Source organism: Mesonia maritima (assembly GCF_042433895.1).
In the GTDB taxonomy this organism is placed as follows: Bacteria; Bacteroidota; Bacteroidia; order Flavobacteriales; family Flavobacteriaceae; genus Mesonia; species Mesonia maritima.
The window spans coordinates 115,344-206,771 of sequence record NZ_JBHLUA010000004.1 but is presented as its reverse complement, the minus strand read 5'-3'; the positions used below and the strand labels follow the sequence as shown (position 1 = coordinate 206,771).

General features: G+C 33.2%; 82 protein-coding genes (1 of these 82 cut by a window edge). 49 read left to right on the top strand and 33 right to left on the bottom strand.

Annotated features, from left to right (window positions below; translation table 11 throughout):
* Window positions 1–41: 41 nt before the first annotated feature.
* Window positions 42–179 carry a putative porin gene (locus tag ACFFGL_RS03225; protein ID WP_309729107.1) on the bottom strand — a complete coding sequence of 46 codons (138 nt, stop codon included), beginning with the start codon at window positions 177–179 and terminating at the stop codon, window positions 42–44.
* 75 nt (window positions 180–254) lie between these two features.
* Here ACFFGL_RS03225 and ACFFGL_RS03220 point away from each other — a divergent pair, with 75 nt between their 5' ends.
* Genes ACFFGL_RS03220 through ACFFGL_RS03210 form a run of 3 tightly spaced genes read left to right on the top strand, consistent with a single transcriptional unit; the run spans window position 255 to window position 5,911 of the window.
* Complete coding sequence (locus ACFFGL_RS03220; protein ID WP_309728751.1) at window positions 255–2,870, top strand: gliding motility-associated C-terminal domain-containing protein; 2,616 nt, start codon at window positions 255–257, stop codon at window positions 2,868–2,870.
* A gap of 6 nt (window positions 2,871–2,876) precedes the next feature.
* Entirely contained in the window at window positions 2,877–3,809 is a 933-nt protein-coding gene (locus ACFFGL_RS03215; protein WP_309728753.1) for a PorP/SprF family type IX secretion system membrane protein, read from the top strand.
* Window positions 3,810–3,820: 11 nt separating this feature from the next.
* On the top strand, window positions 3,821–5,911 hold the full coding sequence (locus ACFFGL_RS03210) for an OmpA family protein (RefSeq protein ID WP_309728755.1): 2,091 nt from the start codon (window positions 3,821–3,823) through the stop codon (window positions 5,909–5,911).
* Between the two features lie 30 nt (window positions 5,912–5,941).
* On the opposite strand, the gene ACFFGL_RS03205 is transcribed toward ACFFGL_RS03210, so the two are convergent.
* Window positions 5,942–6,628: a DUF4294 domain-containing protein gene (locus tag ACFFGL_RS03205; RefSeq protein WP_309728756.1), complete on the bottom strand. Its 687-nt coding sequence runs from the start codon at window positions 6,626–6,628 to the stop codon at window positions 5,942–5,944.
* A 107-nt stretch (window positions 6,629–6,735) separates the two neighbouring features.
* Here ACFFGL_RS03205 and ACFFGL_RS03200 point away from each other — a divergent pair, with 107 nt between their 5' ends.
* From ACFFGL_RS03200 to ACFFGL_RS03190, 3 genes are all read left to right on the top strand, one after another.
* Window positions 6,736–7,824 carry a M42 family metallopeptidase gene (locus tag ACFFGL_RS03200; RefSeq protein WP_309728758.1) on the top strand — a complete coding sequence of 363 codons (1,089 nt, stop codon included), beginning with the start codon at window positions 6,736–6,738 and terminating at the stop codon, window positions 7,822–7,824.
* 168 nt (window positions 7,825–7,992) lie between these two features.
* On the top strand, window positions 7,993–9,081 hold the full coding sequence (locus ACFFGL_RS03195) for a DNA topoisomerase IB (protein ID WP_309728760.1): 1,089 nt from the start codon (window positions 7,993–7,995) through the stop codon (window positions 9,079–9,081).
* Window positions 9,082–9,083: 2 nt separating this feature from the next.
* Complete coding sequence (locus ACFFGL_RS03190; RefSeq protein ID WP_309728762.1) at window positions 9,084–9,584, top strand: hypothetical protein; 501 nt, start codon at window positions 9,084–9,086, stop codon at window positions 9,582–9,584.
* A 12-nt stretch (window positions 9,585–9,596) separates the two neighbouring features.
* On the opposite strand, the gene ACFFGL_RS03185 is transcribed toward ACFFGL_RS03190, so the two are convergent.
* On the bottom strand, window positions 9,597–10,553 hold the full coding sequence (locus tag ACFFGL_RS03185) for a phosphoribosylaminoimidazolesuccinocarboxamide synthase (protein WP_309728764.1): 957 nt from the start codon (window positions 10,551–10,553) through the stop codon (window positions 9,597–9,599).
* On the bottom strand, window positions 10,553–11,506 hold the full coding sequence (locus ACFFGL_RS03180; RefSeq protein ID WP_309728766.1) for a PhoH family protein: 954 nt from the start codon (window positions 11,504–11,506) through the stop codon (window positions 10,553–10,555). The genes ACFFGL_RS03185 and ACFFGL_RS03180 overlap by 1 nt, the downstream gene beginning before the upstream one ends.
* Before the next feature lie 99 nt (window positions 11,507–11,605).
* On the opposite strand from ACFFGL_RS03180, the gene ACFFGL_RS03175 reads away from it, so the two are divergent.
* Genes ACFFGL_RS03175 through gldG form a run of 4 tightly spaced genes read left to right on the top strand, consistent with a single transcriptional unit; the run spans window position 11,606 to window position 15,142 of the window.
* Window positions 11,606–12,436, top strand: a complete 831-nt coding sequence (locus tag ACFFGL_RS03175; RefSeq protein WP_309728768.1) for an SAM hydrolase/SAM-dependent halogenase family protein — start codon at window positions 11,606–11,608, stop codon at window positions 12,434–12,436.
* Window positions 12,436–12,732: a putative quinol monooxygenase gene (locus ACFFGL_RS03170; protein ID WP_309728770.1), complete on the top strand. Its 297-nt coding sequence runs from the start codon at window positions 12,436–12,438 to the stop codon at window positions 12,730–12,732. The genes ACFFGL_RS03175 and ACFFGL_RS03170 overlap by 1 nt, the downstream gene beginning before the upstream one ends.
* Before the next feature lie 5 nt (window positions 12,733–12,737).
* Complete coding sequence (gene gldF / locus ACFFGL_RS03165) at window positions 12,738–13,469, top strand: gliding motility-associated ABC transporter permease subunit GldF (RefSeq protein WP_309728772.1); 732 nt, start codon at window positions 12,738–12,740, stop codon at window positions 13,467–13,469.
* Window positions 13,466–15,142, top strand: a complete 1,677-nt coding sequence (gene gldG, locus ACFFGL_RS03160; RefSeq protein ID WP_309728774.1) for a gliding motility-associated ABC transporter substrate-binding protein GldG — start codon at window positions 13,466–13,468, stop codon at window positions 15,140–15,142. The genes gldF and gldG overlap by 4 nt, the downstream gene beginning before the upstream one ends.
* A 64-nt stretch (window positions 15,143–15,206) precedes the next feature.
* On the opposite strand, the gene glmM is transcribed toward gldG, so the two are convergent.
* A complete protein-coding gene (glmM, locus tag ACFFGL_RS03155; RefSeq protein WP_309728776.1) occupies window positions 15,207–16,595 on the bottom strand; it encodes a phosphoglucosamine mutase in 1,389 nt (462 codons plus the stop codon).
* A gap of 94 nt (window positions 16,596–16,689) precedes the next feature.
* On the opposite strand from glmM, the gene ACFFGL_RS03150 reads away from it, so the two are divergent.
* From ACFFGL_RS03150 to ACFFGL_RS03130, 5 genes are all read left to right on the top strand, one after another.
* Entirely contained in the window at window positions 16,690–17,277 is a 588-nt protein-coding gene (locus tag ACFFGL_RS03150; RefSeq protein ID WP_309728778.1) for an acyl carrier protein phosphodiesterase, read from the top strand.
* Window positions 17,278–17,363: 86 nt separating this feature from the next.
* Window positions 17,364–20,195 carry an excinuclease ABC subunit UvrA gene (uvrA, locus tag ACFFGL_RS03145; RefSeq protein ID WP_309728780.1) on the top strand — a complete coding sequence of 944 codons (2,832 nt, stop codon included), beginning with the start codon at window positions 17,364–17,366 and terminating at the stop codon, window positions 20,193–20,195.
* A 24-nt stretch (window positions 20,196–20,219) separates the two neighbouring features.
* Window positions 20,220–20,915: an LOG family protein gene (locus ACFFGL_RS03140; protein WP_374708755.1), complete on the top strand. Its 696-nt coding sequence runs from the start codon at window positions 20,220–20,222 to the stop codon at window positions 20,913–20,915.
* Between the two features lie 86 nt (window positions 20,916–21,001).
* A complete protein-coding gene (locus ACFFGL_RS03135) occupies window positions 21,002–23,824 on the top strand; it encodes a gluzincin family metallopeptidase (protein ID WP_309728782.1) in 2,823 nt (940 codons plus the stop codon).
* Window positions 23,825–23,998: 174 nt separating this feature from the next.
* Window positions 23,999–26,419 carry an alpha-ketoacid dehydrogenase subunit alpha/beta gene (locus ACFFGL_RS03130; protein ID WP_309728784.1) on the top strand — a complete coding sequence of 807 codons (2,421 nt, stop codon included), beginning with the start codon at window positions 23,999–24,001 and terminating at the stop codon, window positions 26,417–26,419.
* Between the two features lie 26 nt (window positions 26,420–26,445).
* Here ACFFGL_RS03130 and ACFFGL_RS03125 read toward each other — a convergent pair whose 3' ends face one another.
* The 3 genes from ACFFGL_RS03125 to ACFFGL_RS03115 are packed head-to-tail and all read right to left on the bottom strand — an operon-like array spanning window position 26,446 to window position 29,325.
* Window positions 26,446–27,975 carry a PH domain-containing protein gene (locus ACFFGL_RS03125; RefSeq protein WP_309728786.1) on the bottom strand — a complete coding sequence of 510 codons (1,530 nt, stop codon included), beginning with the start codon at window positions 27,973–27,975 and terminating at the stop codon, window positions 26,446–26,448.
* Window positions 27,965–28,498, bottom strand: a complete 534-nt coding sequence (locus ACFFGL_RS03120) for a PH domain-containing protein (RefSeq protein WP_309728787.1) — start codon at window positions 28,496–28,498, stop codon at window positions 27,965–27,967. Before ACFFGL_RS03120 ends, ACFFGL_RS03125 begins: the two co-directional genes overlap by 11 nt.
* Window positions 28,486–29,325, bottom strand: a complete 840-nt coding sequence (locus ACFFGL_RS03115) for a 1,4-dihydroxy-2-naphthoyl-CoA synthase (protein WP_309728789.1) — start codon at window positions 29,323–29,325, stop codon at window positions 28,486–28,488. The genes ACFFGL_RS03120 and ACFFGL_RS03115 overlap by 13 nt, the downstream gene beginning before the upstream one ends.
* 235 nt (window positions 29,326–29,560) lie before the next feature.
* Between ACFFGL_RS03115 and asnB the strand changes: the two genes are divergently transcribed.
* From asnB to ACFFGL_RS03100, 3 genes are all read left to right on the top strand, one after another.
* Window positions 29,561–31,249 (top strand): asparagine synthase B, encoded by a 1,689-nt coding sequence (gene asnB / locus ACFFGL_RS03110; protein ID WP_309728791.1) that lies wholly within the window; start codon window positions 29,561–29,563, stop codon window positions 31,247–31,249.
* Between the two features lie 30 nt (window positions 31,250–31,279).
* On the top strand, window positions 31,280–31,690 hold the full coding sequence (locus ACFFGL_RS03105; RefSeq protein ID WP_309728793.1) for a hypothetical protein: 411 nt from the start codon (window positions 31,280–31,282) through the stop codon (window positions 31,688–31,690).
* A 63-nt stretch (window positions 31,691–31,753) separates the two neighbouring features.
* Window positions 31,754–32,284, top strand: a complete 531-nt coding sequence (locus tag ACFFGL_RS03100) for a hypothetical protein (protein WP_309728795.1) — start codon at window positions 31,754–31,756, stop codon at window positions 32,282–32,284.
* On the opposite strand, the gene ACFFGL_RS03095 is transcribed toward ACFFGL_RS03100, so the two are convergent.
* From ACFFGL_RS03095 to ACFFGL_RS03075, 5 genes are all read right to left on the bottom strand, one after another.
* On the bottom strand, window positions 32,269–33,111 hold the full coding sequence (locus ACFFGL_RS03095) for a CvfB family protein (RefSeq protein ID WP_309728797.1): 843 nt from the start codon (window positions 33,109–33,111) through the stop codon (window positions 32,269–32,271). The two genes, ACFFGL_RS03100 and ACFFGL_RS03095, sit on opposite strands and share 16 nt — an antisense overlap.
* A gap of 145 nt (window positions 33,112–33,256) precedes the next feature.
* Window positions 33,257–33,595 carry a DUF2853 family protein gene (locus tag ACFFGL_RS03090; RefSeq protein WP_309728798.1) on the bottom strand — a complete coding sequence of 113 codons (339 nt, stop codon included), beginning with the start codon at window positions 33,593–33,595 and terminating at the stop codon, window positions 33,257–33,259.
* Between the two features lie 117 nt (window positions 33,596–33,712).
* Complete coding sequence (gene menD, locus ACFFGL_RS03085) at window positions 33,713–35,452, bottom strand: 2-succinyl-5-enolpyruvyl-6-hydroxy-3-cyclohexene-1-carboxylic-acid synthase (protein WP_309729111.1); 1,740 nt, start codon at window positions 35,450–35,452, stop codon at window positions 33,713–33,715.
* A 123-nt stretch (window positions 35,453–35,575) separates the two neighbouring features.
* Window positions 35,576–36,694: a chorismate-binding protein gene (locus ACFFGL_RS03080; RefSeq protein ID WP_309728799.1), complete on the bottom strand. Its 1,119-nt coding sequence runs from the start codon at window positions 36,692–36,694 to the stop codon at window positions 35,576–35,578.
* Window positions 36,695–37,120 carry a PaaI family thioesterase gene (locus ACFFGL_RS03075; RefSeq protein ID WP_309728800.1) on the bottom strand — a complete coding sequence of 142 codons (426 nt, stop codon included), beginning with the start codon at window positions 37,118–37,120 and terminating at the stop codon, window positions 36,695–36,697.
* 74 nt (window positions 37,121–37,194) lie between these two features.
* Here ACFFGL_RS03075 and ACFFGL_RS03070 point away from each other — a divergent pair, with 74 nt between their 5' ends.
* Window positions 37,195–37,854, top strand: coding sequence for an alpha/beta hydrolase (locus ACFFGL_RS03070; protein WP_309728801.1), 660 nt, complete (start codon window positions 37,195–37,197; stop codon window positions 37,852–37,854).
* Between the two features lie 151 nt (window positions 37,855–38,005).
* On the opposite strand, the gene mazG is transcribed toward ACFFGL_RS03070, so the two are convergent.
* From mazG to ruvX, 5 genes are all read right to left on the bottom strand, one after another.
* On the bottom strand, window positions 38,006–38,779 hold the full coding sequence (gene mazG, locus ACFFGL_RS03065; protein ID WP_309728803.1) for a nucleoside triphosphate pyrophosphohydrolase: 774 nt from the start codon (window positions 38,777–38,779) through the stop codon (window positions 38,006–38,008).
* 278 nt (window positions 38,780–39,057) lie between these two features.
* Entirely contained in the window at window positions 39,058–39,501 is a 444-nt protein-coding gene (locus ACFFGL_RS03060; protein WP_309728804.1) for a DUF5606 family protein, read from the bottom strand.
* Window positions 39,502–39,557: 56 nt separating this feature from the next.
* Window positions 39,558–40,148: a peptide deformylase gene (def, locus tag ACFFGL_RS03055; RefSeq protein ID WP_309728806.1), complete on the bottom strand. Its 591-nt coding sequence runs from the start codon at window positions 40,146–40,148 to the stop codon at window positions 39,558–39,560.
* 62 nt (window positions 40,149–40,210) lie between these two features.
* On the bottom strand, window positions 40,211–40,564 hold the full coding sequence (locus ACFFGL_RS03050; protein ID WP_309728808.1) for a four helix bundle protein: 354 nt from the start codon (window positions 40,562–40,564) through the stop codon (window positions 40,211–40,213).
* A 31-nt stretch (window positions 40,565–40,595) separates the two neighbouring features.
* Window positions 40,596–41,003: a Holliday junction resolvase RuvX gene (gene ruvX / locus ACFFGL_RS03045; RefSeq protein WP_309728810.1), complete on the bottom strand. Its 408-nt coding sequence runs from the start codon at window positions 41,001–41,003 to the stop codon at window positions 40,596–40,598.
* 85 nt (window positions 41,004–41,088) lie between these two features.
* On the opposite strand from ruvX, the gene ACFFGL_RS03040 reads away from it, so the two are divergent.
* Genes ACFFGL_RS03040 through ACFFGL_RS03030 form a run of 3 tightly spaced genes read left to right on the top strand, consistent with a single transcriptional unit; the run spans window position 41,089 to window position 43,888 of the window.
* Window positions 41,089–41,904 (top strand): 2,3,4,5-tetrahydropyridine-2,6-dicarboxylate N-succinyltransferase, encoded by an 816-nt coding sequence (locus ACFFGL_RS03040; protein ID WP_309728812.1) that lies wholly within the window; start codon window positions 41,089–41,091, stop codon window positions 41,902–41,904.
* A gap of 1 nt (window position 41,905) precedes the next feature.
* Window positions 41,906–42,982, top strand: a complete 1,077-nt coding sequence (locus ACFFGL_RS03035; RefSeq protein ID WP_309728814.1) for a glycosyltransferase family 9 protein — start codon at window positions 41,906–41,908, stop codon at window positions 42,980–42,982.
* Window positions 42,983–42,985: 3 nt separating this feature from the next.
* Window positions 42,986–43,888, top strand: coding sequence for an ATP-grasp fold amidoligase family protein (locus tag ACFFGL_RS03030; RefSeq protein ID WP_309728816.1), 903 nt, complete (start codon window positions 42,986–42,988; stop codon window positions 43,886–43,888).
* Here the strand turns inward: ACFFGL_RS03030 and ACFFGL_RS03025 are convergent.
* Window positions 43,875–44,714, bottom strand: a complete 840-nt coding sequence (locus ACFFGL_RS03025) for a glycosyltransferase family 2 protein (RefSeq protein WP_374708756.1) — start codon at window positions 44,712–44,714, stop codon at window positions 43,875–43,877. The genes ACFFGL_RS03030 and ACFFGL_RS03025 overlap by 14 nt on opposite strands.
* Before the next feature lie 216 nt (window positions 44,715–44,930).
* Here ACFFGL_RS03025 and ACFFGL_RS03020 point away from each other — a divergent pair, with 216 nt between their 5' ends.
* A complete protein-coding gene (locus ACFFGL_RS03020) occupies window positions 44,931–45,689 on the top strand; it encodes a glycosyltransferase family 2 protein (RefSeq protein WP_309728818.1) in 759 nt (252 codons plus the stop codon).
* 10 nt (window positions 45,690–45,699) lie between these two features.
* On the opposite strand, the gene ACFFGL_RS03015 is transcribed toward ACFFGL_RS03020, so the two are convergent.
* Together ACFFGL_RS03015 and ACFFGL_RS03010 are read right to left on the bottom strand one after the other, a co-directional pair.
* Window positions 45,700–46,356, bottom strand: coding sequence for a Yip1 family protein (locus tag ACFFGL_RS03015; RefSeq protein WP_309728820.1), 657 nt, complete (start codon window positions 46,354–46,356; stop codon window positions 45,700–45,702).
* 33 nt (window positions 46,357–46,389) lie between these two features.
* Complete coding sequence (locus ACFFGL_RS03010; RefSeq protein ID WP_309728822.1) at window positions 46,390–47,148, bottom strand: lipopolysaccharide kinase InaA family protein; 759 nt, start codon at window positions 47,146–47,148, stop codon at window positions 46,390–46,392.
* Window positions 47,149–47,243: 95 nt separating this feature from the next.
* Here ACFFGL_RS03010 and ACFFGL_RS03005 point away from each other — a divergent pair, with 95 nt between their 5' ends.
* From ACFFGL_RS03005 to ACFFGL_RS02960, 10 genes are all read left to right on the top strand, one after another.
* A complete protein-coding gene (locus ACFFGL_RS03005) occupies window positions 47,244–48,359 on the top strand; it encodes a glycosyltransferase family 4 protein (protein WP_309728824.1) in 1,116 nt (371 codons plus the stop codon).
* Window positions 48,356–49,528, top strand: coding sequence for a glycosyltransferase family 4 protein (locus ACFFGL_RS03000; RefSeq protein ID WP_309728826.1), 1,173 nt, complete (start codon window positions 48,356–48,358; stop codon window positions 49,526–49,528). Before ACFFGL_RS03005 ends, ACFFGL_RS03000 begins: the two co-directional genes overlap by 4 nt.
* Window positions 49,529–49,531: 3 nt before the next feature.
* Window positions 49,532–50,605, top strand: a complete 1,074-nt coding sequence (locus ACFFGL_RS02995) for a glycosyltransferase family 4 protein (protein ID WP_309728827.1) — start codon at window positions 49,532–49,534, stop codon at window positions 50,603–50,605.
* A 31-nt stretch (window positions 50,606–50,636) separates the two neighbouring features.
* Window positions 50,637–51,545 (top strand): polysaccharide pyruvyl transferase family protein, encoded by a 909-nt coding sequence (locus ACFFGL_RS02990; protein ID WP_309728830.1) that lies wholly within the window; start codon window positions 50,637–50,639, stop codon window positions 51,543–51,545.
* 1 nt (window position 51,546) lies between these two features.
* Complete coding sequence (locus ACFFGL_RS02985; protein WP_309728832.1) at window positions 51,547–52,107, top strand: L-threonylcarbamoyladenylate synthase; 561 nt, start codon at window positions 51,547–51,549, stop codon at window positions 52,105–52,107.
* A gap of 1 nt (window position 52,108) precedes the next feature.
* On the top strand, window positions 52,109–53,539 hold the full coding sequence (locus ACFFGL_RS02980; RefSeq protein ID WP_309728834.1) for a CCA tRNA nucleotidyltransferase: 1,431 nt from the start codon (window positions 52,109–52,111) through the stop codon (window positions 53,537–53,539).
* Between the two features lie 29 nt (window positions 53,540–53,568).
* Complete coding sequence (locus ACFFGL_RS02975) at window positions 53,569–54,591, top strand: COX15/CtaA family protein (protein WP_309728835.1); 1,023 nt, start codon at window positions 53,569–53,571, stop codon at window positions 54,589–54,591.
* Between the two features lie 28 nt (window positions 54,592–54,619).
* Window positions 54,620–55,135, top strand: a complete 516-nt coding sequence (locus tag ACFFGL_RS02970; RefSeq protein ID WP_309728837.1) for an IS1096 element passenger TnpR family protein — start codon at window positions 54,620–54,622, stop codon at window positions 55,133–55,135.
* A 120-nt stretch (window positions 55,136–55,255) separates the two neighbouring features.
* The gene (locus tag ACFFGL_RS02965; RefSeq protein ID WP_309728839.1) at window positions 55,256–56,314 is read left to right on the top strand and encodes a nucleoid-associated protein; all 1,059 of its coding nucleotides are present in this window, start codon (window positions 55,256–55,258) and stop codon (window positions 56,312–56,314) included.
* Between the two features lie 29 nt (window positions 56,315–56,343).
* Complete coding sequence (locus ACFFGL_RS02960) at window positions 56,344–56,538, top strand: hypothetical protein (protein WP_309728840.1); 195 nt, start codon at window positions 56,344–56,346, stop codon at window positions 56,536–56,538.
* A gap of 10 nt (window positions 56,539–56,548) precedes the next feature.
* Here ACFFGL_RS02960 and ACFFGL_RS02955 read toward each other — a convergent pair whose 3' ends face one another.
* Window positions 56,549–57,616 (bottom strand): hypothetical protein, encoded by a 1,068-nt coding sequence (locus ACFFGL_RS02955; RefSeq protein WP_309728842.1) that lies wholly within the window; start codon window positions 57,614–57,616, stop codon window positions 56,549–56,551.
* A gap of 92 nt (window positions 57,617–57,708) precedes the next feature.
* Here ACFFGL_RS02955 and ACFFGL_RS02950 point away from each other — a divergent pair, with 92 nt between their 5' ends.
* The 6 genes from ACFFGL_RS02950 (at window position 57,709) to uvrB (ending at window position 69,307) form a co-directional block, all read left to right on the top strand.
* The gene (locus tag ACFFGL_RS02950; protein ID WP_309728844.1) at window positions 57,709–58,617 is read left to right on the top strand and encodes an ABC transporter ATP-binding protein; all 909 of its coding nucleotides are present in this window, start codon (window positions 57,709–57,711) and stop codon (window positions 58,615–58,617) included.
* A gap of 2 nt (window positions 58,618–58,619) precedes the next feature.
* Window positions 58,620–59,459 carry an ABC transporter permease gene (locus ACFFGL_RS02945; protein WP_309728846.1) on the top strand — a complete coding sequence of 280 codons (840 nt, stop codon included), beginning with the start codon at window positions 58,620–58,622 and terminating at the stop codon, window positions 59,457–59,459.
* Window positions 59,460–59,494: 35 nt separating this feature from the next.
* On the top strand, window positions 59,495–62,371 hold the full coding sequence (locus ACFFGL_RS02940; RefSeq protein WP_309728848.1) for a T9SS type B sorting domain-containing protein: 2,877 nt from the start codon (window positions 59,495–59,497) through the stop codon (window positions 62,369–62,371).
* Between the two features lie 52 nt (window positions 62,372–62,423).
* Window positions 62,424–64,817 (top strand): gliding motility-associated C-terminal domain-containing protein, encoded by a 2,394-nt coding sequence (locus tag ACFFGL_RS02935; RefSeq protein ID WP_309728850.1) that lies wholly within the window; start codon window positions 62,424–62,426, stop codon window positions 64,815–64,817.
* Window positions 64,818–64,909: 92 nt separating this feature from the next.
* Window positions 64,910–67,234: a choice-of-anchor L domain-containing protein gene (locus ACFFGL_RS02930; protein ID WP_309728851.1), complete on the top strand. Its 2,325-nt coding sequence runs from the start codon at window positions 64,910–64,912 to the stop codon at window positions 67,232–67,234.
* A 66-nt stretch (window positions 67,235–67,300) separates the two neighbouring features.
* On the top strand, window positions 67,301–69,307 hold the full coding sequence (uvrB, locus tag ACFFGL_RS02925; protein ID WP_309728853.1) for an excinuclease ABC subunit UvrB: 2,007 nt from the start codon (window positions 67,301–67,303) through the stop codon (window positions 69,305–69,307).
* Window positions 69,308–69,427: 120 nt separating this feature from the next.
* Here uvrB and ACFFGL_RS02920 read toward each other — a convergent pair whose 3' ends face one another.
* A complete protein-coding gene (locus tag ACFFGL_RS02920; RefSeq protein ID WP_309728855.1) occupies window positions 69,428–69,865 on the bottom strand; it encodes an Hsp20/alpha crystallin family protein in 438 nt (145 codons plus the stop codon).
* A 198-nt stretch (window positions 69,866–70,063) separates the two neighbouring features.
* Here ACFFGL_RS02920 and ACFFGL_RS02915 point away from each other — a divergent pair, with 198 nt between their 5' ends.
* Genes ACFFGL_RS02915 through ACFFGL_RS02905 form a run of 3 tightly spaced genes read left to right on the top strand, consistent with a single transcriptional unit; the run spans window position 70,064 to window position 72,401 of the window.
* Window positions 70,064–71,356, top strand: coding sequence for a DUF2254 domain-containing protein (locus ACFFGL_RS02915; RefSeq protein WP_309728857.1), 1,293 nt, complete (start codon window positions 70,064–70,066; stop codon window positions 71,354–71,356).
* Between the two features lie 41 nt (window positions 71,357–71,397).
* The gene (locus tag ACFFGL_RS02910; RefSeq protein ID WP_309728859.1) at window positions 71,398–71,655 is read left to right on the top strand and encodes a DUF1456 family protein; all 258 of its coding nucleotides are present in this window, start codon (window positions 71,398–71,400) and stop codon (window positions 71,653–71,655) included.
* Between the two features lie 53 nt (window positions 71,656–71,708).
* On the top strand, window positions 71,709–72,401 hold the full coding sequence (locus ACFFGL_RS02905) for a phosphoadenylyl-sulfate reductase (RefSeq protein WP_309728861.1): 693 nt from the start codon (window positions 71,709–71,711) through the stop codon (window positions 72,399–72,401).
* Window positions 72,402–72,426: 25 nt separating this feature from the next.
* On the opposite strand, the gene ACFFGL_RS02900 is transcribed toward ACFFGL_RS02905, so the two are convergent.
* The 3 genes from ACFFGL_RS02900 to sucC all read right to left on the bottom strand — a co-directional run bounded on the left by ACFFGL_RS02900 (window position 72,427) and on the right by sucC (window position 75,805).
* The gene (locus ACFFGL_RS02900) at window positions 72,427–72,825 is read right to left on the bottom strand and encodes a response regulator (protein WP_309728863.1); all 399 of its coding nucleotides are present in this window, start codon (window positions 72,823–72,825) and stop codon (window positions 72,427–72,429) included.
* On the bottom strand, window positions 72,815–74,293 hold the full coding sequence (locus ACFFGL_RS02895) for a sensor histidine kinase (protein ID WP_309728865.1): 1,479 nt from the start codon (window positions 74,291–74,293) through the stop codon (window positions 72,815–72,817). Before ACFFGL_RS02895 ends, ACFFGL_RS02900 begins: the two co-directional genes overlap by 11 nt.
* 318 nt (window positions 74,294–74,611) lie before the next feature.
* A complete protein-coding gene (gene sucC / locus ACFFGL_RS02890) occupies window positions 74,612–75,805 on the bottom strand; it encodes an ADP-forming succinate--CoA ligase subunit beta (RefSeq protein ID WP_309728867.1) in 1,194 nt (397 codons plus the stop codon).
* A 148-nt stretch (window positions 75,806–75,953) separates the two neighbouring features.
* Between sucC and ACFFGL_RS02885 the strand changes: the two genes are divergently transcribed.
* From ACFFGL_RS02885 to yidC, 3 genes are all read left to right on the top strand, one after another.
* Window positions 75,954–76,190, top strand: a complete 237-nt coding sequence (locus ACFFGL_RS02885) for a DUF3820 family protein (RefSeq protein ID WP_309728869.1) — start codon at window positions 75,954–75,956, stop codon at window positions 76,188–76,190.
* 201 nt (window positions 76,191–76,391) lie between these two features.
* Window positions 76,392–78,017, top strand: a complete 1,626-nt coding sequence (locus ACFFGL_RS02880) for a CTP synthase (protein WP_309728871.1) — start codon at window positions 76,392–76,394, stop codon at window positions 78,015–78,017.
* 86 nt (window positions 78,018–78,103) lie between these two features.
* Entirely contained in the window at window positions 78,104–79,969 is a 1,866-nt protein-coding gene (gene yidC, locus ACFFGL_RS02875; RefSeq protein WP_309728872.1) for a membrane protein insertase YidC, read from the top strand.
* A 215-nt stretch (window positions 79,970–80,184) separates the two neighbouring features.
* Here the strand turns inward: yidC and ACFFGL_RS02870 are convergent, their stop codons facing one another.
* Window positions 80,185–81,597 (bottom strand): fasciclin domain-containing protein, encoded by a 1,413-nt coding sequence (locus ACFFGL_RS02870; RefSeq protein ID WP_309728873.1) that lies wholly within the window; start codon window positions 81,595–81,597, stop codon window positions 80,185–80,187.
* A gap of 61 nt (window positions 81,598–81,658) precedes the next feature.
* Between ACFFGL_RS02870 and ACFFGL_RS02865 the strand changes: the two genes are divergently transcribed.
* The 3 genes from ACFFGL_RS02865 to ACFFGL_RS02855 all read left to right on the top strand — a co-directional run bounded on the left by ACFFGL_RS02865 (window position 81,659) and on the right by ACFFGL_RS02855 (window position 84,567).
* Window positions 81,659–82,336: a toxin-antitoxin system YwqK family antitoxin gene (locus ACFFGL_RS02865; RefSeq protein ID WP_309728875.1), complete on the top strand. Its 678-nt coding sequence runs from the start codon at window positions 81,659–81,661 to the stop codon at window positions 82,334–82,336.
* 65 nt (window positions 82,337–82,401) lie between these two features.
* The gene (gene mnmA, locus ACFFGL_RS02860; RefSeq protein WP_309728878.1) at window positions 82,402–83,595 is read left to right on the top strand and encodes a tRNA 2-thiouridine(34) synthase MnmA; all 1,194 of its coding nucleotides are present in this window, start codon (window positions 82,402–82,404) and stop codon (window positions 83,593–83,595) included.
* Between the two features lie 27 nt (window positions 83,596–83,622).
* Complete coding sequence (locus ACFFGL_RS02855; RefSeq protein ID WP_309728880.1) at window positions 83,623–84,567, top strand: NAD(P)H-dependent flavin oxidoreductase; 945 nt, start codon at window positions 83,623–83,625, stop codon at window positions 84,565–84,567.
* Here ACFFGL_RS02855 and ACFFGL_RS02850 read toward each other — a convergent pair.
* From ACFFGL_RS02850 to guaA, 4 genes are read right to left on the bottom strand one after another with little or no spacing between them, the layout of a single operon-like run.
* A complete protein-coding gene (locus ACFFGL_RS02850; RefSeq protein WP_309728882.1) occupies window positions 84,557–85,105 on the bottom strand; it encodes a DUF922 domain-containing protein in 549 nt (182 codons plus the stop codon). The genes ACFFGL_RS02855 and ACFFGL_RS02850 overlap by 11 nt on opposite strands.
* Window positions 85,098–85,505, bottom strand: coding sequence for an OsmC family protein (locus ACFFGL_RS02845; RefSeq protein WP_309728884.1), 408 nt, complete (start codon window positions 85,503–85,505; stop codon window positions 85,098–85,100). The genes ACFFGL_RS02850 and ACFFGL_RS02845 overlap by 8 nt, the downstream gene beginning before the upstream one ends.
* Before the next feature lies 1 nt (window position 85,506).
* Window positions 85,507–87,417 (bottom strand): amino acid ABC transporter substrate-binding protein, encoded by a 1,911-nt coding sequence (locus ACFFGL_RS02840; protein ID WP_309728885.1) that lies wholly within the window; start codon window positions 87,415–87,417, stop codon window positions 85,507–85,509.
* 13 nt (window positions 87,418–87,430) lie between these two features.
* Complete coding sequence (gene guaA, locus ACFFGL_RS02835; RefSeq protein ID WP_309728887.1) at window positions 87,431–88,960, bottom strand: glutamine-hydrolyzing GMP synthase; 1,530 nt, start codon at window positions 88,958–88,960, stop codon at window positions 87,431–87,433.
* 89 nt (window positions 88,961–89,049) lie between these two features.
* On the opposite strand from guaA, the gene ACFFGL_RS02830 reads away from it, so the two are divergent.
* Complete coding sequence (locus tag ACFFGL_RS02830) at window positions 89,050–89,775, top strand: SIMPL domain-containing protein (RefSeq protein WP_309728889.1); 726 nt, start codon at window positions 89,050–89,052, stop codon at window positions 89,773–89,775.
* 4 nt (window positions 89,776–89,779) lie between these two features.
* Here ACFFGL_RS02830 and ACFFGL_RS02825 read toward each other — a convergent pair whose 3' ends face one another.
* Complete coding sequence (locus ACFFGL_RS02825; protein ID WP_309728892.1) at window positions 89,780–91,168, bottom strand: pyridoxal phosphate-dependent decarboxylase family protein; 1,389 nt, start codon at window positions 91,166–91,168, stop codon at window positions 89,780–89,782.
* 75 nt (window positions 91,169–91,243) lie between these two features.
* Window positions 91,244–91,428, bottom strand: the 3' portion of a protein-coding gene (gene bshC / locus ACFFGL_RS02820) for a bacillithiol biosynthesis cysteine-adding enzyme BshC (RefSeq protein WP_309728893.1). Its footprint extends 1,411 nt past the window's final position; 185 of the gene's 1,596 nt are visible here — the last part of the coding sequence; the start codon falls outside the window, past its right edge; its stop codon occupies window positions 91,244–91,246.

The following is a 91,428-nucleotide window of genomic DNA, read 5'->3' as shown; positions in this document are numbered from 1 at the left end:
GAAACAACCTTCTGGAAAACAAACTCCTAAACCCTTATTTTTTATAAAAAGAAATTCCAGACCAAACCAAAACGGATCGCAAAATCACGGTAAGGATGCAAAGGGGCTACGTAATTGGCATTCTGATCCAATAAGGATTGCGCGTTCTCCAACTTGAAAAAAATACGAGTCTGGCGGATTTTGGAGAAAAACTAAAAATTATCTTAAAATATTTTATTTATATTGCAAGCCGATTTACTTATCATAATATAAATATGATTAAAAATTATTTTCGCTGCAATCTTTTATTCTTAATTACTTTCCTGCTAATAGGAATTACCTCAGTTTACGGTCAATGTGCAGGTAGTGATTCTTTCATAACAATTTGCAATATTCCTGATTCAGATAATTCTTCATTAGATTTATTTCCATTACTTAATGGAACTCCAAATACAGGTGGGAATTGGAGCAGTGATGAAAATCTTCCTATTTTTGTAGGACCTTCTTCAAATGGAATTGTCAATCTTTGGCAAATTACTAGTGGAGGAATATATCACTTTACCTATACTGTAAACGATTCAAGTTGTACTGATAACCAAGCTACTGTTACCATAATTTTAGGCGGCTATGCTGGTGAAGATAATTTTCAAGCTAATGCTTGTGAAGATGATGATTCAGTAAATTTATTTCAATTTATAGGAAATAATCCTAATCCACACTTAGGTGGAACCTGGGCAGATATCAGCAATACAGGAGCTTTGAGCGGAAGTATTTATAATGCAACAATTCTAGGTCCGGGTACTTATACCTTTACTTATACTGTAAATAGTGTTGGAACTTGTCCCGCACAAACTTCAACCGTAGATTTAACAGTTCATCCTTTACCTAATCCTGGGAGCACAACTTCGCTTGAGTTTTGTGGAATTGATGATTTAGCAAATTATACAAATGTAGATTTGCTAAACTATATAAGTGGACAGGATCCGAATGGAGTTTGGTCTGAAGATGGCACTTCAGAATTAAATGGACCAAATGATACCGAAATTAATGTTCAGAATATTTTTAATACTTCAGGGTATGGATTTTATTCTTTTAGCTATACTGTATTTCCAAACCACCCAATTTGTCATGAAGAAACTTCAACCATCCCTGTGATCATTAGAAGAATTATTGATTTTACAGGAACAAATTTATCTATTGATTCTATTTGTGAAGATGAAATTGATACGCATGATTTTGTGGTTAATTTTAATAATTTACCCGGGATTGACAATGTACCAACTTATGATTACCAAATAAATTATACCATAAGCGGACCGGTAAGTTTTTCAGGCGCTGCTGAAATTACCAGAGCGAATCCATTTTTTAACATCGATGATAATTTTACTCCCACCGTTGGAAATTACACATTAACTATTGATAGTATTACAGTTGATGATCCTGAAGATATTGTTTGTGATATTATTTGGGATTTAACGACCGATTTTGAAATCCTTGAAATTCCAAATTTAGAAGATGCTTCTATTGACATTCCTGATATTTGCGTAGGTGAAAATAACACAGTAACTATTTCTAATGCAAATTTAACTGATGGAGATTACGCAATTACTTATGAAATTAGCGGAGCAAATTCAGTTTCAAATTCTATAAATCTAACATTTCAAAATGGTTCAGCTTCCTTCGATTTAGATAATTCTCTTCTTCAAAATACAGGAACTACCACCTTAACTATTACCGGTATCAGTGATGATTTCTGTGATAACTCAATAGATTTAAGTACTAATTTTGAAATAAACCCTCTACCCGATCCCGATAATTATGAAATTATAATTGAGAATAGTTGTTTTGGCGAGTCGGTTTTAGTGACTATAAATGATATTTCAAATATTAATCAAATAGAAATTATTTACAATATAAGTGGAGCTAATGGTCTTTCAGATGAAACAATTACTTTAAATATAAACAACAATTCAGTTGAATTTACCATTCCAGCAACAACTTTTACAAATACAGGAACAAGTACTTTTAATTTAATTTACGTTACTAATGTAGAAACCGGATGCGCTTCGCAAGCTACAAACACAAAAGATTTTACACTTTATCCTATTCCCGATGCTCCGCAAGCGCCTACTCCACAAGAATTTTGTGAAGTTGAAGAAGCTACAATTTCAGATTTAATTCCCAATGGAAATAATTATTTATGGTTCGAAAATCAAACAAGCACTACGGAGCTTAACCCAACTACACTTTTGAGTAACCAAGATTATTATGTCTCTATTATAAGTAACGATGGTTGTATTTCAGATAAAACTCTGGTTTCAGTAATTATAAATCAAGTTCCGCCTGTAAATCTTATTCAAGATGGTGCCTCTTTTTGTGGAGCCGATAATCCTACAATTTCAGATTTAACTAAGAATGTTTCTGTAACAAATTTTACGGTCGAATGGTACGATAGTAATGGAAATTTACTTTCAGAAGACACACCGCTTTCAGATGACACTATTTATTTTGGATATAATATCGATCAAGCAAATAATTGTGAAGCGAGCGATGCAATTGAAGTTAGCGTAACCTTAACGAATTGTGATACCGAAAACCCCGATAAAGAATACGACTTTTTTATTCCCGATGCATTCTCACCAAATAATGATGGAATCAACGATACTTTCCGCATTAAAAATATTCAATTTATATATCCTGAATATGAATTTGACATTTACAACCGCTACGGAAAATTATTATTTACCGGCGATATTAAACATCCAGAATGGAACGGAGAAACAGAAAATTCTTCAGATAAAATTGCTCCAAACGGTGTTTATTTTTATGTGATTCGCTTCAACAAAAATAATAAATCGCCAAAACAAGGTCGTTTGTATTTAAATAGATAACATTCAATGAAGAAAAAATTACTTTATATTTCTTTTCTCCTTTTTAGTAATATTCTAATTGCGCAACAAGATCCTGAATTCACAAATTACATGTATAACATGAATGTGATCAATCCCGCATATTCTACTGGAACACCGGGAACAATTAATTTAGGTAGTTTTCACAGATCGCAATGGGTTGGCGCAGTTGGCGCTCCAAAAACTTTTTCTTTTTTTGGTCATATTCCTATTAATGAAAAAGTAGAAACTGGACTTTCGTTTATTTCTGACGATATTGGCGATGGCGCTTTAAAGGAAAATAATATTTATGCAGATTTTGCTTATAATTTAAAACTTTCAGAAAAACATACGCTTGCATTTGGGCTGAAAACCGGTGTTACGTTTTTAAATACTAATTTTAACAACTTCAGATTAGAAAGCGGAAGCGTAAGTTCTGATCCCGCATTTCGGGAAAATTTAAATAAAACCTATCCAAATATCGGTTCCGGAGTATTTTTTTATACCGATAATTATTACGTCGGGTTTTCTACTCCAAACTTTTTATCGAGTAAACATTTAGATGAAGTGGACGGAATTCAGCGGGTTGGCGGAGAAGAAATTCATTTCTATTTAACTGGTGGTTACGTTTTTAATTTAAATAGCGATTTTCAACTCAAACCTTCGTTTCTGGTTCGCAGCGTAAAAGGCGTTCCACCAATGTTCGATGTTTCAACAAACGTTCGTTATCTAAATCGATTTGAACTTGGCTTATCGTATAGAATAGACGATTCTGTGAGCGCTTTAATGAACGTTGGCATCACTCAAAATCTTCGCATCGGTTACGCTTATGATTATACCACTACAAATTTCGGAAATTACAATTCTGGAAGTCACGAAATTTTTATCCTTTTCGATCTCACGTTTAATAATGGCTACGACAAATCGCCACGATTCTTTTAAACTTAAAATTTATGAACCGCTTTTTACGTTTCTTTCTTTTTAGCATCGTTTTTCTAAGTTTTACTTCTCTTACAAAAGCCCAAGATTTTCGTGTAAAAAAAGCTAATCAATATTTTTATAAAACTTATTATTCAAAGGCAATTCCGCTATATGAAGAAGTTATTAGTAAATACCAAACTCCAGAAATTCTTCTAAATTTAGCCGATAGTTATTATTTCACTTTTGAAGTAAAAAAAGCGGCTCGATATTATAAAATTTTCGCTGCTCGTTATCCTGAAAAATTTGATAAACAACATCAATTTCAATTTATACAAACCTTAAAAGCGCTGGGAAATTATCAAGAAGCTGAAAAAATAAGTCTAGATTTTTCATATAAAACGGAAGAAGAACAACAAAAATATAGACAACGGCTTCAGTATTTAGAAAATGTAAAAGCAATTGGAAACCGTTTTAAAATAAAAAATTTACCTTTAAATACTGAAAATTCAGAATTTGGCGGAACTATTCTGAATGATCAATTTGTTTTTGCTTCCGCTGAAAAAAAACAAGGCTTATTCGATAAAGTTTTTTACTGGAATAATTCTCCATATTTAAATCTTTATAAAATTCCTGAAGCTGAATTAAATACTGCTTCTGAAGCAAAACTTTTTTCCGAAAATTTAACCACGCGTTTTCATGAATCGAACGCTGTTTTTTCTGCTGATGGAAACACGGTTTATTTTACACGAAATAATTATTTAAACGGAAAAAAGAAAAGAGATTCTACTAAAGTTACGCAATTACAAATTTATAAAGCCGAATTAAAAAACGGCAAATGGCAAAATGTAACTTCGCTTCCAATTAATAGCGACCACTACTCTACCGAACATCCGGCGCTAAGTCCAGACGGAAAAACACTTTATTTTGCCTCGAATAAACCCGGCGGTTTTGGAAGTTTCGATTTGTATAAAGTAAACACTAATGATTTTAAAAATCCTGAAAATTTAGGTCCAAAAATTAACACCAAACACAAAGAACAATTTCCGTTTATTGATGAAGAAGGAAATTTATATTTCGCTTCAGATGGTCATCCAGGATTTGGATTTTTAGATATTTTTATCGCTAAAGCGGAAGAAAATTCTTTTTCAAAGCCCGACAATATTGGTTTACCGACAAATTCCGGTTACGATGATTTTGCGTTTTTTAAAAACCTAAAAAATGCGAGCGGTTATTTTTCTTCAAATAGACCGGGCGGAAAAGGAAGCGATGATATTTACCAATTTCAGGAAACACTTCCGTTACTAATTGAAGATTGCTACCAATTCATTACCGGAACTGTTTATGATAAAACTACCGGCGAATTATTAGCGAATTCTACCGTAAAATTAATTCAGAATTCAATTATAAAAGACAGTATTATAACGGGAGAAAAAGCAAATTTCAATTTTAAAGTGAATTGTAACAACTCTTATGTACTAATCGGTTCTAAAAAAAATTATCAAAATGATACAATTCAACTAAAAACTTCAAGCATTCGGAAAAAAGAACAAAAAGCAGACTTAAGATTATTAAGTGAAGCTGAAAAAATTCGAATTAAAGAGGAAAATCTTGCGCGAAAACAACGCGAATTAGAAGCGCAAAAAGAAGCTGAAAAAATTGCGGAGCAAAAAAGAATAGAAGCTGAAAAAGCCGCGAAAAAAGAACGGATTACAAAAATTGTCGTTGAAGAAGAAGCGATTATAAAAGACGAGAAAAAAGATCGTTTTTTAATTAAAACCGAACCTATTTACTTTGATTATGATTTGTGGTATATCAGAAAAGAATCGCGCGTAGTTTTAGATAAAGTAATTGCTTTATTGAAAAAATATCCCACTATGAAATTAGAAATCGGAACGCACACCGATATCCGCGGAAACAATAAATATAATATGAATTTATCCCAAAAACGGTCGAATTCTGTAATGGAATATTTTAATGAAAAAGGAATAAATATTAATAGAATTACCGCGAAAGGCTACGGCGAAACCCAACCTATTATTTATTGCGAAACGGAAGATTCTTGCACAGAAGAACAACATGAAATTAACCGAAGATGTGAATTTGTAATTTTATCTTTTGAATAAGATATATTCAAGAATTAAAAATTGAAAAGTTTAATTCCATTTTTGCATACAAGTCACAAAATTAATATCGATGGCTGAAGGGTGTTTTTCAATATCACCTTTTTGAAAACCGCGACGCAAAATATGTTCAATAAAATAATCTTCTTTCACCTCTAGCGGATCAAATTTTTCCTTCAATGAAATATTAAATAGACTTGCGGTTGTGTTATACCAAAACGCACGCCAGCCGCTTTTTAATTCCTTCACAATATCAAAAGTGGTTTCTCCGGTTTGGCGGTACATTAATTTCACCAAAATTTGTCCTTCGGTTTTGGTCAGTTTTTTTAATTCCGTAGTAAATTCTTCTTCAATATAATTTTGTACAATTCGCGTGTATTTTCGCTTTTTATAACCCGATTCTAATTTAGATAATCGCTCTTGAAGTTCACTTAATCGTGTAGAAGCTAAAACGGCGTAAGGCCAAACTTTTTTGGTTTTTCGCTTTAAAATTAAATATTGTCGGCGTTCATTTCTGCTATCAAATTTATAAGCACCAACTACCAAAACTTCATCTAAATCAATTGCATCCATTATTGTGGCGGTAGAATCTTCCTCAATAATTATAAAGCTTTGTTTAGTAGAATCTTGCGCTTTATCAACTTCAGCAAATCTAGTTTTTAAGGTTTGTGAAGAAACCCCAAAAGTGACGAACATTGCTATGTAAAATAAATATTTCAAGTATGAGTTTTAAAATAATACATCGAAAACTGTTCCAAATTTAAGAAATATGATTCGGGAAGATTCTATTTTATTAGTAATTTCGTGAAAAACATAGCAAAATCAATATGGCAAAGGAAACAATTTTAACAAAAGAATCGTTAAGCTTTTTAGAAAAATACCTCAATAATGCCGCGCCGACCGGTTATGAATCTGAAGGACAAAAACTTTGGATGGATTATTTAAAACCTTATGTAGATGAATTTATTACCGATACTTACGGAACTGCAGTAGGTGTTATAAATCCCGAAGCAGAATTTAAAGTTGTCATTGAAGGTCACGCCGATGAAATTTCTTGGTACGTAAATTATATTACTGACGACGGACTTATTTATGTAATTAGAAACGGCGGAAGCGACCATATGATTGCTACTTCCAAACGCGTAAATATTCATACCAAAAACGGAATTGTAAAAGGTGTTTTTGGATGGCCAGCAATTCACACGCGCGATAAAAGTGACGAACAAGCCCCGAAAATTGAAAATATTTGTATAGATGTTGGTTGTTCTACAAAAGAAGAAGTTGAAAAACTCGGCGTTCACGTAGGTTGCGTCATAACTTATCCAGATGAATTTTTTATACTCAATAAAAATAAATTTGTTTGCCGTGCTTTAGATAACAGAATGGGCGGTTTTATGATTGCTGAAGTTGCTCGTTTACTGAAAAAAAATAAAAAAGAATTGCCTTTTGGATTGTACATAACCAATTCAGTTCAAGAAGAAATTGGTTTACGCGGCGCTGAAATGATTACTCAACGCATTAAACCAAATATTGCAATTGTTACCGATGTTACGCACGATACTACCACGCCAATGATTGACAAGAAAAAGGAAGGCGATACAAAAATTGGCGGCGGACCGGTAATTAGTTATGCTCCAGCTGTACAAAATAAATTGCGTGAGATGATTATTGAAACAGCCGAAAATAAAAAAATACCATTTCAACGTTTAGCAGCAAGTAGAATGACAGGAACCGATACCGACGCGTTTGCGTATAGCAATGGTGGCGTGGCTTCTTCGCTTATTTCTTTGCCATTACGTTACATGCATACGACTGTAGAAATGGTGCATCGCGAAGATGTAGAAAATGTTATTAAATTAATTTATGAAAGTTTACTTCAAATAAAAGAAGGAGAAACGTTTAGTTATTTTGACTAATTTTTTCTGAAATTATTGTAAAAAACCTCTCAACATCTTGAGAGGTTTTTTTGTGAAAAACACTTCTTAATAAACTAACAATTAATAAATATTTAAATATTATTCACAAATAATTATTACAAAATGTCTTGCTATTAAAGTATCTTTTCAAGAGAAAACCGAAAAATTATGGCAGTTGCTGCTCAAAAAATAGATACACTTTTGGCTGAACCTCAGCAAATCGCAGATTATACAGGTTTAGTTTACATTACCGATGAGAAATTAACCATTCAGCGTCACAAACACGGAAGAGAATTTTATTACACCGATAAAGAAGGAAATAAAGTTTGTGATGAAAAATGTTTAAGTAGAATTAAAAGTCTTGTAATTCCACCCGCTTGGAGAAATGTGAGAATTACACATTTAGAGAATGGTCATCTACAAGTTGTAGGAAGAGATGATAAAGAGCGAAAAGTTTACCGCTATCATGATGAATGGTCTAAAATCAAAAATCAGACTAAATTTTTTAAAATGATTTCTTTCGGCGAAGCGCTTCCTGCCATTCGCGAACAAGTTGAAAAAGATTTAAAACTAAAAGGAATGCCAAAGCAAAAAGTCTTGGCGTTGGTTATTCGTTTAATGGAAGAAACACACATTCGTATCGGGAATCAATATTACGCAAAAACTAATCATACCTACGGTTTATCAACTTTACGTTCTAAACATGTCGATTTACACGACGAAGAATTAACTTTCAATTTTGTGGGTAAAAAAGGAAAAGAACATCATATTGATATTCACGACGCTCAACTTATTGAACTTGTAAATCAATGTGAAGAAATTCCGGGTTGGGAATTATTTAAATATTACGATGAAGACGGTGAAAAACATTCCATCGACAGCGGATTAATTAATGAATATATTCAAGATTTATCAGGCGCTTATTTTTCAGCAAAAGATTTTAGAACCTGGTCAGCAACTAAAATTTTCTTTGAAAGTTTAAAAGATTTAGAAATCCCTGAAACCAAAAAGCACACACAAAAAAACTTAATTCAAGCTTACGATGAAACCGCCGAAGCGTTGGGAAATACCAGAAGCGTTTGTAAAAATTATTATGTTCATCCTTTAATTGCTGAAAAATATGAAGAAGGAACGTTAACCGATTCTTTTGAAAAATTAGAAAAAAATAAATCGAAAAAAGTTTCAAAAAAATTCTCTCAAACCGAAGAAGTTCTCTTAGAACTTATAAAAGAATTTCAAATTAATATAAATTCATAACTATGAAATACGTACTACTTTTTTTATTAAGCTTTCAATTTGCGGTAACTTCTGCACAAGTTCCGGAAAATCCGAAAGATAAAAATATAACTGAAAATTATAGCATCGTTTTCGCTTCCACAGAAATGGAAAATGACTTTGCGATGCAACAGCGCGATATAATTTTTGAAAATCGAGAAAAACTAAAAGCACTTGGCGTAACTGCTTTTCACGTCACCCCAAATGCTGCTCGATCGGTCTACAATAGTGATATTTCTACCGCATATAATTATAACAAGTACATGGATATGATGGAGAAAGACGCCACTTTTAAAGTTATTCTATTGAATAATAGAAAAGTAATTAAATTTACTAAAACGATACCGATGACGATTGATGAAATTTTAACGTTAACTACTCAAAAAGATTCGTTAGATACCGTTGAAGATACTACAAACCAGCAGATGCGAGATTCAAGAAAAACCACGAAAGATCGCGTTAATAATTATGAAAATAACAATTAACCAAAATTTTATTTAAAGCGATTTTTCTAAATAATTTAAAACGTTTTTTTCTATTCGTTTTTCAATATTTTCGATAGAAGCTTTTTCAAATTTTTCTCCTGTAATATTTTCATATAATTCAATATAACGTTCGGAAATTTTAGTGATGTGTTCTTCGGTTAATTCTGGTAATTCATCACCTTTTTTTCCTTGAAAGCCTTTAGAAATTAACCATTGACGCACAAATTCTTTGGAAAGTTGCTTCTGCTCTTCTCCATTTTTTTGGCGTTCTTCATAACCTTCTAAATAAAAATAACGAGAAGAATCCGGCGTATGAATTTCATCGATTAGTACAATTTCTCCATCGGCAGTTTTTCCGAATTCATATTTGGTATCTACCAAAATTAATCCGCGTTCGTTGGCCAATTTACTTCCGCGTTCAAAAAGTTTTCGGGTGTAATCTTCTAAAATCTCGTAGTCTTCTTTTTCTACAATATTTTTTTCTAGAATTGCCTCTCGAGAAATATCTTCATCGTGATCACCTAAATCTGCTTTGGTAGAAGGCGTGATAATTGGTTCCGGTAATTTATCGTTTTCTTTTAAACCTTCTGGTAGAGAAACTCCGCATAATGTTCGTTTTCCTGCTTTATATTCTCTAGCAGCATGACCGGCCAAATAACCGCGAATTACCATTTCAACTTTAAAAGGCTTACACATTTTCCCAATAGCAACATTAGGATCTGGAGTCGCTTCAAGCCAGTTGGGAACTAAATCTTCGGTAGCTTCCATCATTTTGGTTGCTATTTGATTTAAAATCTGACCTTTATACGGAATTCCTTTTGGTAAAACCGTATCGAAAGCGCTTAAACGATCGGTAGCAATCATAATTACCCTATCATTCTGAAGCATATAAACTTCACGAACTTTTCCCTTATAAACGCTTCGTTGATTAGGAAATTTATAATCTGTACTTATTATGGTGTTACTCATTATTCTCTATTTTCGATTGCGTTATAAGCGGCAATTACTTTTTTAACTAATTTATGACGAATAACGTCTTTATCATCTAAATAAATTACGCCGATTCCTTTTACATTTTTCAGTACTAATAAAGCTTCTTTTAATCCTGAAATTATTCTACTCGGTAAATCTACTTGACCCGGATCGCCGGTGATCATAAATTTCGCGTTTTTTCCCATTCGGGTTAAAAACATTTTCATTTGCGCGTGCGATGTATTTTGCGCTTCATCTAAAATAACAAACGCGTTATCTAAGGTTCTACCACGCATAAAAGCCATCGGTGCAATTTGTATAACTCCTTTTTCGATAAATGAATCTAATTTTTCACTTGGTATCATATCGCGCAATGCATCATATAAAGGTTGCATATATGGATCGAGTTTTTCTTTTAGATCGCCAGGTAAGAAACCTAAATTCTCTCCTGCTTCAACGGCAGGTCGCGTAAGAATTATTCTACGTACTTGTTTTTCTTTTAAAGCTTTTACAGCTAAAGCAACACCCGTATAAGTTTTTCCGGTTCCTGCTGGACCTACAGCAAAAACCATATCATTCTGTTCGCAGAGTTCTACCAATTTTCGTTGATTGGCGGTTTGCGCTTTTATTAGACGACCGCTTACGCCGTGAACTAAAATTTCGCCACTTGCTGCTGAAGTTTCATAATCTTCCTTTTTTTCACTAGTTAACACGCGTTCGATTACATTTTCGTCAAGTTTATTGTATTTGCCGAAATGTTCCATAAGCATGTTAAAGCGTTTATCAAATTCTTCTAGGCGTTCTTCATCGCCATAAACTTTTATTTGATTGCCTCTCGCTACTAATTTTAGCTTCGGAAAGTATTTTTTAAGCAACTCGATGTTTGCATTTTGCAATCCAAAAAATTCTCTTGGATTAATTTCTGAAAGTTCGATGATAAGTTCGTTCAAAAGCAGGTACGTTTATTTGTCATTTATCTTTAAATTCGCATTACAAATTTAATCAAAATTACGAGCAAACCACCGTAAAAATATTAACAAACCTCATTCATGGCGATAATAACATTAACAACCGATTTTGGACAGAAAGATCCCTCTACCGGAGCGGTTAAAGGCGCCATTTTAAGTGAATTGGAGTCGGCAACAATTGTTGATATCTCGCATCAGATTTCTCCTTTTCATATTACTGAAGCGGCTTATATTATTAAAAATGCCTATAATAGTTTTCCGAAAGGAACGATTCATATTATTGGAGTAGATTCTGAAATAACGCCTGAAAATAAACACATTGCGCTGGAATTAGATGGTCATTATTTTATTTGCGCCAATAACGGAATTATGTCCTTAATCGCTTCAGAAATAAAACCGGAAAAAGTAGTGGAAATTAATATACACGATGCTGTTGAAACCAACTTTCCTGTGCTCGATATTTTTGTAAAAGTGGCTTGCCATATTGCACGTGGCGGAACTTTGGAGGTTATTGGAAAAACTATTCCGCAGATTAAGCAATTAAAGGAATTTGAACCTTTTGTAAATCAAGAACAAAATCAATTGGTGGGTCACGTAATGTATATCGATAATTACGGAAATGTGGTCACCAACATTTCTCGAAAACTTTTTGAAGCTATCGGGAAAGGAAGAAAATTTAATATATCGGCACGCTCGGTGAATTTTTCAAAAATATTTGAAAGTTACAGCGACGCGATAAATTTTAGCATTCCGAAAGAAAAACGCGAAGAAGAAGGTAAGAAATTAGCTATTTTCAACGCATCAGATTATATTGAGCTCGCAATATATAAAAGTAACCCAAGAACGGTAGGAAGTGCCGCTACTCTATTTGGATTAAAATTAATGGATTCTGTAACAATTAAATTTACCTAATGCTCGTTAGAATTGTAAAAATGACTTTTAAGGAAGAAGAAATTGAAAACTTCAAAAAAATGTTTGATGAGAAAAAGGAACATATCAGAAAATTTGAAGGGTGTAATTTTTTAGAACTTTATCAAGAAAAAAACCGCCCACAAATTTTCTTCACCTATAGTTATTGGAATAATGAAGAAGCTTTAGAAAAATATAGACATTCCGCTTTATTTAAATCGGTTTGGGCAACCACAAAAGCAAAATTTAGCGAACGTGCCGAAGCGTGGAGTGTAAATAAATTAGTGAGTTTAACGTAGAAATTATGCAAGCAATACTTCAAAAAGAAATAAGCGCATTTTTTTCTTCAGCAATCGGTTACTTAGTGATCGGTATTTTTTTGGTGGTAAACGGATTATTTCTTTGGGTTTTTAATGGCGATTTTAATATTTTAAATTACGGTTTTGCAGATTTATCTTCGTTCTTTTTAATCGCTCCGTGGATTTTTATTTTTCTTATTCCCGCAATTACCATGCGAAGTTTTGCTGAAGAAAAAAAACAAGGAACATTGGAGCTTCTACTTACTAAACCCATAACGACTTGGCAATTGGTTTTAGGAAAATATTTTGGCTCGCTTATTCTTGTAATTTTAGCGCTTTTACCTACTTTACTTTACGTGCTTACCATTCACGAATTAGGAAAACCTGAAGGAAATTTTGATTTAGGTGCAACCATTGGTTCTTATCTCGGGTTATTGTTCTTAAGTGCGGTTTATACTGCAATCGGTATTTTTTCATCGAGCATTACAAAAAATCAAATTGTGGCTTTTATTCTGGCAGTTTTATTATGCTTTTTAAGTTATTTCGCTTTTGAAGGAATAAGCAATTTTCAGTTATTTGGTTCAGAAATTTACGCGTTAGAATATTTAGGAATCAGTTTTCATTATAAAAGTATTAGCCGCGGAATTATAGATACACGAGATGTTATTTACTTTTTAAGTCTTGCCGGTATTTTTTTAAGCCTTACTAAATATATGATTTACAAAACCAGTTTATGAGTTCTAAAAAAAATCAGCGGGTTTCCATTGCAGTAATTATTGGAATAATTATTCTTCTGAATGTTATTGCTTCATTTTATTTTGAACGATTCGATTTAACCGAAAACAAACGCTATACGTTATCTTCAACAGCAAAAAATATTGTAGAAAATGTTGAAGAACCTATTATAATAGATGTTTATTTAAAAGGCGAATTTCCTTCAGAATACAAACGTTTACAACGTGAAACACGTTATTTGTTAGAAGAATTCAGCGCGAATAATTCTCAAATAAAATTCAATTTTATCAATCCGTTAGCAGATGGTGGAGACGCACAACAAATAGCCGAACGTTTTTACCGAGCGGGAATGATTCCGAAAACGCTAAATGTTTACGAAAACGGAAAAACAAGCGAAAGTATTTTATTTCCTTGGGCAGTTGCGATGTATAAAGACCAATCGGTTAAAATAAATTTGCTGAAAAGAAATGTTGGCGATTCGCAAGAAGAAACCGTTAATAATTCAGTTGAACAATTAGAATATATTTTTGCTGATGCGTTTAATAAATTAGTAAAACCGCGTTCTAAAAAAATCGCGGTAATGCGCGGAAACGGTGAATTACCCGATGCTTTTATTGCCGATTTTATTAAAGATTTACGCGAATATTATTATATAGCACCATTTACGCTAGATTCTGTAGCGAAAACTCCACAGCAAACCCTTCAGAAATTAAAAGAATTCGACTTAATTCTTGAAGCAAAACCTACTGAAAAATATACTGAAGAAGAAAAATACGTGCTCGACCAATATTTATTAAATGGTGGAAAAGCACTTTGGTTAGCCGAAACCGTAAATATTGAAAAAGATAGCTTATTTAACAACCCTCAAAATTCAGCTTTAGCGTATCCAAAAGATTTAAATTTAACTGATTTTTTCTTTAAATACGGAATAAGAATAAATCCGAGTTTGGTGAATGATATTAATTCTGCTCCTTTAATTCTCGCTTCCGGTTCTGGCAATCAAACTGAATTTAATCCATATCCTTGGTTTTATTCTCCGTTGGCAATTTCAGATAAAAAACATCCAATTGTAAATAATATTGAAGCGGTAAAATTTGATTTTGCAAACCCTATTGATACGTTAAAAAACAGCATTAAAAAAACGGTTTTATTAAGTAGTTCGCCGTATACAAAAGTTGAAGGAACGCCGCTACAACTTAGTTTAGATATTATTGAAGAACGTCCCAATCCTGAATTATACAAAGATGGACCACAACCTTTAGCCGTCTTGTTGGAAGGGAAATTCAGTTCTGTGTATGAAAACAGAATTAAACCTTTTCCCTTAGAAAATGAAATAGAACACGGAAAAGAAACAAAAATGCTCGTGATTTCTGACGGAAATGTAATTAAAAACGAATTTAGCCAAGGAAAACCAAAACCACTCGGTTACGATCGCTACACCGGAAACACATATGGAAACAAAGAATTTTTAATGAACGCCGTAAATTATATGTTAGACGACACCGGTTTGGTAGATATTCGTTCTAAAGAAGTAAAATTAGCTTTTTTAAACACTGAAAAAATTGAAGACGAAAAATTAAAATGGCAACTAATAAATATTTTACTTCCGCTCGTTTTCTTAGGAATTTTTGCGATTGCTTTTTTTGCAATTAGAAAAAGAAAATATGTGAAGTAAAAAAAAGCACTTCCTTACCAAAGAAAGTGCCTTTTTATAATTAAAGAAAATATTATATAGCTTCTTAAATTCCGGCTATTTCTTTAATTTCTTGCATAATTTTTTCTGCTAATTGATCAGCTTCTTGTTGCGATTTTGCTTCCGTATAAATTCTAATGATTGGTTCGGTATTCGATTTTCTTAGGTGAACCCAATTTTCAGGAAAATCTATTTTTACGCCATCAACGGTAGAAATTTCTTCAGTTGCATATTTCTTTTCCATTTCAGCTAAAATCGCGTCAACATCTAATTGTGGTGTTAACTCAATTTTATTTTTACTCATAAAATACGCCGGATATTCTTCGCGTAATTCAGAAACTGATATTTTTTTCTCTGCTAAATGTGTTAAAAATAAAGCCGCGCCAACTAAACTATCTCTCCCGTAGTGAAATTCAGGAAAAATAATTCCGCCATTTCCTTCTCCGCCAATAATTGCGTTAGTGTCTTTCATAAGCTGCACAACATTCACTTCTCCAACAGCACTGGCTTGATATTTTCCGCGGTGCTTTTCGGTGACATCACGTAACGCTCTGGAAGAAGAAAGATTGCTTACCGTATTTCCGGCTTGCTTTCCTAGAATATAATCGGCAACAGCAACAAGCGTGTATTCTTCGCCAAACATATTTCCTTTTTCGTCAATAAAAGCAAGTCGATCTACATCAGGATCTACAACAATTCCTAAATCGGCGTTTTCTTTCACTACTAACTTACAAATATCAGTTAAATGTTCTTTTAAAGGTTCGGGATTGTGCGGAAAATGTCCATTCGGTTCGCAATATAATTTTACAACTTCAACGCCTAATTCTTCTAATAAACGCGGAATTGCAATTCCGCCAGTAGAATTTACACCATCGACCACGACTTTAAAATTGGCATCTTTTATCGCATCTACATCTACCCAAGAAGAGTTTACAATTTCTTCAATATGTAAATCGATATACGCATCATTAACGGTAATTTTTCCTAAATCGTCAACTTCAGCAAAGCTAATTTTATTACTTTCTGCGATTTCTAGAATTTTAGCACCATCTTTTCCGCTTAAAAATTCGCCTTTTTCATTCAGTAATTTTAGCGCATTCCATTGTTTAGGGTTATGACTTGCAGTTAAAATAATTCCGCCATCAGCATGTTCCATCGGCACGGCCATTTCTACGGTTGGGGTTGTTGAAAGACCGACATCAATAACGTGAATTCCCATTCCTATTAATGTATTCATTACCAACTGCTGAATCATTTCGCCCGAAATTCTTGCATCTCGCCCAACCACAATTCGGTAAGTTTCTTTATTGCGTTCTTCTTTTATCCAAGTTCCATAAGCTGCGGCAAATTTCACGGCATCAATCGGTGTTAGATTATCGCCAATAGTTCCGCCAATAGTTCCTCGGATTCCTGAAATTGATTTTATTAAAGTCATAGTTTTTTTATTGAAATAGATTAACAAAGATACACGCAATAATTCTGCAAGCAAAACCCTTGGATGAAGGAATTATTAAACGTAACTTAGATTTATGAATTACCTTGCGCATATTTACCTTTCGGGAGAAAATGAAGACCTAAAAATAGGAAATTTTATAGCCGATTCTGTGAAAGGAAAAAACTATAAAAAATACCCGGAAGTTGTTCAACAAGGAATACTTTTACACCGAAAAATAGACTCTTTTACAGATTCACACCCTACTGTTTTTAAAAGTACACATCGCCTCTTCCCCATTTACAGCCATTACGCTTCCGTAATTATTGATGTGTTGTACGATCATTTTTTAGCGAAAAATTGGAAAAAATATCACGATACTTCGCTTGCCATTTATGTAGATGAATTTTATTATTTGCTGAAAACTAATTTTGAAATTTTACCTAAACGGGTACAAAAATTTTATCCCTATATGGTGAGCCAAAATTGGTTGCTGAATTATGCTACCATAGAAGGAATTGAGCAAATTCTTTTTCAGATGAATGGTCGCGTAAAAAGTAAAATTCAACTTCATCATTCCATTAAAGAATTCAAAGAAGATTATACTTTATTTGAAAATGAATTCACTTCTTTTTTTGAAGAACTTATTCAATTTTCAGAAAATGAACGTAAAAACTTCAACTGAAAATTTATAAGAATTTTATCAAACCTTTAAGACGGCTGCTTTCTTATTTTCAAGACTTTGAGTAACTTCGCATCTTGCAAAAAATTATGGCAAATTTCGACGAAAATATAGAAGTTTTAGGCGCCCGAGTGCATAACCTAAAAGATATAGATGTTACCATTCCACGAGAAAAATTAGTAGTCATTACCGGGCTTTCGGGTTCCGGAAAATCTTCGTTGGCTTTCGATACCATTTATGCTGAAGGTCAACGCCGTTATATTGAAACTTTTTCTGCTTACGCGCGGCAATTTCTCGGCGGTTTAGAACGACCTGATGTAGATAAAATCGACGGACTTTCACCTGTAATCGCTATTGAACAAAAAACGACAAGTAAAAGTCCGCGAAGTACTGTGGGTACAATTACTGAAATCTATGATTTTTTACGCCTTTTATATGCTCGCGCTGGCGAAGCCTATAGTTACAAAACGGGCGAAAAAATGGTGAGTTACAGCGATGAGCAAATTAAAAACCTCATAAAAAAAGAGTTTAAAGGAAAACGCATTAATATTCTTTCGCCGGTTATTCGTTCCAGAAAAGGGCATTATCGTGAATTGTTTGAACAAATTGCCAAACAAGGTTTTTTAAAAGTAAGAACCGATGGTGAAGTACGCGATATAGAAAAAGGAATGAAACTAGATCGTTACAAAACACACGATGTGGAAATTGTAATCGACCGAATGAAAGTTGACGATAGCAAAAACCTTGATAAACGTTTAGCGGAAAGTATAAATACCGCCATGAATCAGGGTGATAATGTGTTAATGATTTTAGATCAAGATTCTGATGAAATTCGCTATTTCAGCAGAAATTTAATGTGTCCGACTACGGGAATTTCATACCCGAATCCTGAACCGAATAATTTTTCATTCAACTCGCCAAAAGGCGCTTGCCCAACTTGTAACGGAATTGGAAGTTTATATAAAGTAAATCTTCAAAAAATAATTCCCGATGATTCTAAATCTATTAAAAACGGTGGATTAGAACCGCACGGAAATCAGAAAAAAAATTGGGCGTTTAAGCAAATGGAATTAATCGCGGACCGCTTCAATTTTAAATTATCAGACCCGATTAAAGATATTCCAAAAGAAGGATTAGAAATGATTCTTTACGGCGGAAAAGAAAAATTTGAAGTCAATTCTAAAGATCTTGGCGTTACTAGAACCTATAAAATAGATTTTGAAGGCGTTGCGACTTTTATAGAAAATACGTATCATAACAACGATTCTACCTCACTAAAACGTTGGGCGAAAAGTTATATGGATAAAGTGATTTGCCCAAATTGCGAAGGAAGCAGACTGCAAAAAGAATCGCTTTATTTTAAAATTAACGAAGAAAATATTGCTGAATTAGCTGAAAAAGATATTCTGGAACTTACCGATTGGTTTGAAAAACTTCCAAAGAAACTCAGCAAAAATCAATGGAAAATCGCTGAAGAAATCGTAAAAGAGATTCGTACGCGATTGCAATTTTTAGTCGATGTTGGTTTAACTTATCTCTCTTTAAATCGTGGCTCTAAATCACTCTCTGGCGGTGAAGCGCAACGTATTCGCTTGGCTACACAAATTGGTTCACAATTGGTTGGTGTGCTTTATATTTTAGATGAACCAAGTATTGGGCTTCATCAACGCGATAATGAAAAACTAATCAATTCGCTAGAATCTTTACGCGATGTCGGGAATTCCGTAATTGTAGTTGAACACGATAAAGATATGATAGAACGTGCCGATCACGTTATCGACATTGGTCCGTTTGCCGGAAAACACGGCGGTGAAATCATTAGTCAAGGAACACCAGAAGAAATCAAAAAACATAAAACCTTAACGGCTTCTTATTTAAATGGAACAAAAGAAATTGAAGTTCCGAAGAAAAGACGTGAAGGCAACGGAAAATTTATCGAGTTAAAAGGCGCTACCGGAAATAACCTAAAAAATGTTTCGGTTAAACTTCCGTTGGGAAAAATGATTTTAGTTACCGGCGTTTCCGGAAGTGGAAAATCGACGCTAATTAACGAAACGCTTTACCCGATTATGAACGCGCATTATTTTAATGGCGTAAAAGTTCCGCAGCCCTATAAAAGCATAAAAGGTTTAGATAATTGCGATAAGGTAATCGATATTAATCAATCGCCAATCGGGAGAACGCCGCGTTCAAATCCAGCGACTTATACCGGTGTTTTTTCAGAAATAAGAAGTTTATTCGCTAAAACTCCGGAAGCGCAAATTAGAGGGTATAAACCGGGAAGATTCAGTTTTAATGTAAAGGGCGGAAGATGCGAAACTTGCAAAGGTGGCGGACTTCGAGTGATTGAAATGAATTTTTTACCCGATGTTTATGTTGAATGTGAAACTTGTCAGGGAAAACGTTTCAACAGAGAAACTTTAGAAATTCGCTACAAAGGAAAATCGATTAGTGATGTCTTAGAAATGACTATTAATGAAGCGACCGACTTTTTTGATCAAATTCCGAAGATTTACCGAAAACTAAAAACTATTCAAGATGTTGGTTTGGGTTACATTACGCTTGGTCAACAAAGTACAACACTTTCCGGCGGTGAAGCGCAACGTATAAAATTAGCAACCGAATTATCGAAACGCGATACTGGAAATACTTTTTATATTTTAGATGAACCTACAACCGGACTTCATTTTGAAGATATTCGCGTATTGATGGAAGTTTTAAATCGATTGACGAACAAAGGAAATACTGTTTTAATTATCGAACATAATATGGATGTGATTAAATTAGCAGATCATATTATTGATATTGGTTATGAAGGTGGAAAAAATGGCGGAAAAATAATTACGCAGGGAACACCCGAAGAAGTTGCCAAGCATAAAAAAAGTTACACGGCTAAATTTTTGAAAAAAGAACTAAAATAGTTTTAAGTTGAAAAGAACGAATCTATGAGCATTATGAAACATCAACGCCACAAAGGCTGGAACGAAATAAAAACAAACGACAGCTGGGCGTTATTTAAAATAATGAGCGAATTTGTCTACGGTTATGAACGCATGAGTGAAATTGGACCTTGTGTTTCTATATTCGGTTCGGCGCGTACAAATCCTGAACATAAATATTACAAATTGGCTACACGTGTTGCTGAAAAAATTGTAGAACACGGTTATGGTGTCATTACTGGTGGCGGACCCGGAATTATGGAAGCTGGTAACAAAGGTGCACATTTAGCCGGCGGAACTTCAGTTGGTTTGAATATTGATTTACCGTTTGAGCAACACGACAATCCATTTATCGATAAAGATAAAAGTTTAGATTTCGATTATTTCTTTGTGCGTAAAGTAATGTTTGTTAAATATTCACAAGGTTTTGTAGTAATGCCAGGCGGTTTTGGAACCTTAGATGAATTATTTGAAGCCATTACATTAATACAAACTAATAAAATAGATAAGTTTCCGATTATTTTAGTCGGTTCAGAATTTTGGAAAGGCTTATTCGATTGGGTAAAAACTACTTTATTAGATAACTTTAAAAATATTAGCGCCGGCGATATCCATCTGGTACAAATGGCAGATACCGAAGATGATGTTATTCAGATTTTAGATGAATTTTACAACCAATATAATTTAAGTCCTAATTTTTAAATAAATCGCTTTATTATAAAATAAATTGTAATACATTCGGGTTCATAAAAAAGCTTTCCCAACCAGTTTTTAAAGTAATTTTTAATTTGAAAATAATCTACACATTATTTTTAACCCTTTTTGTGGTTATTTTTCTAGGAACGGAATGCTTCGCACAACATAGCATTAAAGCTTCTGCTGCTTTAAGCGTAAGCGAAAAAACACTTTCTTTTTCACAAAAAATTCAATATAAAAATACAAGTGAAAATTCTCTTCAGGAAATTTATTTAAATGATTGGGCAAATAGCTTTTCCTCGAAAACAACGCCTTTAGCCGAACGCTTTGCTGAAGATTATTATAGAAAATATCATTATGCGAAAGATCATGAAAGAGGCTATACAATAATTGAAAATATTCAAGATTCACTTCAACAAAAAATGCGTTGGGTTAGACCGGAAAATATGCCTGATGTTATTAGAGTTGAATTGACCAAACCACTTTTACCAAATGAGACTACAGAAATTCAATTAAATTATGTAATTAAAATTCCCGATGATAAATTTACCGGATTTGGTTACGGAAAAGGTACTTTCAAATTAAAATATTGGATGATTCTTCCCGCGGTTTATAATGGCGATTGGAATGTTTACAGCCATAAAAATTTGCACGATTTATTTATTCCGAAGTTAGATTTTTCAATCGATTTAAGAGTTCCACTCGCTTATAATGTGATTTCAAATTTAGATGTTAGCGAACCTACTTTAATTGATTCTGAAACGAAGAAAGTTTCTCTTACCGGGAAAGACAGAATTGATCTATCGCTGTATGTTTTAGAAAATGATTTTTTTGAAACCTATAAAATTGATGATCTTGAAGTTGTAAGCAATATTCAAGACAACGATATTAAAACTGAATTAAAAGAATTAACCTTAGATCGTGCGGTTGATTTTTTAGAAGAAAAATTAGGCAAATATCCGTATGATAAAATTGTAGTTTCAGAAGAAGATTATGATCAAAGCCCGGTTTACGGTTTTAATCAATTACCACGATTTATTCGTCCGTTTCCAGATGGTTTTCAATATGATATTAAACTTTTAAAAACGATTACCAAAAAATATTTAAACACAACACTTTTACTAAATCCGCGTGAAGAAAAATGGTTAGTTGATGCTATCCATATTTACTTGATGATGGAATATGTAAAAACCTATTATGATGATGTAAAATTAATTGGCAGCTTTAGCGAAATAATTGGGTTACGTTGGTTCCATTTAGCCGATTTAGAATTTAATGATCGCTACCACTATTTATTTATGAATATGGCGCGATTAAATTTAGATCAAGCTTTAACCACGCCGCAAGATTCGTTGGTAAAATTCAATAAAAATATTGCCAACCCATATAAAGCCGGACTGGGTTTTAATTATATCGATAATTTTTTAGCCGATTCTACCCTTCAAAAAAGCATTAAAGAATTTTACGTAGATTATACATTAAAACCCGTTCACCCTGAAGATTTCGAACGTATTCTGAAAAAAAATACTTCTAAAAATATCGATTGGTTTTTTACAGATTTTGTTCCTTCCAACAATTTTATCGATTTTAAAATATCAGAAGTTAAGAAAACTGAAGATTCGCTTTCAGTTGTAATTATAAATAAATATCCCAATAAATTACCTGTCTCGTTATTCGGATTAAAAAATGATTCCATCGTCGCTAAATATTGGATTGAAGATGTAAACGGAATAAAAAAAGTCACCATTCCGCGTGATGAAATCGACCGCTTAGCTCTAAATCACGATGGCGTAATTCCTGAAATTAACCGAAGAAATAATTACCATCGTGTAACAACTTTATTACACAAACCCATACAATTCAGATTATTAGATGATGTTGAAGATCCCGCGTATCAACAATTTTTTATCATTCCCGAATTCGACTACAATTTATATGATGGATTAACAATTGGTCCAAAACTTTATAACAAAAGTATTTTACGTCGAAATTTCAATTACAAAATCGCTCCAAAATATGGTTTTACAAGTGGCGCGTTGGTTGGTTCTGCTTCTATAAGCAATGTTCATCAATACAAAAATCAGAAAATGAACGCTGTTCAGTACGGTTTTAGCGGAACACGTTATTCATATGCGCAAGATTTATATTACCATAAAGTCACGCCCTTTTTCAATATTTATTTTAGAAATCCTTATTTACGCGATAACGAAAAACAAGCCATTGGAATTAGAAGCGTAAATGTTTTTAGAGATCGTGCGGCTACTAATCCGGTAGATGAACCCGATTATAGCGTTTTTAATTTACAGTATAATTATAGCAACCAAAATTTTGCAGATTATTTTACTGCTTCTTTTGACTATCAAATCGCAAAAAAATTTAGTAAACTTTCGTTTGAATCGAAATGGCGAAAATTATTTTTAAACAATCGCCAGTTAGAATTTCGCTTTTTCGCCGGTGCTTTTCTATTTAACGATAGTAAAAATTCAGATTATTTCAGCTTTGCTTTAGATCGCCCAACCGATTATTTATTTGATTATAATTACTACGGAAGAAGTGAAAGCGAAGGTTTATTCAGTCAGCAATATATTGAAGCAGAAGGCGGATTTAAATCGCAACTTCAACCCGAATTTGCCAATCAATGGATTACCAGTTTAAATTCCAGTTTCACGATGTGGAATTGGATTCACGCTTATGGCGATGTTGGTTTGGTAAAAAATAGCGGTAACAAGGCTAAATTTTTATACGATTCTGGAGTTCGCGTAAGTTTAGTACAAGATTATTTTGAATTATTTTTTCCGGTCTATTCCAATCTCGGTTGGGAGATTGATCAGCCCAATTACGATCAAAAAATTCGCTTTATCGTTTCTTTAGACATAAATACGTTACTAAAATTATTTACCAGACGTTGGTATTAAAATATTCGCAAAAATTTACAGAATAATTAAGTATTTTCATTTAAAGCTGAATAAATTACAGATTATTCAATTAAAAATGCATTTAACTTCAAAAAACTCAAACCTCCCTCCTATTTTTAATTGACATTTCGAGTGATTTTTAGTATCTTCGCTACCACGAAAAAAGAAATACTCATGCAGGATACAGAAACACAAGTTAAGAATAAAGATATTTCATTTGAAGATTTTAAACAGCAAGTAATCGAAGATTACAAAACCGCTGTAATTAGTAGAGAATGTAGTCTTTTGGGACGTCGCGAAGTACTTACCGGAAAAGCTAAATTCGGTATTTTTGGAGATGGAAAAGAAGTTCCGCAATTAGCTTTAGCAAAAGCATTTAAAAACGGAGATTTCCGTTCAGGTTATTATAGAGATCAAACTTTTATGATGGCGTTAGGCTTATTATCCGTGCAAGAATTTTTCGCAGGATTGTACGCCAATACCGATATTGAACACGAACCAATGGCCGGCGGAAGACAAATGGGCGGTCATTTCGGAACGCATAGTTTAAATGAAGACGGAAGTTGGAAAAATTTAACCGAACAACCCAATTCAAGTGCAGATATTTCTCCAACTGCCGGACAAATGCCACGGTTACTTGGGTTAGCACAAGCTTCTAAAATTTACAGAAATGTAGATGGAATTATCGAAGCCAATAAATTTTCAGTAAAAGGAAATGAAGTTGCTTGGGGGACAATTGGGAACGCTAGTACAAGTGAAGGTTTATTCTGGGAAACGTTAAACGCTGCCGGCGTTATGCAAGTACCTATGGTAATTAGTGTTTGGGATGATGAATACGGTATTTCTGTTCCTGCTAAATACCAAACTACCAAAGAAAATATTTCTGAAATCGTAAAAGGTTTCCAACGTGATGAAGATAATGACGGTTACGAAATTATGGTGGTAAACGGTTGGGATTATCCTAGCTTAATGGAAACTTATGAAAAAGCTGGCGAAATTTCGAGAGAAAAACACATTCCGGTTTTAATTCATGTGGTTCAACTTACGCAACCCCAAGGTCATTCAACTTCAGGATCTCATGAGCGATACAAAAGTAAAGAGCGCTTAGAATGGGAAAAAGAATACGATTGTAATGCGCAAATGCGTCAATGGATGTTAGAAAGCGACATTGCCACGGAAGAAGAACTTGCCGAAATTGAAAAAGAGGCTAAAAAAGAAGTTAGAGAAGGCAAAAAAGCAGCCTGGAATGCTTTTGGAGATCAGCCGAAAAAAGAACAGAAAAAAGTAATTACTTTACTGAATGATTTAGCTGAAAGTAGTGAAAATAAAAACTTCATAAATCAGCTGAAAAAAGAACTTTCAGAAATAAAAAATGTTCAAAAATTTGAAGTATTACGTACCGCTAGAAAAGCACTTCGCTATGTAATTAATGAAGATTCTTCAGCTAAAACAGAATTGCAAAATTGGATTAGCAACTTTAAAGAAATTACTCAACCAGAATATAGCAGTCATTTATATAGCCAAAGCGAATGGTCTGCTTTAAATATTGAAGAAGTAAAACCAAGTTATGACGACGATGCTGAAGAAGTTGATGGAAGATTAGTTTTGCGTGATAACTTCGATAAGATTTTTGAAAACAAACCTGAAACTTTAATTTTTGGTGAAGATACCGGAGATATTGGTGATGTAAATCAAGGTTTAGAAGGAATGCAAGATAAATATGGTGAATTCCGTGTTTCTGACGCAGGAATTCGTGAAGCTACCATTTTAGGACAAGGAATTGGAATGGCAATGCGCGGACTTCGACCTATTGCTGAAATTCAGTATTTAGATTACATTCTTTATGCCTTACAAATTATGAGTGATGATTTGGCAACACTTCATTACCGAACCAAAGGAAAACAAAAAGCGCCGCTGATTGTAAGAACTCGTGGTCACCGATTGGAAGGAATTTGGCATAGTGGATCGCCAATGGGTGGAATTACGCATTTATTACGCGGTATTCATATTGCTGTACCAAGAAATATGACCAAAGCTGCCGGTTTTTACAATACACTTTTAGAAGGCGATGAACCGGGTTTAATTGTAGAATGTTTAAATGGTTACCGATTAAAGGAAAAAATGCCTAATAATTTAGGGGAATTTAGAACTCCTTTAGGTGTGGTAGAGACAATTCGCGAAGGAAAGGACATCACTTTGGTTTCTTACGGTTCAACCTTAAGAATTATTGAAGAAGCAGCTAGAGATTTAGCACAGGTAGGTATTGAAGCTGAAATTATTGATGTACAAACCTTGTTACCTTTCGATAGAAATCATGATATTGTAAAAAGTGTGGCTAAAACAAACCGTTTATTAGTCATCGACGAAGATGTTCCAGGTGGAGCTTCAGCGTATATTTTATCTGAAATTTTAGATAATCAAAACGCTTACCTTCATTTAGATAGTAAACCGCAAACCTTAACAGCAAAAGCTCATAGACCCGCTTACGGAACCGATGGAGATTATTTCTCTAAACCTTCTGCTGAAGATATTTTTGAAAAGGTTTACGAAATTTTTAATGAAGTAAATCCTTCAAAATTTCCTGCGATAGGATAATTTTTGAAACTCATCCATAAAATAGATTACATCCACGCTTTCGTGGATGTTTCTATTTTGTATAAACTGTAATTCATTTCTTTTAAAATTTCAGCAGGTAAAGCGCGATAAGCTAAATCGCCACCGGCTGTATGAAATACCACATTATATAAATCTCGCTTTTTGTACCAAAAGGGCTGTTTTACGGTAACCGATTGTAATTTATACAGTTCTAAACGCTCGATGGTTTGGTTCCAAACGCCAGATTTTTTTTCAATAAAATTAGCTGAAATACGTAACGATGTTTTGTTGTAAGCGAGGTATTGAAATATGCCGACTAAAATTCCGTAGAACATGAGAATGCTTGCTATATTCCACCAGTTTAACCATTCAAAAAAATAATTGACACCGATTAAAATTACAAATACAGGAAGTATTGTTAAATAAAGATTACGGAACAGCCAAATAATGTTCGGTTTATAAATTGTAAAATTTTCTTCTTCCTTTTTATATAGAAAATAATTTATTTTGTGGAGGTGTTCTTTTCGTAAACCCGGAATTTTTATGGTGTTTTTGTTTAGCGTATCTTCACTACTTGCAACCGAAAGTTGAACTTCATATAAATTTAAATATTTCTGAATTGGGTTTGTATTTTCTTTTAATAATTGAACTCTTTTGGGTTTAAGAGAAGTTCGCGTATTGGTTTTTAATCCCATTTGTAAATCGAGCGTATCGTGGGTTTGCGTAAGCTCTAGTCCGTAATATTTTATAAAAACTTCAACAAAAGTTATAAAAATTCCCAAAACGAACATTACTAGCAAAAAGAAAAATAAAACCGCATAAATTTGAAGAATTTCGCTAAAATTATTTTCCAAATAATCAAAAGCTTTATCTACATAGATTTTTCCTTCAGGTAAGGAATTCAATTCATTTTGAATAGTGGTAAGAAAAATGAGTAAAAGCCAAATTCCGCGAATGTAATTAGAGGTTAAACCGATTTTTATGAGTGAGGAAAGTGTAAGTTTATACGTCCAAGAAACTGATTTTCTTTCTTCCTTAGCGGTTGCTTCTTTTTCTTCAGAAATAAATTGATTTTCTTCGGTTTCAGCTTCTGCTAATTCCATTAAAATTTCTCGTAAACTATTGGCTTTTTCTCGAGAAAGTGCTTTGATATTAATTTCCTTTTTACTGCTTCCGGCGGTATCTACAACGACACTATAAACATTTATAATTTGTTGTAGCAGTGAACGTTTAAAATAAACTTGTTGAATTTTATCGAACGGAATATTAATTAATTCTGTAGATAGAACTCCTTTTTCTAATACAAATTCTTTACTCTTGTAATTAATATGAAATTTAAAATTTCGGTAATTTAAGATACTGAATAGTAAGCTTAAAATAGCCACAAACAATAATCCCCATAAAATATAAACGCCTTCTTTAGTTACTCCTTTAAAAAGAATGTACGCAAAGAAAATCCATAAACCTCGTGCAATTTTATAGAGAGTAGTAAGAAATATAAATAAAACCCCAATCGTAGATTGGCGCTGTGGAATTTCAAAAGCTTTATTGTTCATCTTCTAAACTAACTTTCTTAGCAACTGCTTCCTTCAATTTTTGAGCAAGATCGGGCATTAAACCCGGAATTTTTATATCGCTTCCGTGACCGCCAGCTGTAAAAATCTTTAAATTAGCAATTCCTAAAATTTTATCTATGAATCCGCGAGAAGTCGAGACATGTTGAATTCTATTAAAAGGAACAATGGTTGTTTTTTGCGTGATGTAACCGCGTTTATAGATAATATCTTTTTCTCTTAACGCATAACCATAGGTTTTCTGCAATAAAAATATATTTATATAACTAAATAAAGAGATAAAACTTATAATAGGAATCGCGATGTAAAATAATATTTCAGGCATTTCAAAATAAAAGCCAAAACCTAAGCCGATTAAACAAATAAATAAAAATATACTTACTTGAATAAAACCTTTTGTACGTTGTTTTATTGAAACCGAATTGAAGGATAATTCTTCGTAAGCCGGCAATTCTTCAATAGCGATGGCGCGATTTGTAAAAGCTGAATTTTCTATGGAATCCATTTTTTATCAAAATTTGGTTGACGCTTTTCTAAAAACGCGTTTCTTCCCTCTTTCGCTTCATCGGTCATATACGCCAATCGTGTTGCTTCTCCCGCAAAAACTTGTTGACCGACCATTCCGTCGTCGGTTAAATTCATAGCGAACTTTAGCATTTTTATAGAAATTGGTGATTTCTTTAAAATTTCTTGCGCCCATTCGTAAGCTGTATCTTCCAAATCGGTATGCGGAATCACTTCGTTCACCATTCCCATTTCAAAAGCTTCTTGAGCTGAATAATTTCTTCCGAGGAAAAAAATCTCGCGCGCTTTTTTCTGCCCTATCATTTTCGCTAAATATGCAGAACCGTAACCACCATCAAAACTTGTAACATCGGCATCGGTTTGTTTAAAAATCGCGTGTTCTTTACTTGCCAAGGTCATATCGCAAACTACGTGTAAACTATGTCCGCCACCAACAGCCCAACCGGGAACTACCGCAATAACAACTTTTGGCATAAACCGAATTAAACGCTGAACTTCTAAAATATTTAAACGATGGTAACCATCATCTCCAACATAACCTTCTTTTCCGCGTGCTTTTTGATCGCCACCACTACAAAACGCCCATTTTCCGTCTTTTGAAGAAGGTCCTTCAGCTGAAAGTAAAACTACACCTATTGAGGTATCTTCTTGCGCATCGTAAAAAGCATCGTATAATTCTGAAGTTGTTTTAGGACGAAAAGCATTTCTCACATCAGGTCTGTTAAATGCGATTCGCGCTACTCCGTTAGATTTTTTATAGGTGATATCTTCGTATTCTTTGGCGGTTTCCCACTTTATTTCGTTCATAGTATTTTTATTTTCTTGTAAAATTAAGTTTTTTAAAATATTCAAAGCAAGATTTCAAAAGAAACTGTAATCACAGATTTATTTTACGAAACTATTACCTTAAAATACAATTACATTATATCTAATTTTTTAAACATTTAAACTAAATAAAATTATTCCTTTTAACTAATCCGTATAAATTTCCGAATATTATCCTATCGTTTAAGAAAAATTACTAATCTAAAACCGTAAAGCTGTGTGTGGAATTGTGTGTGCTTTCGATTTAAAAGAGCAAGAAGAGGCGTTACGTCCTAAATTGCTCAAGCTTTCTAAAAAAGTGAGACATCGCGGACCTGATTGGAGTGGTATTTTTAGTAATGAAAATGCAATTTTAACCCATGAACGTCTTGCTATTGTTGATCCTGCTTCCGGAAAACAACCTCTTTTAAATAAAGAGAAAAACTTGGTTCTAGCAGCAAATGGTGAAATTTACAATCATAAGGAACTTCGCAAACATATCAGAAATGATTATGAGTTTCAAACAAAATCTGACTGCGAAATTATCTTAGCTTTATATGAAGAAAAAGGAGCTGAGTTTTTAGATGACTTAAACGGAATATTTGGTTTCGCGCTTTATGATACCGAAAATGATGATTACTTAATTGCGCGCGATCATATGGGAATTATTCCGCTTTACATTGGGTGGGATAAAAACGGAACTTTTTATGTTGCTTCAGAATTAAAAGCTCTAGAAGGAACGTGTACTAAAATTGAGCTTTTTCCTCCTGGACATTATATGACAAAAAACTCCAATGGTTTTGTACGTTGGTACGAACGTGATTGGATGGATTTTGAAAATGTAAAAGATAATAAAAGTGATGTTGAAGAATTACAAAAAGCATTAGAAGCGGCAGTGAAACGCCAATTAATGTCTGATGTCCCTTACGGAGTTTTACTTTCCGGCGGTTTAGATTCTTCTATTACTTCAGCTATCGCTAAAATTTATTCTCAAAAAAGAATTGAAGAAGATAATAATACAGATGCGTGGTGGCCACAATTGCATTCTTTTGCAATTGGTTTAGAAGGTTCACCAGATTTAGCCGCGGCAGAAAAAGTTGCGAAACATCTAAAAACTATTCATCACGAAATTGAATTTACAATTCAAGAAGGAATCGATGCGATTAGAGATGTAATTTATCATCTAGAAACCTACGATGTAACAACTATTCGAGCTTCTACACCAATGTATTTAATGGCGCGTGTTATTAAATCTATGGGAATTAAAATGGTGCTAAGCGGCGAAGGTAGCGATGAAATTTTTGGCGGATATTTATACTTTCATAAAGCTCCAAATGCTGAAGAATTTCATAAAGAAACCGTACGAAAACTCGACAAATTGCATATGTACGATTGCCTGAGAGCTAACAAATCTTTAGCCGCTTGGGGAATTGAAGGACGTGTTCCTTTTCTTGACAAAGAATTTATGGATGTCGCGATGCGATTAAATCCACAAGATAAAATGATTACTCCAGAACGCATGGAAAAATGGATTCTACGAAAAGCTTTCGAGAATTATTTACCCGAAAGCGTTGCGTGGAGACAAAAAGAACAATTTTCTGACGGTGTCGGTTATAGCTGGATCGACACGCTTAAAGAAATGGTGAACGAAAAAGTGACTGACGAACAACTGGAAAATGCGCACTACAGATTTCCTACTCAATCCCCAATGAGCAAGGAGGAATATTACTACAGAAATATTTTCGAAGAGCATTTTCCTAGTGATGCTGCGGCCAAAAGTGTACCATCAGTAAAATCGGTCGCTTGTAGTTCACCTATTGCATTAGAATGGGACGAAAGTTTTAAAAACCTTAACGACCCTTCCGGTAGAGCTGTAGCAAATGTTCACGCTTCGGCTTACCAATCAAAATCAACAGTTGAAGATTAATTCTTCAACTGTTTTTTCTTATCTTTAAGTATGAAAAATTTTATTGCTCTTTTTTTTATACTTTATTTCGTTTCATCTTTTGGTCAAAATTCAACCGAAGAAGATCTTTCTTTTCAATGGTGTGAAAGCAAGTACGAAAAGACAAATTTTGATGTGTTAAAAACTTCTGACCTTTTGAGTTTGACTGAAGAAAATCAATTCAATACTGATTATAATTTTTCTTTTAACGGAAAAGAAATCAATAGAAAAAAGTATTTCGATTATCATTTCGCTGTTGATTATTATTTTAACGAAGCTAAAATTCAGCGCATGTTAAATCCGAATAGCAATTATGTGGGACAGAATTTAACTACCAAATATATTTCTTGCCCGCCTATTTCTCTTTTTGAAATTGATTTAAAATCACCTTTAGGAATTGAAACTACACTAGGATTATTTTAATATTTCTCTTTCTTTCTCTTTTCTAGCATAATATTTGATATTTTTGAAGTGGAAAGAAAGTTTATGAAAAAAATTGTTTTATTATTTTTACTCATCAGTTCTACTTGGGTTTCAGCTCAAGAGTTTCCTAATTATAATTTTGAAAGTTTGCAACGCTCGATAGATCGTTCGTTTTTTATGCGTTCTAACCCGAGTCTTTCTCCTATAACTTTTGCGCCGGAAACGGGAAATTTTATCCTTCCGATAGTAAATATTTATGCGACGCCAGAAACAAGAGAGTTAGATATGCAAGCGATTGCGCAAGCGCGAGAACTTCAGAAGAAACAAGGAATTGTACAAATGGATTTTCCGCAGCGACAACTTAATCAAATTCAATCGAATACGCATGTATATTTCGATCAGACCAATTTTAATAACCGAACAAATAACGATTTAAATTTCTACGGAAGACAAACTCCCGACGGCGGAATTAAAAATGAAGTTTACGAAGACAATAGGCAACCTTTTATAAATCCATTTTATAGAAGCTATAATTCACCATATTACTACCGCAGAAGATCAAATTCTGGTTCTGGTTTTTATTTTACAAGATAAATTCCGTCTTCTTCAATTGTAATATGACGTTTTTTATAAAGTGTTCCAATAGCTTTTTTAAAGCTTTTTTTACTCATTTCAAGTTTTTGCTTAATTTCTTCTGGAGAAGATTTATCGGTTAGTGGTAAAAACCCATCTTGCATTTGCAATTCGTTCATAATTGCATCGGCATTTGGCTCTATACTTCTATAACCGGGACGCTGAAGTGTAATATCAATTTTATTGTCGGTTCTGGTTTTCTTCACCCAACCTTTTAATTTATCACCGGTTTTTAAATCTTGAAAAACATCGTCATGATAAACTAAACCTTGATGTAACTCATTTACAATTAAATTGAACCCAATATCGGTTTTGTTGGTCACAATTAAATCTACTTTTTCATAAGGTTCTACGGTTAATTCTGCATTGGTAAGAAAATGATTTACTTTACTGGAAGCCACTAAACGCTGACTATCTTCATCTAAATAACAAAAAATAAGATACCACTCGCCTTCTTTCATTTTATAAGCTTGTTCTTTAAACGGAACAAACAAATGCTTTTCTAAACCCCAATCTAAAAAAGCACCAATATTTGAAACTTCAACACATTTTAAAAAACCGAATTCATCTAACTTAACATACGGCGTTAAGGTTGTAGCAACAGGACGTTCATCATGATCTAGATAAACAAAAACTTCAAGTTTATCGCCAATTTCAAAATTTTCAGGTTTATATTTATTGGGTAATAAAACTTCATTTTCTTTATCACCACTATCATCTTTTAAAAATAAACCCGGTGGTGTATCTCTATCTATTTCTAAGGTATGGTATTCTCCAATGCTAAGCATAATAACTATTTAAGCTGCAAAGATACGTTCTTTTTAAGCATAAAAAAGCTCGAAAAGAAAAGAAATCCGTTACGGTCATTACATCATTTGCAATCATTTCTTTTTCTCCTCGAGCTTGAGCGGTTGCCCCTTGAGTTTCAAAAAACTATTTAAACAACTGCTCCTTATTGTAGTGTTTAGTTAATAAATAGTACACTACGACTCTATATTTATTACGGTTAGATTTTCCGTATTTTTCTAACACTTGGTTAATTGCTTGGTTTAATTCATCAGAATCTTCTAATCCTAATTTTCCTATTAAGAAGTTTTTACGAATAGTTTTCCATTCTTCTTTATCTGAAGAGGATACTAAGGAAGCGTCTCTGTTATGAATTGAAGGTCCCATACTTTCTGCTATTTTTCGAAGCAAATCAATATCGGGATTGTCTTCCATTTCTTTTACATCGGCAATATATTTTCCTACTAATTCGTCTAATGTACTCATAATAAAATTTTATTCGGTTAATTAATTCACTTCTAAGTTAACTGAATAAATACTGATAAAATGTTAGGAATTAGTGAAATAACAAAAGTTTAAGGAAGACTCTTAAATATTTTAAAATTATTCTTTATTCAAAATATAACGAAAATAATTTTTTAAATACGTATCGTTTTCTTCCCGTGGGGTAAAAATTTCTAAAATCTTTGGGCGCTCGCTTTCGGTATAAAATTCTTCTAAATTCGTTTTTAAACTTTCTTCATCTTCCGCAGTTTGATATTCAAAATTATACATCGCTGCTAAATGTTTTGCGTTGAGTTTATGAACGGTTTCAAAATATTGACTGAAATATTGCGCGTCTTTTGCTCCCGGAAGAATTCTAAAAATTCCACCACCTTGATTATTGATAATGATAATTCTAAACGATTTCGGAATATAATTATTCCACAGCGCGTTGCTATCGTAAAAGAAACTCAAATCGCCGGTAATTAAAGTCGTCGGTAAATTAGCTTTTACCGATGCGCCAACTGCCGTTGATGAACTGCCGTCAATTCCACTTGTGCCGCGGTTACAATAAACTTCTAACGACGGATGTAATCTAAATAATTGCGCATACCGCACAATGCTGCTATTCGACAAATGCAAAACTTGCTTTTCGGGCATTTTAGCTAAAATATGACGAAAAGCTTTTAAATCGCAAAACGGAATTTCTTCCATATATTTTTCGTGATGAATATCGCGTTGCGCATTCACTTCCAGCCATTTTTCTTGATAATCACTTTTCGATGTTTTTATCAACGGAGAAAAATTGCTAAAAAATTCATTCGCATTTACATCAAAATGTTTATTCAAACAGAAAAACGTATTTAATGCTTTTTTAGAATCGACATGCCAATGGTGTTTTGGCTGATAATTGCGTAAAAATGCTTTTATCTTTTTTGAAATAATCATTCCGCCAAACGTCAATAAAATATCGGGTTGCAAATTTTGAAACTCCTCTTCCCTATTTTCAGAATTTTCTATCGGTGCGATTATTTTATCGATTCGAGTAATAAACTTTTCGTGATGTAAATTTGAAGTCGTTTCCGTCATGACTAAAACTGAAGGATCTTCCGCTAAAAAATCTAAATACTTTTGTTCTACAGAATTTGGTTTATTTACACCGACGAGAACTAATTTTCTTTTCGCGTTATTCCAAATTTCAGCATACGATTGTAAAGCCTTTTCGGTAGTAGTTTTTGCTTCGCGAATCGGTTCTATTTGTAGCGGAGCAACAGTCGGTTTTTCAATTAAATTATACAAAGGCTCGTAAAACGGAGCATTTATATGAACCGGACCATTTTGCTCAATCGCCGTATTTAAAGCTAAATTTATTTCGCGCTCGTTATGTTTTTGCGCTTCAAATTGTTTTTGTTTCAATTTTTCATCTAGCGGAAACGCATCTAGCACCAATTCTGAATATAAATTTGCCGAATATAAAATATGATTTTCAAACACATTTTTTTGCCGAATAGTTTGACCATCGCCAATATCGATACGCTCTACCGGTCGATCTGCAGAAATCACCACCAACGGAATATCGCTATAAAAAGCTTCTGAAATTGCAGGATAATAATTCAACAAAGCGCTTCCGGAAGTACAACAAAGTGCTACCGGTTTTTGCAATTGTTGCGCCAATCCTAACGCAAAAAAAGCTGCTGAACGCTCGTCTACAATACTATAAGCTTCAATTTCAGGATGATTTGAAAAACTAATCGTTAAGGGAGCATTTCGAGAACCTGGAGAAATTACTACGTGATTAATTTCTTTTGTTAAACATAATAAAGTGATACTTTGCGCAAGCGGAATGCTAGAATATTGCATAAAAACTGTTGAATTTTCTTCCACAAAAATACAGTTTAAAACTCAATTTCAAGAGGCAACAATTTTAAAATTGATCTTACATTTTTGTTGATGAAAATTTTAAATTCATTTCCTATGTAAAACTCACAAAACTTTCTGCATCGTTTCCGCTTTTTTTACGGTTTCTTCCCATTCTGCGGTTGGGTTAGAACTTGCGGTAATTCCGCCGCCAACGTAAACGATTACTTTTTTCTCTAACACTTGCATACAGCGTAAATTCACATATAAATTAGTTTGATTTTGAACTAAATTATACGCTGAATTTTCTACGTTTTTGCGTCGCGGATTTCGTGTTTTTTCAACTTTTCTATTCAATTCGCCTAAATAACCGGTATAAAAACTCCGATCGTAATTTTCTTCGGCTTTTATAAAGTTTTTTGCTTCTTCTTTTGGCAAACCGCAAACCGCCGGTGTTGGATGTAATTTCTGAACTATTTCTCCTAAAAATTCTTGCTGAAAAATTCCGCTAATCGGTGTTTTTAAATGCAACACATTCCCTGCTTGATGTGTTTGCGTTTCGCCGATTATTAATTTTTCAATTCCATTAACCGATTCTAAATCTGCTTGAATAGATTCGGTTACCAACGCTTGTTCTTCTTTCTCTTTCGCGCCCCATTCAACATCTAAATTTCCTTCAAAAGCTTTTGTTCCGGCCAACGCCATGGTTTTAAAACTATTTTGTTCCGTTTTTAATAAAGTTTCGGGCGTTGCGCCCAACCACAAACCAACGCTAGGATGATACCATACATACACAAAAGCTGTCGGATATTTTTTCAATAAACGCTTAAAATAATTGATTGAATTGGTTGCGGTTATAATTTGTTCAGCTCTGGAAAGTACTACTTTTTTTAATGTTGAAGTTTTTATCTTCTGAATTCCTTTACTGACTAATTTTTCATGGAAAGTTTTTTCCTGTAAAGTAGATTGAAATGATTTTGTTTCGGTGTTTTCTTCCACTTCAATTGCTGAACTTGCAGTTGAAATTATTTCCGCGGAAGCGCTATCGAAAAACACTGTTTTTTTTGAAGAATCGAACGGGGCGAAAATAAATCCTTTTTGCGTGAAGTCTTCTAAAAATTCTAAAGTTGAATTTTCTTGTAATTGCGCTAAAACTTCAGTTTCATTAGGATGGCGATATGCAACAAACGGAAGCTTTTCTTGAAGCTGAGCTTGTATTTTTTCGAAAAAATCTAAACTGTTCATCTATTTATTTTTAGGAAGTGCGATAGTGGTTAATTTTACGGCAGAAATTAAATTCTCGTCGATATCACGAATTTTAATATCCCAAACTTGGGTGGTTTTTCCTTTATGCAAAAATTCCGCTTTGGCAAAAACTTCTCCGCTAGCAATACTTTTTACGTGGTTGGCAGAAATTTCAATTCCACGGATGTAAAAATGTTCGCCGTCTAAAAAAATAAAACTTGCCGCGCTTCCCACGCTTTCGGCTAACGCAACCATCGCGCCGCCGTGCAAAACACCATCGGGTTGATGAACTTTTGGTGTTACCGGCATTTTTGCGATTAAAAAATCATCGCCTACATCTATAAATTCAATTTCGAGCGTTTCCATCATGGTGTTTTTACACATGTTAGCACAACCCGCTAAAATTTCTTCTTTTGTATATTTCATAACAATTTATTTCCTTTTTTAGCCACAAGATTTTACCTTCGTCGGCGATTGTAAAAATACAAAAACCGAACTATATGGCTTCCGTAGAAAAGCAAGTTTCTTACACAACCACAAATTCTTATTCTACCAGAAATGAGCTCACCGAAAACACCAAAAATGTTTGGATTTGTTGCCACGGATTGGGTTATTTAAGTCGGTATTTTATTCATTATTTTGCCCAACTCGATAAAGAAGAAAATTACATAATTGCTCCGCAAGCACCAGCAAAATATTACCAAAAATCAGATTTTAAGCACGTTGGTGCAAGTTGGTTAACAAAAGAAGATACCCAGCAGGAAACCAAAAATGTACTGAATTATTTAGATGCGGTTTTAGCTGCGGAAAAAATTGGTGACGATAAACGCATTATTTTGTTAGGCTATTCACAAGGCGTTTCTGTTGCAATGCGTTGGATGGCTTCTAGAAAATTAAATATTAATACGTTAGTCATTCATTCCGGTGGAATTCCGAAAGAATTAGTGGCTGAAGATTTTTCGTTTGTTGAAAAAACACAGGTGAAATTAATCTACGGAACGAATGATGAATACCTCAACGAAGAACGAATTAAAAAAGAAACTTCTAGAGCTGAAGAATTATTCGGAAAAGAACGTCTTGAAATTATTCCGTTTGAAGGAAAACACGAAGTAAGCCGAGAATTGATAAAGAAAATAGCAGTTAGCGAAAATAAATTTTGAATTATGGATTTTTAATTTTGAATTAAAAAGTAGGTTTTAAAAGATTAGTAAAATGGACTGGAAAGGTTAAAATTTTACTGTAAATATGTTTTAAATTATTAGATCGTGTAATTCTCAAATTAGAACATTTTCAAATTATCAAGTTTTCAAATTATCTTTTCTTCGCTTCTTCCCAAAAAACATCCATTTCCTCAAGCGTCATATCTTTTAAGGCTTTCTGTTTTTCGGCAGATTTTTGTTCTAAATATTGAAAACGTGAAATGAATTTTTTATTCGTTCGTTCCAAAGCATTTTCTGGGTTTACGCCTAAAAAACGCGCGTAATTTATCATAGAAAAAAGTACATCGCCAAATTCGGCTTCTATTTTTTCTTGGTTTTGTTGGTTTATTTCTTGTTGTAATTCGTCTAATTCTTCTTTTACTTTTTCAAAAACTTGGTGTGGTTCTTCCCAATCGAAACCAACACCGGCAACTTTATCTTGAATTCTACTGGCTTTCACCAAAGCTGGTAACGAACGCGGAACGCCTTCTAATACGCTTTTTTTGCCTTCTTTCAACTTTAAATTTTCCCAATTCTTTTTGACTTCTTCTTCATTTTCAACTTTTACATCGCCGTAAATATGCGGATGACGGTCGATAAGTTTATCGCAAATGGAATTGGCTACATCTGCAATATCGAAGGCTTTTTTTTCACTTCCTATTTTTGAATAAAAAACAATGTGTAATAACACATCGCCCAATTCTTTTTTTATTTCTTCTAAATCGTTGTCGAGAATTGCATCGCCGAGTTCGTAAGTTTCTTCGATGGTTAAATGCCGGAGCGTTTCCATGGTTTGCTTACGATCCCAGGGACATTTTTCGCGGAGTTCATCCATTGTGGTGAGTAATCTATCGAAGGCTTTTAATTGTTCTTGACGCGAATTCATAAGTGTTTTTTTGATGATTAAAAATACGTTTTCTGAAGAATATATTTTAGCGTTTTTGTTAAAATAGTAGAATGAGATGCTGAAAAAAATTCAGCATGACTATATATTTTATCTGAATAAAAGTTTTCCGCGTTAGGGATTGAGCGCGTGTTTGAGCTCTTTTAAAATTTTGCTACAGCAAGATTTTAAAAAGCGAGTAGCGAAAGCCCGACCCTTGTGGTAACGCACAAAAAAAGCCCTGTAAATTACAAGGCTCTTTTCTATAACTATTGAAAAATTTATTCTTCTTCTGAAGATTTTTCTTCTTTCACTTCGGTTTTAGCTTCTTCTTTTGGCGCTGAAAAATCTGTTTTTCCGGCTTTTGCTAAAATATTATACCATTGAAATACTTTTTTGATATCGCTTGTGTAAACGCGATCTTCATCGTATTCTGGTAATACTTCTGAAAAATATTCTTCTAACTTTTCTTTAGATTCTTTATGGCTAATGGCTTCTTTTCCATTTTCTTTTTCCGAAATATTTTGAAAAACTTCTCGTAATGGAACTTCTTCGGTATACGTGTACATTGCAATTTCGCTTAACATGCTTACGTTATGACGTACATTGACAGAGATTTTTTTACCGTCTGCCAACGATTCTGCTACAAAACCGCCGCGGGTTTGCGCTTTTAATTCGTATAATCCCGGTTTTCCTGAAATTGCTAATATTTTTTCTAAACTCATGTTCTTACTTTTTTAGGGTCGCAAATATCTAATCTCTCTGAATATTTACAAAAATATTAACGTGCTTTTTTTAGTTTTGGAAATCGCATTCTGTAATCGATACGAATTTCGCCTTTGGAAATTTTTTGCAATTTACTTTTAATTAAGCGTTTTTTTAGGCTTGAAAGCTTGTCTGTAAATAGAATTCCTTCGATATGATCGTATTCATGTTGAATTACGCGAGCTGCGAGTCCGTCGTAAGTTTCTGTTTTTTTATTGAAGTTTTCATCGAAATATTCAATGGTAATTTCGGGTTTTCTAAAAACGTCTTCTCTTACTTCTGGAATACTTAAACAGCCTTCGTTAAAAGCCCATTCGTCACCGGTTTCTTCAAGAATTTGCGGATTAATAAACGCTTTTTTTAATGTTTTTAATTGTTCGCTTTCTTCATCGGTTAAGTCTTCATCTTCAGAAAAGGGAGAAGCATCGACTAAAAACAAACGAATAGATTTCCCAATTTGCGGAGCTGCCAAACCAACGCCGTGCGCGTTGTACATAGTTTCCCACATATTGTCGATTAATTCTTGAAGTTGTGGATAATCTTCTGGAATATCTTTTGCTTTCTTTTTTAAAACTGGATCGCCATAGGCTACTATAGGTAAAATCATTTTAATTTTTAAGTTTTAAGGTTTACTGAATAATTTATATTAAGTAAAAGTTTTAATTGAATTTAACTTGAAACAGTTTTCTGAGCTGTTTTACGTGACGCTATAAAAATTGATGTAAGTTCTTTGGCTTCGTTTAAAATTTCATCATCACTATTTATTAAAAAATTTTCATTTTTCGCGAATTCTATCCAAAAAATAGATTCATCTGCTTCTTCTATTACTATACTTAATTTTGAAATAAAACCTTTCTTCGTTTGTGCTAGCGAAGCAGCTCTATAATTTGCAGCAACAGATGTTGAGCATCTTATAAGCTGCTTTTTCATGTGAAAACCTAAATCATTTTTAGGTAGACTAAGTGATAATTTTACACATTTATGAGCAAATTTAGTAGATCTTATTTTTAAATCTTTTTTCAAATTGAGTTATTCATTAATCATTAAACCTTTTTCATTTATACAAATAAGTTTGTAAAATAATAGTGGCGCTAATTTCATCTATTAAGGCTTTATTTCTTCTTTTTTTCTTTTTCAATCCGCTATCGATCATTGTTTGTACTGCCATTTTAGAAGTAAAACGTTCATCGACGCGTTCTATTTTTTGCTGCGGAAATTTTTCTATAAAATCTTTTAAAAATAATTTAATGGCTTCCTCACTTTGTGAAGGTGCTCCGTCACGTTGTTTAGGTTCACCAACGAGCACTAATTCTACGTTTTCTTCAGCAAAATATTTCTTTAAAAACACTAGCAATTCTGAAGTATTTACGGTAGTTAAACCAGAAGCAATTAGTTGCAATTCGTCGGTTACCGCAATCCCGGTACGTTTTGTTCCAAAATCTAATGCTAAAATTCTCGCCATTTATTATTTTTTGCAAAGGTAACACTTCTCTAACTATTGCTATAATATTTATACGGAAGCCTTATCTTTGACCAAAATTTTAGCCATGCAAGATTTAAAAAATACAATTTTAGAAGCTTGGGAAAACCGAGACTTATTAAAAGAAACACATATACAAAACAATATACGCGAAGTTATTCAGAAAATAGATTCGGGTGAATTACGTTGTGCAGAACCTACAGAAACTGGTTGGCAAGTAAATGAATGGGTAAAAAAAGCAGTAGTTTTATATTTCCCAATTCAAAAAATGGAAACCTTAGAAGCCGGGATTTTTGAATATCACGATAAAATGCCGTTGAAAAAAGGCTATAAAGAAAAAGGAATACGAGTTGTACCAAATGCTGTTGCGCGTCACGGAGCTTATATTTCAAGCGGTGTAATTATGATGCCAAGCTATGTAAATATTGGCGCTTATGTAGATGAAGGAACGATGGTCGATACTTGGGCAACCGTTGGAAGTTGTGCACAAATCGGAAAAAATGTGCATCTCTCTGGCGGTGTTGGAATTGGAGGTGTTTTAGAACCTCTACAAGCAGCTCCTGTAATTATTGAAGATAATGCTTTTTTAGGCTCCAGAAGTATCGTAGTTGAAGGTGTTCGCGTAGAAAAAGAAGCTGTCTTAGGCGCAAATGTAGTATTAACCGCTTCCACTAAAATTATTGATGTTACCGGAGATGAACCCAAAGAAATGAAAGGAATTGTTCCTGCACGTTCTGTGGTTATTCCGGGAAGTTATACCAAAAAATTTCCAGCTGGAGAATTTAACGTTCCTTGTGCGTTAATTATCGGAAAACGGAAAGAAAGTACTGATAAGAAAACTTCACTAAACGATGCATTAAGAACTTATGATGTAGCGGTTTAAGATGAAAATACTTGTAATTCAGCAGAAAATGATTGGCGACGTGCTTACGTCTTCTATATTGTGTGAAGCGATAAAGAAAAAATATCCTTCTGCTGAATTGCACTATCTTATTAATAAACATACTGTTCCGGTTGTAGAACATAATCCGTTTATTGATAAACTGATCATTTTTACACCGGAAACTGAAAATTCTTATGTAAAGTTTTTCAAATTCCTTCAGCAGATAAAAGCTGAAAAATATAATACAGTTATCGATGTTTACGGAAAAATTAGTAGCGCATTAATTACCGCTTTTTCCGGAGCGAAAATTAAAATTGGTTACGAAAAAAAGAAATATGCAGGTTTTTTATACACGCATAAATATGCAATTCAACTTGTACGAAATAAAGCTGTTGGATTGGCGTACGAAAATAGATTCAATTTATTAAAAGCGATTATTCCAGAGGAAGAGATTGATTTTTCAATTCAACCAAAAATCTATATTTCTGCTTTAGAAAAAGAACAAATCCTAAAAATCGCTTCCAACGAAAATATCGATTTAAAAAACCAATCGTTTATAATGGTAAATGTGTTGGGAAGCGAAAATTCAAAAACATATCCCTTAAAATATATGGCGGTGTTACTAGATAAAGTTGCCGAAAACTTTCCTGAGCTTCGCTTTTTATTCAACTATATTCCAAGTCAAGAAAAAGAAGTTAATGAGCTTTTATCGTATTGTAACCCAACTACAAAACAGCAAATCTCTCCTTTTTATGCGCCGAGTTTGCGAGAATTTATTGTGCTGACTTCGTTCTGCAAAATGGTAATTGGTAACGAAGGCGGAGCAATTAATATGGGAAAAGCCTTAAATTTACCAACTTTCGCAATTTTTTCGCCGTGGATTCGAAAAGAAACTTGGGGAACTTCCGCTAAAGATTCAGTAAATAAAACGGTTCATTTAAAAGATTTTGAACCGGAACTTTTTAAAGCGTACGACCCAAAAATATTTAAACAAAACTCCTTAAAACTTTACCAAGCTTTTAAACCGAATTTCATTATTCCGAGGTTAATAAAATTTGTTGAAGTGAATAAAAACTAACGCATGCGATTAAAAAAAATTCTTTACGGAATTGTAAAAAAAATGAAATTTCTTCCACCGGAAATTTACATGAAGTATTACTATGAATATTATACCGGAAGAAAGCTCGATCTTGAAAACCCAACCGAATTCAACGAAAAAATTCAGTGGTTAAAAGTCTATTATCATCCCCCGATTTTAACCCTATTAGTAGATAAATACAACGTAAGAAATTATGTTGATGAAAAAATAGGAAGCGATTATTTAAATGAATTATTAGCCGTTTACGATAACGCTTCTGAAGTAAATTTTGATACCCTTCCCGAAAAATTTGTGATTAAAGGCGTTCACGGTTTTCATTTCAACTTAATTGTAAAAAACAAAAAAGACCTTAACCGCAAAAAAGCGAAATGGCTTTTGCATAAATGGATGCGAAAAAACCAATATTATCGCGGTGGTTTAGAATGGGCGTATAAAAATGTTCCGCCAAAATTGATTGCTGAAAAATATCTTGAGGAAATGGGAAAAGAAGTTATAAACGACTACAAATTTTTCTGTTTCAATGGCGAACCAAAATTTGTTCAAATAGATATAGAAAGAGGAATTAACGATCAACGTGCTTTTTACGATCTTGACTGGAATAAACAAGAATTTTATAATAAAGAAAATACGGTTTACGAAGGCGAAATTCAACAACCTGAAAATTTCGCTAAAATGATTACTGTAGCGAGAAAATTAGCCGATAAATTTCCATTTGTACGGGTAGATCTTTATAATATCAATGGAAAAATTTTATTTGGAGAAATGACTTTTTACCCTTCTGACGGAAGAAAATTATTTTACCCAGAAAAGTATGATAAAATTTTAGGAGATTATATAGAGTTACCCAAACTTCCAAACGGAAAAAAGGAAATCACTTCTCTTTAAGCTCTTTTTTATCTACCCCAAATTTAGTCCACGTTCGGTTTTCATTTTTTGTTTCAGCGCGAATAGCTAAATTTTTATCGATCGATTCTTGTGTTTTATAACCTCGCGGATGATCAAGATGAATACAAATCGCAGAATAACGAATTTGTTTAGATTTAATTCCGCTATTAATTAACCGTTCCCCTAATTCTCTATCTTGCCCGCCATATTGCATTCGTTCATCAAAACCGTTAATCGCTAAAATATCTTTTTTCCAACCGCTAGCATTATGACCATTCCAACTGGCATTTGTAGGTGTAATTTTATTCAATATTTTTTGAAGAACACCTTTAGAACTTAATTTTCGATTTTTAAAAGAAGTATTTAAACCCTTTTCGCGTAACCATTCTAAATCGAAACATTCTTGTGAAAAAATAGTTTCTTTAGAGATAGATTTTGATATTTCTAGCGGAAGCATAAAGTAACCACCTGATAAAAAATATCCTTTTTCACGATGTTTAATATGAGTTGAAATAAAATCGTTTCGTGGAATGCAATCGCCATCGCTCATTAACACATAATCTGCCTTGCAAGCGAGTAAAGCTTTATTTAAAATGCGTGATTTTTGAAAACCATCGTCTTGTTGCCAAATATGTTGAATAGGAAAAGAGACTTGTTGAGCCATTTTTTCAATTAAATCGAAGGTGGGTTTTTTCGAACCATCATCAGCAATTACCAATTCAAAATCTGTAAAATTTTGACACGCATAACCCCAAAGAACTTTTTCTAACCATTCTTCAGAATTATATGTACTAATTATTACTGAAACTTTAATAATGTTCTCCAATTTTATTTTTCAACTCAGTCTACTACAAACAAAAATAACTATTTTTTACCTTTAGCTTTTATTAAATTTAAAAAAAACTTAATATTGCCTCGCAACCTTTTAAAAAAAATCACATCTTTGTGATGATAGATGATTTATCGGTTTCAAACTTATTAGAATAATTTAACTTTGTCAAATAAATAAAAGTTTTTTAACAACGCTTTCAAACTAACCAAGTTGGAAAAAATCACAGCTTTAATACCTACAGGAAACGAAATTCACAATATCGAAGAGGTAATTGCTTCGGTTAGCTTTGCTGATGAAGTTTTAGTGGTGGATAGTTTTAGTAACGACGGTACTTTTGAAAAAGCGTCGAAGCTTGCCGATAAAGTGATTAGAAGAGAATATGAGTATTCTGCTTCCCAAAAAAACTGGGCAATTCCACAGGCTAAAAACGAATGGATTTTACTGGTTGATGCAGATGAAAGAGTTACTCCCGAATTAAAAGAAGAAATTTTAGCGGTTTTAAAAAACCCTCCTAAAGATGGGACGGTTGCCTATTGGATTGGTAGAAAAAACCATTTCATGGGAAAACACGTAAAACATAGCGGATGGAAAAATGACAAAGTGATCCGTTTGTTTAAAAAAAGTAAATGTTCTTACGAAAATAAACGCGTTCACGCTGAAATAATTGCAAACGGAAAAGTAAAAAAGTTAAAAAATAAATTTTACCATAATACCTATATTACACTTGACCGTTTTTTAGAAAAAATGAATCGTTATGCGTGGTGGCAAGCCAAAGATTACGATAAAAAAATAGGGAAATTAACGCCTTACCATTTTGTAATAAAACCAATGTGGAGTTTTTTTAAGCATTACATCATTCAAGGTGGTTTTCGTGATGGCGTTGTAGGTCTAACGATAGCTTATATTCAAGGTTACACTGTTTTTATGCGCTATGCAAAAGTGTGGCTTATTAGAAAAGGACGTAAGTAATAAGTTTTTTCTAAAAAATACTTGGCAATTTTGCAACCGCAAAAATTAGCATTATAAATAAAACTAGTGCTATTGCTGGAAATAAAATATTTATAATTGCTCTGAAAGTCCCAAATTTTTGAGTAAACTTCACTCCTATTATAAATATTATCAATGACCAAATTTGTAAGCTAAAGTAAATAGCCATAAAAATATAATAGAAAATTTCGTAAGCTAAATTATCGCTCGATAAAGAACTGGAAAAAATATCCTTTCCAAATACTAAAATGGCAGGTATCAATAATAGTAAACCAAGAATTGAAGGAATAAGCGCCCAGCCAATTACGGTTCTAAATTTTTTTCCACTAGCTTTTCCGCCTAACCATTCTCCGGCAAAACTCAATATTGCTGCGTAAATATAGAAAGCTATCCAGCCTAATAATCCCCCAAATAAAATACTTCCAAATAAAATTCCACCTAATGAAGTGTCATCTCCTGCATTATCTTGAACTTTATCATTAAAAGCTCTAACAATTCCGCCGAGAATTAGCAAAATTGTAGTGGTTTCATACATTTTATTTTCAAAAATGTAACGAAAAGCGCTGGAAGGATGAAATAATAGATTATAAAACAAGGTTTTTGACATTCCCTTTGTTTCTGCTTCTCTTATTTTCTCTAGATTATTCATAAACTATGTTCTATATTAAATTTAGAAAAAGTATTAAGCCTTCCAAAATTTAAGTTTTTTCTTCATTCTTCTTTTTCGTCGGAATTTCTCCTGAAATTGTTGCGTTTCCATCCACATCATTTCAAATATTTTGTCAGCATCTTCATTTATGCATTTCGCATACTCATCGCTCATCGTTTCTATCATAGATTTATGAACGGTTAAACGTGCGAAGTTTTTTATACGTTCTTCTAAAGAAAGATGTTTAAATTCCATTCGGTTTAAATCGACTAAATAAAACTTATAATTTCCGTTATTTAATTGAATAAGTGTATTTCCCGGCGAATGATCTAAAAATAAAACCCTATTTTCATGAAGCTGAAAAGTAAAACGTGTAAAAGCTCGCAAAATCTGCTCGTGATTCGGGTAATTTAAATCGCGTGTAAGTTCGCGATAAGTTAAATCTGCGGCTAAATGTTCACTCACATAATAGCTATCTTTAAATAAAAATGCGGTGGAATTTTCAAAATAAGCGATAGGTTCTGGCGTTCCTATATTTATTTTTTTAAGGTGTAGCGCATATTCAAAAGAACGTTGCGCTTTACTTTTTCTGAAAAACCGATAAGCGATCTGATTAATTATATTCGGAATTTTAAACGATTTTATGTTTATTGTGCTTCCATTCAACGGAAATAATTTTATAGTATTTCTACCAATTTTTCCGAAAACTTTTCCTTTTTTATCAAAATTTTCAATAAAACCTGAAATGGCTTCTTCCTGCTGAAAAAATTCTTTACTGAAACGTTTATACATATCGCAAAAATACAATTTTCAACTTTTATCAACTTTAAAATAAAAAGGTATTCTTAATTTTTTACCTATTTTGCAAGCCAAACAATTTTTCTATAATGAGATTACTTCAAATAACTGCTTCTAAGGTTTGGCGCGGCCACGAGCAAAAAATAATTTATCTATATGAAGCTTTTAAAGAATATGGCTATGTAGAAGATCAATGGATTATTTGCCCAAAAAACTCTGAAGTTTATGAAGTAGCCACTCAAAAAAATATGCAAGTAATCGGTTTAGATATCGACTCTGAATACGATTTTAAATTTGCCAAACAACTAAAGAAAATAGCGAAAGATAAAAATGCAGATGTAATTTTTATCCATAATAGTAAATCGCATACGCTTGCGGTTTTATCTTCCTTTTTTTTCGGTTTAAAAGTTCCTTTGGTGCTTTGCAGAACGCTTATTAAAAGAGTTGACACTAATTTTTTCAGAAAATGGAAGTACAATTATAAAGCCATAAAAAAAATAATTTGCGTTTCTTATCCGGTGGTAAATGTTTTAAAACACGCGGTAAAAGATCATAAAAAACTTACCGTTGTAGGAAGCGTAACCGATGTAAATAAATTTAAAAAACAACAACCTACAGGTAAACTTCACGAAGAATTAAATATTCCTAAAGATTATCAACTTATCGGGAATATTGCCGAATTCACCGGTTTTAAAGATCACCGAACTTGGGTAAATACGGTAGAAATTTTAGTAAAAGAACATCAGCTTAAAGCAAAATTCATCTTAGTCGGAAAAGGTAAACTTGAAGAAGAAATAAAAACAATGGTTGCCGAAAAAGGACTAGAAAATGATATTTACTTTTTAGGCTTCAGAAGAGATGTTCCAGAAATTTTACCAGAATTCAATTTATTTTTATTTACTTCAAATAACGAGCCTACTGGTGGTGTTTTATTAGAATCTTACGCTTGTAAAGTCCCAATTGTCGCCGCAAATGCCGGCGGAATTCCCGAAGTAATCGTAAATAATGAGACGGGATTATTAGCTGAAGTGGGCAACCCAAAAGATTTTGCCGATAAAGTAATTCAGTTGCTTAACGACAAACCGCTTCAAGAAAAATTTAAGGAAAAAGGCTATGAATATTTAGTGAATAATTTCACGAAAGAAGTGATTTCTAAAAAAATGTACGAGGAATTAAAAGAAGTTGCAGAAAAATATAACCGATGAGAATTTTATTTTTTACAAATGAATACGCGCATCCGCAACTTCCAGCTGCGGGCGGAGTCGGTACGTTTTTTAAAACCGTCGCTAAAGATTTAGCTTCAAATGGGCATCAAATTTTTATTTACGGCTTTTCAAAAAAAAATTATTTCATTGAAGAGCAAAATATTCAAATTACTTATTTTAAACAATATTCTAAGAAATTTCCTTTAGCTGAATTATTTCGTTCACTTTCCTCTAAAACCGGAAATGAAAAAGCTGAAAAATTTTGGTTGATGAAAGAACGAAAATACCTCGCCAAGAAACTGAAGAATTTTTCAAAAAAAAATGATATCGATATTATTCAAACCTTCACTTTTAATGGATTTTCTGCCTATTGGGATAATTCAATTCCGCTGGTTTTACGTTTTCATGGTTCACGCGGATTTTGGGTAAAATATTTAAATCATCACGGAAGCGATTTAAAAATTGAAATGGAAAAAAAAGCCTTACAAGCAACTCCGTTTACGGTCGCGAATTCAAATTTTTCGGCTGATTTTATCGAGGATTTTTACAATGTGAAAGTGAAAAAAATTATTAGAAACGGAATTGACACGAATCTTTTTAAACCCGATCGTTCTGCTGAAATTATTCCGCAATCTATTTTTTACTTCGGAACTTTATCTGACGCAAAAGGAGTTGACCGATTGGCCGCTATTTTTAATAAAATTATTGAAGAATTTCCAAACGCAACCTTACATATTATCGGTAAAAATAAATCGTATTTTCAGAAATTAGTAGCGAATAATTTCAGTGAAAAGGCGGCAAAAAATATTCAGTATTACGGTCACGTTTCCTTAGAAAATTTACCCAAAAAAGTATCGCAAGCGGCCTTGGTAATCGTTCCTTCAAAAGGAGAAACTTTCGGTTTTACAATTGTTGAAGCAATGGCGTTAGAAAAAGTAACCTTGGTTTCAACTATTCCTGTGGCGCAAGAAATAATTATTCAGCAAAAAAACGGAATAATCGCCGATACGAATGACGATTTTGTAAAGCAAATAAGCGAGGTGTTTAAAAATCCTGAAAATTATAAAGCGATGGAAAAAGCAGCTCGCCAACACGTGCTGGAAAATTTTTCGCAAGAACGCATGGTAAACGAAACATTTGCGTATTATCAAGAAATTTTAAATCGATAAACAATGCGAGAAAAACCGACCGTATTTCTTGATTTTCATTACCTAAAAAATCTTAACAAAGGGTTTGGGCAATATTGCTATAATTTGGGTAAAAATTTTTCAAAACTTCCTACTTCAAATTTAAAGCTTACGTATTATTTGCCGTTAAAATTTATCAATAAATTCGGAAAAAACGCGCGTTACCGTTTCGCTTTTGATTTTCATCGCTATTTCAATTTTAATAAACAATATGATGTTTGGCACAGCACCACGCATTTAAGCCGTGTTGAACCTTCAGAAAAAAATAATTCAAAAATAATTTACACGATTCACGATGCTATTTTTTCAATTTTCGATCGTGATAATGAAGCTACGCGAAAGCATTACAAACAACTTCAAGAAAAAATAAATAAAGCGAGCGCGTTGGTTTATATTTCAGAATTTACAAAAAATAATGTTCAGAAAAAATTTGAAATTCCGCCGCATATTTTAGAATATGTAATCTATAATGGAAATCCGCTTGAAGATCAGCAACCTATCATTAGCGAAAAATATGGATTTAATTATTTACTTTCTGTGGGTGAATTTCGCGGCTATAAAAATCAGAAAACGCTCATCCCGATGCTTTCTTTTTTACCACAAGATTTAAAATTAATTTTTGTGGGAAGATGTTCTGAAAAGAAGAAAGAAGAAATTTTAAAATTAGCTGAAAAACATACAGTAAAAGATAGAATTATTATTAAAGGAACAGTTTCAGAAAAAGAAAAAATTGAACTTTACAGCAATGCCAAGGCTTTAGTTCATCCATCTTTAGCTGAAGGTTTTGGGCTTCCTGTAGTTGAAGCCATGACTTTTGGAACGCCGGTAATAATTTCTAATAAAACTTCTTTACCAGAAGTTGGCGGAAAAGCTGCGCAATATTTTGAGAATTATGAACCTGAAAATATGGCTAACGTGGTTAAAAATACGCTTAAAGATTTTCAATTAAATCCAGAAAATTATAAAAAATCGCTACAAAATCAAGCTCAAAAATTTTCTTGGAAAAATACTGCAAAACAATACCTTACAGTTTATCAAGAGGTTGCAAATCTCAAATAAATTATTCATTCGATTTCCCTAAGAGAATTTTATGTCTATAAAAAAAGTATATAAATCTGCTAAAGCTTCTGCAATTAAACGGCAAACTATTTATAAAATTTTAAATCAACCGCAAGAAAACCGGGAGATTATAAATATCCATAATGTCGGTCCGTATAATGTTGGCGATAAATATTGCGCGCCATATCATTATTTCGATGAAATAAATAGCGAACCGCTACATATTCTTAATTACAAACATCAAAATTCAGAAATTAGAAATAATTTTATTGAAAAAGTGGTGAATAATAAACTCATTATTGGCGGTGGTGGTTTGTTAAATAGAAATGGTTTTGCCAAACAAATGCATTTATTTGAAAAACTCGCTGCAAAGCATCCCGAAAAGAAAATCGTTTTGTGGGGCGTTGGTCATAATTCTAAAGAAAAAACGCTTTACGGAAATCTTGAAAAATATAATGTTTCAGTAAATAAGTTTAACATCGCCGGAACGAGAGATTATTCTAGGTCTGGCGAATACGTTCCTTGTGTGAGTTGTTTACATCCTATTTTTAATGAAAATTTTAAAGTTACACAAGAGATAGGAATTGCATTTCATCGTCATACCGCTCAGAAAAAAGAAGTTGTTTCACAATTTAAAAATTACCCCAAAACTTCTAACAATAGTGATTTAAGAAGTTTAATTGAATTTATAGGAAGTTCAGAAAAACTAATTACCGATAGTTATCACGTAATGTATTGGAGTATGCTCCTCGAAAAAAAAGTTGTGGTTGTCCCAAATTCTACAAAATTCTACGATTTTAAATATAAACCTGTGTTTTCAACTTTTACTTCTGCTATTGAAGATTGCAAAAAAGCTGAAAATTATTCCGGTGTTTTAGCCGAATGTAGAGAAATAAACCTGAATTTTGCAGCGAAAGTATTTGACTATTTAAATTCTTAACATGAAAGACGAAATAAATAACGCCTTAACCACTCTAAAAAAAGGCGGACTCATACTCTACCCGACCGATACCGTGTGGGGAATTGGCTGTGATGCGACAAACGCAGATGCGATCGATAAAATTTTCGCTTTAAAAAAACGCGCCGAAAGTAAATCGATGATTTGCCTAGTTTCTGACTTTAAAATGTTAAATCAATATATCGAAGAAATTCCTGAAGTTGCTTACGATATTTTAAAATACGCTGCAAAACCAACCACAATAATCTACGACAACCCAATTCGCGTAGCCGAAAATTTAATCGCCGAAGACGATACATTAGCTATTCGTGTGACTAAAGATAAATTTTGTAATCAATTACTGCGGAAGTTTAAAAAACCTATTGTTTCAACCTCAGCAAACATTAGCGGAAAACCAACACCACAATCTTTTCAGCAAATCTCGCCCGAAATTTTAAAAGGAGTAGACTATGTTGTAAATTTGCAGCCGTCAAAAAAAAGCGCGAAACCTTCAACAATCATCAAATTAGGTTTAGACGGAAAAGTGCAAATTATCAGAAAATAAAATGCCCGAAGTAAAAACGTATAAAGAAGCCCTCTCGCATAAAATTTTTAAATACATTAGTCAAGCAGCCGATAATTTAGGACTTGAAACCTACGCTATTGGCGGGTTTGTACGCGATTTTTTCTTACAACGCGGAACCGCTAAAGATATCGATATTGTAGCCGTTGGTAGCGGAATTGAACTTGCTAAAGAAGTTTCTAAACTCTTGCCACATCAGCCCAAAGTACAAATTTTTAAAACGTATGGAACAGCAATGTTACGTGCTTTTGATGCTGAAATTGAATTTGTTGGGGCACGTAAAGAATCGTATTCCGAAGAAAGTAGAAATCCCGATGTAGAACGCGGAAGTTTAGAAGATGATCAAAATAGACGTGATTTTACCATAAATGCGTTAGCGCTTCAACTAAATAAAGAAAATTTCGGAAAATTACTCGATCCGTTTAATGGCTTAGAACATCTGCAACAGCAACTTATTAAAACGCCGCTGGATCCAGATGTAACCTATTCCGATGATCCGTTGCGAATGATGCGCGCTATAAGATTTGCAACACAATTAGGATTTAAAATCGAAGAAAATTCGCTGCAAGCGATTACCGAAAATCATAAACGTATAAAAATTATTTCCAGAGAACGCATTGTTGAAGAACTTCATAAAATTCTTTTAGCTGAAAAACCTTCGGTAGGCTTTGCTTTACTTCGGAAAACAAAATTATTGCCTTTAATTTTACCTGAACTTTCAGCTTTACAAGGCATTGATGAAAAAGAAGGACAACGACACAAAGATAATTTTTGGCACACCTTAGAAGTTGTCGATAATATTTCAGAAAACACAGATAATTTATGGCTTCGTTGGGCAGCGCTACTTCACGATATCGGAAAAGCGCCTACCAAACGATTCGATAAAAAAATCGGGTGGACGTTTCACGGTCACGAATTTGTGGGAGCAAAAATGGTTTTTAAATTATTTAAACGTTTAAAAATGCCGCTGAATGATAAAATGAAATTCGTTCAGAAAATGGTATTAATGAGTTCGCGCCCCATTGTAATTGCTGAAGAATTCGTAACAGATTCCGCAGTGAGACGTTTAATTTTTGATGCTGGCGATGCTATTGAAGATCTAATGACGCTTTGTGAAGCAGACATTACCACCAAAAACCCAAAACGCTATAAAAAGTATCATAATAATTTTAAAGTTGTTCGGCAAAAATTAAAAGAAGTTGAAGAACGCGATCATATTCGGAATTTTCAACCGCCAGTTTCTGGTGAGGAAATTATGGAAACCTTCAATATAAAACCATCTCGAGAAATCGGAATTATTAAAAATGCGATTAAAGAAGCGATTTTAGAAGGTGAAATCCCGAATGAATATGAAGCTGCACAAAAATTTATGCTGAAAAAAGGAAAAAAACTCGGGCTTACAGCTCAAAGCTAGCAGTAAACTTTACTTTATTCTTAAAGAAGATGTTCAGAAAATTAGTAAAAATATCGATTATTCTAGTCTATTTGGTAATCGTCGCCGGCGCGGTAGTAAGAATGACCGGAAGCGGAATGGGTTGCCCCGATTGGCCAAAATGTTTTGGGTATTATATTCCACCAACAGAACGTGCGCAACTAGAATGGCATCCGGAACAAGAATTTCATAAAGGGCAAGTAATTATTGTAGATGAAACTTTACAAGTCGCTAAAGAAGATTTTACTTCTACTGCAAAATTCAATAAAAATCATTGGAAATTATATACCAAACATGATTACGCAAAATTTAATCCTACGCATACTTGGGTAGAATATATAAATCGATTAGTTGGAGCGCTCTCCGGTTTAGCGGTTTTTATTATGGCAATCGCTTCTTTCTGGCGATGGAAAAAAGACAAAAAAATTACTTTATTTTCTTGGGCAAGTGTTTTTTTAATGGGTTTTCAAGCTTGGTTAGGCGCAACAGTTGTTTATTCGGTTTTGGCGCCGGTAAGAATTACTTTGCATATGGTAGTTGCTTTATTAATTGTAGCGCTTCTACTTTACATTTTGCATTTAGCTTCAGAAAAATCAACTTCTAAAAAATACAATCGTTTCTTCTCAAAGCTTTTAGTTTTCAGTATTTTCTTGACTTTAATTCAAGTAGTTTTAGGTACCGAAGTTCGTCAGTTTATAGATGAACGTGTAAAAGAAATTGGCTATCAAAAAGAATTGTGGTTAAACTCCCCTTCTATTCAGTTTTACATTCACCGTAGCTTTTCCATTCTCGTATTTTTGGTAAATGTTTTTCTTTGGTACAAAAACCGCCAAAAAGAGCTCAATTTTAATTTAATGAATTGGATTTTATTTTTCATTATTCTTGAAATTTTCACGGGAATTTGGATGGCTTATTTCGATTTTCCTTTTGCTTCCCAGTCCCTACATTTGGTTTTAGCTTCTATCTTATTTGGGTTTCAATTTTATATTGTTTTACAAGCTCGGAAAGCTAAAATTCAATTGAAAAAATCATAACTTTGCAATCCAAAAATTTTGAAAATTTATGATTTATAGATTTCGTATAGTGCTCGATACACTGGAAGATGTTTTTAGAGATATTGAAATTGAAGAAAATGCCACGTTAGAAGATTTTCATAATGCGATCACACAGGCTTTTGGTTTTGATGGAACCGAAATGGCCTCGTTTTATATTAGTGATGAAGAATGGAATCAAGGCGAAGAAATCGTTTTGTTTGATATGAGCGAAGGTCATAATCCAGTGCGAATGATGAATGAAACGGCACTTGACACGGTGGTTTCTAAAGACCAAACCAAATTGATTTACGTGTACGATTTCTTTAGTATGTGGACTTTTTATGTAGAATTAGCCGATATAATTGAACCGGAAGATGGTAGAGACTATCCGAATTTAATGTACTTTCACGGACAATTACCCGATAGCCCACCGGAGAAAAATTTTGAAGCTGATGAGGACGATGAACTGACGAATGGTTTTGGTGAAGATGATGTAGATCTCGAAAATTTAGATGATTTTGATTTTGACCAAAATTGGAACTAAACCTTATTTTTTTGCATTAGGGATAGAAATGAAAATCCCGCAGTGACGTGAAGTCACGAGGAATTGTAATGGATAGCCCGACCCGAAGGGAAATGCCCAACTTAATTTAAGTCTAAGATTATGATAAATTTATATGCCGCTCAAATTGAATCACTTTCTATACATCGTGTAGGAAATAAAAGCAGAAATGAAGGAATTTTTCTTTCTGAAAATCCGTATTCGTTAAACGATGAAATGCACGCGTTACTGAAAGAATATTTTTTAAAATCTTTTAGAGAGAAAGAAGAGAATTACTATCAGTTTGTGCACGAAGCAGATTTAGAGTTTCATGAACTTTATAATTTATCTACTGCTATTTTTGAAAATCCTGGCGAAATTCACGAGCATTCTAAAAAAATCGCGCAACATTTATTTGATCAAGCCAAACATCCGCACATTAAAAGTGGAGAAGTTTACGTGGTTTATTTTGAAAATTTAATGTTGAATAATGAGCGTGTTGACGGAATTGGAATTTTTAAGTCGGAATTAAAACACGACTTTTTACAGTTTGATGAAAAAGGAAATGATTTAGAGGCAATTTTACAGCAAGGTGTAAATTTAAATAAGTTAGATAAAGGCGCGCTAATTTTTAATAGCAATAAAGAAGAAGGTTACCGAATTTTATCGGTAGATTCTAATCGTTACGATACAAAATATTGGCTAGAGCAATTTTTGGGTGTCGATATTTTTGCAGATGAAAATTTCAACACTAAAAGCTATTTAAAATTCTGTCAGAATTTTGCTAAAGATGTGGTTTTACCGGCCGAAGATAAACAACAAGAAGTGATGTTTATGAACCGCGCGGTAAATCACTTTGCAAAAAACGATAATTTTGAAGAAAGCAACTTTTTAAATGAAGTTGTAGAAAATCCGGCGCTTATTCCAGAATTTCAGAATTATAAAACTGAAAAAGCCCCAAAATATAAAATTGAAGATTTAACGCAATTCCCGGTTTCAAATACGGCAGTTAGCGCGGCGAGAAAGAAGATAAAAAGTGTCATTAATTTAGATACCAATGTTCAGATAAAAATGGATTTTATTAATCCTGATAGCGCGGAGAAATTCATTGAAAAAGGTTGGGACGAAGAACGCCAAATGTATTATTATTTGGTTTACTTTAATAAAGAAGAAAAAAGCTAGAAATTAAATAATTTCAGATTAAAATTATAATGGATAAAACTGTACGATTTTTATTTGGCTTGGGATTGTCTCTCTTAATTATAGGAATGGGATTTAATGTTGTCAATATTTCTGAAACGCTCTTTGAAAAAATAATCGGGTTTTCTAATATTTTTCTTTTTAGCGGTTTAACGCTTTGGGCGTTTTTTAAAATCATTAAAAATGCGCTAAAAAAAGTGAAATAACGTTATAAAATTAAAATTCCATTCGTTCTTTAGTATTTACATCAACATAATTTCGTTTTACAAAATCAAGCGCGGTTTTTAAAATATTACCCATGGTTTTGGCACGTTTAAAACGAATATCTTTAGAAAAGGCGACTAAATCTTTTTTCAGCATTTTTACATTTTCAGCAGTAGAAACGTGATCGTTAATCATACATCTAATTAATTCGCGATAACGTTTTTGCGAAGTAATTAATCGCTTGGCAACTTGAGAACGTTCTTCCCTCCTATATTGATCGATAGACGAATGTTCTAATTTATTGGTCACTAATTGAACCATTTCAAAATTTTCTTTGAAAAACTGCGGTCTGTAAACTTTTAATTTTCCTTCATAACATTGCTGATCGAAATCGATTGCTCTAATTTGGTAGGCTACGTGATCAAAATCGTGCGTGGGAATAATTACATAATTATACGATCGCATATCACCTAAAAGTCTCAACGTGCAACGCTCATTAAATTTCACAAACTGTTTTGCGATCTGAATTTTTGCACGATCATCGCAATCTGGTAAGTGTTCTTTTATAAAAACATCACCCGGAATTCCGGCAATATGTTCTTCAATTAAGGTGTCTTTATAAATAAGGAAATTAATTCGGTGTGGTGAAAGAATATGTTCAAATTCTAAGCCGTAAATTCGAGAAGCATCGGCTTTTTTTACATAAAAATAGGTGAAACTATCATTTAGAATATTTCTAATTTTTACCCGAAAAGGTTTAGAATTTCCGAATGTACAATAGTCAATCGCATCAACATTTAAATACTGAAAAGAATCGTCGCTACCATCGGAATGTAAAATGGTATAAACGCGTTTTAAGCTGTTATCAATTTCTGTGCGTTCGTGGTCGGGATAATAACAACGAACCCAAAGTGTGTCTTCATCGTGACGATCGTAAACGACAATCGAGCCGGAAAAACGAAGCAAATCGTCATAAAAAACCGGAATTTTTGTATGTCGGTTATGTTTTGCCAAATATTTTGTCAGCCTTTCATTAATCGGAAAGGTTGGCTTTTTTTGTGACATTAGTTTTTCTTCCATTCCAGCTCTTTTTTCAAAAATAGTATTCTCATTTAATTTTTCTTGTAACAAAACGTTAACTTGCCCGTCGTACTTGCAAAACTGATTCTATTTTGAAAACAATTCTCACGCTTAACAAGATTACAAAAAAATTTGGACCTGTTACAGCGGTTCAAGATTTATCATTTACCATTGAAAAAGGAAATGTATACGGAATTTTAGGACCAAACGGAAGTGGAAAATCAACCACGCTCGGAATGGTTTTAAATGTAGTGAACAAAACAAGTGGAGATTTTCATTGGTTTGACGGTTCAGAATCTACACACGAAGCCTTAAAAAAAGTGGGCGCGATCATCGAACGCCCAAATTTTTACCCGTATATGACGGCGAAGCAAAACTTAGATTTGGTCTGTAAAATTAAAAATGTAAAAGACGCTAAAATTGAAGAAAAGCTTGATTTGGTTGGTTTATTAGACCGAAAAAACAGCAAGTTTAGAACATTTTCTTTAGGAATGAAACAGCGTTTGGCAATTGCTTCGGCCCTATTGAACGATCCTGAAATTTTAATTTTAGATGAGCCTACAAACGGTTTAGATCCGCAGGGAATTCATCAGATTAGAGAAATTATACGGAAAATCGCATCGATGGGAACCACAATATTGTTGGCTTCACATTTATTAGATGAAGTTGAAAAAGTTTGCTCACACGTAATTATTATACGAAAAGGTGTGAAATTATATTCGGGAAGAGTCGATGAAATGAACGCCAATCACGGTTATTTTGAATTGAAAACTTCGCAAGAAGAACAATTGCTTCGTTTCTTAGAAAATAGTCATCAGTTTGAAAAGATTAAGAAAAATGAAGAAACCGATTTTTTAACCGCGTTTCCATCAGAAGAAATAGCTGCAGAAGAACTCAATAAAAAATTAATAAACGAGGGAATTATTCTTTCACATCTAGTAAAAAGAAGAGAGAGTTTAGAGCAGCAATTTTTACAATTAACCAATCAAAAAAGCGAATAAATATGTTACGATTATTAACTATAGAATTTCATAAACTAAAATATAGCCGATCTACGCTAATTTTTAGTGCAATTTATCTCGTTTTATTTTGTTTTTTAGCACTTTTTGCTTCTATACATTTTGAATTTGGAAATGTAGATTTTCAGTTAGCAGATCAGGGAATTTTCAACTTCCCATACATTTGGCATTTTAACGCCTATTTCGCTTCTTTTCTGAAAATATTTTTAGCAATTGTAATTGTTTCTATGATCTCTAACGAATATAGCAACAGAACAATCAAGCAAAATTTAATTGATGGTTTAAGTAAAAAAGAATTTATACTTTCTAAAATTTATACTGTTGTAGCGTTTGCTCTAATTTCTACCCTAGTTTTATTTGTTGTTTCTCTAGTATTAGGTCTTATTTTTTCAGATTATAATGAGTTTTCAATCATCTTTTCGGAACTTGAATATTTAATCGCCTACTTCGTTAAACTCTTAGGATTTTTTGCATTTTGTATGTTTTTGGGCGTGTTAATTAAGCGTTCTGCCTTTGCTTTAGGATTATTATTTATTTGGTGGATTGCAGAAAGTATAATTATTAATGTATTTAGATTTGTTATTTTTAAAGATGGTGAATTAACTGCAAAATTCAGTCAGTTTTTACCACTAGAGTCGATGGCAAATTTGGTAAAGCAACCTTTTAGTAGGTTAAGCTTGGTAAAATCTGCACAAAACCAAATGGGAACCGATATTTTAAGCAATGACTACGTTATACATTGGTATCAACTTTTAATTGTATTAATTTGGGTTGCAATTTTCTTTTATGGTTCATATACTCTATTGAAAAAGCGCGATTTGTAAAGTATAATCTTTATTTTTGAAGAAATAAACCTTTTATGAATTGGAAGTTTTTATTTCTCCTTCTTTTTACCCCATTCTTCAGTAACGCTCAAGGCGAGGCTAATAATTGGTATTTCGGACAAAATGCTGGAATCACCTTTAATACTTCTCCACCTTCTGTACTAACTGATGGCCAATTGAATACAAATGAAGGATGTTCTTCCATTTCTGATGTTAACGGAAATCTTCTTTTTTATACTGACGGAAGAACGGTTTGGAATCGTAATCATCAAATCATGAGCAACGCTGACTATTTTGGCGGAAATGGTTTATTAGGCGATCCTTCGAGTACTTCTAGCGGATTAATAGTTCCGCATCCTACAAATTCCGATCTATATTTTATATTTACGGTAGATGAACCTCATCATGAAAACGCTGCTGCGTATCCTCAACAAGGACCTGCAACATCAAATGGGGAATATTCCGATTTACAACCTGGAAACGGTGTTCCTCAAGATGACGATGGATTTAACAATGGACTTAATTATTCTGTTGTCGATATGTCTTTAAATAATGGCTTAGGAAATATACTTTCCACAGAAAAGAATATTCATTTAGTGACATACGACCCAAATGATTCTGAAGAAATAAAATATCAATGTTCTGAAAAAATTACTGCGGTTAAAGGAAGCGATTGTACTTCTATTTGGGTACTAACCCATTTTATTAATAAGTTTTATGCCTTTAAAATTGATAATACGGGTGTAAACACAACTCCTGTAATTTCAGAAGTTGGTCCTACAATTCCTATTTCGGCTTATCGCCGAGCCGCAATTGGATATATGAAAGTTTCCCCAAATGGAAAAAAATTAATTATTGCTCATAATACAAAAACCTATAACCAAGAAGGGACTTCTGATGTTGAAAATGGCGGTGTATATTTAAATAATTTCGATGATAATACTGGAATTGTAAGTAATAACATTCCTTTGGTTGAAAATGTAAATGCTTATGGCGTAGAATTTTCCATGGAAACTAAAAAAGCCTACGCGACGGTTACACAAGGTAACAATGCAAAATTATATCAATGGAATTTAGAAAGTAACAATATTCCAAATTCAATTACTGAAATCACCTCAATTTCAGGATTTAATCAATTAAATAACGCTACTGCTTTACAATTAGGACCCGATGGAAAAATCTATCATTCTTCAATAGGAAATCCAAAATTAAATGTGATTAATAATCCAGAACTGGATGGAAATCAAGTTAATTATGTAACATCTGTTGTAGATGGAGCAATTCCTTTAAATAATCGTGAAGCGGCTTTTGGGCTTCCACCTTTTATTCAGTCTATATTTTCGTCACGTATAAACATTATTAATGATACTGAAGAGATTGTCACAAAATTATCAGTTTGTGGAAGTGAAGATGTCGATCTGGACTATGAAAATATTCCCGGTGCAAGTTATACCTGGAAAAAAAATGATGTAGTTTTAAGTAATACTACTTCATCTTTAACAGTTCAAGCTCCTTCGCTTGGAAATTCACCAATTATAGAAACCTATAGCTTATCGGTTGACTTAAATGATGGTTCTTGTCCATTAATCGGAAATGCTGAAATCACTTTTAATCCATTTCCCACGGCAGAAGATGCTACGCTCACACAATGTGCAGTACAATCTAGTCCGAATTCTTCTATATTCAATTTAACTAATGCCAACCAGTCTATAACCGATGGCGATTTTAGTGATGGAAGTCTAAAAGTTACTTATTTTCCTTCTCAAAATGAGGCAGAGCAGAATATAAATAATATTCAAAATCCTACTAATTATTCAAATATTTCAAATCCTGAACAATTGGTAGCAAAAATAGAAAATATCGAAACTGGTTGTATTTCCTATAGTGAGTTAACAATTTCGGTTTCAGAAAGTTCACTTCAACCTTTAACCTTAACTTCCTGCGCAACGAATGATGATTCTTTCGCAATTTTCGATTTAACAGAGGCTGAAATTATACTTCAACAAACTAACGCTAACTTCACTTTAACTTTTTATCTAACTCAAAATAATGCCTTAACGGAAACTGAAGCGCTAACCAATGTTACAAATTTTGAAAACTCTTCTCCTTCAGAACAAACCATTTATGCTAGAGTTGAAAATTCTGGTTTATGCGAGGGAATAATTCCGGTTAACTTAAAAGTTCTACCCGCAGTTCCTATAGGGAAGGATCAAGCAATAACCTATTGTTTAGAAAATCTACCAGCTCCTATTCAATTAAGTTCTGGTATTCCTGAAGAGGAGAAAAATAACTACACTTACCTCTGGCAACCAAGCGAAAAAACCACTGAAAGCATTCAGACCTCAGAAATCACTACTCATACGGTTACGGTAACCAATATTGAGAATGGCTGTTCTACTATTCGAACCATCAAAATAATTCCTTCTAGTAAAGCAGATTTTTCAGTTGTCAACGATAACTTTCAAACCAATAATACGGTACAAATAATTGTTTCAAACGAGAGCAAAGGAGATTATGAATTTTCAATTGATAATCAATTTTCTAATTATCAAGATACTCCCATTTTTGAAAATATTGCTTCTGGAACGCACACTATTTACGTAAAAGATAAAAATGGCTGCGGAATTACCACTAAAAAAATTGTGATTTTAGGAATACGTAAATTCTTTACGCCGAATAATGACGGCTTTAATGATTATTGGAATATTATAGGAAAAGAATCACAAGATATTTCTTCAATTAAAATTTCTATTTATAACCGTTTTGGTAAACTTTTAAGCTCATTTAATGGCAACTCTCGAGGTTGGGATGGCACATACAACGGAAAAGAACTTCCTTCTGATGATTATTGGTATTTAATTGAAAGAAAGGGAGAAAAAAATATCAAAGGAAATTTCACGCTAAAAAGGTAAGTTCAAAAAATATAACTAAATTTAAAAATCAGAAAATCAAAAGTTTAGTTCGATGAGAATATTATTACCCTTATTATTTTTTTTATGCTTTCTCTCAACTATCGGTCAAGATTTATCCCTTTATAATCAGTTTAATGGTCATTATGATTATACAGCTGTAGGTAATACTATGAATTTAGCTGAAAATGAAACTAATATTCCTGGTCAACCTTGTACAATTCTAACACAATCTTCTGCTGATTTAAATTTATTAAGCACACAAAGTCTCATAGCTGCATATCTTTATTGGGCAGGATCGGGCAGTGGCGATTTTGAAGTAAAACTTAACAATCAAATTATTCAATCGCAACGAACTTTTCAGTTTAATATAACACCTGTTTTTAGTTATTTTGGAGCATTTGCTGATGTAACTAATATTGTAGCTAACACCGGAAACGGTCAATACACATTCTCTGATTTTGATTTAACTCAACAAATCAACACGGGATATTGTTCAGGACGTGTAAATTTTGGAGGATGGTCAATTATTATTGTATATGAAGATCAATCACTTCCTTTAAATCAGGTTAATATATATGATGGTTTTCAAGGGGTTCCGAATAGTAACAGTTCTTTCATTCAAATTAACTTATCTAATTTGAATGTTATAGATAATCAAGGTGCAAAAATTGGATTTTTAGCGTGGGAGGGAGATAAAGGTTTAGCTTTAAATGAAACTCTTCGAATAAATGGGAATATAATTAGTAACCCACCCCTAAACCCTCCTACTAATGCTTTTAATGGAACAAATAGCTTTACTGGAGATTCTAATTTTTACAATATGGATCTTGATGTTTACAATATTCAAAATAATATTAACATTGGTGATGATTCAGCTTTAATTGAGCTGACTTCAAGTTCAGATATAATCGTAATCAATAATGTTGTAACTGTTTTAAATAGTGAGCTTCCTGAACCTTCTCCAGAAATTACCAATATTTCAGGAGAGTGTAATTCTAGAGAAATTGAAGTTGATTATACGATTTATAACACCAACGCAACTGATTTTTTACCGGCAAATACTTTGATTTCTTTTTTTGCTGATGGACAACTTGTCGATCAAACTGCGACTATGAATGATATCCCGATTGGCGATTCAGAAAGCAATCAAATTACCTTGCAAATTCCTGCAACTATTCCTGATAATTTCACTTTAAGCATGTCAGTAAATATTGACGCAAATGGTGATCCAATTCTCACTGAAATTGATCCTACCAATAATTTTGATGATCTTTCAGTACAATTATTAGATCTTGAAATTGCTTCGCCTTTACAGGATTTAGAAGTTTGTGATGATCTCAGTAATGACGGATTTGCTAAATTTGATTTAAGCATAAACGAAAGTTTAGCTATCGGAAATCAGTCGAATGTTAGCGTTACTTTTTATCAGGAACAAAATGATGCAGAATTTGATTTAGACCCGATAACTAATCCTGAAAACTATCAGAATTCTACCGTTCCCGAAATAATTTGGTTGAAACTTTCTTCTACCATTGATCCCGATTGTTATCTTTTAGAATCTTTTAAACTGGATATTTTTTATACGCCGGTCGCTGTAAATCCTCCAGATATTGAGCTTTGCAACGAAAATCCCGAGGAATTAAATGCGAGTTTTAATTTAACCGATAACAGTTCCATCATTCAGGATAACCAACCCAATACGCAACTACGGTTTTTTACAACTGAAAATGATGCGCTCAACAACCAGAATTCAATTTCATTCGTCTCAAATTATCAAAATAATACTTCTCCTGAAACGATTTTTGTGCGTTTAGAAAATGAAAATCACCCGGAATGTTTTACAATTACCGATTTTCAAATTTTAGTAAATGACGTTGATATTTTAGAAATTGAAGGACTTTTAAATTGTGATGAAGGCTTTAATTCCGCTTATTTCAATTTATCTGAAATTGAAGAAAACCTTAACCTAAATTCTTCCGAAGAAATTATTGGTTATTACACGTCACTTCAAGATGCATTTGTTGATGAAAATTCAATAAATAATCCTTCAAATTTTAAAAATGAAAGCGATCCGCAGCAAATTTTTATTCGGATAGATAATTTAACTTCAGATAAATGTTATCGTGTAATTAGTTTTCCAGTTTCAGTAGAAAACTGTCCGCCATTTATTCCAGAAGGTTTTTCTCCGAATGGCGATGGAGTAAACGATACGTTCGAAATTAGCGGTTTGTATGATATTTTTGAAAACTTCAACTTAAAAATTTATTCGCGCTACGGAAATTTAATTTATGAAGCTAACAATAATATTCCCGCTTGGGATGGAACCAGTAACAAGGGAATTGGAAATCAAGGAAAACCTTTACCCACAGGAACGTATTATTATATTCTCGATTTAAACGACCCTAACTATAAAATCTACAAAAGTTGGGTCTATTTGCAACGATAGATTACCAAATTGTAAACATTAGAAATTTCAATAACATTTTTAAATAAATAAACATTTTTGGTTGTAATTTTGCACACCCAAAAATTTAAGTTTTGAAGCGCATTTTATTGTTTCTTTTATTTAGTTCAACGCAACTAATTTTCAGCCAAAACATTTCGGTTAATTCCAATACGTATACTGCTCAAGAGTTGGTGGAAGATATTCTTATAAATAGTGGTTGTATCGAAAATGTAAATGTTACGAATTCCGTTAGTGGCAGTTTTAATAATGAGAAAAGCTTTGGTTATTTTCAAAATAATGGCGGGAATTTCCCCTACGCTGAAGGAATTGTAATGAGTACCGGAAGATTATCAAATGTTCCGGGACCAAATAATAGCTTAAGTGACGACGATGCATCAAATTGGGGAAGTGACCCAGATCTGGAAAATGTTTTAGGAGTGAATAACACGTTGAACGCCACAGTAATTGAATTCGATTTTACACCTAATGCGAACTCTATTCAATTTAATTATATTTTTGCTTCTGAAGAATATCAAGAAGGAAATTCTAACACCTGTATTTATTCTGATGTTTTTGCTTTTCTCATTAAACCTATCGGTGGAACGTACACTAATATTGCGGTAATTCCTGGTACCCAAATTCCGGTTCAAGTTACCACCGTTCATCCTGAAATTCCCGGCGGTTGTGAAGCCGAAAATGAAGAATATTTTGGTTCATTTAATGGAAGCAACAGTCCTATAAATTTTAACGGGCAAACCGCTTCGCTTACCGCGCAAGCAAATGTAACGCCTAATTCTACTTATCATATTAAACTTATTATCGCTGATGAGCAAAATTATCGTTATGATTCTGCCGTTTTTTTAGAAGGCGGAAGTTTTAATATCGGGGCAGATTTAGGACCAGATAAAATTGGACAAAATGCGCTTTGTAATGGTGAAAATTTTACGCTCAATGTTCAAAATAATGGAAATACGCCTCAAAATTATAGTTGGTTTAAAGTTGAAAATGGCATGCAAACTCTACTAATTTCGGGAAGTACAGAAACCGAATATGTAGTTTCAAATCCGGGAACTTATAAAGTGGTTATCGACTACGGAAATGGTTGTACAGCAGAAGATAATATACAAATAGAATATGTGGATTTTTCAAGTATCAATAACCAAACGCTCTCAGAATGTGATGCAGATGACGACGGACTTTCAACTTTTAATCTGAATTTAGCGAATTCTGATTTAACCAACAATAATCAAAATCTCATTGTAAGTGATTTTTTCTTAGATCAATCTGATGCTGAAAATGACATAAACCGAATCCAAAATCCAGAAAATTTCCAAAATACAACGCCAAATCAAATAATTTTTGCTCGAATTGAAAATCAAGCCGGTTGTTATATTGTCGTCTCGTTAACTTTAGAAACTTCTTCTTCCGTTTTCAATTCAGTTTCTTTAGTTGAATGTGCCGAAACACCAACTTCTTTAGTAAGTTATAATTTACAAGCCGCTTCGATGGCTATTGAAACTGAAATTGGTTCGCAAGTACAAGGAATCACATTTTACACTTCTATTGAATATGCAATTTCACAACAAAATTCAATTGAAAATTCCCAAGAAATTTCTGCGGAAAATCTTCCAGAAACGGTTTATGCCAGAGCCGGAACAAATTCTTGTCAAGGTATTGTCCCCGTGGTTTTAAAATCTGTTCTTTCGCCTCAAATTGATTTGGAACAAACCACACAAGGATTTTGCGAAAATGATGAAGAAATAATTATTTCAGCTGGAACAAAAAATAATTCCGATTCCTATTCTTATCTCTGGGAAAATGGTTCAACTTCTTCAACACTTTCGGTAACTGAAAAAGGTGATTACAAAGTTGAAATTACAGCTACCGAAATAATTGATGGAGTGACGTATAATTGCTCAATAACCAATACAATTACCGTGGTTGAATCTGGAAAAGCAAAAATTGACCATAAACTTTTGGGAGAACTTGGCAATTTTTCAGTTGAAATTTTAGCGAAAGGAATTGGAGATTATGTTTATGCTATCGATGAACTTCCATTTCAAAAAAATAACATTTTCACTATAAAAGCCGGAACACACACCTTATATATTAAAGATTTAAATGGCTGCGGAATTGTTTCTAAAAAAATTAGCGTAGTAGATTACATGCGATTTTTCACGCCAAACAACGATGGTTACAACGATACGTGGAAATTAATTGGTGCTAATCGTGAAAACCTGGAAGTTGAAAAAATATTTATTTACGACCGTTTCGGAAAGCTTATTTATCAACTTTCACCTTACCAATCGTGGAACGGAACGTTGAATGGAAAAAATCTACCGGCAAACGATTATTGGTTTACCGTTAGCTTTAAAAACAGTTCAGAATTTAAGGGACATTTCACATTATTACGATAGCAAATGTTTAATTTTAAACTGATTTTGGTTCTAACTGAATAGCGTTTAATTTTAAGTAAAGCCCTGATGAAATTTAACATCGAATCTACCTTTCAACCTACTGGAGATCAACCGGAAGCAATTCGGCAATTGGTCGACGGTATAAATTCTAAAGAAAAATACCAAACTTTGCTTGGAGTTACCGGTTCTGGTAAGACCTTTACAATGGCAAATGTCATTGAGAAAGTTGAACGACCAACTTTAGTTTTAGCGCATAATAAAACTTTAGCAGCTCAATTATATAATGAATTTAAAGCATTCTTCCCGAATAACGCGGTAGAATATTTTGTTTCGTATTACGATTATTATCAACCGGAAGCTTACATTCCTACTTCAGGAACATATATTGAAAAAGATTTATCGATTAATGATGAAATTGAAAAGTTACGTTTAAGCACCACTTCTTCCCTACTATCGGGACGTCGCGATGTTCTGGTTGTCGCTTCGGTAAGTTGTCTTTATGGTATTGGAAATCCGGTAGAATTTCAGAAAAATGTAATTTCAATTCAACGCGATCAGCAAATTTCTAGAACCAAATTATTGCAGCGCTTGGTACAAAGTTTATATTCTCGTACCGAAGCTGAATTTCAACATGGAAATTTCAGAATAAAAGGCGATACGGTAGATATTTTTCCGGGTTATGCAGATGACGCTTTCAGAATTCATTTTTTTGGAGATGAGATTGAAGAAATTGAAGCGTTTGATCCGCAAAGCAATGAAGTGATCGAAAAATATAGTCGGTTAAATATTTATCCGGCAAATATGTTTGTGACTTCGCCTGATGTGTTAAATAGCGCTATTGACCAGATTACCTTAGATTTAGGAAAACAGATAAATTATTTTAAAGATATCGCGAAACCTTTAGAAGCGAAACGCTTGGAAGAACGAACTAATTTTGATCTTGAAATGATTAAAGAATTAGGGTATTGTTCTGGAATTGAAAATTATTCACGTTATCTCGACGGAAGAAAACCTGGAAGCAGACCTTTCTGTTTGCTCGATTATTTTCCCGATGATTATTTAATGATTGTTGACGAAAGTCACGTTACGATTCCACAAGTTGGCGCAATGTATGGCGGCGACCGTTCGCGAAAAGAAAATTTGGTAGAATATGGGTTTAGACTTCCCGCTGCGATGGATAACCGACCGTTAAAATTTGAAGAATTTGAAACGCTTCAAAATCAAGTGGTTTATGTAAGTGCCACACCGGCAGATTATGAACTTCAGAAAAGTGGCGGCGTTTATGTGGAGCAAGTTATTCGACCGACAGGTTTACTAGATCCGGTAATTGAAGTTCGCCCGAGTTTAAATCAAATAGATGATTTAATTGAAGAAATTCAAGTTCGAGTAGAAAAAGATCAGCGAACCTTGGTCACGACGTTAACCAAACGAATGGCGGAAGAACTTACCAAATATTTAAGCCGAATAGATATTCGTTGTCGTTATATTCATAGTGATATCGACACCTTGGAACGGGTAGAAATAATGCAAGATTTACGTCGCGGTTTGTTTGATGTTTTAGTAGGTGTAAATTTATTGCGGGAAGGTTTAGATTTACCTGAAGTTTCGTTAGTTGCAATTTTAGATGCCGATAAAGAAGGTTTTTTACGAAGCAATCGTTCACTTACGCAAACTATTGGTAGAGCCGCGCGACATTTAGAAGGAAAAGCGATTATGTATGCTGATAAAATCACGAACAGTATGCAAAAAACAATTGATGAAACGGAATACCGCCGTGAAAAACAAATCGATTATAACACTAAACATAATATTACGCCAACGGCACTCAATAAATCGTTAGATAACACGCTTGCAGGAAGAAAACCCGAACCGTATAAATTTGAAGCCGCGCCAAATTTAAAAGCTGCGGAAGAAAAAGTTACCTATTTCAATGAAAATCAGTTAGAAGATCGTATTCGAGAAATTCGAAAACAGATGGAAAAAGCCGCGAAAGATCTCGATTTTATGGCTGCTGCAAAATTTAGGGATGAATTAAAAATGTTACAGGAAAAACTGAAAACTAAAAAGGAATAAAATATTTTATAAGTCAATTTTTTGAAAACTGAACTCATTTTAGTTTCCAAAATAATTTCAAAAAATAAAAAAAGCCCGAACTTGCTCGGGCTTTTTTCTGACTAATCAAATCACATTCATTTACGCGATTTCAATCATTCGTTTAGTTTGTACTTTTGCTTCTTCACGTTTGGGTAAGTTGATCAACAAAACTCCGTTTTCATAAGAAGCTGAAATTTTAGCACTTTCTACAGTTTCCGGTAAACTAAAAGCTCTTTTAAACGTACTGTAACTAAATTCTCTACGCGTAAACTTTCCTTTTTCTTCTTGGGTGTTTTCTTTCTTTTCTTCAGAAGAAATAGTTAACACATCATTGTCTAATTCAATATTAAAATCTTCTTTTGTTTTTCCGGGTGCGGCAACTTCAACTAAAAAGTTATCTTCACTTTCTTTAATATTTACCGCCGGAATGCTCACACCAATATTATTTACATTTGATGTTCCGCCTAACCAATCTGTTTTAAACATATCGTCGAAAATAGATGGTAACCAATTGTCTGTTCTTTTTACTAAGCTCATAATTTTATGTTTTAAAGTTATTGTTTAAATTTTTCAATAGCATATAAACAATTTAAGTACCATTTCATTTTTTACTGTCATTTTGACTTAAAAACATTTTAAATAAACGACAAATTGTCATTTTTTCGATTAAAATTTTGTTAAGCTGTAGAAAATTTCTAACGGAATCTTGCTACCTTGGCATCGTAATCTATATTCATGAGAGCACTTTACAATAAGCTTGCGAGTTTTTTTCATACAATTGAAGGAAAAATAGCATTTTACCCAACATTTTTTAGCGTTATTGGTTTCCACTTCGCGATGTTAATGTTGTTTTTGGAGAAAAAAGGAATTTCTTCTTTTGTGATTGAGCATGTTCCAGAACTTGTGATAAACAATCCGGACACGGCTAAAACCTTGTTGAGTTTCCTAACCGGCGGAATTATTTCCATTATGGTTTTTAGCTTTTCGATGGTTATGGTTTTACTGAATCAGGCTTCAAGTAACTTTTCACCACGGGTTTTACCGGGATTAATTTCAAATAGAAAACACCAATATGTTTTAGGGATTTACTTAGCGACCATTCTTTACAATACCTTTACGTTGGTAGGAATTAATCCGAAAGAAGATGCACAATATCAGTTACCGGGATTTTCAGTTTTATTAGGAATTATTTTTACAGTGGGTTGTTTTTATGCCTTCCTGTATTTTATTCATAGTATTTCGCAGGCGATTCAGGTGAATAATATCCTGGATTCTATTTACACCAAAGCAAAAACGAGATTAGAAGAATTAATTAAAAAAGAAGATGAAGAAGTTCCGAATTTTCCTGAAACCGACGATTGGGTAAGTTACTACAGTAATGAAACGGGGTATTTTCAGAAATTTGCGGCGAATAATTTAATGGATATTTGCTTAGAAAACGATATTAAAATAAAAATTCTACCCATTCAAGGCGTTTTTGTACTCAAAGGAATTCCTATTATAAAAGTAAATAAAGAAATTGATGAGGACTTAGTCGATGAAATCTTGTCGAATTTTAATTATGCCCGAGCTGAATTTGTAGAAGACAATTACGCTTTAGCCTTTAAACAAATTACTGAAATCGGCATGAAAGCCATGTCACCTGGAATTAACGATCCCGGAACCGCCATTAATACGATAGATTATTTAACTGAATTATTTGCACTTCGACTTCAAAAAAATGATGATACCGTTTTAACGCAAGACGATCAATCTTTAATTTTTGTAACCACTACTAATTTCCCGGAATTGCTTTACCAAGTTATGGCTTCTTACAGAACCTACTGTAAAAATGATATTTCATGTATGCAGAAATTACTGATTATGTTTAAATATTTATTGTATCAAAAAACTAAAAATGAAATCTATCAAGAAGCGCTGCAAAACGAAGCAAAATTAATTTTTGACGATGCAAAACATACCTTGCAAAACCCAACCGATATTGAGCGAATTGAAAAACTCTATAATTCTTTACCAATTAAAAAATAAACAGTTTTAATTTCAGTAAATTTGCACTTCATAAAAAAACTATGGCTTTAAGCAATAACGATATTTTTAAAAAATTACGTGTCGCTCACAAATTGCGGGACGACGATATTATTAAAATTTTCAAGTTGGTAGATTTTAACGTAACCAAAGCTGAACTTGGAGCAATTTTCAGAAAAGAAGATCACCCAAAATATGTAGAGTGTGGCGATCAATTTCTTCGGAATTTTCTAAACGGACTCATTATTCATCTTCGCGGTCCGATGCCTAAAAAGAAAACTCCCGTTAAAAAACCGGAATAAACTTTCAAGTAAAAATTTGTGTAATTGCTCTTTTAAAAAAAAGCTTCTATTTTATGGAAAAACTTATTGATGAAAATGCCGTTTTATCCGCTAAAGAAATAAAAAAACTCAACAAAAAATACAAACCACTTTCAATAGAAAAAAGAATTGAAGAAATCTATAATGATTTTAATGTGGAAGAAATTATGCTTACCAGCTCTTTCGCTGCAACTTCTGCTTTTCTTTTAAAATTATTTTCTGAAGTAAATAAAGAACAAGAAGTATTTTTTATTGATACCGGCTATCATTTTGACGAAACCTTAGGCTACAAAAAAGCACTTACCGAAAAATATGGCTTAAATGTAAAATCGATTAGCGCCTTAAAAGAAGAACACGATTTTACAACAAAAGACGAAACCTGGAAAAAAAATCCAGATTTTTGTTGTTCCATAAATAAAGTTCAACCGTTAGAAAGCATTAAAAAAAATTATAAGGTTTGGGTTTCCGGTTTAATGGAATGGCAAAGCGATCATCGTGCTTCTTTAAATATTTTTGAGGAACGTGGTGAAATTTTAAAATTCTATCCGCTTTTAGATGTCACGAAAGAAGAACGCGATAAATATATTGAGGAACACCAACTTCCTTTTCATCCGTTAGTTTCAAAAGGTTATCATTCTATTGGCTGTAAACATTGTACCGTTCCTGGTGAAGATCGTTCTGGTCGTTGGAATAACAACCCGAAAACCGAATGCGGTTTGCATTTATAAAAATTTAGCCTGCTTTTTTACTAATTTATTCTATTTGTTTAATAATATCTTTAATTACATCTAGAGTAATAGGCTTCACTACGTACTTCTTAATAACTGAAAATTCTTTGGCTTTTTCTCTATCTGCTGGTGTTTCTGAGGAGGTTACCATAAAAATTTTCAATTGCTTAGGAATATCTATTTTTTCTATTTCTTCTAAGAATTCCCAACCATCCATAATAGGCATATTAATATCTAAAAAAATAAGATCAGGTAAAACCGATTTTTGCTGAATAAGAGTACGTAAATTTTTATAGGCTTCTTGACCATTTTTAAAAACCAAAAAAGTATCACAATATCCTGAATATTCTAAAATTTTCTTAGTCCCAAAAACAAAAATCGGATCATCATCGATAATGCAAGCTAAATTAATTTTATTTTCCATTTTTAAAATAAACTTTAAATAATGAACCTTTATTCACTTCACTTTCAACTTCTATAAAACCTCCCATCGCTTCAATTTGATTCTTTGTTATAAACAAACCTATTCCTCTTGAATCGCTATGATCATGAAAAGTTTTATACATCCCAAAAAGTTTTTCCTTATGCTTTACTAAATCTATTCCTAATCCATTATCTTTCACAGCTAAAGATATAAATCTACCCGAATTTTCTAGTGAAATAGCTATATGTGATTGTCTATCTGGTGATCTATATTTGATAGCATTAGTTAATAAATTTAATAAAATACTTTCTAAGTAAGCCGGAATCGCTAAAATATCTACTTGTTTTTCGTGAGGCTTTTCTATAACTACCTTTTCATCTTTAATAATTGCAGAGATACTTTCTAAACTTGCATCTAAGTATTTTATCAAATTAAGTTTTTTAAATTTCTTTTTATCTGAAGTATGTACCAAAACTACTTCATTTAAATTTTGTATGGTTTCTCCCAGCCCTTCAATAGCTTGATCAAAAAGTGGCATGATTTCATTTTCTTTCAGTTGGTCTTTGTATTGCATGTTCATTAAATCCAATAACATTTTTAAATTACCAGAGTGAGACCTTAAATTATGAGATACAATATGCGCAAAATTTAGCAAACGCTGGTTTTGATCTTTAGTTACATTTAAATATGATTTTAGTTTTTCTTTACTTTCATGTTCTTTGGTTAAATCTATTACCTGTCCTAAGTATTGAATAGGATTTTGGTCTTTATCACGAATTACCGTTAACACTAAATGAATATAAATTGTTTTCCCATTTTTGTGCTTATATCTTTTTTCTTTAGTAAAAGATTTTATTTTTCCCTTCTTTAGTTTCTGAAGACCTATTAATGATTCCTCTAAATCATCTGGATGAATAAAATCCCTAAATGTCATTTTATTCATTTCTGAAGATGTATAGCCCAACATTTCACAAAACCCTTCATTTACTTTAAATATATTAGTGTTCTTATCATAAATAACTATTCCAATACTTGAATTTAAAAACACATTATTAGTAAATTGTAATTGTTTATTTAATTCGCTGTGTTGCCTTTCTTCAACATCAATATCTTGAAACAAGCCATAAACCTTGACGCAGGTACCATTTTCAAAAACAGGCATACCAATGGCTCTTACCCATATTTCTTTGTTTTTTGCCGTAGTTAATAAAAGTTTCAAATCATATTCTTGATCATATTTAACTGCATTTTCAAAGGACTCCGTTATCTTTTTTCTAGAAACAGGATCCTTAAAGAAATTTATAGCTTCATTTAAATTACATTCAAAATTAAGAGGAACTCCATGAATTAACTTGGTTACATCACTCCAATATATTGTATGGTTTATTAAATCTACTTCCCAACTACCCATTTTAGCATAATGGGCAGTCTTTTCAAGTAATTCTCTATAAGCTCTAGTGTGGGGCATATTCGCATATTTAAATCAATAGTTCTATTTATTAATAAAACCTAAGTCGAAGTTAAAATCAATTTCCCCACAGAAAAGAAATATTCGATAGAATGCATAAATGCTTAGTTGAATAGATTATTTTCATAGTTATAAGTCTTACCGTTTTTTCACGAAAGAGCCTAAACTTTAATTTCATAAGCATTTTAGAAATTGAGAATAAATAAGAATGTAATTTTTTAGCAGCCTATTTTCAATAGGTAGAAATTAAAATTATATTAAAACAAAAATCCCGTCCAATTTGGACGGGATTTTTATTATTTAAAAGAGTTTTCTTTACTAGGACAATACTTGGTGAACTTTGTCTGCTGCTTCTTTAAACTGAACAGCACTTTCTACATTCAATCCACTATTATCGATTAATTCTTTTGCAACATCTGCGTTGGTTCCTTGTAAACGTACAATAATTGGAACGTTAATCGCGTCTCCCATATTTTTGTAAGCATCTACAACTCCTTGCGCTACACGATCACAACGAACAATACCTCCAAAAATATTAATTAAAATCGCTTCAACTTTATCGTCTTTTAAAATTAAACGGAACGCCTCTTCTACTCGTTTTGCATCTGCAGTTCCTCCAACATCTAAGAAGTTTGCAGGTTCTCCACCAGCGTGTTTAATTAAATCCATTGTTGCCATTGCAAGTCCCGCGCCATTTACCATACAACCAACGTTTCCGTCAAGATCTACATAGCTTAAACCAGCTTTTCTCGCTTCAACTTCAGTAGCATTTTCTTCACGCTCGTCACGCATTGCAGCGTAATCTTTATGACGGAATAATGCGTTATCGTCTAAAGTTACTTTAGAATCTACCGCTAAAATTTTATCGTCACTGGTTTTTAAAACCGGATTAATTTCAAATAAAGAAGAATCAGATTTTTCGTAAGCTGTATATAAAGCGGTAACAAATTTTGTCATTTCTTTAAATGCCGCGCCTGATAAACCTAAGTTAAAAGCTATTTTTCGAGCTTGAAAAGGAAGAATCCCTACAGTAGGATCAATTTCTTCAGTAAAAATTAAATGCGGAGTTTCATCGGCAACAGTTTCGATATCCATTCCTCCTTCGGTAGAATACATAATCATATTTCTTCCGGTTGCACGATTTAATAAAACCGACATATAGTATTCTTCAGGTTCATTATCTCCTGGATAATAAACATCTTCAGCAACTAATACCTGATTTACTTTTTTTCCTTCAGCAGAAGTTTGTGGAGTTACCAATTGCATTCCGATAATTTCTCCAGCAATTTTTTCTACTTCTTGTAGGTTTTTGGCTAGTTTCACACCACCGCCTTTTCCGCGCCCACCAGCGTGAACTTGGGCTTTAATTACGTGCCATCCGGTTCCGGTTTCTTCGGTTAATTTTTTTGCAGCTTCTACTGCTTCTTCTGTGGTGCTCGCTACAATTCCTCGTTGAATTCTAACGCCAAAGCTATTTAATATTTCTTTTCCTTGATATTCGTGTAAATTCATAATCAGGTTTTTCTTCTAGTTTTAGAACGACAAAAGTAAGAAATGTAAAAGTTAGTACCAATATTTTTTTACCAAAGAAAACTTAAAAGCTTTATGATAAGATTTTTAGTCGACTTTAAAATTATAAATTAAATTATCTTTGCTTTATATGAATGGAATTAATCAAGAAGATCTTATTGAACTCGCCTATGCAAAAATGCATTTCGGAAAATATAAAGATTGGTATTTAACCGATATTCCCGAGCCTTATTTTGTTTGGTTTCAACAGAAAGGATTTCCACCGGGAAAAACTGGAACACAAATGAAAGCGATGTTAGAATTAAAAATAAATGGTTTAGAATGGCTTTTAAAAAACATCAGGAAAACTTATAAAAAACCTTCGTAAAAATTTAATTCCTTAAGATTTTGCTTCAAAAAAATAATTCAAAAAACATTTGGGTGAAGATGCTATAAAATCTTCAATCTTTATTTTGATAAAAGCTTTTTAAAAATCCTTTTTACAATTTACCTGATTAGCGGTTAAAAATAAATTGTTATTCGTACTTTTGCGCTCCGTATAGACAAATTGTAAAAAGAACCTTAAAAAATGGCCAACACTAAGTACATTTTTGTAACAGGTGGTGTTTCTTCGTCTCTCGGGAAAGGAATTATCGCAGCTTCATTAGCAAAACTTCTTCAAGCACGCGGATATAAAACTACTATTCAGAAATTAGATCCGTATATAAATGTAGATCCAGGAACTTTAAATCCTTACGAACACGGTGAATGTTTTGTAACTGAAGATGGCGCAGAAACCGATCTAGATCTTGGTCATTATGAGCGTTTTTTAAATGTAAACACTTCACAAGCAAATAATGTTACGACCGGTAGAATTTACCAAAGTGTAATCGATAAAGAACGTCGCGGTGAGTTTTTAGGAAAAACGGTTCAAGTTGTTCCGCATATTACTAATGAAATTAAAGACCGTATTCAGATTTTAGGCAGAAGCGGCGATTATGATATTGTAATTACTGAAATCGGCGGAACTGTCGGCGATATTGAATCTTTACCTTATATTGAATCGGTTCGCCAATTAAAATGGGAATTAGGTGAAAATAACGCATTGGTTATTCATTTAACCTTGGTTCCGTATTTATCAGCTGCCAAAGAATTAAAAACAAAACCGACTCAACATAGCGTAAAAACCTTGATGGAAAGCGGAATTAGCGCCGACATTTTAGTGTGCAGAACAGAACACGAATTAAGTCAAGATTTACGTGAAAAATTAGCACTCTTTTGTAATGTTAAAAAAGAGGCGGTCATTCAATCGATCGATGCTTCTACAATTTATGATGTCCCAAATCATATGCTAAAAGAAGGTTTAGACACAATTACCTTAAAAAAATTAGCCCTTTCAGACGAAACAAAACCAGATCTTACGCAATGGAACGCGTTTTTAAAACGCCATAAAAATCCAAAAGCTGAAGTTACGATTGGTTTAGTTGGGAAATATGTAGAATTACAAGATTCTTATAAATCGATTTTAGAAAGTTTTATTCACGCGGGAGCAGAAAATGAAGTAAAAGTGAATATTAAAAGTATTCATTCAGAATTTATAAACGCGAAAAATGCAGATCCTAAAATTGAAGATCTAGACGGAATTTTAGTCGCTCCCGGTTTTGGTGAACGCGGAATTGAAGGGAAAATCGCCGCTGTAAATTACGCGCGAGAAAACGATTTACCTTTCTTCGGAATTTGTCTAGGAATGCAAATGGCAGTTATTGAATATGCACGAAACGTACTAAAACTAGCCGATGCGAATTCTACTGAAATGGACGATGGAACTACAAACCCGGTGATTGATATTATGGAAAATCAGAAAAATATCACTCAAATGGGCGGAACCATGCGCTTAGGAGCTTGGGATTGCGATTTAAAGGAAGGAACTTTAATTCATAAAATCTACGGAAAAAATACCATAAGCGAGCGTCATAGACATCGTTATGAATATAATAACAAATACCAAGAACAACTAGAAAAAGCCGGAATGATAAGTTCAGGAATAAATCCGCAAACCGGTTTAGTTGAAGTTATTGAAATTCCTTCGCATCCGTGGTTTGTTGGGGTTCAATATCATCCGGAGTATAAAAGTACGGTAGCTTCACCACATCCTATATTTATTAGTTTTGTAAAAGCTGCAAAAGATTTTTCAAAAAAGAGAACAAAAAAATAAAATGCCAACTTGGCATAGATAGAAAAGATGGAGGCGTTTTTGACAATGCTTCACTATCTAAAAATATAGCGCATTAGATTATACCTATGGAAAATAAAAAATTAGATCTAAATTCTATTATTGGTTTTGTATTGATTGGAGCCATTCTAATATGGATGCTTTACAACAGTCAAGAACAAGGCACTGAAGTAGAAACCGTAGATTCAAAAAGCAAAACCGAACAAATCGATGAGATTTCAGCTGAAAATGAAAACCAACCCATTGCAACGCAAGAAAGCAGTGAAGAAAAATTAGCTGATAATGATTCGCTAGAATTAGCACGAGCACAATCGCGTTTAGGTGCTTTTGGATATTCGGCTACTTTACCTTCTGCTCAAAATAAAACCACTACGCTAGAAAATGATGTTTTAAAATTAGTGGTGAGTAATAAAGGTGGACAAATTGTAGAAGCTAAGTTAAAGAAATTTAAAACCTATGATTCTATTCCGGTTCACTTAATAAAAGATAACAACGCTACTTTTAATATCAGTTTTACGACCAACGATAATCGAAAATTAAACACCAAAGATCTTTATTTTGAACCTTCGCTAACCGAGAATGGAAATGCGCTTTCCATGAAATTGAAAGTTGCTGAAGATGAATACTTAGAATATTATTACAAATTGAAACCAAATGATTACATGGTTGATTTCCAACTACGTTCGCAAGGGTTAAATGATGTAATAAATCAAAATAATGAAATAAACCTCGATTGGAGTTTAAAAGGGTATCGCCACGCAAAAAGTATTAGTTATGAAAATAGGTATACTGAAATTTTGTGGGAATATGAAGGTGATTTAGAAGATTATACTGGTCAAGGCGATTTAGAAGAAGAGAATGATGAAGATATTACCTGGGTAGCCTTTAAGCAACATTTCTTCACATCTGTATTATTAACAGATTCTCCTTTTGAACGCGGAAAATTCATCTCTAAAAATTTAGTAGAAGATGAAGAAATTGATACCGTTTACACCAAAGAATTTGCGGCAAGTCTTCCGTTGAAATTAAAAGGCGGAGAAATAAACGAAAGTTTAGATTGGTATTACGGACCGACAGATTATAAAGTATTAAACGATTACGACCGAAATTTAGATGAGATCGTTCCCTTAGGTTGGGGAATTTTTGGATGGATCAATAAATATTTCACCATACCTTTTTATAATTTATTAAGTGGATTTTTACCTGCGGGAATTGCCATTATTTTCTTAACCATTTCAGTTAAATTATTGCTTTCTCCGGTTCAGTACAAACAGTATGTTTCACAAGCAAAAATGAAAGTGCTTCGCCCAGAAATTAACGAACTGAACGAAAAGTACAAAGATAATGCGATGAAAAAGCAACAGGAAACAATGAAGCTTTATAGCAAAGCCGGCGCGAGTCCTATGAGCGGTTGTATTCCAGGTTTAATGCAAATCCCTGTTTTTTATGCGCTTTTTCACTTTTTCCCAAGTGCGTTTGATATTCGACAGAAAAGTTTTTTATGGGCAGATGATTTATCGAGTTATGATGTAATTGCTGAATTACCATTTCATATCCCATTTTATGGAGATCACGTGAGTTTATTCCCAATTTTAGCTTCCATTGCTATTTTTATTTATATGACGATGACCACCGGGCAAAATATGCCGCAAAGTCAACCTGGAATGCCGAATATGAAATTCATCATGTACCTTTCGCCAATATTTATGTTGGTATTCTTTAACAATTACGCAAGTGGATTATCGCTTTATTATTTCACTTCAAATTTAATTACGATCGGAATTATGTTAGTGATTAAAAACTTCATTATTGATGAAGATAAGATTCACGCGAAAATTCAGGAGAACAAGAAGAAGCCTAAAAAGAAAGGGAAGTTTGCAAGAAAATTCCAAGAAATGATGGAAGAAGCTGAAAAGCAGAAAAACAAAAAATAACCTTCACTCCTTATAAATAAAAAGCTCCGAGGAAATTCGGAGCTTTTTTTATGCTAAGCAATTTAGATCGTTAATCGTCGTCAACCTTAACTTGATTCAGGTTCCCATACTGATTTGTAGCTAAATATGATGGGATTGTGAAATAAATTCAGACTGACGTTTTTTTTAATACTTCTCAGATAGCCTTTAAATATTTCTAAATTTTATAAATTATTTTAAGGCAACAAAACTGTTTCCAAACTGTGTAAAATTCCGTTGGTAGCTTGGGCATTTAACGGGATTATTTTAGCGCTTCTTCCATTAGAAATTAATGTTGAATCGGAAGCGTTTAACTGAATTGAACTTCCTAAGGTTTGTAAATTCATATCAGAAAATTCGCTACTTTTCAAACTTGTGTTTGGCACAATATGAAGATTTAAAATATCCGTTAAGGTTTGTTGCGGAACATCGGTCAACACTGCATTTTGATCTGGATAAAGCTCTAACAAAACTTCTTCAAAAGCATTATCATCAGGAGCGAAAACAGTAAACGGCGCGTCAGTAGAAGTTGAAGAATCTTCACTTAAACGCTCTAAATATTGTTCAGTTGTTTGATCGTCACGGGTAAAAGCTTCAACTATTGTATTTAAAGTTCGATCGGCTCGAATAAAAATGGAAAGATTTCCTAGTGGAATAAATTCATCGGTTACGTGAATTACGCCATTCACACCTACAATATCTGGAACAACAATTGTCGCTTGATTATTTATAAATGCACCGATTTGAGTATTAATATACGCATTCAAGAATTGGTTGTTTCCACTATAATTTTCAGTAGCTTGAGTTGAAATGTAGCCGTTACTAAAATCGGTGGAAATTTTTAACCCTGTTAATAAATGATTTCTATAAATATTATCTAATTGGTCGGCATCGGTAATATTTTCGTCTTCAAAACTTGCAACCGCGTTTTCATTTGGAACAAATAGCGTGATAAAACTTTCTTCCGAAGTCACTTTTTCTTCAAAATCAGTATCAATAGAAGCTTCTGTGATTTTATTGTAAAAAGGAGTCATATTCTCATCGGCAATTAAAAAAGTTTTAAGTGTCGGTAAGTCTAATACGTGATTTATTTGATGAAAAACGCCATTATCAACTTCAATATCACCGGAAGTTATTTTTGTATTCGCATTAAAAATCAAGTCTTCATTAGCATTCACAAACAAACTCATATTTATAGTAATGCTGTCATTTTTAGGCACAGTAGCTAATGTTTTTAAATAACCAGTAGTAAAATTGTCTTTAAAATTTAAACTTTCCAAAATATGATTAGAAACCAATTGAAATGCTAGATCCTTCGGGATATCATCCACACTCGCAAAATTATTTTCTTGCAGATAAGCTTCCATCGCGGTATTTGTAGGACCAAAAAATGTATACGTCCCGGCATTTCCATTTAAACGTCCAGAAAGCCCCGCGCGTTCTACCGCTTGAGCGAACAAAGAATATTGTTCATTGGTTTCCATATAATTTACAATAGAATTTGTTCCTTCAATTACATTCCCATTATCATCATCGTCGGTACAAGAAGTAAATAAAAAAAGCGGCAAACTTATTGCGATAAAATAAATACGTTTTATACTAAAATTCATCTTTTAATGTTTTATTTGCTAAAATAAAGCTTAAATCAACAGATAAAAAAATTTAAACTCCATGTTTGTACAAAAGCTAAACGTCTTCTTGCTCTTATTTATTTTAATTACTTCAAGTAGTTTCAGTCAATCTGAAAAAATTAATCAATTCGATAAACAAGGAAAACGTCACGGCGAATGGATTAAAAAATATGAAGGGAGCGATCAAATTCGCTACGAAGGTACTTTTGAACACGGAAAAGAAATCGGAACTTTTAAATTTTACAAGCCAAAAAGTGAAGATCAACCTACGGCCACTAAAACTTATTTTGCTGAACACGATAGTGTTCAGGTTAAATTTTTCACTAAAAAGGGAGAATTGGTCAGCAAAGGAAATATGATCGATAAAAAAAGGGAAGGGATTTGGAAATATTATTTCAAAGATGGAAACCTGATGATGCAAGAAACCTATAAAAATGATGTATTAAATGGGTGGAAAATCGTTTATTTCCCTAATGGAAAAATTACTGAAAAAAAACACTTTGAAAATGGCGTGGCAAATGGCGAAAATTTAATCTACGCTAAAAATGGAACGTTAATTCAGTCGTACACCTACAAAGATGGTAAACTTCACGGTTCAACCGAAACTTATAACGCGAGCGGCAATTTAATTTCTGAAGGAAATTATAAGCAAGGTAAACGAACCGGCGAATGGAAATTCTACAAAAATAATTCACTAGATGAAGTCAAACAATATTAACTGAAAGGTAGGCTCTTAAACTGCGACAAATTGGTTAATTTTGCAATCTCAAAAATTAGTTTATTGTGAATAAAAAGCGTGTTGTTGTTGGTCTTAGTGGTGGCGTAGATTCTAGTGTAACTGCCTATTTATTAAAAGAACAAGGTTATGAAGTAATCGGTCTTTTTATGAAAAATTGGCACGACGATTCCGTTACGATTAGTGATGAATGTCCGTGGTTAGACGACAGTAACGATGCCATGTTGGTTGCCGATAAACTAAATATTCCTTTTCAAACTGTCGATTTAAGCGAAGAATATAAAGAACGCATTGTAGATTATATGTTCAATGAATATGAGCGTGGAAGAACGCCAAATCCCGATGTTTTATGTAATCGTGAAATAAAGTTTGATGTCTTCATGAAAATCGCGCTTTCTTTAGGCGCCGATTATGTAGCCACCGGTCATTATTGCCGAAAAGGAGAGATTGAAAAAGAGGGAAAAAAAATTTACCAATTATTGGCGGGAAAAGATAAAAACAAAGATCAATCTTATTTCTTATGTCAACTCTCGCAAGAGCAATTGGCAAAAACCCTCTTCCCTATTGGTGAACTTCAAAAAAGTGAAGTTCGTAAAATCGCAGCAGAACAAGAATTGGTGACCGCCGGAAAAAAAGATTCACAAGGACTTTGTTTTATCGGAAAAGTTAGACTTCCAGATTTTCTTCAGCAAAAATTACAGCCTAAAAATGGTGATATTGTAGAAATTTCTTCTGAAGACTCGATTTATCAATCCGTAGAAAATAATTTCAGTTCAAAACAAGAAGAATTAGTAGTGCTTAGCGAAAAATACAGCTATCAACCTGATTTAGGAAAAAAAGTAGGTTCGCATAATGGTGCGCATTATTTTACAAAAGGTCAACGAAAAGGTTTAGCTGTTGGCGGAACACCCGAACCTTTATTTGTTATTGAAACCGATGTTAAAAATAATATTATCTACACTGGACAAGGAAAAAATCATCCAGGATTATTGCGCAAAGGTTTATTTATTGCTAACGATGAAATTCATTGGGTTCGCGAAGATTTACAACTTCAAAATGATGAATCTTTAGAAGTTAGTGCAAGAATTCGGTATCGCCAACCGCTAGAAAAAGCAACGCTTTACAAAACTGAAAACGGTTTGTATGTTATTTTTGAAAATGCGCAAACTGCAATTACCGAAGGGCAATTTGTAGCGTGGTATCAAGACGAAGAATTATTAGGTTCTGGTGTAATTTCTTAACTTTGAAATTCACTTAACGAATAATTCATGCAAAACAATAAAATCACTTCTTTATTCAATATTCAATATCCATTAATTCAAGCGGGAATGATTTGGGCGAGTGGCTGGAAATTAGCCAGCGCTGTTAGTAATTCCGGCGGATTGGGAATAATCGGTTCAGGTTCTATGTATCCTGAAATTTTTAGAGAACACGTTCAAAAATGCAAAAAAGCAACCGATAAACCTTTCGGTGTAAACGTCCCGATGTTATATCCAGATCTCGATAAAATCATGGATATTATTATTGAAGAAGAAGTTGAAATTGTGTTCACTTCCGCAGGAAATCCTAAAACATGGACGCCAATTTTAAAAGAAAACGGAATTAAAGTTGTTCATGTAGTAAGTAGCGTAAAATTTGCTTTAAAAGCTGAAGCTGCCGGAGTTGATGCAGTTGTTGCTGAAGGTTTTGAAGCCGGCGGACATAACGGGCGAGAAGAAACCACTACATTTACATTAATTCCGATGGTAAAAGAAAAACTGAGCGTTCCATTAATTGCCGCAGGCGGAATTGCTACCGGTAACGGAATGCTAGCCGCAATGGTTCTCGGCGCCGATGCGGTACAAATCGGGAGTCGTTTTGTAGCGAGTAACGAAGCTTCATCGCACCAAGCATTTAAAGATTTAGTAGTAAATTCTCAAGAAGGCGATACACAACTTACGTTAAAAGAATTAGCACCAGTACGAATGCTAAAAAATAAATTTTTTAATGACGTGTTGGAACTCTACAAAAAAAATCCTTCTAAAGAAGAACTCATTGAATTATTAGGAAGAGCACGTGCTAAAAAAGGAATGTTTGAAGGTGATTTAGAGGAAGGAGAATTAGAAATCGGACAAATTAGCGGATTGATTCATGAAATAAAACCTGCCGCCGAGATTGTAAAAGAAATTATTAAGGATTTTGAAAAAGCGAAAAAAGAAGTAGCTAATTTTTAAGTTTAGGAAGTTGCGATAGCAAATCTTTTACTTTCTCATTCCATTTTTGTTGCGCTTCCTTATTTTTAGAATGATCGGTTTCCTTATCATATTTTTGTTGCATTGTTTGCCGATCGTTTTCTATTTTTTGATAGATTTTTTGTAAACGCTGCTGAACTTGTTTTAAGCTTCCGCTATCATCAAAATCAATTAATTCTTGGTTGAATTTTCTTGCGTAATAATCAGAAATATCAAAATGAAGTTGTTCGTGGTTTAATAAATAATCGGTTTCTTTCCCATCTTTTACCCAAGATTGATTTGGTAAAAAATAGCTTTTTATTTCATATACAAATTTTCTTCCATCTGCATCGTTTTGCAGCGACCATGAAAAAGAAAATCCTGAATAGGTATTTGCTTGATATGGATTTGTAGGGTCTGGTTTTCCTTTAAAATCTTTCCACGTTAAGGTAGTTTCACTCCAATATAATTTTTCCTCATTTTCTTGAGCGATTCCCAAAAAGCTTCCGAAGAAAAATAATATGAAGGATATGTTACGCATTAGGATAGTGAAAATTAATTATTTTCGAGATATCGGGATGTAAACTGTAAAAAACCGGACAAGTTACAGCTGCTTTTTCAAGCAAGCTTTTTTCTTTTTCAGCATACGATGAAGGAAAATGAACTTCTATTTCAATTTTTGAAATTCTTCTGGGATTTGAAGCCATTGTTTTGGTAATTTCAGCTTTGGTTCCGTTCATATTAATTTTATGCTGTTCCGCTTTAATTCCCATGATGGTTAACATACAATTTGCCAAAGCAGTCGCGACCGTGTCGGTTGGTGAAAAAGCTTCTCCTTTTCCATTATTATCGACCGGCGCGTCTGTAAAATAAGTAGAATTGCTTTGTAAATGTGTGTTTTCTACTCGAAGATTTTCTTTATAAATTGCTGTTGAAGTCATTTTAATTTAAAACTTTTAATTCTAAATTTTCACCGTATTCAATTAAGTAAACCGCGTCATTATAATAACCGCCAATCATTTTCTTATGATAATTGAATCGGTTTTCTACATACTCTGTAGTTCCTTCTCTTTTAATCGATTCTGCTAAATTTTCAGCAGTAGCCAATCTCAATAATACATCAAACGTAATATCGAATCCACGAACAGCATATTTGCTTGGTATAATTCCATAATTTTTTGAATACGCTTCTGCAAAACCATTTCGGGTTTTTAAATCATATTCTCTAGCGACTGAAGCATAAGTAAATTTTAAATTACTCAGGTATTGATTGGAAACTTCATCGTCATAAGGTTCACTTTTATTGGAAGTAAATAAGCGAATCTTATAATTGTCTGCCATAGAATTTAAGTAAGAAGTCGCGTTGCTGATTAAGCCTAATTCATCTGACTCAAGAATAACCCAATTTTCCTTGTCTTTTGACAACGCATTGGTTAAATCTTTTCGCTGAAGATATTCTTTATTCGATTGCTTAATAACGTTTGCATTAGGAAAACGGTACGCCAATTTATCTCTTAAATACGAATGTTTTTCATCGGTAAGAATTAAAATATTTTTTCCTTCCTTTAAGCTATCAATATAAGTCACTAAGGCTTTTTCCATTACCATTGCAGAAGGCCGAGTTTGGTATAAATTATCTTTTCCGTGCAATTCACTATTGGTTAACGGCGATAAAACCGGAATATCATAAGAAGCCAATGCCTTGGAAACTTCCTCTAAATTTGAAGTTAACAACGGACCGATTATGGCTTGATAATTTTCAAAATTCTCTTCGTTTAAAAGCTTTTTTACGTGTGATGTACTTTGTTGTGTATCAAAAATTTTCGCTTTTACAGAAATTCCCATTTTTTCAATGGAATCGATTGCGGCAATCACGCCACTATAAAAATCTAGTGAAATTCTAAGTACACGGTCTTTTTTTAATTGTTCCGCTTTATCAATACTATCGCGTTGAAACTCTTGCAAATTAAACGGAAGCATAATTGCAATTCGTTTAGGTGAAGTATTGGTAATATATTTTTCAAGTTTTATAATATTTTTATTTCCAACACTTAATGTATCTCCTTTTAGATAATCAGGTTTTGGAATTTTTAGCGTCATTCCGGCTTCTAGACCTTCTTTTGCCAATTGCGGATTTAATTCTTCTAAAGAATCTTTTGAAATATTAAACTGACGAGTTAAGCTATAAAAGGTTTCTTTCGGTTGAACTTCATAACTTAAAAATTTATCGGAATTCGCTTCTTTTTCTTCAGCGATAGCTTTCGGGTTATTAACGTTTAAAACTTGTCCCGGTTGTAAATCGCCCATTTGAGGATTTAAAGCTTCCAGTTCTTCAACCGTCATTCCATATTTTTTAGCGATTCTGTATTTTCCTTCTTTTGGTAAAACAATATGTTTTAAGTTTTTGAAGGTTGAATTTTGTACCGATTCATTAAAATCTACGACTTCTCGCTTATTAAAAATCGGAATTCGAATACGATCGCCTTGTCCTAATTCTTCTTTATATAAATAGGGATTGTATTTTTTTAGATCTTCAACGCTAATATGATTTTCTTTTGCGATGCTGTATAAAGTTCCTTTAGGTTCTACTTCATATTCTTTAAAACGCAAAACGTTAGAACCCGAAACGCCATCTGGCGTTTCACCAAAAGGAATTACTAAAACGGTTGCAACTATCTTTCCATTTTTAGCATCAGGATTCAGTTTGTAAATTGCCTCTTCGGTAACATCATATTTTTTAGCGATCGATGAAACAGTTTCACCTTCTTGAACACGATGTGTTTTATAGCTTTGCGCAAAAGCGAAAGCATTAAAAAAAACGGCAACTAGTAAACAGATTACTAATTTTCTCATGAATTTTATTTTTTTATTCCCACTCAATCGTAGCGGGTGGTTTAGAGCTTATATCATATACAACTCTATTTACCCCTTTTACACGATTTATGATCGTATTCGAGGTTTTTTGTAGAAAATCGTATGGTAAATCTACCCAATCGGCTGTCATTCCATCGGTAGATTCTACAGCTCTTAAAGCGACCACTTTTTCATACGTTCGCTCATCTCCCATTACACCTACAGAACTTACCGGAAGTAAAATTGCGCCAGCTTGCCATACTTTATCATACAACATCCAATCTTTTAAACCTTGAATAAAAATATGATCTACTTCTTGTAATATACGAACTTTTTCAGCGGTAATATCACCTAAAATTCGAATTGCTAATCCTGGTCCGGGAAATGGATGTCTCCCTAATAATTCAGGATCGATTCCCATTTCTGCTCCTACTCTTCTTACTTCATCTTTAAAAAGCATTCGTAACGGTTCAACTATTTTCAGTTTCATAAAATCTGGCAAACCACCAACATTATGATGCGATTTTATAGTTGCCGATGGACCATTTACCGAAATAGATTCAATAACATCAGGATAAATTGTTCCTTGTGCTAAAAAAGTAACATCGGTAATTTCATGTGCTTCATCATCGAAAACTTCAATAAATGTATTTCCTATTTTTTTACGTTTTTCTTCAGGATCGCTTATTCCTTTTAGAGCATCCAAGAAACGTGCCGAAGAATCTACTCCTTTAACGTTTAAGCCCATATCTTTATATTGATGCAATACGCTGTTGAATTCATTTTTACGTAACAACCCGTTATTTACAAAAATGCAATATAAATTATCGCCAATGGCTTTATTCAGTAAAACTGCAGCTACTGTAGAATCTACACCGCCACTTAATCCTAATACTACTTTTTCGTTTCCAATTTGCTTTTTTAAATCTTCTACCGTTAAATCTACAAAAGCTTCAGGCGTCCATTCTTGGGCTACTTTCGCTATTTTCACTAAGAAATTTTCCAGCAATTGCTTTCCATCGGTAGAGTGATAAACTTCAGGGTGAAATTGAATGGCAAAGGTTTCTTCCCCTTCAATTCTATAAGCGGCATTTAAAACATCGTGCGTACTTGCTATTCTAATTCCGTTTTTAGGCAATTCTTTTATCGTATCACTATGCGACATCCATACTTGAGAATTTTCAGTAATCTCATCAAAAAGTGTTTCGCCATCTTTAATTAACGATAAGTTTGCTCTTCCATATTCACGCGTATTAGAAGGTTCAACTTTTCCGCCATGAAAATGTGCTAAATATTGTGCGCCATAACATACCGCAAGCATGGGAACTTTTCCTCTAATTTTTGATAAATCTGGATGTGGAGCATCTTCTGCGCGAACAGAAAACGGACTTCCTGATAAAATTACTGCTTTAAATTCAGATACATTATCAGGAATTTTGTGGTAAGGATGTATCTCGCAATAAATATTTAATTCTCTAACTCTTCTCGCAATTAATTGCGTGTATTGCGAACCGAAATCTAATATAAGTACGTTATTTTGCATAGGCAAAAGTAATAATTTGAGTTAAAATTTAAAGGACTAACTTGAGTTTTTTCTACCTTTATTTTTTCTATTCTAAAAAAGTATTTACAATGAAATATTTAAGTGCAGTCATTTTTTCAATTGCAATTGTTTTAGCTTCTTATTTTTTAGGAAATGCTTATATAAAAAGAGCCAATACAAATGATGTTATTAATGTTACTGGTTCGGGAAGCAAAAATTTCACTTCAGATTTAATTGTTTGGGAAGGAAGTTTTAATCAGTTTAATACCAATTTAAAACAAGCTTATGAAAAAATTGATATCGATAAGCAAGTGGTAAAAAATTATTTAGTTGAAAAAGGGATTGCTGCGGAAAATATTATTTTTAATTCCGTTCAAACCAACGAACGCACACAAAGTCAATACGAAAACGGAAAATTTGTAGGTACAAAATTTGAAGGTTATGATCTCACGCAAACCGTAAAAATTGAATCTAGCAAAGTAGAATTAATTGAAGAAGTTTCGCGTGAAATAACTGAACTTTTAAATAAAGGTGTTCAATTTAATTCTACGCCTCCACGTTATTATTACACCAAATTAGCCGATTTAAAAATTGAAATGATTTCTAAGGCCACGGAAGACGCTAAATTAAGAGCCGAACGAATCGCTAAAAATGCCGGCGGCGACTTAGGAAAATTAAAAAGTGCCGATATGGGTGTTTTTCAAATTACCGGGCAAAATAGCGGTGAAGATTATAGCTGGAGCGGCGCTTATAATACCTCTAGTAAAAATAAAACTGCTTCTATTACTATGCGATTAGCGTATGAAATTGATTAATTCATTATTCCATCGAAGCTAAAATTTCTTGAATATCTTTTTCTGTGGTATCTGGATTTATAAAACAAAAACGTGAAATTGTTTCCGATTCACCATTTTTTGTCCATTTTGTAGGGGTCACCAAAGCAAAACCAGATTTATGATTTTTATAAGTCCAATCTTTATAATCTTCAGCATTCCACCCTTTTCTTCTATAAAGTACACACGATAAACTTGGTTTTCTTACCAATTCTAAATGTTCGGCAGCTTCAATTTGTTTGGCTGCATTTTGGGCAAGTTCTAAACCTCTTTCAATTGCTTCTGTATATTTTTCAGTTCCGTGCATCGCTAATGAAAACCAGAGTGGTAAACCGCGTAATCTTCTGGTAAGTTGAATTTGATAATCTGCCGGATTAAATCCTTGAGCTCCTTCATCTTTAAAAATATCTAAATAAGCTCCTTTTTGCGAATGCGCGTTTTTGGCTAATTCTATATTTTTATAAATTACAGCGCCACAGTCATAAGGAGAAAACATCCATTTATGCGGATCTATGGTAATACTATCGGCTCGTTCAATTCCTTTAAATAAATGTCGAACGGAAGGAGCAGCTAAAGCGCCTCCACCATAAGCAGCGTCTACGTGAAACCAAATATTTTCATTTTCACAAACTTGAGCAACTTCATCTAATTCATCAATAATTCCGGCATTTGTAGTTCCTCCGGTCGCTACTACGGCAAATAAACGTTTTCGATCAATTTCACTTAACTTATTAATCGCTTTTTGCAACCATTTCCCGGTTAATTTATCTTCATCGTCATCATCCACTAAAATAATATCAGCATCGATTACTTTTGCCATCGATTTTACAGAAGAATGCGCTCCGTTTGATGTGATTAACAAAGCTCTTAACGCCTGGTTTTCTTTATTCTGATCTCGCCAAGCTTCGCGCGCTGCAATCATTGCCGAAAGATTTGCTGAAGTTCCGCCGCTGGTAAAAACACCAAACGCACCTTCGGGCAAACCGGTTAAGGAAACTAACCATTTCATGGCTTGGTTTTCACAGAAAATTCCGCCACCGCCGGTCATCCAATAGGCGCCATGAATACTCGCTGCGGAAGTTACTAAATCGAATAAAACCGCTGCTCGCGTCGGTGCAGCAGGTACAAAAGCCAAATGACGCGGATGATCTACCGGAACGGTGGCTTTTGAAAGCACATCTCTAAATAATTTAAATGCCTTTTCGCCGCCAATTCCTTCTTTCGTAACTGTCTCTCCTACTTTTTTTAATAATTCTTCTTCCTTTTTGGGCGAACCTAAATCTGGCGCACTATTAGAAATTCTATTAATCGCGTATTTCATGATATCTAGTGTCATTTCAACAGTATCGATATCAACGGAGTGCATACTTTTCATAAGGGGAGAATTTTCAGTAGAAATTATTTTACTCGATAATCGAGATTTAAAAATATAGATTTTAAGTCTTGAGAATTATTTTAATTCAATAATAGAAAATTTTTGCTTTAACGGATCTAATTCTTCTTTTAAAAGTTGAATTAAACCATTTCCATAAGCTTCATAAAATTCACTAAAATTTGCTTGGCGTTCTTGTAAATTCTGTTTCGGAAATAGTTCGTTTTGTAAAGTTGTTAAACGATCGAGTTCATCTTTTAATT

What these genes read in the sequence shown, in the direction of transcription:
- gldF (WP_309728772.1), top strand. Translation starts at nt 12,738, where the DNA reads ATGCAAGCAATACTTCAAAAAGAAATAAGCGCATTTTTTTCTTCAGCA.
- ACFFGL_RS03060 (WP_309728804.1), bottom strand. Translation starts at nt 39,501, where the DNA reads ATGAGTTTAGAAAAAATATTAGCAATTTCAGGAAAACCGGGATTATAC.
- ACFFGL_RS02885 (WP_309728869.1), top strand. Translation starts at nt 75,954, where the DNA reads ATGAATGGAATTAATCAAGAAGATCTTATTGAACTCGCCTATGCAAAA.
- ACFFGL_RS03000 (WP_309728826.1), top strand. Translation starts at nt 48,356, where the DNA reads ATGAGAATTTTATTTTTTACAAATGAATACGCGCATCCGCAACTTCCA.
- ACFFGL_RS03150 (WP_309728778.1), top strand. Translation starts at nt 16,690, where the DNA reads ATGAATTACCTTGCGCATATTTACCTTTCGGGAGAAAATGAAGACCTA.
- ACFFGL_RS02965 (WP_309728839.1), top strand. Translation starts at nt 55,256, where the DNA reads ATGATAAATTTATATGCCGCTCAAATTGAATCACTTTCTATACATCGT.
- ACFFGL_RS03105 (WP_309728793.1), top strand. Translation starts at nt 31,280, where the DNA reads ATGAAAAATTTTATTGCTCTTTTTTTTATACTTTATTTCGTTTCATCT.
- ACFFGL_RS03140 (WP_374708755.1), top strand. Translation starts at nt 20,220, where the DNA reads ATGAGCATTATGAAACATCAACGCCACAAAGGCTGGAACGAAATAAAA.
- ACFFGL_RS03175 (WP_309728768.1), top strand. Translation starts at nt 11,606, where the DNA reads ATGGCGATAATAACATTAACAACCGATTTTGGACAGAAAGATCCCTCT.
- ACFFGL_RS02970 (WP_309728837.1), top strand. Translation starts at nt 54,620, where the DNA reads ATGATTTATAGATTTCGTATAGTGCTCGATACACTGGAAGATGTTTTT.
- ACFFGL_RS03115 (WP_309728789.1), bottom strand. Translation starts at nt 29,325, where the DNA reads ATGAACGAAATAAAGTGGGAAACCGCCAAAGAATACGAAGATATCACC.
- ACFFGL_RS02935 (WP_309728850.1), top strand. Translation starts at nt 62,424, where the DNA reads ATGAGAATATTATTACCCTTATTATTTTTTTTATGCTTTCTCTCAACT.
- def (WP_309728806.1), bottom strand. Translation starts at nt 40,148, where the DNA reads ATGATTTTACCTATAGTAGCCTATGGCGATCCAGTTTTAAAAAAGAAA.
- ACFFGL_RS02840 (WP_309728885.1), bottom strand. Translation starts at nt 87,417, where the DNA reads ATGAGAAAATTAGTAATCTGTTTACTAGTTGCCGTTTTTTTTAATGCT.
- ACFFGL_RS02960 (WP_309728840.1), top strand. Translation starts at nt 56,344, where the DNA reads ATGGATAAAACTGTACGATTTTTATTTGGCTTGGGATTGTCTCTCTTA.
- menD (WP_309729111.1), bottom strand. Translation starts at nt 35,452, where the DNA reads ATGCAATATTCTAGCATTCCGCTTGCGCAAAGTATCACTTTATTATGT.
- ACFFGL_RS02865 (WP_309728875.1), top strand. Translation starts at nt 81,659, where the DNA reads ATGTTTGTACAAAAGCTAAACGTCTTCTTGCTCTTATTTATTTTAATT.
- ACFFGL_RS03080 (WP_309728799.1), bottom strand. Translation starts at nt 36,694, where the DNA reads ATGAACAGTTTAGATTTTTTCGAAAAAATACAAGCTCAGCTTCAAGAA.
- gldG (WP_309728774.1), top strand. Translation starts at nt 13,466, where the DNA reads ATGAGTTCTAAAAAAAATCAGCGGGTTTCCATTGCAGTAATTATTGGA.
- ACFFGL_RS02880 (WP_309728871.1), top strand. Translation starts at nt 76,392, where the DNA reads ATGGCCAACACTAAGTACATTTTTGTAACAGGTGGTGTTTCTTCGTCT.
- ACFFGL_RS02940 (WP_309728848.1), top strand. Translation starts at nt 59,495, where the DNA reads ATGAATTGGAAGTTTTTATTTCTCCTTCTTTTTACCCCATTCTTCAGT.
- ACFFGL_RS03125 (WP_309728786.1), bottom strand. Translation starts at nt 27,975, where the DNA reads ATGAACAATAAAGCTTTTGAAATTCCACAGCGCCAATCTACGATTGGG.
- ACFFGL_RS03075 (WP_309728800.1), bottom strand. Translation starts at nt 37,120, where the DNA reads ATGAAATATACAAAAGAAGAAATTTTAGCGGGTTGTGCTAACATGTGT.
- ACFFGL_RS03070 (WP_309728801.1), top strand. Translation starts at nt 37,195, where the DNA reads ATGGCTTCCGTAGAAAAGCAAGTTTCTTACACAACCACAAATTCTTAT.
- ACFFGL_RS02845 (WP_309728884.1), bottom strand. Translation starts at nt 85,505, where the DNA reads ATGACTTCAACAGCAATTTATAAAGAAAATCTTCGAGTAGAAAACACA.
- uvrA (WP_309728780.1), top strand. Translation starts at nt 17,364, where the DNA reads ATGGCAAATTTCGACGAAAATATAGAAGTTTTAGGCGCCCGAGTGCAT.
- ACFFGL_RS02855 (WP_309728880.1), top strand. Translation starts at nt 83,623, where the DNA reads ATGCAAAACAATAAAATCACTTCTTTATTCAATATTCAATATCCATTA.
- ACFFGL_RS03120 (WP_309728787.1), bottom strand. Translation starts at nt 28,498, where the DNA reads ATGGATTCCATAGAAAATTCAGCTTTTACAAATCGCGCCATCGCTATT.
- ACFFGL_RS02995 (WP_309728827.1), top strand. Translation starts at nt 49,532, where the DNA reads ATGCGAGAAAAACCGACCGTATTTCTTGATTTTCATTACCTAAAAAAT.
- ACFFGL_RS03100 (WP_309728795.1), top strand. Translation starts at nt 31,754, where the DNA reads ATGAAAAAAATTGTTTTATTATTTTTACTCATCAGTTCTACTTGGGTT.
- yidC (WP_309728872.1), top strand. Translation starts at nt 78,104, where the DNA reads ATGGAAAATAAAAAATTAGATCTAAATTCTATTATTGGTTTTGTATTG.
- ACFFGL_RS02990 (WP_309728830.1), top strand. Translation starts at nt 50,637, where the DNA reads ATGTCTATAAAAAAAGTATATAAATCTGCTAAAGCTTCTGCAATTAAA.
- ACFFGL_RS02955 (WP_309728842.1), bottom strand. Translation starts at nt 57,616, where the DNA reads ATGGAAGAAAAACTAATGTCACAAAAAAAGCCAACCTTTCCGATTAAT.
- sucC (WP_309728867.1), bottom strand. Translation starts at nt 75,805, where the DNA reads ATGAATTTACACGAATATCAAGGAAAAGAAATATTAAATAGCTTTGGC.
- ACFFGL_RS02975 (WP_309728835.1), top strand. Translation starts at nt 53,569, where the DNA reads ATGTTCAGAAAATTAGTAAAAATATCGATTATTCTAGTCTATTTGGTA.
- ACFFGL_RS03040 (WP_309728812.1), top strand. Translation starts at nt 41,089, where the DNA reads ATGCAAGATTTAAAAAATACAATTTTAGAAGCTTGGGAAAACCGAGAC.
- ACFFGL_RS02905 (WP_309728861.1), top strand. Translation starts at nt 71,709, where the DNA reads ATGGAAAAACTTATTGATGAAAATGCCGTTTTATCCGCTAAAGAAATA.
- ACFFGL_RS03220 (WP_309728751.1), top strand. Translation starts at nt 255, where the DNA reads ATGATTAAAAATTATTTTCGCTGCAATCTTTTATTCTTAATTACTTTC.
- ACFFGL_RS03010 (WP_309728822.1), bottom strand. Translation starts at nt 47,148, where the DNA reads ATGTATAAACGTTTCAGTAAAGAATTTTTTCAGCAGGAAGAAGCCATT.
- ACFFGL_RS02945 (WP_309728846.1), top strand. Translation starts at nt 58,620, where the DNA reads ATGTTACGATTATTAACTATAGAATTTCATAAACTAAAATATAGCCGA.
- ACFFGL_RS03185 (WP_309728764.1), bottom strand. Translation starts at nt 10,553, where the DNA reads ATGAGTAACACCATAATAAGTACAGATTATAAATTTCCTAATCAACGA.
- ACFFGL_RS02895 (WP_309728865.1), bottom strand. Translation starts at nt 74,293, where the DNA reads ATGCCCCACACTAGAGCTTATAGAGAATTACTTGAAAAGACTGCCCAT.
- ACFFGL_RS03170 (WP_309728770.1), top strand. Translation starts at nt 12,436, where the DNA reads ATGCTCGTTAGAATTGTAAAAATGACTTTTAAGGAAGAAGAAATTGAA.
- mazG (WP_309728803.1), bottom strand. Translation starts at nt 38,779, where the DNA reads ATGAATTCGCGTCAAGAACAATTAAAAGCCTTCGATAGATTACTCACC.
- ACFFGL_RS02980 (WP_309728834.1), top strand. Translation starts at nt 52,109, where the DNA reads ATGCCCGAAGTAAAAACGTATAAAGAAGCCCTCTCGCATAAAATTTTT.
- ruvX (WP_309728810.1), bottom strand. Translation starts at nt 41,003, where the DNA reads ATGGCGAGAATTTTAGCATTAGATTTTGGAACAAAACGTACCGGGATT.
- ACFFGL_RS03130 (WP_309728784.1), top strand. Translation starts at nt 23,999, where the DNA reads ATGCAGGATACAGAAACACAAGTTAAGAATAAAGATATTTCATTTGAA.
- ACFFGL_RS03195 (WP_309728760.1), top strand. Translation starts at nt 7,993, where the DNA reads ATGGCAGTTGCTGCTCAAAAAATAGATACACTTTTGGCTGAACCTCAG.
- ACFFGL_RS02850 (WP_309728882.1), bottom strand. Translation starts at nt 85,105, where the DNA reads ATGCGTAACATATCCTTCATATTATTTTTCTTCGGAAGCTTTTTGGGA.
- ACFFGL_RS02825 (WP_309728892.1), bottom strand. Translation starts at nt 91,168, where the DNA reads ATGAAAAGTATGCACTCCGTTGATATCGATACTGTTGAAATGACACTA.
- ACFFGL_RS03190 (WP_309728762.1), top strand. Translation starts at nt 9,084, where the DNA reads ATGAAATACGTACTACTTTTTTTATTAAGCTTTCAATTTGCGGTAACT.
- uvrB (WP_309728853.1), top strand. Translation starts at nt 67,301, where the DNA reads ATGAAATTTAACATCGAATCTACCTTTCAACCTACTGGAGATCAACCG.
- ACFFGL_RS03090 (WP_309728798.1), bottom strand. Translation starts at nt 33,595, where the DNA reads ATGAGTACATTAGACGAATTAGTAGGAAAATATATTGCCGATGTAAAA.
- ACFFGL_RS02830 (WP_309728889.1), top strand. Translation starts at nt 89,050, where the DNA reads ATGAAATATTTAAGTGCAGTCATTTTTTCAATTGCAATTGTTTTAGCT.
- glmM (WP_309728776.1), bottom strand. Translation starts at nt 16,595, where the DNA reads ATGACTTTAATAAAATCAATTTCAGGAATCCGAGGAACTATTGGCGGA.
- ACFFGL_RS03095 (WP_309728797.1), bottom strand. Translation starts at nt 33,111, where the DNA reads ATGCTTAGCATTGGAGAATACCATACCTTAGAAATAGATAGAGATACA.
- ACFFGL_RS02915 (WP_309728857.1), top strand. Translation starts at nt 70,064, where the DNA reads ATGAGAGCACTTTACAATAAGCTTGCGAGTTTTTTTCATACAATTGAA.
- ACFFGL_RS03030 (WP_309728816.1), top strand. Translation starts at nt 42,986, where the DNA reads ATGCGATTAAAAAAAATTCTTTACGGAATTGTAAAAAAAATGAAATTT.
- ACFFGL_RS02920 (WP_309728855.1), bottom strand. Translation starts at nt 69,865, where the DNA reads ATGAGCTTAGTAAAAAGAACAGACAATTGGTTACCATCTATTTTCGAC.
- ACFFGL_RS02900 (WP_309728863.1), bottom strand. Translation starts at nt 72,825, where the DNA reads ATGGAAAATAAAATTAATTTAGCTTGCATTATCGATGATGATCCGATT.
- ACFFGL_RS03035 (WP_309728814.1), top strand. Translation starts at nt 41,906, where the DNA reads ATGAAAATACTTGTAATTCAGCAGAAAATGATTGGCGACGTGCTTACG.
- ACFFGL_RS02870 (WP_309728873.1), bottom strand. Translation starts at nt 81,597, where the DNA reads ATGAATTTTAGTATAAAACGTATTTATTTTATCGCAATAAGTTTGCCG.
- ACFFGL_RS03005 (WP_309728824.1), top strand. Translation starts at nt 47,244, where the DNA reads ATGAGATTACTTCAAATAACTGCTTCTAAGGTTTGGCGCGGCCACGAG.
- ACFFGL_RS03015 (WP_309728820.1), bottom strand. Translation starts at nt 46,356, where the DNA reads ATGAATAATCTAGAGAAAATAAGAGAAGCAGAAACAAAGGGAATGTCA.
- ACFFGL_RS02985 (WP_309728832.1), top strand. Translation starts at nt 51,547, where the DNA reads ATGAAAGACGAAATAAATAACGCCTTAACCACTCTAAAAAAAGGCGGA.
- ACFFGL_RS03215 (WP_309728753.1), top strand. Translation starts at nt 2,877, where the DNA reads ATGAAGAAAAAATTACTTTATATTTCTTTTCTCCTTTTTAGTAATATT.
- ACFFGL_RS03200 (WP_309728758.1), top strand. Translation starts at nt 6,736, where the DNA reads ATGGCAAAGGAAACAATTTTAACAAAAGAATCGTTAAGCTTTTTAGAA.
- ACFFGL_RS03210 (WP_309728755.1), top strand. Translation starts at nt 3,821, where the DNA reads ATGAACCGCTTTTTACGTTTCTTTCTTTTTAGCATCGTTTTTCTAAGT.
- ACFFGL_RS02910 (WP_309728859.1), top strand. Translation starts at nt 71,398, where the DNA reads ATGGCTTTAAGCAATAACGATATTTTTAAAAAATTACGTGTCGCTCAC.
- guaA (WP_309728887.1), bottom strand. Translation starts at nt 88,960, where the DNA reads ATGCAAAATAACGTACTTATATTAGATTTCGGTTCGCAATACACGCAA.